Source organism: Serratia sp. Nf2, from assembly GCF_003028435.1.
Classification (GTDB): domain Bacteria; phylum Pseudomonadota; class Gammaproteobacteria; order Enterobacterales; family Enterobacteriaceae; genus Serratia; species Serratia marcescens_L.
This window is the reverse complement of the sequence record NZ_PYTW01000009.1, coordinates 113789-229131: the sequence shown is the minus strand read 5'-3', so window position 1 is coordinate 229131 and position 115343 is coordinate 113789. Positions and strand designations below refer to the sequence as shown.

Here is a 115343-nt window from a genome sequence, read left to right as displayed (position 1 = left end):
CTGTGATTCAAAGGGCCGCGCATTCGCACGGCCCCATCTTGTTGCCGACCCGCCGCAAGGTTAGAATGCCCGTCCCCCGGCCATTCAGCGTCTGAAGGCCAGGCCCGAATTCGTTCTGCCCGTCGCTCATCCGCTTTCAGCCCGAGGACGGGCGTTCTGTTTTTTGCGCACAGCGAAGGGAATAAGTCAGTGTCTAAAGATTTTGATGAACTAATAAGAGACATGGATCTTATTATTGAAAATGTAGACAGCTTCAAGGCTCTGGCTCCGCGCGCGCCCGAGCCGGCTCCGGCCCCGCCGCCGCCGGTTCATCACTACGACTCGTTCTGCGAGAACATCGCGCTGAAAGTGGTCTTGAAGGTGCTGCTGTCTTCGGTGGACAAGATAGTCAAAGTGCAAATCGCCAACAAGGTCGAGCAAGAGATCGCCCAGATCGAACAGCAGGTGGTGCGCGCCGGCGGCGGCCCGGTGTCGCCGGACGATCTGGCGCAAATGACGCACTATGTGCGCCGCACGGTCAACGACCTGCTGGAATAACGCCTCCCCGGCAGGCTCACCGGCCATACTTATTCGGCGATATGAATTTTTACGCTATTTTTATATCGCCTGCTTTATGCTTGATACACTTCAATAAATTGACACATTGTCGGCAGGCATTCCGAGCAACAGCATGGTCAGAACCAAACAAATCCTGGTCGTCATTCATCTTTGCAGCTTTTTGGTCCTTCTTTACAGCCTTTCGATGATCCCGCCCCTGCTGATGGGTCTGCTGTATAAAGAAAAAAGCGCCTTCTCATTCTTCTATACCCTGGTGGCCGCCGCCACGCTCGGCGGATTGGGCTGGTTCAGCACCCGCCAGTCGAAAGTGCAGTTGCGTACTCAGGACGGCTTTCTGATCACCGTGATGTTTTGGCTGCTGTTTTCCGTGATCAGCGCCCTGCCGCTGTGGCTGGATGATACGCTGAACGTCCGGCTGGTTGACGCGATGTTTGAGGGGGTCTCCGGCATCACCACCACCGGCGCCTCGGTGCTGAATGACGTCTCGAACGTGCCCAAATCGTTCCTCTACTACCGTTCCCAGCTCAATTTTATCGGCGGCCTCGGGGTTATCGTGCTGGCGGTGGCCGTGCTGCCGCTGCTGGGCATCGGCGGTGCCAAACTTTACCAGTCGGAAATGCCCGGCCCGTTCAAGGAGGAACGCCTGACGCCACGCCTGGCCGATACCTCGAAAAACCTGTGGTTGATCTACCTTGGGCTGGGGTTAGCCTGCACCGTCGCCTTTCGTCTGGCGGGCATGCCATGGTTCGATGCGTTATGCCACGGCATTTCCACCGTTTCGCTCGGCGGATTTTCCACCCGCAACGAGAGCCTGGGGTTCTACGACAGTTCGGCGGTGGAAATGGTCGGCGGTATTTTCTCTATTCTGGCGGCGGTGAATTTCACGCTCTATTTCGTGGCTGTCGGCCGCCGCAGCCTGAAACCGCTGTACCGCAGCCCCGAGCTGCGCTTCTTCCTGTTGATTCTGACCATCGTCGTGGCGATCGTGTGTATCGAGCTGTACCGCTCGGGCATGTACGGCGTCAAAGACGCCTTCGTGCACGGCTTTTTCCTCACCAGTTCGATGATGACCGACAACGGCCTGGCGATTGCCGATTACACCCGGATCCCATCCCACACCATCATGCTGCTGCTGGCGGCGAGTTTCTTCGGCGGCTGCGTCGGCTCCACCTGCGGCGGCATTAAAGCGCTGCGTTTTCTGATCATGTACAAACAAAGCCGGCTCGAAATCAACCAACTGGTGCATCCCAACGCCATGTATACCATCAAGGTCGGCAATGCCCCGATCCAGGATCGAACGCTGCGCTCCGTCTGGAGTTTCTTCTTTCTCTACGTACTGTTCACCGGCTTGTTTATCTGGCTGCTGAATCTGATGGGCTATGATCTGGTCACCGCCTTCGCCACCGTCGCCGCCTGCATCAACAATATGGGGCTGGGGTACGGAGAAACCGCCGCCGGTTTCGGCACGCTGAACGACGCGGCGAAATGGCTGATGTGCGCCGCCATGCTGCTCGGCCGCCTCGAGATCTATCCGATGCTGATCCTTTGTTCACGCGCATTTTGGCGTTTTTGATCGGCCAAACGGCGTGTAGGGCGCCGTTCCGCTCTGCCAACGCTGACACATTCACAACATGAATATGTTTCATTGTTGTATTCGTTTCACTGCGATAAGTTTAATCCACTGTAGATATATACAGTGTTTTTTAACTTATTGAGGATATGAATATGCGCTTTAACAACAAGATGTTGGCCCTGGCCGCCCTGCTGTTCGCCGCACAGGCGTCGGCCGACACGCTCGAATCCATCGACAACTGCGCGGTCGGCTGCCCGACCGGCGGCAGCAGCAACGTGTCGATCGTGCGTCATGCTTATACGTTGAACAACAACAGCACCACCAAGTTCGCCAACTGGGTGGCCTATCACATCACCAAAGACACGCCGGCCAGCGGCAAGACGCGCAACTGGAAAACCGACCCGGCGCTCAATCCGGCCGACACCCTGGCGCCCGCCGATTACACCGGCGCCAACGCGGCGCTGAAGGTCGATCGCGGTCATCAGGCGCCGCTGGCCTCGCTGGCGGGCGTTTCCGACTGGGAATCGCTGAACTACCTGTCCAACATCACGCCGCAAAAGTCCGATCTTAACCAGGGCGCCTGGGCGCGGCTGGAAGATCAGGAACGCAAGCTGATCGATCGCGCCGACATCTCCTCGGTCTATACCGTGACCGGGCCGTTGTATGAGCGCGATATGGGCAAACTGCCGGGCACCCAGAAAGCGCACACCATCCCCAGCGCCTACTGGAAGGTGATTTTCATCAACAACAGCCCAGCGGTAAACCACTATGCCGCTTTCCTGTTCGATCAGAACACGCCGAAGGGCGCCGATTTCTGCCAATTCCGCGTGACGGTGGACGAGATCGAGAAACGTACCGGCCTGATCATCTGGGCCGGTCTGCCGGACGACGTACAGGCTTCGCTGAAGAGCAAGCCCGGCGTCCTGCCGGACCTGATGGGCTGCAAAAACTGACGAAAAAACCCGCCGAGGCGGGTTTATTTTTCATACGGACGCCGGCGGTTTATTCCGTCAGCGCCTTTTGCGCGGCGGCCAACTCACGCTGCCGGGGCGACGCCACCGCGTGATCGCGCGCCAACAGTGTGTACACCGTCGGCAGCACAAACAGGGTGAACAGCGTGCCCACCAGCATGCCGGACACGATCACCAGCCCCAGGCCGAAGCGGCTGGCAGCCCCGGCGCCGCTGGCGAACAGCAGCGGGATCAAGCCGAACACCATCGCCCCGGTGGTCATCAGCACCGGCCGCAGGCGAATTTGCGCCGCCTGCAAAATCGCGGCGCGCCGCGTCAGCCCCTGATGCATCTGCAGTTCGTTGGCGAACTCCACCATCAGAATACCGTGCTTGCTGATCAGCCCGATCAGGGTCACCAGCCCGACTTGGGTATAGATGTTCATCGTGGCGTAACCCAGCGCCAGCGGCAGCAAGGCGCCGCAGATCGACAGCGGCACGGTGATGAGGATGATCAGCGGATCCTTCAGGCTCTCATACTGCGCCGCCAGCACCAGGTAGATGATCACCAACGCCGCCAGGAACGCGAACGCCAGCGCGCTGCCTTCCTGGGTATATTGGCGCGAATCCCCCTGCCAGTCGTGGCTAAATTCGGCCGGCAGCGCATTGGCCTGCCGTTCGAGAAAGGCCACCGCTTCGCCCATCGAAACGCCGGGCGCGGGAATGGCCTGCAGGGTGGCGGCGTTCTGCTGGTTAAACTGGGTCAGCTTGTTCGGTTCGACCTTAACGGCCACCGACACCACGGTGGAGAGCGGCACCAGCGTATTGTCCTGCGTGCGGACGTACTGCCGCGCCAGCGCCTGCGGCGTCAGCCGCTGTTCGCGCAGGCTCTGCGGGATGACGTCATAGGCGCGCCCGTCCATACCGAAGCGGTTGAGGTAGTTCTCTCCCACCAGCACCGCCAGCGATTCGCCGATGTCACTCATGCGGATCCCCAGGCTGTTGGCCTTGGCGCGATCGATATGCACCTCCGCCAGCGGGTTGTTGTAGTCCAGATCGCTGTCCACCACCATAAACAGGCCGCTGTTTCTGGCGTTCTGCTTCACCTCTTCCAGGGTGCGGTACAGTTGCGGGTAGTCCTGCGGCGTACGCAGCACCATCTGCACCGGCAGTCCGCCGGTGGAGCCCGGCAACGCGGGCAGTTGGAAGGCGAAAATGCTGGTGCCTTCGACGTCGTTCACCGCCCGCTGCAGATCGGCCTGCACCGCCGACGCCGAGCGCTGGCGCGCCTGCCACAGCGTCAGGTTGATGCCGCCGATGCCGGACGCCGTGCCGTCGCTGCCGTTGATGATCCAGCGGCTTTCGGTTTCCGGCATGCGGTTGTAAACCTCGTCCAGCTTGTAGGCAAAGCGTTCGACATAGTTCAGGTTGGCATGCTGCGGCGCTTTGATGGCGGTCAGTACGATGGCCTGATCCTCCGTCGGCGCCAGCTCGCGCTGCGGCATCAGGTACAGCAGCGGCAGACTGATCATCACCAGCAGCGCCAGCGCGCCGGTCACCCAACGGTGGTGCAGCGAAAAATCCAGCGCGCGCGCATAGCGCCGCGTCAGGCCACCGAAGAACCACTCGGCGGCGCGCGCCACGCGCCCTTCGCTCTGTTTGGCCGGCAGCAGGAGCGAACTCATTACCGGCGACAACGTCAGCGCCACCACGCCGGACACCACCACCGCGCCGGCCAGCGTCAGCGCGAACTCGCGAAACAGCGCGCCGGTCAGACCGCCCATCAGGCCGATCGGCGCGTAGACCGCCGCCAGCGTCAGGGTCATGGCGATCACCGGCCCCGCCACTTCGCGCGCGCCGATCATCGCCGCCGCCAGCGGCGTTTTCCCTTCTTCGATATGACGATGCACGTTCTCCACCACCACGATGGCGTCGTCCACCACCAGGCCGATCGCCAAAACCATCGCCAGCAGCGTCAGCAAGTTGACGCTGAAGCCGAAGGCCAGCATCAGCCCGGCGGCACCAAGGATCGACAGCGGAATGGTCACCACCGGGATCAGCACGGTGCGCAGCGATCCCAGACACAGGTAGATCACCGCCACCACGATCGCCAGCGCTTCGATCAGGGTGTGCACCACTTCATCAATCGAGGCCTGGATAAAGCGTGCGGTTTCGAACGCCAGCGCCATTTTCACGCCCGGCGGCTGCATCTTGTCGATCGCCGGCATCAGGTGACGAATGCCGTCGACGATCACCAGCGGGTTGCCGGTCGGCGTGGGGAAGACGCCGAGGAACACCGCCGGTTCGCCATCCATCAGCGCGCTGGTTTCCGTGGCCGCCGCGCCCAGCTCGACGGTGCCGACGTCTTTCAGGCGCACCAGGCCGTTGCCGTCGTTGCGCACCACCAGATTGCGAAACTCCTCCACGCTGGTGAGATCGGTATTCACCCGCACGTTGGCAACCACATACTGCCCTTTCACCTTGCCCGGTGCCGCCTGGTAGTTGTTGCGCCGCACCGCGTCGGCCACGTCGGCGGCGGTTAGGCCGCGGCCGGCCAGCCGATCGCTGTCCAGCCACAGGCGCATCGCCATTTTTTGCCCGCCGAACACTTCCACCTTGGCGACGCCATCGATAGTGGTGAACATCGGCTCCACCACCCGCGTCAGGTATTCGCTCAGCGCCGGCGTGGACAGCGTTTTACTGGAAAAGCCGACATAGGCCACGGCGGTAGCTTCACCGGCGGAGCGCTCAATCACCGGATCGTAAGCCTGCTCCGGCAGCTTGTAGCGTACCTGGTTGACCTTGGCCATCACTTCGGTCAACGCCTGGGTCGAATCGCGGTTCAGCGCCATGCGCACCGTCACCACGCTACGCCCCTGTACCGAGGAGGAAGAAAGGTAGTCAACGCCCTCGACGGACGACACCGCCTGAGCGATCGGCTGCGTGACAAAGCCCTGCATTAGCTCGGACGACGCGCCGGGATAGTCGGTACTGATGGTGATGGTGGAGTTTTCCAACAGCGGGTATTGGCGGATCGGGAGTTGGCTGAGCGCCAGCGCGCCGAACAACAGGATCAGGGTGCTGACCACCAGCGCCAGCACCGGCCGGCGCACGAACAGATCGGTAAATGTCATCGGTCTCTCCTCAAGAACCGGCCTGGGCGGCGTTCAGCGTATCCTGCGCCACCGGTTCGGCCGCCATGCCGTCGCTCAGCTTGAGCTGACCCGAGGTCACCACCCGCTCGCCTTCCTGCAGGCCGCTGACGATCTCGACGCGCCCGTCGTTGCGCTCACCCACGGCGACCGAAACCCGTTTGACCGTCATGCCCTTTTCACCCTGCTGCGCCACGAACACGGTATCGCCGTAGGCCGTGTAGGTCAGCGCCGTTTCCGGCACCGTCAACACCGCCACGCGCTGCTGCTGCGTGACGCGAATGCCGGCGTACATGCCGGCCTTCAGCAACCCCTGGCGGTTGGTCAACGTCGCCTGCACCTGCACAGTGCGGGATTTGCCGATCATCGGGTCGATAGCGGTAATGGCGGCGGGGAAAGCGCGATCGGGATACGCCCCAACCTGCACCGACATCGCCTGCCCCAGCGCCAGCCCGGCGCTGCTTTGTTCGTCCAGCGAGAAGTTGACGCGCAGCGTATCGGCGTCCACCAGGTTCGCCACCGCGTCGGCGGCGTTGAGGTATTGCCCTTCATGCACGCGGCGAATGCCGATGGTGCCGGCGAACGGTGCGCGGATCGCCTTTTGCGCGATTTTGGCCCGCGTTTCCTGCACCGCACCGAGCGCCATATCCCGTTCGGCCAGCGCATCGTCCAACTGTTGCCGCGCCGTGGCGTTGAGGTTCATCAGCTTGCGCATACGCGCCAACAGCAGATCGGCATTGCGCAATTGCGCCTGCAGGCGCACCAGCTCAGCCTGCTCGACCGCATCGTTGAGCTGCACCAGCAGCTGTCCCTGCCGCACCGTTTGGCCGGATTCAAACAAAATGCGCGTGATGCGCCCGCTGGTCTCCGCTGCCACTGCCACCTGGCTGGCCGCCTCCAGCTCGCCCACGCCGGCATAGCTGCGCGCCGCCTGTTCACGCACGGCAGGCGCCAGCGCCACTTTCACCGGCGGATAGGCCGGCGCGCCTTCGTTTTGTCGCGCGGTGGAACGCATCGCCACGGCGGCGACGGCGAGCGTCGCCAGCAGCGCGGCAATAATGAGGTATCGTTTCATCATGTAACGGTTTCTTCCTGATTTTACAGCCAAAGTCATCCTTCCCCCGACGCAGCGCAGGCAGGTGACAAGAGATGCCGGTTGCCAAGCCCGGCTGGCTGCACTATAAAACCTCAGGTTAACTTGAGGTCAAGCTGAGGAACGTGGAATGGCAAGAAATGAACCGATTGACACCTATCGGCTATTGACCGTGGGGGAAGTGGCGAAGCGCAGCGGTGTGGCGGTATCCGCGCTGCACTTTTACGAGAGTAAGGGGCTGATTCAGGCAACGCGCAACGCCGGTAACCAGCGCCGCTACACGCCGGTGGTCTTGCGCTACATCGAGGTGATCAAAATCGCGCAAAGCGCGGGCATTCCGCTGGAGGAGATCCGCGCCACGCTGGGCCGCTTTCCCACCGGCAGCAAGCTGACCTCCGAACAATGGGGGATTTTGTCCTCCGCCTGGCGCAAAACGCTGGATGAGCGCATTCAGCGGCTGACGGTGCTGCGCGACCATCTCGACAGCTGCATCGGCTGCGGTTGCCTGTCGCTCACCGACTGCCCGCTGCGCAACCCAAACGATATTTTGGGCCAACAGGGCGCCGGCGCGCATATTTTCGAACGCCCGACGGAACACCGGTGAACGAAGCAGGTTGCGCACCGGTTCTCCCAGCCCCGAGCCTCTCAGGGATAGATGATATTCAACGTGGCCGAGGTGTTGATTTCCCCCTGCGTGACGCCATCGCGCTGATAAGGGTAATAATAAGCCCCCATGCCGATGATGAAGTGACTGTTCAGGCTGCCGCCGGCGGCGACGTGAAACAGTGAGATGGCGCGATCGGCAGAGCCTTCCTGCTGCATATTCTGGCAGCTGATATTCAGCGAGAACGGCGTGTAGCCGGGTTGGTTGTTACTCAGCACCTGCGCCATGCCCATTTTAGGCAATCTGGCCGTCAGGCTGACGTTGAGGGGGGAGTAGAGAGGCAGCGAAGAAACACAATGGGGCGCACTCGTGGCAAACGCGCCCCAGATACCGGTTGGGCAGGGGGAGCTATTTTACCGACATATCCGTACGGACGATGCCGTGATTTTTCATCACCTCTTCCATGGTGAGATTCTCGTCGTACGGCGTATCATCTACCACGACGTCTTGCGGGCGCACATAAGGTTTGGTCGCACGCTTGAACATCCACCACCACACAAACACCAGGAAAGCGCCAGACTTCAGAAAAATCATGGTCCATAAGGCGACTTGATACCAATTCATCTCTGTCTCCATAGAGCATTAAGCGGAATAGATAAGGCGGCGTTGATTATCGCACCGGTCACGCCTGACAACAGCAGGCATCCGAGCGGCCGACCTTGATGAAGGCATAATCTCACCGATACGAGGCCCTTATCAATAGCCGATCGCGTTTCCTGCAAAAGCGCCCCAGTTTCTGCGCACGCAAAAGCAAAAAACCCCGTGCTCAGAGAGCACGGGGTCAGAATGTATGGCGGAGGAGCAGAGATTCGAACTCTGGAACGGTTTCCCGTCGACGGTTTTCAAGACCGTTGCCTTCAGCCACTCGGCCACCCCTCCGCAACGACGCGCACTATAAACAGACCTCATTCGCTTGTAAAGCCCGGGCGCGTTCAACCGCGCGAAAAATCGGCGAAGGTGCAACAAACGGCGAACAAACGCACATCCGCAGCGCCTGCTGTTGCAACAATGATAACTAAGGGTAAAGATTGGTAAACAAACTTTAATCAAGCGCTTGCGCTGCCTATTATCGGGATTATTTTGTGATGGCTTGATAAGAGAGAGCATTATGGACCGCATTGTCGTCTCATCTTCTTCGCGCGACTCGCTGCTCAGCACGCATAAAGTCCTGCGCAACACCTATTTCCTGTTATCCCTGACGCTGGCCTTCTCAGCCCTGACCGCAACCGCCAGCACGATGCTGGGTCTACCGGCGCCGGGTTTGTTGCTGATGCTGGTCGGTTTCTATGGCCTGATGTTCCTGACCCATAAACTGGCCAACAGCCCGGCGGGCATTCTGGCGGCGTTCGCGCTGACCGGCTTCATGGGATACGCCCTCGGCCCAATTATCAGCTCGTTCCTGAACGCCGGCGCGGGCGACCTGATCATGCTGGCGCTGGGCGGCACCGCAGCGGTGTTCTTCTGCTGCTCGGCGTATGTGCTGACCACCCGTAAAGACATGTCGTTCCTGTCCGGCATGATGATGGCCGGTTTTGTGGTACTGCTGGTGGCGGTGATCGCCAACCTGTTCCTGCAGATCCCTGCCCTGCACCTGGCTATCAGCGCGCTGTTCATCCTGTTCTCCGCCGGCGCGATCCTGTGGGAAACCAGCAACATCATTCACGGCGGCGAGACCAACTACATTCGCGCCACCGTTAGCCTGTACGTGTCGCTCTACAACATGTTCATCAGCCTGTTGAGCATTCTGGGCTTCGCCCGCAGTAACTGATTGCACGTTACGCATGCCTTCCTGGCCCCGCTCCGGCGGGGCTTTGTTTTTTGCGGCCGAAAAAATTTGCTAAACTGGCGGCCGTTCCGAATTATCCGTTATCGAGGCAGTATGTTGGAGTTTGAAGGTCAGGTTATCGACACTGACGCGCAGGGCTATTTGAAAAACAGCGCCGACTGGCATGAAGGCCTGGCGCCGCTGCTGGCCGCTCAGGAAGAGATCGTGCTCACCGAAGCACACTGGGAAGTGGTACGCTTCGTGCGCGACTTCTATCAGGAATTTAATACCTCACCGGCTATTCGCATGCTGGTCAAAGCCATGGCGCAGAAATACGGCGAAGAAAAAGGCAACAGTCGCTATCTGTATCGCCTGTTCCCAAAGGGGCCGGCCAAACAAGCCACCAAGATCGCCGGATTGCCGAAACCGGTAAAATGCATCTGACCGCTCCGCCCGCAGCGCCGCGGCAGGCGGGCATTCAATAGCGAATGCCAAACCCGGCGTAATCGGCCACGCCCTGCGGCTCCAGCAGCACGCGTTCGACGCGCGCGCTGCGCGGGCCGCCCTGTTTCAGCCATTCGACCAGCTTGTCCACCTGCGCCTGTGCGCCGCAGGCCACCACCTCGACGCTGCCGTCATCAAGATTGCGCGCATAACCGGTCACCCCCAGCGCCTCAGCCTGCCGCTGGGTGGAATAGCGGAACCCGACCCCCTGCACCACGCCATACACATACGCAGCTATGCAAACTTGTGTCATAATCGCCCCCTTATTCAGTTTTCGTTATGGCATTGCGTGCCTTTGCACCGCCGTGTCACTCTTTCTATCCTAGCTGGCAGCATTATTAATTATGACCGTACGCCTGTTTCTCGCCAAAGGACGTGAAAAGTCCTTACTCCGTCGCCACCCTTGGGTGTTCTCCGGCGCCGTTCAACGTGTTGAGGGTAAAGCCCTCTCCGGTGAAACCATCGATATTCTCGACAGCCAGGGCAAGTGGCTGGCGCGCGGCGCCTATTCGCCAGAGTCGCAGATCCGCGCACGCGTCTGGACTTTCCAGCAGGATGAAGAGATTAACATCGATTTCTTCATTCGCCGCCTGCAGCAAGCACAAAGCTGGCGCGACTGGATCGCGCAGCGCGACGGTCTGGACGGATACCGTCTGATCGCCGGCGAGTCCGACGGCCTGCCGGGCATCACTATCGATCGCTTCCAGAATTTCCTGGTGCTGCAGTTGCTGTCCGCCGGTGCCGAATACCAGCGCCCGGCCCTGCTTTCCGCTCTGCAGCATTGCTACCCGGAATGTTCGATTTACGATCGCTCCGACGTTGCGGTGCGTAAAAAAGAAGGCTTGCCGCTGGCGCAGGGCCCGGTGCTGGGCGATCTGCCGCCGGAACTGCTGCCTATCACCGAGCACGGCATGAAGCTGCTGGTGGACATTCAGCAAGGGCACAAGACCGGCTTCTACCTCGACCAACGCGACAGTCGCCTGGCGGCGCGGAGCTACTCTGCCGGTCGCCGGGTGCTGAACTGCTTCTCCTACACCGGCGCCTTCGCCGTTTCCGCTCTGATGGGCGGCTGCGAGCAAGTGATCAGCGTGGATACCTCACAGGCGGCGCTGGATATCGCCAAACAGAACGTCGAGCTCAACAAGCTGGATCTGAACAAGGCGGAGTTCGTCCGCGATGACGTGTTCCAGTTACTGCGCAACTACCGGGCTCAAGGCGAAAAATTCGATCTGATCATCATGGATCCGCCTAAATTCGTCGAGAACAAGAATCAGCTGGCCAGCGCCTGCCGCGGCTACAAAGACATCAATATGCTGGCGCTGCAGCTGCTGAATCCGGGCGGCATTCTGCTCAGCTTCTCCTGCTCCGGCCTGATGCCGACCGACCTGTTCCAGAAAATTTTGGCCGACGCCGCTGTAGATGCAGGACGTGATGTACAATTTATAGAGCAGTTCCGACAGGCTGCCGATCACCCGGTGATCGCCACATACCCTGAAGGGCTGTATCTGAAAGGATTCGCTTGTCGGGTGATGTAACTTGAAATGCGCTGCCTTGCCCCCATATATGAGCAAGGCATTGTTTCTCAGGAGGTCATCATGATTGCCAGCAAATTCGGTATCGGACAACAGGTTAGGCATAAACTGCTGGGGTATTTAGGCGTCGTGATCGATATCGACCCAGAATACTCTTTAGAACAACCCAAAGCTGACGAGATAGCGGCGAACGATGAACTGCGTTCAGCCCCTTGGTACCACGTGGTGATGGAAGACGAGGAAGGCCAACCGGTACACACCTATCTGGCGGAAGCGCAGCTGGATAGCGAAGCCCAGGAGGCACATCCCGAGCAACCATCGCTGGACGAACTGGCGGAATCCATCCGTCACCAGCTACAGGCGCCACGCTTGCGCAATTGACCGCGCCAAGACCTGAGAAACCCGAGAGGGCCCGGCATCGCGCCTGGCCCTTTTTATTTAGCGCTCCAACCCTAAGCGCGGGATTTCTATTTTCGGGCAGCGATCCATCACTACACGCAACCCGGCCTGTTGCGCCAGCTCTGCCGCCTGATCGTTAATCACCCCTATCTGCAGCCAGAGCGCCTTGGCACCGATTGCTATCGCCTCTTGCGCCACGCCGTAAGCCGCCTCCGAATTGCGAAACACGTCAACCATATCTACCGGCTGTGGGATAGCGGCCAGCGTAGGGTAAACCTGTTGCCCCAGCAGCGTCTGCCCCGCCAGTTTTGGGCTAACCGGGATCACCTGATACCCTTGTGCCAACAGATACGCCATCACCCCATAGCTGGGCCGCGACGGGTTATCGCTGGCGCCCACCAGCGCGATAGTGTTCACCTGCTGCAATAGCTCGACAATCTCTTGATCTTGCATCTTCAACTCCCGTTTATCAGTGCGCCACTCTTCGCTTCGAGTGTAACCGATCGGCATTCACTCGGTTAAACGCAATGCGAGGGAAACTTCATCGCAATCTTATGGTCAGAGGCTGTCGCGGTTCAGCTGCGCATGGTCGTGTCTAATCGCGATAAAATATGTAAAAATGTAAACAAAATACCCGATTGAAAAATTTTGACACAACCTATGCCGTGTTCAACACTTAGAGCTACGTCACTTTATAAGGAGATAATGATGAAATTTGGTCTGGTGGTTGCGGCGTTGCTCAGCATCAGTATGCCTGCCGCGGCTACGACCCTGAAACTCTCCCCGGACATCGACCTGCTGGTGGTCGACGGCAAGAAAATGACAGGTTCGTTGTTAAAAGGTGCCGACAGCCTTGAACTGGATGGCGGGCAGCACCAGTTGCTGTTTAAAGTGACCAAAACCGTACGTGCCGGCCAGCATACACAGGCCTATACGTCCCTGCCGCTGGTTGCCACCTTCAATACGCAAAAGATCAGCCAAGTGGCGATCGAACTCCCACGCATCGAGAACGATCGTGATGCGCAACGCTTTGACAGAACGTTGAATTATCTGGTGGTCGATAAAGACGGCAACGCCCTGCCATTCCGGCATGATGTGCTGCATCCCGACAGCGTCACCTTCAATACCGATTTGGAAAAGGTGATGACCGATTACAACCGCCAGAACCGCCCAGCCTCCGTTCCGACCTTTGTTCAGGTGAACGCAGGCAATCCCTCAGCCCTCGCGTTGGCCGGCACGCCGATAAACGCCCCGACGGTGACGTTGAAAGGTGAAAACGTGTCGGAGCAAATGCTGCAATACTGGTTTCAACAAGCGGATAAGGAAACCCAAAAGCGCTTCCTGCGCTGGGCCAATAAACAGCCGGTTCGCTGATCCTTCCCGGCGTCTTTCCCCGCAAAGGCGCCTTTTCTTCGCATTTTCAGGCGCAAACGCTAGGCAGTGAAAAACAGTTTCAGTAATCTGTCGCACATCCCCGATTAGCGAAGGACACCGAGATGGAATTGACCACCCGCACTATCGCCGCACGCAAACACATTGCGCTGGTAGCGCACGATCACCGCAAACAGGCCCTGTTGGAGTGGGTAGAAAGCCACAAGACCATTCTTGCGCAGCACCAACTGTACGCCACCGGCACGACCGGCAACCTGATCCAGCGCGCCAGCGGCATTCCAGTCACCAGCATGCTGAGCGGCCCGATGGGGGGCGATCAGCAGGTTGGCGCACTGATTGCGGAAGGCAAGATAGACATGCTGATCTTCTTCTGGGATCCGCTGAACGCGGTGCCGCACGATCCGGACGTGAAAGCGCTGCTGCGGCTGGCGACCGTATGGAATATTCCGGTGGCCACCAACCGCTCGACTGCGGACTTTCTGATCGACTCTCCGCTGTTCAAAAGCGAGGTAGAGATCGCTATCCCCGACTATCAGCGCTACCTGCAAGACCGCCTGAAATAGTCCTCGCGGCCTGGCTGCGGCCAGGCCTGATGCCTACGGTTTTTTCTGCACCGGTACGCCAAGATCCTGCAGGTGGTCGACGAACACCGAAGGGCGTTCACGATCCTGCAACAGCCATACCTGATGTTTGGCGCGCGTCAACGCGACATACAATAGACGACGCTCTTCGGCATCCGGGAAATCCTCCGGCGGCGGCAGTAGCACCTCTTCCAACACCGACTCGCGCGCCACGGCGGGGAAACCATCACGCCCTTCATGCAAACCGGCGATGATGACGTATTCCGCCTGCTGCCCCTTGCTGGCGTGGATGGTCATAAACTCCAAATCCAGCTTGGGCCAGCGGGTGGCCGCCTTCGCCAGCGCTTCCGGTTTCAGATGATGGTAACGCGCCAACACCAGGATGCGCTCATCCGGCTTGGCATAGCCGCTCAGTTTATCCAGTAGGGGCTCCAGCTGCTCGTGCGGCAGGATCGCCACCGACTTTTTATTGCCCTTACTCAGGCTGTTGAGCGGTTTTTTCAGCTGGTGCGGGTTTTGCTGCACGAACCGGTTGGCCACCTCGCCGATACGTTCATTGAAGCGATAAGTGGTGTCCAACGCGCACTGGGCACCTTCGCCGAAGTGGGTGGCAAAAGCCGTGGTTAACGTCAACTCTGCGCCACTGAAGCGATAAATCGCCTGCCAATCATCCCCCACCGCAAACAGGCAGGTCTGCTTGTTTTGCCGACGCAGCGCCGCCAGCAACAGCGCACGCTGCGGCGAGATGTCCTGAAACTCATCGACCAGAATATGTTTCCACGGGCTGACGAAGCGCCCCTTGTCGAGAATGTTGACCGCCTGATGGATAAGGCCGGAGAAGTCCATCGCCCCTTCCTCTTTCAAGGCGCTTTTCCAGGCTTTCAGCAGCGGCGCCATCAGCCGGATGCGCTTCGAAAACAGATCGCGGATGTCTTCATCCGCCTGCTCAATCATTTCCGCCTGGCTGCCGCCATACATGCGCATCAGCCCCAGCCAGCGTTCCAAGCGGCCCGCCAGCCGATCCGCGAGGCGTTTATCCTGCCAGAAGTCGCCTTCTGGCACTTCCCATTCCAGCTCGTCGGTCAACCATTGACGCCATCCCTTGGCCTGGGCTTTCTTCTCAGCGCACTGTTGGCGCCAATGGGTAATCAGCAACGCTTTGCGCGCGTTGGCATCGGTTTCCAACCGGCTGATGGCCGGGGCTTTGCGGCTGCCCTGTTGAATGATCTGCAGCGCCAATGCATGGAATGTCTTGGCCTGAATACCGACATCGCCCAAACGCGCTTTGATGCGGTCATTCATCTCCCCCGCAGCTTGACGGCCGAACGCCAACAGCAAGATTTGGCCCGGCTCCGCCTCCTGACGGCGCAGCAGCCAACCGGCGCGCGCCACCAGCACCGACGTCTTGCCGCTGCCGGCCCCCGCCAATACCAGGACGGAATCTTCGCCGTTGACGACCGCACGGCTCTGGGAGTCATTGAGCGGTGAGCTCTCGACGGTCTGGAAGAAGTCGTGATGTTGCTCCAGCATGCGATCGGTCCACTGCCGGTTGCGTTGTTCAACGCTGCGATGCCCCTGCTGCAGCCATTGCAGACACAGATGGTAATCAGCCCGGCAGTTATCGAATTCCTCCAGGCGCGCCACCGGCATCGGCAGCACGGAGAAAGCCTCACGGATTTGCTGCTGCAGCTTGCCCAGCTCAGACTTTTTGAACCATTTATCTTGCTGCTCAATGCGCTGAATCTGTGCCACCTGCTGTTGCAAGACGCCGGCACTGACCTCACTCATTTCGGCGCTCCACTGCTGCCACGCCTGCTGCAGATAGTGATAAAAACGCTGCGTTTCCTGCCATTCGGTGCCGTGCAGTCGCACCACTTTCTCGTCCGGCAATTCAAATTCCAGCTCACCCCAGACGATGCCACGCTTGCACCTGACCTGAATCAGTTGATTGAAGGGGATCAGGTATTCATGTTTTTCCCCGCTCACCTCAACGCCGGCGTGCAGCAACCGCACGCGGTTATAAGGATGCTGAGCCAGGTGTTTCCCCAGCGATGTCGCTTTAAGTTCCATATCGTCGCGCCATGACTATGTTGAGAGTAAATAACGGATATCTGCCAGTTTACCTGCGATAAGCAGTGGCACTCTAGCGCTAAAAAAAGGGTAGAATAGATTTTGCGTTTTTATCGTGAATACGCCCGCATCGCGGTTTGACCATCATTAGAGCAGAATGACGTCTATGCGTACTGTACTGAATATTCTTAATTTTGTGTTGGGCGGTTTCTTCACCACGCTAGGTTGGCTCATTGCTACGGTGTTCAGCGTGCTGCTAGTCGTCACACTGCCGCTCACCCGCTCCTGCTGGGAAATCACCAAGCTGTCGCTGGTGCCGTTCGGCAACGAGGCGATACACGTCGATGAACTGCACCCGGAGAAAAGCAATGCGCTGCTCTCCGCCGGCGGCTCACTGCTCAACATTATCTGGCTGGTGCTGTTCGGCTGGTGGCTGTGCCTGTCACACATCGCCGCCGGTATCGTGCAATGCGTTTCAATCATCGGCATTCCGGTGGGCATCGCCAATTTCAAAATAGCCGCCATCGCGCTGTGGCCGGTGGGGCGCCGTGTCGTCTCGGTAGAAATGGCTCAGCAAGCGCGTATTGAGAATGCTCGCCGCCACTATCATCAGCGTTAATTTTTTCTCCGTTTGAGGAGTTTTTTGTGCGTTCTTTTGCACCCGCAGTACGTCGTTACACCTACAACAGCAATCTGCTGTATCACCTGCGCATCCTTATTGCGCTGATCGGCACCACCGCCGTTCCCTGGTGGCTGGGCATTCCCAAGCTGACCATCCCGCTAACGCTGGGCGTCGTGGCAGCGGCCCTGACCGATTTGGATGATCGCCTGGCCGGCAGGTTACGCAACCTGCTGATCACGTTGGTGTGCTTCTTTGTCGCCTCCGCTTCAATCGAGCTGCTGTTCCCCTACCCCTGGTTGTTCGCCCTTGGCTTAACCACGTCGACCTGCGGTTTTATCCTTCTGGGCGCCTTGGGGCAACGTTACGCCACCATCGCCTTCGGCGCGCTGCTGATCGCGGTTTACACCATGCTCGGCACTGCTATGTACGATGCCTGGTATCAGCAACCGCTGCTGCTGGTGATCGGTGCTCTGTGGTACAACCTGCTGACGCTGGCGGGCCACCTGCTGTTCCCTATCCGGCCACTGCAAGAGAACCTGGCGCGCTGCTACGATCAGTTGGCCAACTATCTGGATGCCAAAGCCAATCTGTTCGATCCCGACGCCGAACGCGACGCCGACCTGCCATGGATGGATGTCGCGATGGCCAACAGCGCGTTGGTCGCGTTGCTTAACCAGACCAAAGCCTCGCTGCTGACGCGCCTGAAAGGCGATCGCGGCCAGCGCGGCACCCGCCGCACCTTGCACTACTATTTTGTCGCGCAGGATATCCACGAACGCGCCAGCTCTTCCCACGTTCAGTATCACGCGCTCAGCCGACAATTCCGTCACAGCGATATTTTATTCCGCTTCCAGCGTTTGCTGAGCATGCAGGCGCGCGCCTGCCGCCAACTGGCACAATCGATCCTGCTGCGGCAAAAATACCAGCACAATCCGCGTTTTGAGCCGGCCTTCAGCCGCATTCAGGAAGCCTTGGCACGCATCGCCGAAACCCAGGGCAATTCAGAGCAAACCAAGGCGCTGGCGCACCTGCTGAAAAACCTGCATGCGATCGATGCACAGCTGGCCAATATCGAGTCAGAGCAGACGCTGGCCAGCGGGCAGGCAGAAGAGAACAGCCTGGCCGACGATCGCTTAACCGGCTGGAGCGATATCCGGCTGCGCATCAGCCGCCATTTGACGCCGCAGTCGGCCCTGTTCCGCCACGCGATCCGCATGTCGGCGGTGCTGTGCGTGGGTTACGCCTTCATCCAGTTCACCGGCATGCAGCACGGTTACTGGATCCTGTTGACCAGCCTGTTCGTCTGTCAACCGAACTACAACGCTACCCGTCGGCGCCTGGCGCTGCGCATCATTGGCACCCTGGCCGGTATCCTGATCGGCCTGCCAATCCTCTATTTCGTGCCTTCACTGGAAGGGCAACTGGTGTTGATCGTCATCACCGGTGTCCTGTTCTTCGCTTTTCGCACCGTACAGTATGCCCATGCAACGATGTTCATCACGCTGCTTGTGTTGCTGTGCTTTAACCTGTTGGGTGAGGGATTCGAAGTGGCTGCACCGCGCGTTTACGATACCTTGTTGGGTTGCGCCATCGCCTGGGCGGCGGTCAGCTTTATCTGGCCAGACTGGAAGTTCCGCCAACTGCCGGCGGTGGTGGATAAAACGCTGAATGCCAACTGCCGTTATCTGGACGCCATTCTGGTGCAATACCACCAGGGTAAGGATAACGGCCTCGCCTACCGCATTGCGCGGCGAGATGCCCACAACAGCGATGCCGAACTGGCTTCGGTCATCTCCAACATGTCCGCCGATCCCAAGGCCGACAAGGAATTGCAGGAAGCCGCCTTCCGCCTGCTCTGCCTAAACCACACTCTCCTGAGTTATATCTCGGCGTTAGGGGCACACCGCGAGCGGCTGAATACCCCTGCCACACTCGATCTGCTCAATGATGCCGTGTGTTACGTGGACGGCGCCTTGCATCAGGAAGAACGGAACAGCCAGCGCATTGCGAAAGCGCTGGAACAGCTGGCGGAGCGCATTCGCAGAGCCGTTCCGGAACCTGAAAGCAAAGAACAGTTGGTCTTGCAGCAGGTGGGATTAATGCTCGAACTGCTGCCGGAGCTCACCGAACTCCACACTCAAATCAATAAGGCAACCTAATTATTCAGGGCCCACTCAATGGGCCCTGAACCACTGGCTCATGCCCATGGCGGCGCATCGCCATCGTATGATCGAACCAGCGCACCAGTTCGTTGCGCAATTCGGTCGGCAATGCCGCCTGATGATAACCGGCTATCGCGCCGCCCAGTGACAGCAGCACGCGCAGACCCAGATTGGTCTGCTGTTGCAGCAGGCGGAGATAGCTGCGTTTAGCGCCATGCAGCCGCAGGTCATAGGCGTTGCGGATCCCCGCTCGCCACAGCAAGCGCTCCATGTTGACATCTATGTTCGGCAACGCCTTCAATCTGCCGTGATCGCCGGCCTTGACCTGCTGCTCTCGGCGCGCTTCCCTGATGGCCTGCCAGGCCAGTCCCACCAACTCGTTGCGTTCCCGCCACAGCGACTCGTCAACCCAGTAATAACGCAAGGTGATGGGCGCTCCGCGCTTGGAATAGACCATATTAACCATCCCTCTGGCGCGAAAGGCCGGTTCCATGCTCGCCGTAGCTCGCAAGTACAATTCACCTTCCGCTACCACTGCAAACATGACCCCCTCGGCCAGCAGCCCATAGCCGCCAAACTGTGACCGCGTGGTGATGGCGCCCAGCGCCGCGAAGCAATTTTTAGCCTGCGCGATCCTCCGCGTCGACATCCTTTTCATAGCATTTCTCCTTTTTAGGTTCCGGTCGTATTATTTCTCTTATCAATGAAAAGAGTAACGTGAACAACTAATTAGGAAAATACGCACTATCTGCCCACATGCCAATCACAAAAAACACCGGTACAAAAAATGATCGCAATTATGCGAGCCGCTACGAAAATTTGGGTTGATCTTATCCGAAATCAGGGATACTGTATAAACATACAGTAACACGACGGGCGGGAACTTTATGCGTACTCAATCACTCTACCAACCTCATTTTAGCCATGGCTCTTTTACCGCAAACAGCGTTGCGAAGAATACGAATGTCGGCAAAGAGAATGGCTTGATCAGTGAACTTGTTTACAACGAGCGCCAGCCCGCAGTGGCTCAACTGCTGTTGCCCCTGCTGCAGCAACTGGGCAAGCAGTCTCGCTGGCTGCTGTGGCTGACACCGCAGCAAAAGTTAAGCAAGCAATGGCTACAGCAGTCCGGCCTGCCGGTGGATAAAATGGTGCAGTTGAGCCAAATCAGCCCGGTGAATACGGTTGAGGCAATGGAAAAAGCGCTGCAAACGGGGAACTATAGCGTGGTTCTCGGCTGGTTACCCGAACTAACGGAGGAGGATCGTCTAAAATTAAGACGTGCGGCAGAATTGGGTAATGCCTACGGGTTTATCATGCGTCCTCAACGTGACATTGACCCGACTCACGGACAGTGTTCCACCCTAAAAATTCACTCTTCTTTGTATCATTAAGTAAATTTAGGATTTTTCCCATCATTTTCGCACTCGATAAGCGGAACCTTTGCGGGGGAAGGCAAAAAGCGAGTCCGGCTGCGGTTTGGCAAGCAAAAACGCCCAATGAACCGCCGATTTTTTAAGCTAAGAATGTTAGCAAATATGTACGATTCCGCGTTTTTTTTTAGAGCCTTATCACATCACACTTGTAACTTTCGCGCCACGTTGTAGACTTTACATCGCCAAGGTTGCTCTATAACGTCAGAAAAACTGGCGAGTAACAAACGAGGGCTTAAACCTTGGCGAAGGAATTTAACCAAGGGCTTAAACAGCTTTAAAGCTCATTGCCTATTTGGATGATAACGAGGCGCAAAATGAAAAAGACAGCTATCGCATTAGCAGTGGCACTGGCAGGTTTCGCTACCGTAGCGCAAGCCGCTCCAAAAGATAACACCTGGTACACCGGTGCTAAACTGGGCTGGTCCCAGTACCACGACACTGGTTTCTACGGTAACGGCTACCGCGTAGACAACGATGCACGTAAAGACCAACTCGGTGCTGGTGCATTCTTGGGCTATCAAGCTAACCAATACCTGGGCTTTGAAATGGGTTACGACTGGTTAGGTCGTATGAAATATACCGGCCGTAACACCGGTTCCTTCAAAGCACAAGGCGTTCAACTGGCCGCTAAACTGAGCTACCCAATCGTTGACGATCTGGACATCTACACCCGTCTGGGTGGTATGGTATGGCGTGCAGACAGTGACGGCGTAGGCTCTAATGGCGGCAACCACGACACCGGCGTTTCTCCGCTGGCTGCTGTTGGTGTTGAATACGCACTGACCAAAAACTGGGCTACCCGCCTGGATTACCAGTTCGTAAGCAACATCGGTGACGCAGGTACCGTTGGCGCACGTCCAGACAACACCATGCTGAGCCTGGGCGTTTCTTACCGCTTCGGTCAGGATGACGTAGTTGCACCAGCACCAGCTCCGGCTCCGGCTCCAGTTGTTGAAACCAAGCGTTTCACTCTGAAGTCTGACGTGCTGTTCAACTTCAACAAGTCTACTCTGAAAGCAGAAGGCCAGCAGGCTCTGGATCAGCTGTACACCCAGCTGAGCTCCATGGATCCTAAAGACGGTTCTGTAGTGGTTCTGGGTTACACCGACGCCGTTGGTTCTGACCAGTACAACCAGAAACTGTCCGAACAGCGTGCACAGAGCGTTGTTGACTACCTGGTCTCCAAAGGCATCCCGTCAGACAAAATCTCTGCACGTGGTATGGGTGAAGCAGATGCAGTTACTGGCAACACCTGTGGCTACAAATCTGGCCGCGCTACCAAAGCTCAGATCGCTTGCCTGGCACCAGATCGTCGCGTAGAGATCGAAGTTAAAGGTATCAAAGACGTTGTAACTCAGCCTCAGGGCTAAGTTTACTCGCCTAATAAAAAACCCCGCTATGCGGGGTTTTTTTTCGTCCTCTTGTTGCCATAACATTCAAAGCCAAGCACCACTAAGGCGTTCTCACGCACTTACTCGGGATCTTTGCCAAGAATCGCCTTCAAGTCTTCTTTCAACGATGACATCTGGTTCGCATACTTTTCTTTGCGTTCAGCGTCTTCAATAAGCTGCACGACGGTTTCCGACAGCGTGACGCCGCGGCGACGTGCCAGGGCAGCCAATCGTTGCCAAACCAAAAATTCCAGATCGATAGATTTTTTACGCGTATGCTGATGTTCTGCGTTAAAATGACGTTTACGGCGGGCGCGGATTGTTTGTTTCATCCGGTTATCCAGTTCCGGATTCATATGAGCGGCAATCCATGCAAGTACCTTTACCGGCTCATTTTCCAGCTTCAGCAGCTCGTTAACCGCCTCCTGAGCAGCGCTGTTTTCAATGTAGCGGGTAATGAGTTCCCCTTCCCGGTGCTTCTTCACCAGGTACTTCCATTTCCAACCGCTCTCCAGATTTTCCAGTTGCTGATATTTCATCTTGAGCTCTTCAGTGACCGCGTAACTTCAAATAAGCATAACAGCTTTACGCCGAATTTCCCCGGCAATTAAGCCGTCTTTTAGACTGTTTTTTGCACAGTCACCGCGCGATGTCAAACTCCCTGATGCCAACTGGCACTCCGCATGTATCAAGCAGCCGTTATTCTTGTATAATCGCCCTTTCCCTTTTTAACGATTGCATCTAACACTTTGACCAATAACCGACTTGAATGGCAATCTTTATTGCCGGACGTAACGCCTTATCAGGCGATATTTGATACCGCCGCTCAGTTGGCACCCGTGCCCTTTTCCGCCATTCAGCCTCGGCTGGAAAATGCCCTGACGCTATTTTGCCACCCTCAATCACCACCGCGTTTCATGCTGTTGAAAGCGCAAGAAACGCGAGAGTATCTGGAACTGATCGCTCACGCCGTCAAACCACTGCTGCCGAAAAATACGGCATACTGCGGCAGCCACTATGTCATTCAGGATGGCAAGGTCAGCGTAGAACCGGCCAGCCGTGGCGATGAACCTTTTGCCGCTGGCGGCGCTTGCCTATTCCAGGAGTGGATCGAACCGGAACAGCTGTTTGGCTGCGTACGGATCCACAATGGCGACATTACCCTGCAGCCGGGTCTGGTGCACCAGGCCAACGGCGGCATTCTGATTCTGTCGGCACGTGCGCTGCTGGCTCAGCCGCTACTGTGGCTGCGGCTGAAACAGATGATCGGCCAGCGTCAGTTCCATTGGGTTTCGCCAGACGAAACCCGCCCGCTGCCGGTAGCCATTCCACCGATGCCGCTGGACCTGCGGCTGATCGTGGTCGGCGACCGTCACGGCCTGGCTGATTTTCACGATATCGAGCCGGAACTGAGTGAACAAGCGATCTACGGTGAATTCGAAGACGACCTGCAGCTGACTGAAATTGATGATATGGCGCAGTGGTGTGGCTACGTCAACGGCGTGATTGCCGACCTGCAGTTGCCGATGCTGGCGACCGACGCCTGGCCGCCGCTGATCGTCCAGGCGGTACGTTACAGTGGCGACCAGGGCATCCTGCCACTCTCGCCGGTTTGGCTTGGCCAGCAGCTGTCCGAAGCCGCACTGTATGCCGAAGAGGATCGCATTACGGCCAAAGCGTTCGAAGCGGCGTTAAATGCCCGCGAATGGCGTGAAAGCTATCTGGCCGAGCGTATGCAGGATGAGATCGAGCTGGGTCAGATTCTGATTGAGACCGAGGGTGAAGTGATCGGACAGATCAACGGTCTGTCAGTCCTGGATTATCCCGGCCATCCACGCAGCTTTGGCGAACCGTCACGTATCAGTTGCGTTGTGCATCTCGGCGACGGCGAGTTCACCGACGTCGAGCGCAAAGCCGAACTGGGCGGCAACCTGCACGCTAAAGGCATGATGATCATGCAGGCGTTTCTGATCGCCGAACTGGACCTTGATCAACAACTGCCCTTCTCCGCTTCCATCGTCTTTGAGCAATCTTATGGTGAAGTGGACGGTGACAGCGCCTCGCTGGCTGAGCTGTGTGCATTGGTCAGCGCCCTGTCACTGCAACCGATCACCCAGCAGATCGCCGTCACCGGCTCCGTCGACCAATTCGGCAACGTACAGCCGATAGGTGGCGTTAACGAAAAAATCGAAGGGTTCTTCGAGGTTTGTGTACGCCGCGGCCTGACGGGTAAACAGGGCGTCGTACTGCCCATGACCAACGTGCGCCACCTGTGCCTGCGTCAGGATGTCGTTGACGCGGTACGCGAGGGGCAATTTCATCTGTGGGCGGTAGAGAGTGCGGCGGACGCCTTGCCTTTGCTCACAGGTTGCCTCTACTCTGACGAACAACAGCCGAATTTGCTGGCGGCCATACAGGAACGGATTGCGCAGGTGAGCCTGCAAGAACGCCGTCGTCCGTGGCCGCTGCGCTGGCTCAACTGGTTCAACCACGGCTGATCGGACTTGTTCAGCGTACACGTGTTAGCTAACCTGCGTCCTTCATTAAAATAAGGCTTACTGAGAACATGGTAGATAAACGCGATTCCTATACGAAAGAAGACCTCGAAGCATCCGGCCGTGGCGAGCTGTTCGGCGCCGGTGGCCCACCGTTGCCGGCAGGTAACATGTTGATGATGGACCGCGTGGTCAAGATGACTGAAGACGGCGGGACTCACAACAAAGGTTATGTGGAAGCGGAGCTGGATATTAATCCGGACCTATGGTTCTTCGGTTGCCACTTTATCGGCGATCCGGTCATGCCAGGCTGCCTGGGCCTGGATGCGATGTGGCAGTTGGTCGGTTTCTACCTCGGTTGGCTGGGTGGCGGAGGCAAAGGTCGCGCGCTGGGCGTCGGTGAAGTCAAGTTTACCGGCCAGGTGCTGCCAACCGCGAAGAAAGTGACCTACCGCATTAACTTCAAACGCGTCATCACCCGCAAGCTGATCATGGGCGTCGCCGATGGCGAAGTGCTGGTTGATGGTGAAGTGATCTATACTGCCACCGACCTGAAAGTGGGCTTGTTCAAGGATACTACAGCGTTCTAATCACGCTGACGAGAAGGCGGCCACCGTCTTCTTTTCCAACGTTCGGCGCATGCCGTCACGCTATCGTGGCGGCATTTCTTTCTCTTATCGTTTAAAGACCATTCATCACCTTTAATCGTCCGCTATCGCAACGCCTTTTCCCTCCTTTCTCTGCCCTATGCTTATCCGAAACGACCAAAGCTACAGGCTCGTTGAGCGAAGGCTCCTCCCTGCAGCCAACTATCGACGCGATAGCGGTTTTTTGCATCCGGTTATTTTCTTGCCCCTCAAAATCGCCTAGTATAGTCATGCATGTAACTACAATAAATGTATCTACAAAGAGGCGATATGCAAAAAACTCGCTTTAGCGATGCACCATGCCCCGTCGCGCGTTCATTAGATCGCGTCGGAGAATGGTGGAGCATCCTGATCCTGCGTGATGCCTTTCAGGGATTATCCAAATTCGACGAATTCCAACAAAGTCTGGGGATGTCGCCGACGCTCCTGGCCCGACGCCTGAAGGATTTAGTGGCCCACGGCATTCTGCATAAGCAACGTTATCAAACGCGGCCGGTCCGCTATCAGTATCTGCTCACCGAACGCGGCAACGATTTTCTCCCCGTGCTGGCCGCTCTCTCACAATGGGGCAATCGTCATTTGATCGACGGTGACATTAGCGCCTTGTTAGTCGACGGCCGCACCGATCGGCCGATCCAGGTCCAGTTGGTCAATGTCGATACCCAACAGCAGGTGCCGCCGCAGTTTGTCATATTGGCACCAGGGCCTGCGGCAAATGACGGCATACGTCAACGCGCCGAACTGATGCGTCAGCGGCGCCTCGCCGATTTATCCGAACTTACCAAGGAGCAGTCATGAGCAATCGCCGTATCGTTATTACCGGCATGGGCGCCGTTTCACCGTTAGGGTGCGGCGTGGAGAGTATCTGGCAACGTTTATTAACAGGAGAGTCCGGCATTCGGGCTTTACCTGACGAGATCGTTGCAGATTTGTCGGTCAAGGTCGGAGGCCAGGTCCCGGAGCTGGCGCAAGATGCTGAAGCGGGATTCAACCCCGATGCTTCAGTCGCCCCCAAGGATCAAAAGAAAATGGATCGCTTTATCCTGTTTGCCATGGCAGCGGCGGATGAAGCCGTTCGTCAGGCCGGCTGGATCGCCGATACGGAGGAAAAGCAAGAGCGCACCGCCACTGTCATCGCCTCGGGTATTGGCGGCTTTCCGGCGATTGCCCAGGCGGTACGCATTACCGACAGCCGCGGCGCCAAACGCCTGTCGCCATTCACCATCCCCTCTTTCCTAGTCAATCTGGCGGCCGGTCACGTTTCCATCAAACATCACTTCAAAGGCCCGATTGGCGCACCGGTCACCGCCTGTGCGGCCGGCGTGCAGGCTATCGGCGACGCAGTGCGACTGCTCCGCAATGATGAGGCCGATATCGCGCTATGCGGCGGTACCGAAGCCGCTATCGACACCGTAAGCCTGGGCGGATTCGCCGCCGCACGCGCCATGTCCACCGCACCGACCGAGTTGGCGCGACAGGCCTCTCGGCCTTTCGACAGCGCCCGGAGCGGATTTGTCATGGGGGAAGGCGCCGGCATGCTGGTGATTGAAACGCTGGAGCATGCGCAGGCGCGCGGCGCCACGCCGCTCGCGGAAATCGTCGGCTATGGCACCAGCGCCGACGCCTACCACATGACATCCGGTGCTGAAGACGGCAACGGCGCCTATCGGGCGATGAAAATTGCGTTGAAGCAGGCGAACGTCGCCCCCGAGGAAGTTCAGCATTTAAACGCGCACGCGACTTCGACACCCGTAGGCGATTTAGGCGAAATCAATGCCATCAAGCACCTGTTTGGCACCGCCGGGACTGTCGCCGTGACCTCGACGAAATCAGCGACCGGGCACCTGCTGGGCGCCGCCGGCGGGTTGGAAACCATCTTTACCGCTTTGGCTCTGCGCGATCAGATAGCCCCTGCAACGCTAAATCTGGATAACCCCGATCCGGCGGCGGCAGGCTTGCATCTGGTCGCGAAACAGGCGGAATCGATGAATATGACCTACGCCTTATCAAACGGCTTCGGCTTTGGCGGCGTGAATGCGAGTATTTTGTTGAAGCGCTGGCAGGATAAATAAACGCCTGAAACAAAAACCTCCGCCAAAGGGCGGAGGTTATTCCTTTTATTTGACAGGGAGCCGCTTAAGCGGTCACAGCCCTGTCTTCCATGGCTTCTCGCCAACCTCCCAGCCATTGAGACCGGGCGTCCACCGATGATTGGTAGGGACAATGTTCCCTGGAACGCCCTAAAATACCTGCCTGATACCCTCTCGAATGCGCCCTTTCCAGACGATCGCGTTTCTGTCTCTTCATGCCTCGTTTCCCTCATTTTGGTCTGGTGGAAAGAAAACAATGGCTGCTTTTTGCGCAGCCACGAGTAATCAATAGCGCTAAAAGAAGAGAAGATCAATGCGCAAAATTCACGCCAATGTCATATTTGTGAGCTACGCCCGAGGAAAGTGCTAAGTGGCTGATCTGCTGAGAAAGTGTTTAACTTTTTGAAATAAAAAAGAAATCCCTGCCAGTGAGAAAAAAAGACTTTCCACGCTGACAGGGATTAGACGATTTTAGACCAAATTATGACTAAATGCCGCCCATCTGTGCTGCGATAGCCTGAGCTTCCTGCTGCCAGCCCTGCGCCAGCGTGCGCACCAGGGCATCATAACCGTCCTCACCCTGTTTCAATTCCAGGTTGAAAGGCCGTTTGATCAAGCGTCCCTGGCGGTTCAGCACCCACTCGCCGCGAACGATCGCCTTGCCGTCAAAACGGCCGTGGAAGCCGCTGATGGTGACGTTCAGCACATCCTGATCGCTGCTCATCGGCTGCGAAGAGACCACCCAACCCGGCAGCGCGCTGCTCAGGTTGGTGACCAGCGTTTGCTGCAGCTGCTGGTCGAGCGGGCTGGCCCACAGGTTGTTCTGCGCTATCACATACTGCACGTCGTTGGTCTGATACACCACGCCGCTCTGCGCCAGATAATCCGCCACGCTCACGTGCTCCAGCCACAGCTGGCGCGTGGAGGCGCCGCTGCTGCTTACCGCGGCCGGCGCACCCAGCGCCGGCAACTGATAGTAGGTCTTCTGTGGCGAACTGCTGCAGGCGCTGAGCAACAGCGCCAGGGCTACCGGGATCCATTTCATCATTTCGTGGCCTTCTTCGGCTGAGGGTCAGTGCTGCCGGCGGCTTCAAACACCAGCGCGTTGCTCTTCTCATTCAGGGTGCGCAGCACCGGTTGCAGCTCACGCAACACCTGGTCGAGGCGCTGCATATCGCCCACCATCTTGTTGTAAGCCGGTGAACCAGGCTGGAACCCTTTCATGCTGCGGTTCAGCTCCAGCAGCGTTTTCTGCATGTCCTGCGGCAGCGCCTGCATCTCTTTGCTGGCGATGATGTCGTTCAACGACTTCATGGTCTGCTGCGTCGACTTCATGGTTTTCTGACTTTCCGCCAGCGTCTTGGTCGCCTCGTTGATCATCGGATTGATCGGCATCGCGTTGATCTTGTCCAGCGTCTGCATCAGTTTCTGCTGGATCTGTGCCAGACCGCCGCTGGTGGTCGGCATCAGCGGATAACCGAACAGCTCGCGCGGCCCTTTCCACGGTTTCTCCTGCGGATAGAAGTCGAGATCGATATACAGCGAACCGGTCAGCAGGTTGGCAGACTTCATCGAGGCGCGCATGCCGCGGGACTCGGCGTCTTTCAGGTGCCCTTCAATATCGAAGTTGCCGCCCAGCTGTTTCTGGAAGCGATCCGGCTCGATGCGGATCAGCACCGGAATGCGGTAGTCGTTATCCAGGCGCTGCGCCATGCCTTCTTTATAGAACGGCACCTGCGCCACCGTGCCCAGGCGGATGCCGCGGAATTCGACCGGCGCACCCGGCTGCAGGCCGCGTACCGAATCGGAGAAGAACAGCAGGTAGTCCTTATGCACGGTATACAGCGAATCCTGCGTGCTGCGCTGGTTGTCGAACAGCTGGTACTCCGCCTTCTCTTTCGCCAGTTCGCCGCGATCCCAGCCGTCCGGCACGTCGAAGCTGACGCCGCCGCTGAACAGGGTAGTCAGCGACCCCATCTCCACCCGCATGCCCTGTGCCGACATGTCAAACGCCACGCCGCTGTCTTTCCAGAAGCGCACGTTGGTGGTGACCAACTGATCGTAAGGCGCGGTAATGAACAGCTGATAGCGCATGGCGCGCGCTTTAGGATCGAAATAGCTGGTCTCTACCGACCCAACGCGATAACCGCGGAACAGCACCGGATCGCCGGCGTTGAGCTGGCCCGATTTCTCGCTGTCCAGTACGATACGCAGCCCTTTGGCGTCCGGAGAGGCCAGCGGCGGCGCGTCGAGCAGCTGATAGTTGTCTTTGCCGTCTTTGCCCTTGTTGCCCGGCTGCAGTTCGATATAGGCGCCGGAGAGCAGCGTCCCCAGCCCGGAGACGCCTTCACGGCCGATCTGCGGCTTCACTACCCAGAAGGCGGAATCCTGGCGCAGCAATTTTTCCATGCCGGAATTGAGGCGCGCCTGTACCATCACCTTGCTCAAATCATCGCTCAGCGTGACGGTTTCCACCACGCCGACGTCCACGCTGCGGCTTTTGATTTTGGTTTTACCCGCTTCCAGCCCTTCCGCCGTCGAGGTCACCAGCGTCACTACCGGCCCCTGATGGCTGAAGTGGTAAAATAGGATCCAGGCGCCGATCAGTGCGGTTACGATGGGAATGATCCACACCGGCGACCAGCGTTTGATCTTCTCGACGTCCGCGACGCTATGATTATTTTCCGTCACCTTGCGGCTCCTTGTTGATTGTTTCACTTGCGCGATCCCAGGTCAGCCGGGGATCAAATGTCATGGCGGCGAACATGGTGAGGATCACCACCAGCGCGAACAGCACGGCGCCCGTCGCGGGGTAAATGCTCATCAACTGCCCCATTCGCACCAGCGCCGACAATACGGCGATCACAAACACGTCGATCATTGACCATCGGCCAACGAATTCGACCACTTCATAAATCAGGTGCATGCGCTCGCTGTCGGCGCGCGGCTTCTTCCTGCCGTTGGCATCCCAGCACAGCCAGCCGATCGCCAGCATTTTCAGCGATGGCACCATGATACTGGCGATGAAAATCACCATCGCCACCGGATAAGAGCCGTCCCCCCACAGCAGGATCACCCCCGCCATGATGGTGGAGTTCATCTTGTTGCCCAACGCCTCGGTCACCATGATGGGCATCAGGTTGGCCGGAATATACAGCATGATGGAGGTCACCAGCAGCGCCAGCGTCCATTGCAGGCTGTGGCGACGACGCACGTAGCCGTTGGTGTGGCAGCGCGGACAGCGCACCTGATTGGCCGGCAGGATCGCCGTGCAGCAGGCGCAGGAGCGCACGCCCTGCCGCATGCCGGTGCGCCCCACCGTCAACGGGCGATCGAGACGCGGCGCCGGTTCGATGTCTTGCCACAGCCAGCGCCTATCCACGCACTGGAAAGCGCGCACCTGCAGCAGGCAGAACAGACAGTAAGGCACGAAGCTGCTGCCGATGCCGATATCGCCATAGGCCATCAGCTTAACGAAGCTGACCAACACCCCGGCGAGGAAAATCTCCACCATGCACCAGGTCTTGAACTGAAACAGCACCCGGGCCATCCACTCTTTCAGTCCCAGCGGCAAACGCACTTTGGCGCACAGCAGAATGATCGCCACCATGCAAAACGCCGGGATCAGCTGCACGAACACCATAAACAAGGTGGCCATGCTGGCGTAGTCTTCCGCCACCATGACTTCCGGGATTTGGATCAGCCTGATTTCGTTGCCGAGGCCGGCGACGCGCATGTTGATAAACGGGAAAATGTTGGCCAGCACCAGCATGAACAAGGCGCTGAGCGCGTAACCGATCGGCCGCTTACGCGGCTCGTCCCAGCGGGCGCTGAGCGTGGTTTTGCAGCGCGGGCATACCGCTTTGCTGCCATAGGCCAGCGGCGGCAGCGCCACCAGCATGTCGCACTGCGGGCACAGCATCAGGTTATCCTGGTGCTCCGCCGAAGGTGCGGAATGACTATGCTGCTGATGATTGTTGTGGGAACACACCATATTCCTCCTCAATAACGTTGCTCACCGGCACGTCGATACCGCCCGCAGCAGCGCGCGGGCGGTATCGCAACGGTCAGCCGTTTTTCATCGCTTCCAGCTCTTCCCAACGGGCGAAGGCCTGCTCGAGCGCCTGCTCAGCGTTAGCCAACGCCGTCAGCACGTCTTGCGTTTCGCTGTGCGGCCGCGTGAAGAAGTCGGCATCGCTCATCTGCGCCTGCAGCGCTTCGATTTCCGCCTCCAGCTGTTCGAGCCGCTGCGGCAACTGTTCCAGTTCGCGCAGCAGGTTGTAACTCAGCTTGGCCGCCGCTTTCTTCGGCTGTTCGGCCTTTTTCTCCGCCGCCGGTTTGCTCGCGCTCGGCGCCGCCTGACGAATCGGTTTCGCCGTGGCGCGCTGATGATGCGCATCGTAGTAACCGCCGACGAAGGCGTTGATCACGCCGTTGCCTTCAAAGATCCAGCACTCGGTCACCGAGTTGTCGACGAACTGACGATCGTGACTGACCAGCAGCACGGTGCCCTGATAGCCGTCGATCAGCTCTTCCAGCAGCTCCAGCGTTTCGACGTCGAGATCGTTGGTTGGTTCATCGAGGATCAGCAGATTGCTCGGTTTCAGAAACAGCTTAGCCAACAGCAGGCGGTTACGCTCACCGCCCGACAGCGCCTTCACCGGCGTCATGGCGCGTTTCGGGTGGAACAGGAAGTCCTGCAGGTAACCCAATACGTGGCGAGGGCGGCCGTTGACCATCACTTCCTGTTTGCCTTCCGCCAGGTTGTCCATCACCGTACGTTCCGGATCGAGATCCGCGCGGTGCTGGTCGAAATAGGCCACTTCCAGCTTGGTGCCGCAGTGCACGCGGCCGCTGTCGGCTTTCAGCTGACCGAGCATCAGTTTCAGCAGCGTGGTTTTGCCACAGCCGTTCGGCCCCACCAGCGCAATTTTGTCGCCGCGCTGCACCTGAGCGGAGAAACCGCGCACCAGCACTTTTTCGCCAACCTGATAATTGACGTCTTCCAGCTCGAATACGATTTTGCCGGAGCGGGTCGCCTCTTCCACCTGCATCTTGGCGGTGCCCATCACTTCACGGCGCTCTGAACGCTCGACGCGCAGCGCCTTCAGCGCACGCACGCGGCCCTCGTTACGGGTACGGCGCGCTTTGATGCCCTGACGGATCCAGACCTCTTCCTGCGCCAGCTTGCGATCGAATTCGGCGTTTTGCAGCTCTTCCACCCGCAGCGCTTCTTCTTTGCTCTGCAGATACAGATCGTAGTTGCCCGGCCAGGAAACCAGCTTGCCGCGATCCAGATCGACGATGCGCGTCGCCATGTTGCGGATAAACGAACGGTCGTGCGAGATGAAGACGATGCTGCCGTCGAACTCTTTCAGGAAGCCTTCCAGCCAGTCGATGGTTTCGATATCGAGGTGGTTGGTCGGTTCGTCGAGCAGCAGCACGCGCGGCGAGCTCACCAGCGCACGGCCCAGCGCCGCTTTGCGCAGCCAGCCGCCGGACAACGAGGAAAGCTCGGCGTCGCCGTTCAGCCCCAGCTGCAGCAGCACCTCGCTGATGCGGCTGTCGAGCTGCCACAGCCCCTGATGGTCGAGGATCTCCATGATTTGCGCCATACGCGCCAGATTTTTCTCACTCGGATCGCTTTCCACCAGGTGGGAGATCGCGTGATACGCCTTCAGGTGTTCTGCCTGCTCCGCAACGCCTTCGGCCACGAAGTCGAACACGCTGCCGCCGATATTGCGCGGCGGATCCTGTTGCAGGCGCGCCACGATCAGATCCTGTTCGTAGATTACCCGGCCGTCGTCCAGCGGGATCTCTTTGCCGAGGATCTTCAGCAGCGTGGACTTGCCGGCGCCGTTGCGCCCGACCAGACACACGCGCTCGTTGTCTTCGATATGAATTTCGGTGTTGTCTAACAGTGGCGCATCGCTGAAAGAGAGCCAGGCGCCGGACATGCTGATTAACGACATAGTAATTATTTTCCTTCGCCGGCGTGACTCACCAGCCAGCAGTTGTGGATTTGACGGTTACGGGCAAAGTCCTGCGACAGCGTCTTGGCGGTGATCTCTTTCGCCTCCAGGCCCAGCGCGCTCAGCCCTGCCATATCCATTTGGAAACCGCGCTTGTTGTTCGAGAACATGATGGTCCCGTTGCGGCGCAGCAACCGTTTCAAATCTTTCATCAGCGCCAGATGATCGCGCTGCACGTCAAAAGTGTTCTCCATCCGCTTGGAGTTGGAGAACGTCGGCGGATCGATGAAGATCACGTCGAACTGTTCGTTGGCGTTGCTCAGCCACGACAGGCAGTCGGCTTGGATCAGCCGATGCTGACGGCCGGTCAGGCCGTTGGCGCGCAGGTTCTTCTCCGCCCATTCCAGGTAGGTACGCGACATGTCCACCGTGGTGGTGCTGCGCGCGCCGCCCAGCCCGGCGTGCACGCTGGCGGTGCCGGTATAGGCGAACAGGTTCAGGAAGTCCTTGCCGTTGCTCATCTCGCCCAGCATGCGGCGCGCGATGCGGTGATCGAGGAACAGGCCGGTATCGAGATAGTCGGTCAGGTTGACCCACAGCTTGGCGTTATACTCTTCCACCAGCAGGAACTCGCCCTTCTGCGCCAGTTTCTCGTACTGGTTCTTGCCCTTCTGCCGCTCGCGGGTTTTCAGGATCAGCTGATTCGACGGTAGCTCCAACACCGCCAGCGTCGCGTTGATCACATCGAACAGGCGCTGACGCGCTTTTTGCGCATCGACGGTTTTCGGCGGCGCATATTCCTGTACCACCACCTTGCTGCCGTAGCGGTCCACCGCGACGTTGTATTCTGGCAGATCGGCATCGTACAGGCGGTAGCATTCAATGCCCTGCTGTTTCGCCCACTTGTCGAGCTTCTTCAAGTTTTTGCGCAGGCGGTTGGCGAAATCTTCCGCCACCTGCACGCCGCCGGCAGTGGCGCCGGCCGGGTTCGCCGCCAGCTGATAGTTTTTCTGCACGCACTCCAGCGGGCCGTTCTTCGCCTTGAACTGGCGCTCGGCGCGCAGCTGCAGGCAGCTCAACAGCTCCGGCGAGGCGCTGAACAGCGACAGCTGCCAACCCCCGAAGGCGCTTTTCATCACGCGGCCCAGCATGTTGTGCAGCGCGATCAGCGCCGGTTCGCTTTCCAGACGCTCGCCGTACGGCGGGTTGCTGATCACGGTGCCGTGCGGGCCTTCAGGCAGCGGATTGGTCAGGCGCGCCACGTCGCCGACGTTAAAGGTGATCAGCTCGGCGACGCCGGCGCGGCGGCCGTTGCCGCGCGCCATTTCAATCACCCGACGATCGATATCGGAGCCGAAGAAGCGAGAGGCGGTTTCCTGCAGGCCGCGGCGTGCGCGCACCTGCGCTTCGGTGGTGACTTCACGCCACAGTTCGGCGTTGTGGCCGTTCCAGGCGCTGAAGCCCCAGTGTTGGCGGTGCAGACCCGGCGCACGATCGGCGGCGATCATCGCCGCTTCGATCAAGAGCGTGCCGGAGCCGCACATCGGATCGAGCATCGGCGTGCCCGGCTGCCAGCCGGAACGCAGCACGATGGCGGCCGCCAGGTTTTCCTTCAGCGGCGCCTGGCCGGTAAGATCGCGGTAGCCGCGCTGGTGCAGGCCTTCGCCGCTCAGATCGAGCGCCACGCTGGCCATATCGCGCTGCAGGAAGACGTTAACGCGAATATCCGGCTGCTGCTTGGCAACCGTTGGGCGTTGGTCAAGTTTACGGGTGAAGCTGTCGACGATGGCGTCTTTCACCTTCAGTGCGCCATATTGGCTGTTGCGGATCTCTTCGTTAACGCCGCTGAAATGCACGGCAAAGGTTTTATCCACGCCAAAAATACTCGGCCAGTCGATCGCCTGCACCCCAAGGTACAGATCCAGATCGCTGTGCACGCGGAATTCGTTCAGCGGCAACAGAATGCGCGAAGCCAGGCGGCTCCACAGCAGGCTTTGGTACAGAAGACGATCGTCACCCTGAAAATGTACCCCACCCTGCACCACTTTGCAGTCGTGAGCGCCAAGCGCTTCCAGCTCGCTTTTTAACAGTTCTTCCAATCCACGCGCCGTGCTGGCAAACAGAGAGTTCATATCGTACTTATCACCAAAAAGAAAATTGTTGCGCATTATAGCTAATCCGCACCGCTTGTCATAAAGTTGCTCCCTTCTATTTAATAATCGCACGGAGATAAGGGTGATCACGCTTTCCAGACTCTACGTCCATCCGGTTAAATCACTGCGCGGTCTGCAGCTTTCTTACGCCCAGGTCGGCAGCAGCGGTCTGGCCTTCGACCGCAACTTTATGATCACCGAGCCGGATGGCACCTTTATTACCGCGCGCCAATACCCGCAGATGGTGCTGTTCACGCCGGCGCTGCTGCCGGACGGGCTATTCCTGACAGCGCCGGACGGCGAAAGCGCCGCCATTCGCTTCAGCGACTTCGCCGTCGCGCCGCAGCCGACCGAGGTATGGGGCAACCACTTCACCGCGCTGATCGCGCCGGATGAGATCAACCGCTGGCTGAGCGGCTATTTCCAGCGCGACGTGCAGCTGCGCTGGCTGGGGCCGGAGTTGACCCGCCGGGTGAAGAAACACCCCGAAATCCCGCTGACGTTTGCCGATGGCTATCCTTATCTGCTGATTAACCAGGCTTCGTTCAACGATCTGCAGCAGCGTTGCCCCGGCAGCATCAAGCTGGAGCAGTTCCGCCCCAATCTGGTGGTGAGCGGCGCCACCGCCTGGGCCGAGGACGGCTGGCAGGTGATCCGCGTCGGCGACGTCATGTTCGATCTGGTGAAACCCTGCAGCCGCTGCGTGCTCACCACCGTCAGCACCGAGCGCGGCCGCAAGCATCCGAGCGGCGAACCGCTGAGCACGCTGCAAAAATTCCGCTCCGCCGACAACGGCGACATCGATTTCGGCCAGAACATGATCGCGCGCAACAGCGGCATCATTCGCGTGGGCGATACGGTGGAAGTGTTGTCGACCAAGCCGCCGCGCCCTTATGGCGCCGGCAAAGTGGTGGAGAGCGTGCAAGCGCCGCAAGACAGCGAGCACAGCGTCACTATTGAATACGAAGGAAAGGTGTTTACCGGCAACAACCAGCAGATCTTGCTCGAGCAGTTGGAACAGCAAGGCATCCGCGTACCTTACTCCTGCCGCGCCGGGATTTGCGGCAGTTGCCGCATTACGTTGCTGAGCGGTGAAGTCGCACCCCTGAAGAAAAGCGCGCTGGGCGACAACGGCACCATCCTGTGCTGCAGCTGCATCCCGAAAAGTGATTTGACCCTGGCGTAATTCGCCCTATACCGCCCTGTCGTAAGCCGGGGCGGTGCTTTCATCCTGCGCGCAGGGTTTCAGCCGATCGTGCATTACCTTGATGGCGTCGCCCAATACCATGGTGCGGCCGGCGACCGTCAGCTGATTTTGCGCCAGCAGGCACAGGCTGGCGTTATCCCCGGCCTCTACCACCAGCAAGCGCGCTTCCACGCCGCTTTCCATCACTTTAACCGCCGCCAGCTCGCCGTTTTTCGGCTGCAGCGGGTAATGCTGCTGCGAGAAATGCCAGCTCTTCGGCATCAGTGGTTTCAGGAAGCGGTAGGCGACCAGCGCATTCAACACCAGCTCGGCACGCTGTTCATGGCTAAGCTTGACCTGTTTGCACTGTTCTTCATAGGTGAAATAAAGGGCGGCGTCATCCACGCAAAAAGCGCATTCATCGAAGGCGTCCGGCGTTAACATTTTGGCCGGGAAACGTGAACGGAAGATCATACCATTAGCTAAATCCAGCATTAGCCGATCGTGTTCGGCATCAAAATACCAACGCCAATTATCGTCAGGTTTTATCTTCATTTCGTATCCTTCTCGCTGCCTATGCCAACGCCGCACTCACCCTAAAAGGCGATTTTATCACCGATAAAATAGCTTAAACATCGGATAATTCCGCGAACGATATTTATGCTAACGAACAAAATATAGACGAGCCGGGGGCAGAAATAAACCCCCGGAATAAAATGAGAGGAAAAATATTAGATATGGGTAACGATATCTTTAATCAAACGCGGGCCGTGATAGATAAATCCGGAATAAATTTGCAGCAGGCTCGCGCCGGCCTCCATTTTTTCACGCGCCGCCGTCAGCGAATCGATGCCGCCTACGCCGATAATCGGCAGGCGCCCTTGCAGTTCGGTAGAGAGACGGCGGATCACTTCCGTGCTGCGTGATTGCAACGGACGCCCACTTAACCCGCCCGCTTGTTCGCAGTAATTTAACCCTTGGATCAATTTTCGATCCAATGTGGTATTGGTGGCGATCACGCCATCGATATTATGCCGCACCAGGCTATCGGCAATTTGGATCAATTCTTCTTCTGAAAGATCCGGCGCGATCTTTACCGCTACCGGCACATATTTGTGATGGCGCGCATGTAATTCCTGCTGCTTATTTTTAATCGCAGCCAAAAGATCGTCCAGCGCTTCGCCATACTGTAAGGATCGTAACCCCGGCGTATTCGGTGAAGAGATGTTAATCGCGATATAACCGGCATACGGATAAACTTTATCCATGCAGATCAAATAATCGTCCTTACCCTGTTCGACCGGGGTGTCTTTATTCTTGCCGATATTGATCCCAAGAATGCCGCCGAAATGGGATTTCTTAACGTTTTCAACCAGATTGTCCACGCCATGGTTATTGAACCCCATGCGGTTGATCAGGCCTTCCGCCTCAACCACGCGGAACAAACGCGGCTTGTCGTTGCCCGGCTGCGGGCGCGGCGTCACGGTGCCGACTTCCACATGGCCAAAGCCCATCGCGCCGAACGCATCGATGCACTCGCCGTTTTTATCCAGACCGGCGGCCAATCCCAGCGGATTTTTAAACGACAGCCCCATGCAACTGACCGGTTTGGTCGGCACGGACTGGCGGACAAGAAACGCTAATGGGGTGCCGGCAATACGGCTGAGCTGACGAAAGGTCACTTCGTGCGCACGCTCCGGATCGAGCTGGAACAACGCTTTCCTGATGAGGGGGTAGTACATGGACTCTCCTGATTTCCCGGTTGCAAACCGGGGGCGTATTATCCGGTATCCCCCGCCTAATTGGAATTGATTAAAGGCAAAAAAAGCCGTTTTTACGCAACCGTTTTCCCTCTTCACCGCCAAATCGGCGCCAATCCGCTTTTGCGCATATCCAAATCAAAAAATGAGATTTAAAAAACGCGCCCGGTTGCTGGTAGTTTTAAAACACTTCTCATTGATTTTCTAATTAAACCTAACTTTTAGTTATAAGGAGTGGCAATGCGCGTTATATCACTGGCCGGCAGCCCACGCATCCCATCACGTTCCGCGGCGCTGCTCGCGCTGAGTCAGAACTGGCTGCGGCAGCAAGGGGTGGAAGTGACGGCTTATACCCTGCACGACTTCGACGCCGAAGATCTGCTGTACGCCAACTTCAACAGCCCGGCGATCAAGGCGTTTGCCGACCAGTTAGCGCAGGCCGACGGCCTGCTGATTTCCACGCCGGTTTATAAAGCGTCGTTCTCCGGCGCGCTGAAGACCTTACTGGATCTGCTGCCGGAACGCGCGCTGGATCATAAGGTGGTGCTGCCGCTGGCAACCGGCGGTTCTGTCGGTCACATGTTGGCGGTGGACTATGCGCTGAAACCGGTGCTGGCGGCGCTGAAAGCGCAGGAAGTGCTGCACGGCGTATTCGCCGACGACAGCCAGATCCAATTGACCGGCGAAGGCGCCACGCTCACCGACGCCGTCGCCGCCCGGTTGGAAGAAGCGCTCGCCAGTTTCTATCTGGCGCTGGGCCGCCGCAAACCGCCCGCGCTGCGCGTCGCCTCGCCGCTGGCGGCGCGTCAGACTGCCTGAAAAGCCTGGAAAAGGAGAGCCTGAATGAAAAAACGCATCGCTTTACGCCGCTGGCTGAGCGCCGCTACCCTCACCGGCTTGCTGTCGCTGGTCTGGGCCAATGCCGCCGCAGCGCAGGATCCGGCGCAGTTCCGCATCGGCTACCAAAAAGGATCAGTCAGCCTGGTGCTGGCGAAGAGCCACCGGCTGCTGGAAGAACGTTTCCCCGCCACCCGCATCAGCTGGATCGAGTTTCCCGCCGGCCCGCAGATGCTGGAGGCCTTGAACGTCGGCAGCATCGATCTGGGCAGCACCGGCGATATTCCGCCGATCTTCGCGCAGGCTGCCGGTGCGGACCTGCTGTATGTCGGCGTTGAGCCGCCCAAACCCAAGGCGGAAGTGATCCTGGTGCCGGAAAACAGCCCGATCAAAACCGTCGCCGATCTGAAAGGCCATAAGATCGCCTTCCAGAAAGGATCCAGCTCGCACAACCTGCTGTTGCGATCGCTGCAAAAGGCCGGACTGCAGTTCACCGATATCCAGCCCGCCTATCTGACGCCCGCCGATGCGCGTGCCGCCTTCCAACAGGGCAACGTCGACGCCTGGGCCATCTGGGATCCTTATTATTCCGCCGCGCTGCTGCAGGGCGGCGTACGGGTGCTCGGCGACGGCACCGATCTGAACCAGACCGGTTCCTTCTATCTGGCGGCGCGCCCCTATGTTGAAGCCAACGGCGCCTTTATCAGCCAGGTCTTGACGGTGCTGACCCAGGCCGATGCGCTCACCCGCAGCGACCGGGCGCAAAGCGTGGCCCTGTTGGCCAACGCCATGGGGCTGCCGGAGCCAGTGATCGCCAGCTATCTGGATCACCGCCCGCCGACCGCCATCACACCGCTCGATGCGCAGACGATCGCCGCGCAGCAGCAAACCGCCGACCTGTTTTACGCCAACCGGCTGGTGCCGGTGAAGGTCGACATCTCGCAACGCATCTGGCGCCCAAGCGCGCAATAAATCATGGGAGAGCATTGACGATGAGCCTGAACGTTTTCTGGTTTTTACCCACTCACGGCGACGGCCACTATCTTGGCAGCGCACAGGGGGCGCGCAGCGTCGATCACGGTTATTTGCAACAGATTGCCCAGGCGGCGGATCGGCTGGGATTCGGCGGGGTACTGATCCCCACCGGCCGCTCGTGCGAAGACTCTTGGCTGGTGGCCGCCTCGCTGATCCCGGTCACCCAGCGGCTGAAGTTTTTGGTCGCGCTGCGGCCGGGCATCATCTCTCCTACGCTGGCGGCGCGCCAGGCGGCGACGCTGGATCGCCTGTCCAACGGGCGCGCGCTGTTCAATCTGGTCACCGGCGGCGATCCGGAAGAGCTGGCGGCAGAGGGGCTGCACCTTAACCATGAAGAGCGCTACGAAGCCTCAACCGAGTTCACCCACATCTGGCGCCGGGTGCTCGAAGGCGAAACCGTCGATTTCGACGGCAAGCATATTCAGGTGAAAGGCGCCAAACTGCTGTTTCCGCCCGTGCAGCAGCCGCGCCCGCCGCTCTATTTCGGCGGATCCTCCGCCGCCGCGCAGGATCTGGCCGCCGAGCAGGTAGAAATGTATCTCACCTGGGGAGAGCCGCCGGCGCAGGTTAAAGAGAAAATCGAAGAGGTGCGCGCCAAAGCGGCGGCGAAAGGCCGCCAGGTACGCTTCGGTATCCGCCTGCATGTCATCGTGCGGGAAACCACCGAAGAGGCCTGGCGCGCCGCCGACCGGCTGATCGCGCACCTCGATGAGGAAACCATCGCCAACGCGCAGCAGGCCTTTGCGCGCTTCGACTCCGTCGGCCAACGGCGCATGGCGGCGCTGCACGGCGGCAAAAAGGATAACCTGGAGATCAGCCCGAACCTGTGGGCCGGCATTGGCCTGGTACGCGGCGGCGCCGGCACCGCGCTGGTGGGCGATGGTCCGACGGTCGCGGCGCGCATGCAGGAATATGCCGATCTGGGCATCGATACCTTTATTCTCTCCGGCTATCCGCATCTGGAAGAGGCCTACCGCGTCGGCGAACTGCTGTTCCCGCACCTCGATCTGGCGCAGGAGGAAGCGCCCGTGCGCCTTCAGCCGGTGCGCCCGCAGGGCGAAGTGGTGGCCAACATCTATGTTCCGCAAAAAGTGTCGCAGAGCTGAGGAGCGCCCCGATGGCAAAGAACGCGCAACGCATCCTGTACCGGCTGGCCCCCTGGGCGCTGCCGCTGGCGCTGGTGATCCTCTGGCAGATCGCCGTCGAAACCGGCTGGCTATCCAACCGCATTTTGCCAGCGCCGAGCGCGGTGCTGGCCGCCTTCTGGAGCCTGAGCCAAAGCGGCGAACTGTGGCAGCACCTGAGCATCAGCAGCCAGCGCGCGTTGATCGGCTTTGGCATCGGCGGCAGCATCGGACTGATCCTCGGCTTTATTACCGGGCTGTCGCGCTGGGGCGAACGCCTGCTGGACAGCTCGGTGCAAATGATCCGCAACGTGCCGCACCTGGCGCTGATCCCGTTGGTGATCCTGTGGTTCGGCATCGATGAATCCGCCAAGATCTTTCTGGTGGCGCTCGGTACCCTGTTCCCGATTTATCTCAATACCTATCACGGCATCAAGAACATCGATCGCGGCCTGTTGGAGATGGCCCGCAGCTACGGCCTGAGCGGTTTCCGCCTGTTTACACAGGTGGTGCTGCCGGGCGCGCTGCCGTCGATTATGGTCGGCGTGCGTTTCGCTCTCGGCTTCATGTGGCTGACGCTGATCGTCGCCGAAACCATCTCGGCCAATTCGGGCATCGGCTACCTGGCGATGAACGCACGTGAATTTCTGCAAACCGATGTGGTAGTGGTAGCAATCGTGCTGTACGCCCTGCTCGGCAAGCTGGCGGACGTGGGCGCGCAGCTGCTGGAGCGCGTCTGGTTGCGCTGGCATCCGGCCTATCAACTGAAACAGGGAGAAGCGCTATGACCCTTCCCGCTCGCCTTGCGCAAGGCACGCCGGTGACGCTGGAGTCCATCGGCAAAGGTTACGGCAACCGCACGGTACTGGACAATATTCAGCTGCACATCTCCGCCGGGCAGTTCGTGGCGGTGGTCGGCCGCAGCGGCTGCGGCAAAAGCACCCTGCTGCGCCTGTTGGCCGGCCTGGAACAGGCCAGCAGCGGCGCGCTGCTCAGCGGCAACGCGCCGCTTGCCGCCGCTAAAGAGGATACCCGGTTGATGTTTCAGGATGCACGCCTGCTGCCGTGGAAAACGGTGATCGACAACGTGGGCCTGGGGCTACGCGGCCAGTGGCGCGATGCGGCACTGCAGGCGCTGGACGCGGTCGGCTTGGCGGATCGCGCCCGCGACTGGCCGGCGGCACTGTCCGGCGGGCAAAAGCAACGGGTCGCCCTGGCGCGCGCGCTGATCCATCGCCCTCGCCTGCTGCTGCTGGACGAACCGCTCGGGGCGCTGGATGCCCTGACGCGCATTGAGATGCAGGGACTGATAGAAACGCTGTGGCAACAGCACGGTTTTACCGTACTGCTGGTCACGCACGACGTCAGCGAAGCCATCACGCTGGCGGATCGGGTGATCCTGATCGAAGAGGGGCGCATCGGGCTGGATCTCACCCTCGATCTGCCGCGGCCGCGCCGCAAGGGTTCAACCCGGCTGGCGGAACTGGAGGCCGAAGTGCTGGAACGGGTGTTATCGCCGCCGGTTACCGGGGCCAGCCCTCGCCAGGCGGCAAATTGAACGGATAAAAAAAGGGACGGCACAGGCCGTCCCTTATCTATATCAGCGCGAAAAGATCAGGCGTCGAGCGCCTTGCTGATCTTCTCGTACAGATCGCCGGACAGATTTTCCAACCCTTTCAGCTGTTCCAGCGCCTTACGCATCAGCGCCTGGCGGCCCGCGTCGTAACGCTTCAGGCGAATCAGCGGTTCAATCAGGCGCGCGGCGATCTGCGGGTTGCGCTGGTTGAGATCGCTGAGGATCTCCGCCAGGAACTGATAGCCGCTGCCGTCCGCCGCATGGAACGCCGCCGGGTTGCCGGAAGCGAAGCCGCCGATCAACGAACGGGTGCGGTTCGGGTTGCTCAGGCTGAACGAACGGTGTTGCAACAGCGCGCGTACCTTGCTCAGCACGTCTGCCGCCGGGCTGCTGCCCTGCAGCACGAACCATTTGTCCATCACCAGGCCATCCTGATGCCAGCGCTCGTCGAACGCCGCCAGCAGCGCATCGCGACACGGCAGCTGGGCCGCGACCGCGGCAGACATCGCCGCCAGCGAGTCGGTCATGTTGTCCGCCTGGCGATACTGTTCGCTCACCAGTTGGTCAGCCAGCGCCACATCTTCGCCGAACGCCAGATAGCCCAGGCACACATTGCGCAAGGCGCGCTTGGCGATCTCGGCGTGCTCTACGCGGTAGCCGTCGGTCTTGTTGGCGTGATACACCGCCAGCCACTCATCGGCCAACTCCCGCGCCAGGCAGCGTACGATCGCTTCGTGCACCGCAGCGATCGCTTCCGGATCGATGGTGGTGAACAGCTCGGCGATTTCGTTCTCCGACGGCAGCGTCAGGATCTGCGCCGCCAGCGCCGGATCCAGTTTTTCGTCCAGCAGCACCGCGCGGAACGCATCGGCCACGTGCAGCGGCAGCGACAGCGGCTGCCTCTGCTGGTGCCGCGCCACGTTCAGCTTGATATAGGTCGCCAGCAGGCTCTGCGCCGCATCCCAACGCGCAAATTCATTGCGCGCGTGCTGCATCAGGAAGGTCAGCTGCTGATCGCTGTACGGATAGTCCAGCTTCACCGGTGCGGAGAATTCACGCAGCAGTGACGGCACCGGCTTGTGCGCCACGCCGTCGAACACGAAGGTCTGCTCCGCTTCGGTGACGTTCAGCACGTTGTTGACCGGCAGGCCGCCCTTTTGCAATGGAATGACGTTGCCTTCACTGTCGTACAGTTCGATATCCAGCGGGATATGCAGCGGCAACTTCTCCGGCTGATCGGCGGTCGGCGCGGTTTTCTGGCTGACATGCAGGCGATACTGCTGAGTTTCCGCGTCGTATTCGTCGCGCACCGTCAACAGCGGCGTGCCGGACTGGCTATACCAACGGCGGAAGCGCGACAGATCGACATTGGACGCGTCCTCCATCGCCTGCACGAAATCGTCGCAGGTAGCGGCGCTGCCGTCGTGGCGCTCAAAATAGAGCTGCATCCCTTTCTGGAAGTTCGCTTCCCCCAGCAAGGTATGCATCATGCGGATCACTTCGGAACCCTTTTCATACACCGTCAGGGTGTAGAAGTTGTTCATCTCGATCACTTTGTCCGGACGGATGGCGTGCGCCATCGGGCTGGCGTCTTCGGCGAACTGCGCGCCGCGCATCACGCGCACGTTATCGATGCGGTTGACCGAACGCGATCCCAGATCGGAACTGAACTCCTGATCGCGGAACACCGTCAGCCCCTCTTTCAGGCTGAGCTGGAACCAGTCGCGGCAGGTCACGCGGTTACCGGTCCAGTTATGGAAATATTCGTGGCCGATCACCGCTTCGATGTTCAGGTAGTCCTTGTCGGTGGCGGTTTCCGCCTTCGCCAGCACATATTTGGAGTTAAAGATATTTAACCCTTTGTTCTCCATCGCACCCATATTGAAGAAATCGACCGCCACAATCATATAAATGTCGAGATCGTATTCCAGGCCGAAGCGGGTCTCATCCCACTTCATCGAGTTCTTCAGCGAAGTCATCGCCCAGTCGGCGCGATCCAGGTTGCCACGATCGACGAACAGCTCCAGCGCGACCTTACGGCCGGAACGGGTGGTGAAGCTGTCGCGCAGCACGTCGAAGTCCCCCGCCACCAGCGCAAACAGGTAGCAAGGTTTCGGGAACGGATCCTGCCATTGCACCCAGTGGCGGCCATCGGCCAATTCGCCCTGGCCGATGCGGTTACCGTTCGACAGCAGGAACGGATAGCGCGCCTTGTCGGCCACGATGCGGGTGGTAAAGCGCGCCAGCACGTCCGGACGATCCTGGTAATAGGTAATGTGGTGGAAGCCCTCGGCTTCGCATTGCGTGCACAGCGCATCGCCGGACAGGTACAGCCCTTCCAGCGCGGTGTTTTTCGCTGGGTGAATGTCGTTGACGATGGTAAGAGTGAATTGTGCCGGCAACTCTTCGATGATCAGCTGGTTATCCTGCTGACGGTAGGCGCTCCACGGTTGCCCGTCGACCTGAATGCTCACCAGCGTCAGATCTTCGCCATCCAGCACCAGCGGGGCGCCGGCCGCGCCCTGACGTTTGATTTTACTGACGGCAGTCACGCGCGTGGTTTCCGCGTCCAGACTGAAGTCCAAATCGATATCGGTCGTGATGTAATCGGGCGCGCGATAATCGTGGCGGTATTTTGCCTGTGGCTGTTGTGTCATAAAAACCCTTAAACGTCTCAGTGAGTTATAGGTGCCAGGCCGCTTTTCTCCTTCGTACCGCAGGTGTGTTCCCCCTGCGGCGCGCGGCGGGCCTGAATTGTGAATAAACTGTATCACAGCTGGCCGAAAAGCCCAGAGCCGCCGGGCGACCACGAGAGAGAAATCAGAGGCAAATCATAAATCGCCCGCCAGGCGATAGCGCGGGTGACCAATGGCTAAATAAAAATCAGCATTTAATGCTAAAAAACCGCCATCGCGGCGCGCCGGCATAGTTGAGGCGACACCGGTGGCATGGTGGTATAATTGCGACATCAGGCTCAGGGATGACTCGCACTATGAAAATTAAATACGCAATCTATTTTTTTACCCTGTGCCTGATGACTTCCTTCTCGCTGTTCATCGTCGATGAGCTGCTCGAAGCCCATACCGACTACCGCGACAACCAGCTCAACCTGTACAAAATTGATCGCGCCAAAGAAATCTCCGAAGCCTTTCAGGCTGCGTTGCTGGCTCACCGCCTCAAACGATTGAGCCTGATCGATCCGCAAATCACCCGCGCCCAATGTTTGGCCGCCGATCGGGTGGCGCGCGAGAAAATCACCCGGATCCGCGAACATCTGGACGATGAAGTCGCCAGACAGCTCGGGGTTCGGCAAAAAATCGCTGCGCTGTCGATGATCGCTTTGATGAAACAACTGCTGGATAATGACAACCTGCAGCTTTCGCAGGTCAATAACACCAACGCCAATCTGTTCAACATCAATAGCGCCTATTACATCTCGCAAACCAGCAAGAGTTATTACCGTTACACCTACGATACCCGGATGGTGGATACCGACTCCTTTATGTTTCTCGAGGCCATCCGCCTCAATAACCGGCTGAATATGTCATTGACCGAATTGAGCGATCAGATTATCGACGTCAACGTCAGCCCGCTCGTTCGCAAAGACGCCTATCTGAAGTCCATTCAGCTGACCGGCGTGCTGAACGCGCTGAGCACCCGATTGATCTTCATGAAGATCAACTACGACGATGTACAAATCAACAACATCGTCAATCCGTTGCTCGCCCAAGTGTCCGCTGAGCGCCTCCAGCAGATTACCGATGGGCTGTACACCGCTATCGATACCCATAAGCCCTACCCCACAGCGCTTATTTCGGGCTATGTCAACGATGTGAGCGGGCTTTCGCAGGCGCTGTATCAACGCAGCTTCGAATTGGAAACTCTCGCCTCGCGCCACAAGATTTACGACAGCCAGACGACCATTTACGGCATGATCGCACTCGCCGGCCTGGTCGTGTTGCTGTTCATTTTGCCGGCGCTGGTGTTCTGCACCAGCATCAACCGCTGGCTGACCAAGACCCACAATAATATCGTGCGGCTGTCGCGCGGTGAGATGAATATCGATCGAAACGACGCCTTCTACAGCCAGGAATTGATCGCCATCAGCGACGCCATTCAGCAGCTCAGGCAATACCAGTTGGACAAGGTCTCGCTGGAAAGTGAGAAGCAACTGCTGATTAAAGAGCTCGAGGCCTCTTCCTTCCTCGATCCGCTCACCAATATTTACAACCGCCGTAAATTCTTCCTTGAATGTCAGCTGCTGGGCGACGGCAGCTACCCGCAGGCCTTTTGCCTGATCGACATCGACAACTTCAAACAGCTCAACGACAGCTACGGCCACGACGTGGGCGACCGGGCGCTGGTGGCCTTTGGCCACCTGCTGCAACGCGCGTTCCGCGCCAGCGACATTTTCTGCCGCTATGGCGGCGAAGAATTCGCGGTGCTGCTGGGCAACTGTTCGTTGGACAACGCGCGGGACATCATGGAGCAATTGCGCGCCCGCACTCATCGCCTCACGCTACATCTGGCCGACGGACGACAAGTGCGTTTCACCACCAGTTGCGGCATCGCGCCGGTCAACGCGTTCACCGCGCTGCAGGCGGCAATCAAACAGGCGGACGAAGCGCTCTATTTTTGCAAAAAGAACGGCAAGGATCGGGTCAGCGTGCATACCCAGGCCGGCTTTATCTGATTCGCTGTTTAAAATAATTAACATTATAATTTTTATGACTAATTAGGCTAAGTCATTCACCTTACAGGCATATCTGGCTTTTTTTCTTCCCCGTCGCCATCAGGCCGCCATAAAGGCACGTTTAATCCTCGACCCGCTTTGGTGATTTATGGTGTGATGCAGCTTCAATAACAGGATAATCCGGGTATACTCCACCCCCACTTTTATGATTATCCGGATTTGGACACGCGCCTGACGAGGATGCTGTAACGCGCTATGACTCAATACGCTTCCCCGATTTTGACATCACTGCTTGATACCGATGCTTATAAGCTTCATATGCAGCAAGCAGTGTTCCATCGCTATCCCGCGATCAGCGTGGCGGCGGAATTCCGCTGCCGCGGCGACGAACTGCTGGGCGAATATGCCGACGAGATCCGCGCGCAGGTGGCGCTGATGAGCCGGCTGGCGCTGACCGATGCCGAATTCGCTTATCTTTCGGGCCTGCCCTTCTTCCGTCAAGATTACCTGAACTGGCTGCGAACGTTCCGCTACGATCCGCAGCAGGTCACTATCGACAATCGCGACGGCAAGCTGCAAATCCGCATCGCCGGCCCCTGGCGTGAAGTGATCATGTGGGAAGTGCCGTTGCTGGCAGTGATCAGCGAAGTGGTGCACCGTCGGCGCTCTCCGCTGGCGACGCCGGAACAGGCGGTGGCACACCTGCAAACCAAGCTGGCGCAGTTCAAGACGTTGGCGGGCGATCTGGATCTTTCGCGCTTCAAGCTGATGGACTTCGGCACCCGTCGCCGTTTCTCTCAAGGCGTGCAACAGGCCATTGTCAGCACCTTGCAGGCCGAATTCCCGTACCTGTCGGGCACCAGCAATTACGATCTGGCGCACCAACTGGGCCTGGCGCCGGTCGGCACTCAGGCGCATGAGTGGTTCCAGGCGCATCAGCAAATAAGCCCGGTGCTGGCCAACAGCCAGCGCGCCGCATTGCAAGCCTGGTTGGATGAATACCCGGACCAGCTTGGCATCGCGCTCACCGACTGCATCACCATGGATGCCTTCCTGCGCGACTTCGGCCCGCAGTTCGCCGAGCGTTATCAGGGGCTGCGCCATGATTCGGGCGATCCCGTCGAGTGGGGTGAAAAAGCCATTGCCCACTATCAGAAACTGGGCATAGACCCAATGAGCAAAACGCTGGTGTTCTCGGACAACCTGGATCTGGAAAAAGCGCTGGCGCTCTATCGCCATTTCTACCAGCGCATCAATCTCGGCTTCGGCATCGGCACGCGCCTGACCTGCGATATTCCCGGCGTCAAACCGCTGAATATCGTGATCAAGCTGGTCGAGTGCAAAGGCAAGCCGGTGGCCAAGCTCTCCGACAGCCCCGGCAAAACCATTTGTCAGGATCAGGCGTTCGTCAGAGCCCTGCGCAAGGCCTTCGATCTGCCGCTGGTGAAGAAAGCCAGCTGAGCCTTCTATATATAGAGAGAAAGCCGGCCCGGTCCACGCGTCGGCTTTTTTGTTTTTATCCCGACCGCCCTCTTTTCAGCCAGCCACGATAAATGTTGCGCCAATCCGATGATTTCTGCTTGTGCTCTGCACCGCGGCAAGTAACATAGCCATTACCCCCATATTCTTGGGTTGTAAGCTATTTCTAAACCAAATTATTAAAGAGAGAAATCTATGAGCGTAGTGCCTGTAGTCGACGTACTGCAAGGTCGTGCTGCGGTTGACAGTGAAGTCACCGTACGCGGCTGGGTACGTACCCGGAGAGATTCAAAAGCTGGTATCTCCTTCCTGGCCGTCTATGACGGTTCCTGCTTTGATCCGTTACAGGCCGTCGTTAATAATTCTCTGCCGAATTATCAGGATGAAGTGCTGCACCTGACCACCGGCTGTTCGATTGAAGTTACCGGCAAGGTCGTCGCCTCACCGGGAGAAGGCCAGAGCTTCGAACTGCAGGCCACCGCGATCAAAGTGGTCGGCTGGGTCGACGATCCGGACACCTATCCGATGGCGGCCAAACGTCACAGCATCGAATACCTGCGCGAAGTGGCCCACCTGCGCCCACGCACCAACCTGATCGGCGCCGTGGCGCGCGTGCGCCATACCCTGGCGCAGGCGATCCACCGCTTCTTCCATGAAAATGGCTATTTCTGGGTCTCTACCCCGCTGATCACCGCCTCCGACACTGAAGGCGCCGGCGAGATGTTCCGCGTGTCCACGCTGGATCTGGAAAACCTGCCGCGCACCGACAAGGGCGCCGTCGATTTCAGCCAGGACTTCTTCGGTAAGGAAGCCTTCCTCACCGTATCCGGCCAGCTGAACGGCGAAACCTACGCCTGTGCGCTGTCCAAGGTATACACCTTCGGCCCAACCTTCCGCGCTGAAAACTCCAACACCAGCCGCCATTTGGCGGAATTCTGGATGATCGAGCCGGAAGTGGCCTTCGCGACGCTGGACGATGTCGCCGGCCTGGCCGAAAGCATGCTGAAGTATGTGTTCCAGGCGGTGCTGGATGAACGAGCAGACGATCTGAAATTCTTCGCCGAGCGCGTGGATAAAGACGCAATCTCTCGTCTGGAGCGCTTCGTCTCTTCCGATTTCGCTCAGGTGGACTACACCGACGCCATTGAGATCCTGCTGGCCTCGGGCCAAACCTTCGAAAACCCGGTTTCCTGGGGCATCGATCTCTCTTCCGAACATGAGCGTTATCTGGCGGAGAAACACTTCCAGGCACCGGTGGTGGTGAAAAACTACCCGAAAGACATCAAAGCATTCTATATGCGTATGAACGAAGACGGCAAAACCGTTGCAGCCATGGACGTACTGGCGCCGGGCATCGGTGAAATCATCGGGGGTTCTCAGCGTGAAGAACGTCTCGACGTGCTCGATCAACGTCTGGAAGAGATGGGTCTGAATAAAGAAGACTACTGGTGGTATCGCGATCTGCGCCGTTACGGTACCGTGCCGCATTCCGGTTTCGGCCTGGGCTTTGAACGTTTAATCGCCTATGTCACCGGCGTGCAAAACGTGCGCGATGTAATCCCGTTCCCACGCACACCACGTAACGCAAGCTTCTAATTCATACGATCAAACGTTTTTTAAACGATTTCGTTACAAAACAAAGGCCAGCCTCGCTGGCCTTTCGCATTTTTTAATATTGACGCACGTCACAAAGTTCCCGAAAAATTACATTTGGTTACACATACTTTCCTTTTGCAACCTGATTGGGACATTGGTATCATTTTCGTCCTAGATTAACCCGCCTGTGAATGGAACACTGCGTTCAGACACAGGACGACACCAATCTATCAACAATAGTTCCCAAAGAATTATTGGCGGCAGTGGCAAAGGTGTCCGAATAACACCAATGAGGGTAATAATGATGAAGCGCAACATTCTTGCAGTGGTTATCCCGGCTCTGTTGGCTGCTGGTGCAGCAAACGCAGCTGAAATCTACAACAAAGACGGCAACAAGCTGGATCTGTACGGCAAAGTTGACGGTCTGCACTACTTCTCCGACGACAAAGGTAACGACGGCGATCAGACCTATGTTCGTTTCGGCTTCAAAGGTGAAACTCAGATTACTGACCAACTGACCGGTTACGGCCAGTGGGAATACAACGTCCAGGCTAACCACTCCGAGTCTCAGGGCACCGAAGGCACCAAAACCCGTCTGGGCTTCGCTGGTCTGAAATTCGCTGACTACGGCTCCTTCGACTACGGCCGTAACTACGGCGTACTGTACGACGTAGAAGGCTGGACCGATATGCTGCCAGAGTTCGGTGGCGATACTTACACCTACTCCGACAACTTCATGACCGGCCGTACCAACGGCGTTGCGACTTATCGTAACAACAACTTCTTCGGTCTGGTTGACGGTCTGAACTTCGCTCTGCAATACCAGGGCAAAAACCAGAACGACGGTCGTAACGTTAAGAAACAAAACGGCGACGGCTGGGGTATCTCCTCTACTTATGACATCGGCGAAGGCGTAAGCTTCGGCGCTGCATACGCTTCTTCCAACCGTACCGACGACCAGAAACTGCGTTCCAACGAGCGTGGCGACAAGGCTGACGCATGGACCGTGGGCGCGAAATACGACGCCAACAACGTTTACCTGGCGGCAATGTACGCAGAAACCCGTAACATGACTCCGTTCGGCGGCGGCAACTTCGGTGCTGGCTGTGCAGCTACCGATGACAAGTGCGGTGGCTTCGCGAGCAAAACTCAGAACTTCGAAGTGACTGCTCAGTACCAGTTCGACTTCGGTCTGCGTCCAGAAGTGTCTTACCTGCAGTCTAAAGGTAAAAACCTGAACGTCCCAGGCGTAAGTTCTGACCAAGATCTGGTTAAATATGTTTCTGTTGGTACCACTTACTACTTCAACAAAAACATGTCCACCTACGTTGATTACAAAATCAACCTGCTGGATGACAACGAGTTCACCAAAGCAACCGGCACCGCTACCGACGATATCGTCGCTGTTGGTCTGGTGTACCAGTTCTAAGTTGTCTCGCTTAACGGCGGTTTACCGTCGGCTAAGTTAAAAAACAGGGCTTCGGCCCTGTTTTTGTTTGTGTCAGCCGGTAACTTTTTATCCTGCCGATTTCTCCTTCCCCATCATTTTTTCTGCCTAATACTCCCCCTTCACAAGATCGCGGTGTTTTTGTCGCAAACGGTTGGCAAAGCCGATAACTGGCGTTACCCTGATGCTTCTGTCTGCTTAACTCCGAGATTTGGAAGCACCTGACATGTTTGAAAAAATCACCGCCGCACCCGCCGACCCGATCCTGGGCCTGACCGACATTTTCCGCGCCGACGCCCGCCCGAATAAAATCAATTTAGGGATTGGCGTTTATAAAGACGAAACCGGTAAAACCCCGGTGCTGACCAGCGTAAAAAAAGCTGAGCAGTATCTGCTGGAAAATGAGACCACCAAAAACTATCTCGGTATTGAAGGCATCCCGGCGTTCGCCAGTTGCACGCAAGCGCTGCTGTTCGGTAAAGAGAGCCCGATCGTCGCCGATCGTCGCGCGCGCACCGCACAGACGCCAGGCGGCACCGGCGGCCTGCGCGTGGCGGCAGACTTCATCGCTAACCAGACCAGCGCCAAACGCATCTGGATCAGCAACCCAAGTTGGCCGAACCACAAGAACGTCTTTAGCGCCGTGGGCCTGGAAGTGCTGGAATACGCCTACTACGACGCCACCAACCACGCGTTGGATTTCGACGGCCTGCTGAACAGCCTGAAACTGGCCCAGGCCGGTGATGTCGTGCTGTTCCACGGCTGCTGCCATAACCCGACCGGTATCGATCCAACGGCGGAGCAGTGGGCACAACTGGCTGAGCTTTCCGTGGCCAATGGCTGGCTGCCACTGTTCGACTTCGCCTACCAGGGCTTCGCCAACGGTCTGGAAGAGGATGCGCAGGGCCTGCGTATTTTCGCCGCCAAACATCAAGAGCTGATCGTCGCCAGCTCCTACTCGAAAAACTTCGGTCTGTACAATGAGCGCGTCGGCGCTTGCACCATTGTGGCTGCCGATGCCGAAACCGCCGATCGCGCCTTCAGCCAGGTGAAAGCGGCGATTCGCGCCAACTACTCCAACCCGCCGTCGCACGGCGCGGCCGTGGTCGCCACCATTCTGGGCAACGACGCTCTGCGCGCAATGTGGGAACAGGAGCTGACCGACATGCGCCAGCGTATTCACCGCATGCGTCAGCTGTTCGTGAACACCCTGCAGGAGAAAGGCGCGCAACAGGACTTCAGCTTCATTATCCAGCAGAACGGCATGTTCTCGTTCAGCGGCCTGACCAAAGAACAGGTGCTGCGTCTGCGCGAAGAGTTCGGCGTATACGCCGTGAACTCGGGCCGGGTGAACGTGGCCGGCATGACGCCGGACAACATGGCGCCGCTATGTGAAGCCATCGTCGCCGTGCTCTAAAAGCATCGACGCAGGCCATAAATCATAAAAAAAGGGCGCTCTATGCGCCCTTGATTATTTCTGCCGGGAAATAATCGCTACCACACCGCCGGCTCTTCGCGCAGGAACGGGTTGGTCTGGCGCTCGTGGCCAAAGGTCGACATCGGGCCGTGGCCAGGAATAAAGCGCATATCGTCGCCCAACGGCAGCAGCTTGGTGCGAATAGAGGTAATCAGTGCCTGATGGTCACCGCGCGGGAAGTCGCTGCGCCCCACGCCACCGTTAAACAGCACGTCGCCCACCAGCGCCAAACGCGCTTGCTCATTGATAAAGACGATGTGGCCCGGCGTATGCCCGGGGCAATGCAGCACCTTGAGCGTCATTTCGCCCACCTGCATCTCATCGCCTTCCGACAGCCAGCGAGTCGGCGTCAGCGGCGCGCACTCTTCCAGCCCGAACATCCGGCTCTGCGCCGGCAAACCATCCAGCCAAAACGCGTCTTCTTTATCCGGGCCGTAGATTGGCACCTGATAATGGTCCGCCAGCTCCGCCGCCGCACCGACGTGATCCAAATGGCCGTGCGTCAGCAAAATTTGGGTGATCGCCACCCCCTGCTGCGCGACTTCCGCTTTGATTTTTTCCGCTTCACCGCCGGGATCGACCAACGCCGCCTGCTGCGTGTTTTCGCACCAGATCAGGCTGCAATTCTGGCTAAAGGCGGTAACGGGAATAAGATGGTATTTCATAAGGCTCCAACGACAATAACGCCGCTTCCGCAAGGGGCGGCGTTATTCACTGACGGCACAGCGATTACCAAGTCCGAACCGGGCCGGTATCGATGTGTACGAAGTTGCTACGTGGGTAATATCCTACACCACCGGCGCGCATTTTTAACGCCGCTTTGCGGATATTACTCAATTGGATGCCTTCGATGTGGAAGTCCATCGCCTGGCCCTTGGTGTGGTAGCTGTGCTTGGCCACGCCGCGGCTGTGTGCGCGCAATTCGTTGTTGGTATCTACGGAGCGGTAACCGGAGATCAGCTGCACCGGCTTGCTGGTGCCCAGCAGCCCCTGCAGACGATAAAGGTGATCAAACAAGCGGGGATCGATCGATTTAACCTTGTTGGCGCGATAATCGCGGAACAGATGATTTAACCGCACCAACTCTTCTTTATTGTACCCTTTGCCGTCAAAGAACTCGGCTTTAATAGATTCACCGGTATTCAGGTTATTCAGCACTAAAATACGCGGTCGAGCGGTGGAAAGACTGGCAAACGCCTGCCCAGGGAGCAGCGCTATGCCCATAGCAGCGCCACCTAGCGCCAGCCATTTACGGCGGTGATGATCAATTTTGTCCATGACTCTGTTAAACCCGGCAAGAATGTCAAAATAAATGCACAAAGCAGCGCACTGTCCGAACCATAACCGCCTGCGTATGCTGAGTCAACCCGCGATACGCCTAGGTTTACAGGCCCCCGGCGACGGGAGCCTGCGGTATAGCCAAACATTCTGACCGTTATTTATTTATAATTACTGCATTTACTGCATTAATTTTTTGGCCTGAGCCAAAATTTGTGCGCCCGATCGCACCGTATTATCATAATTGTAAATATCTGTACGGAATTGCGGTTGGCCGTCATCCGAAACCCAGGCGGTCAGATAATACAGTTTTACGGGAATGCGCTGGCGAATATTCACATAAGTGGTATTCCCCTCTTTCAGCGTGGAAGACACGCGGCTGTTGTTCCAGCCGGCGTCCTGCAGCAGCATATTCGCCAAATCGGAAGCCTTATTCACCCGCACGCAGCCGGAGCTGAGCGCGCGGATGTCTTTCTGGAACAGGCTGTGGTTCGGGGTATCGTGCAGGTAGATGGCGTCCGAGCTCGGCATATTGAACTTGAAGCGCCCCAGCGAGTTGGTCGCTCCCGGCGCCTGACGGACGCGATACGGGAAGTTGCGCGCAGAAACCATGCTCCAGTCGATCATCGCCGGGTTGATCACTTCCGCATCGTTGCTCCAGCCCGACAGTACCGTATAGCCGTGTTTCTGGAAGTAGTTACCGTCACGCATCGCTTTCGGCACAATGTCCTCACGCACCAGGGTAGTCGGCACGTTCCACGGCGGGTTGACCACCACGTTGTTCAACGCGCTGCTCATCAGCGGCGTCTTACGACTCGGCCGCCCGACGATAACGCGGGAAGACAGCACCTCATTGCCGTTCTGGTAGTAGGTCAGCGAATAGTTGGGAATGTTCACCATAATGCCGGTGCCGACATGCCCCGGTAAAATTCGCAGGCGTTGGATATTCAACGCCAACAGCGCGGCGCGGGTTTTCGGTGACACGTTGAGCCACTCGCGGGTGCGCACGCCGATCACGCCGTCCGCCGTCAGCCCCTGCCATTTCTGGAAGCGCTTGACGCCTTCCACCAGCTCGTCGGTATAGAGGTTGTCGCTCACCACGCTGCCAATCTGCGGCGGCGTCTGTTCCGCGGTCAGCTCCGTCACCGGCGCCGCCGATGGGCTGACCGTCACGCGGCTTTTCTCTTCGTCTACCGTCAGCCCGCCGTCGTCGGGCTCATTGATCTTCGCCGAGACCACCGCCGGTTCCGCTTCCGCTTCCGGCGCCGAGGCGGCCAGCATACCGGTGCGCGTCAGGATCTCACGCAGCGCCGGGATATCATTGCTCATTTGGCCTGGACGCAGGCTCGGTCCGCTGCCCACCTGGGGCCAGGGACGATTGTCCGCCAGCATGTCGCGCAGTGCCTGATGCATCTTGGCATATTGCGGATGCTGCGGCGCGAGCGAATTCACGTAGCTCAGAGTACGCGCCTGACGCACCGCCAGCTGCCATTGGTTGATCACCGCGGTGGGCGGCAAGCCAAGCTTGTAGGGAATATTGCTGTACAGCCAGTTGTTGCCGTTGGCACCGATGGCGGAGACGAACTGCAAATAGCCCAGCATCGCATCGGACAGCACCGCATCGCGGCCCGCTTCACTGAGCGCCGGATCGGTCAACATCTTCACCCATTGGGTGAACTGCGGCTGCACGCCGGACATCGCCAGCTCGGCCAACTGCTGCTGAAACTGCTGAACGGCCTCGCGATCCTGCCACATCGGCTGCATGTGGTTCGCCGCATACAGCGGCGCCAGCGTGGACAGGTAGTGCAAATCCATGCCACGCGGCAACGCGGCCAGCAGTTCAGAACGGCTCTGCGCAACGGACATGCCTGCTGATGCCACCGGCAATGCCGTGACGGTGGCCGATGCGGAAAACGACGACACAAGACTACAGGCGATAGCGCCACTCAGCGCCAAACGTCGTAGAGAGTTTCCCTTTTTAAGCAACATCCCTTGCCCCCTGTATGCTCACAAAAAAAACGTCAAAAACTGCATATAGTTTCAGTATACAAACAGAAAGGCCGTTTCGCCCTGCGGGCGTCGAATAACTGTTTATGTGATTAAACTAACCGCTTTTCAACGGATAAAAAAGCAGGACTATCATCCACGCATACAAAAAAATAGCCACCCTGCGGCGGCTATTTTCGGATTTTTAGGGCGTTTTTCTGCCTTACGGCGTTTCAACCGGCGCAGTGCCCAGCGCCGGTGGCTCGCCGGCGAAACCGCGCAGCCCCACCACGTGCACATGCTCGTGGTTCTGGAACACCTTGCGCACCAGTTTATAGGTGGTGCCCTTCTCCGGACTGATGTTTTCCGGCGCCGCGATGATCAGCTGCATCTCCAGACGATCGCACAGTTCGAACAGCGTGGCGATCGACTTGGCATCCAAACGCGCCGCTTCATCGAGGAACAGCAGGCGGCACGGCGAGATGTCTTTACCGCGCAGGCGGCGGGATTCTTCTTCCCAGCTCTGCACCACCATCACCAGGATTGACATCCCGGTACCGATGGCTTCACCGGTAGACAACGCGCCGCTTTCCGCACGCAGCCAGCCATCGGAGCCACGGTACACTTCCACTTCCATCTCCAGGTAGTTGCGGTAATCCAGCAACTCCTCACCGATGGTCTGCGGCGTGCGCTGCCCCATGTCGATCTGCGGGTTCAGGCGCTGATACAGTTTGGCCAACGCTTCGGAGAAGGTCAGGCGGTTGCTGTTGAACAGATCCTGATGTTGCTCCTGCTGCTCGGAGAGCACGTCCAGCAGGGTGGCATGCGCTTCGCGCACATTGACGTTCAGCCGTACGCTCTTCACCTGGCCGAAGGAAACGGCCTGCAGCCCCTGATTCAACATGCGAATGCGGTTCTGCTCGCGCTGAATGGTTTTGCGAATGATGTTGGCCACGCTTTTCGAACTGATCGCCAGCTTCTGTTCACGCGCGGTCAGCTCTTCGGTCAGACGGCCCAGCTCAATTTCCATCTGCTCGATGGCCTCGACCGGATCGTCGGTACGGATGATGTCCTGACGGATACGTTCGCGCAGATGCTGGTAGACCGCGATATAGAACTGAATCTTACGCTCCGGCCGCTTCGGATCTTCCGACAGGCGCAGCACGTCGCGCAGGTGTTCGTTGTCCGCCACGGCCAGACGCAGCGCGCCGAGCGCCTTATCCGACATCGAACGCAGTTCGTCGCCATCCATATACGCCAGCTCGCGGCGATGCAGGCGGCGTTCCACGCCGTTGTCTTTCACCAGGCGCATTACCGCACACCAGCCCGCCTTGGCGGTCACCACCTGCTCGCGCAGCTGATGATAATCGCGTTCCAGCTTGCGCAGTTTCTTCTGCAGGCCGTCCATTTCGGCTTCGCAGAAGGTCAGCTGTTTCTCCAACTGATTGCGGCGAGCGCGGTTGTTGCTTAGCGCCGCATGCAGCTCGTCGCGACGCGCGCGGGCGCGCGCTTCGGCGTTGGCGTCGGCCTGCACGCCGATGTCCACCAGCTCCTGGCTCAGCTCTTTCAGCATGTCGCGCTTGGCGTCATACGAACTTTTCAGCGAGGCCAGCACCTGGCTGTACTGGGTGAACTGGGTTTGATACTGACGCAGCTGCTCGCGGGCGCGGGCGCGTTCGGCTTCCGCCTGCTCCAGGCGCTGGCGCAGCTTGTCGTTGAGATCGTTGTTGGCATTCTGCATGCCGGCAGAGTCGGTGTAGCTGAAGTGCGCGCGACGCTGCACCACTTCAGTCAGCGCGAACGCCTGCTGTTTAGCCTGACGCTGCACGCTTTGCGCCTGCGCGTAGTCCTGCTGCAACTGTTCATGCTGCTGCGGATCGCTCTGCAGCACCGACAGCAGCGGTTCCAGCTTGGTCAGCGACACACCGTGCTGCTGAATATGACGCGCGGCGTCCTGCGCTTCTTCCAACTCTTCGCGGATCTCGTCGACGCGGTCCTGCAACGTTTCATCGTTCAGCAACGACACCAGCGGCATCAGGCGGTTGAGCGCGGAAATGCCCTCTTTGGCCTGATCGTACTGCTGACGCTGCTGCTGGTTCTGCGCTTCATGATTGTTCAGCGCGCGTTCGATCTCGCCACGACGGGCGTTCAGGCCGCGGATCTCCGCTTCCGGGTCGGCGTCGAACGCCACCGCCAGATGGGTACCGATAAAGCGGCTGAAAGCCTGGTGAGAGCGTTGGGTTTTCTGCACGTCGAACGACAGCGTGGCATAGCGCTCCGCCAGCGTTTCACGCTCGGCATGCAGCACTTCCAAGCGGTTTTCGCGCGCCGCGCGGCCGAACAACGGCACTTCCGGGTAGCGGGAATAACGCCACTGGCGATCGGCGATCTTCACCACCACCGCTTTGTCCTGCTCTTCGACGGCGAACACGCTGTCATCGAACGACTGCGGATCCCCTTCGATCAGGTACAGATCTTCCGGGCAATCTTCCAGCCCTTCGAGCATCTCGCGCACCAGCGACAGATCCGGCACCACGATAGCGTGGCGCGAAGGGCCGTACAGCGCCGAGAAGTAAGGCGCGTCGTCGATGGTGACGTCATCGTAAATTTCCGACAGCAGCACGCCGCCGAAACGTTCGGCCAGCGTGACCAGGCGCTGATCTTCCGCGCCGCCCGGCTGGCTGAGACGTTCGATCTGCGCTTCCACTTCACGTTTGCGGGCCGCCACTTCGTCGCGCTCGACGGTGGTTTCACGCTCGCGCTCCAGCAGTTGCTGCATGTATTCGGTCACCTGCTGGCTGTTTTCCAGCGGCTCTCCGCTCTGATCGCTGAGCTGGCCCAGGGCGTCCTGCGCCGCCAGCCACACCGGCGCGCGCGCCGTCAGCTCACGGATGCGCTGCTGGATCTGCTCCAGCTCCTGGCGCATCTCCATGCGGCGTTCACCGGCTTCGCTGACGTTCTGCGACAGCGCTTCCAGGCGCTCTTCCAGCTCCTGCTGCAGCATATCGAGATCGTCAGGCTGGTACTCTTGGCCATGGCGTTTGCAAAACTCTTGCAGCAGGCGCTCGGCATCCTGCTGCGAACGCAGGCGCTGTTCCAGTTCGCTCAGGCGCAGTCGCAGGGGCTGAACGCGCTCGGCGAGGTGTTGCTGCGAAGGCCAGTCGCGCAGCAATTCGCGCGCGCACTGCCAGGCTTCGCTGCGGCTGACCTGGCCGGCGATTTTCCCCACCAGCTGATAGGCCTGTTCAAACTGGCCATGCGCGGCGTCGGCCACGCTCAGCTTCTGTTCCAGCATCAGCAACGCTTCGGTCGCTTCCTGTTCGCGGGCCTGGAAGGTGTCCAGCCACTGTTCGGCGTTATCGGCGGTCAGATCCGGCAGTTGGCACAGGGCGCGTGCGCGCTCCAACGCCTGCAGCGCCTGTTGGTACTGAATGGCGCGGGTCTGCTGCACGTCGAGCGCCTGCTGGTAGTCGGCCAGTTGGCTCTTCAGTTCGTCCACTTCCAGCTCGGCCGCTTCGGCGCGCGCTTCGTTTTCGGCCTGTTGCTCGCTCGCCTCGGCCACCACTTCGTTCTGCTCTTCCAGACGGTAGGTCAGCTCTTCCAGATCGGCTTCATAGCGTTCGATCTTCTCCTGCTGACGCATCGCCGTTTGCACCAGATTCAGGTGGTCGCTGGCGGCCTGGTAATCGGTTTCCAGATCGGATTCGGCACCGCTCTGTTCGCTCAGCTCACGCGCCATTTCCACGTGGCGATACTGTTCGGCGGCCAGCTGCTTGCGGCTGCCCAACAGATCGCTGCGCAGCGCCAGCGCGCCGTCCAGGTGGATGCGGCGTTCGTTGGCGTGGCGCATATAGTCCGCCGCCACATAGGAAGTGGCCTCGGAGATCAGATGCTTGAACAAGTCGCGGTCCGACTGGGTGACGCGGATCGCCTCCAGCGTCATGCGGTTTTCGCGCAGCGCCGCTTCCATGTCCTGGAACGCCTTGCGCACGCCGCTGTTTTCCGGCAGCAGATAGTCGCGCAGCGAGCGGGTGATGGCACTTGAGATACCGCCGTACAGCGACGCTTCAATCAGACGGTAGAACTTGCTGCGATCGGCAGACGAACGCAGGCGTTTCGGGATCACGCCCAGATCGAACATCAGCGAGTGGTAATCGGTGATGGAGTTGAACTGCTTGAACTGCACGCCCTCCATCTCTTCCACGCGATCCTTCAGCTCCTGTAGCGACAGCACGCGCGCCTGGCGCTCACCCACGGTCTGGGTCAGCAGCTCGGTCGGCTGCACCGCGGTCGGCAGGCCCTGGATGGTGAAGGGTTTGATGTCGACCTTGCGATCGCGCCCCGCCACCTGCTGCAGACGTACGCCCACCACCACGCGCTGGTGGCGCGAGTTGACGACGTCGAGGGTCGAATAACACACACCGGCGCGCAGCTTGCCGTGCAGGCCTTTATCGCGCGAGCCGCTGGTGGCGCCCGCCTCGGTGGTGTTACGGAAGTGCAGCAGCGTCAGATCGGGGATCAGTGCAGTGACGAAGGCCGCCATGGTGGTGGATTTCCCTGCCCCGTTACCGCCGGACAGCGTGGTCACCAGCTCATCCAGATCAAAGGTGCGGGCGAAGAAGCCGTTCCAGTTAACCAGCGTCAGCGAGCGAAATTTACCGCGTTCAATCATTCCTGTTCATCCTCTGCACCGTCAGGAGCGTTATCAACCTGCTGATCCTCAGCCTCATTCTCATCGTTCAGCGACAGGCTGGTTTCAACCGGCATCGCCTCGCCGTCGCGAATCATGCGCAGCTGCGCTTCACGCGGATCGTCGCCGCTGCGCACGTCGGCGCCGAAACGGAACACCGCCTCGGTAATGCGGAACTTGCTGCTGTCATTGCCCATGAAGTAGACCATGCCGAGGCGGCGCAGGCGGTTCAGCGAGGTGCGCACCTTTTCGTGCAGCTTCTGCCGATCGAGATCCGAGCCGGTGGAGCGCTGGTTGACGAACTTCAGCAGCTTGTTCTCATCGGCCAGGCTCAGCAGCTCGTCGTACAGCTCCTGATGGCTGAAAATGCCCTCATGCGCCAGGCGCTCGGGGCTGAGATACAGGTAGCACAAGATTTTACCGACCATCATATCCAGTTCGGACAGCACCGAGCGCGGGATCAGCGTGGTGGAGCGCGGGCGCAAATAGAAGAAACCTTCCGGCGCCCGAATCAGCTCGACGCTGTAACGGGTGTAAAATTCTTCCAGCTCATCCTGGAAATCCATTAAAAAGGCGTGGTTGTCCAGCTCATCGATACCGATGTGACGACCCGCGCGCAGTTGGCTATCCAGCGCCGGGAACAGCGAGTTGGACAGTGCCTTGGCCAGTTTGACTGGCATTACTTGTTCAATATTTGTCGATGACATGGGCCTGGACCTTGGCTCCGTAATCATTGATTGCCTGCCATTCCGCCGGCAACCCTGAGAAATCTGCTTCAGCCACACCGAGGCGCACTGCCTGGTCGACCACTAAACGTGCCACGTCGAAATGACGCGCACGCGGATATTGCGCCAGATAATCGCGCATCACCGCTGCAAGGTTGAGCGGCATCTGCTGTTCCTGATACACCTTCAGCGCCTCTTCGATCATTGCCGCCAGCTGTTCGCGAATTTCGCTGAACTCTTCGAACTCCAGATCCGGCGGCAGTTCCCCGGTCACTTCCTCGCTGCGCAGCGCCAGTTCTTCGTCGCGCATGTCCAGCAGACGATCGGCATTGGCATGGGTCAGCGCCCACGGGTGGTCGAAATAGGTTTGCACCGACTGGCGCAGGCGTTGGGCGAACACGCGGTTTTTATCCATATCGATAGCGGTACGGATAAATTTATGTACGTGACGATCGTAACCGATCCACAGGTCGATCGCCTGCTGGCCCCAGCTGATGATGCGATCCAGCTTGCTTTGCAGATCGAACACCAGTTTGTCGACGAAGCCCAGCTCCACGTTGCCGAGGGTCGCATCCTGGATGCGCAGCAGGTTGGCCTGCAGCTTATCGCCCGCCGCATCCAGCGTATCCTGCAGCTCGCGCAGGGTGCCCGAGGTTTCCGACAGCAGCATTTCACAGCTGGAGATCGCCGCCCGCCAGTCTTTGCTCAGTAGCGCCGCAATGTCGTTTTTCACGCTCTGCTGCTGCTCGTCCATCACGCGTTGGGTCATGTCGATGCTGTCGAAAATTTCCGCCACCGAATATTTCAACGGCGCGAACACGTTGCGGTGCCAATGGAAATCGTCGCCGCCCTCGTCGGCGGCGTCGGCGGCGCGCTTGAGCTCCTGCGCCACGATCGACAGCTGCATCGACAGGCGCAGCGTGGAGAATTCGCGTTGGCGAATATAGTAATCGGTAATGCCGATACCCAGCGGCGTGAGGCGGTAAATCGCGTTGCCGTCCGCCAGTTCGCTGGTAAAGCGGTTCAACAGGCGCTGGCGCACCATGTCGTTGATCGCATTGTTGGCGCGCATCGCCACCGTTTCATGCGTCTGTTCAAAACCCTTGCTGACATGGCGAAATGCATCAACCAGCTCACCTTCGCTCATCTCGCCGTCCAGCCGTTCGCCGTTCAGGGTGGCGATGGCGAGCAGAAATGCGAGACGCTCCGTAGGGAGCGAAATAGAGAAATCATTTTTCCGTGCCCAGGCGACCAGTTCGGGTACTGTCTGGGAAAATTCACTCATAGTTCGTCCTTCAGGTTTGGTTTATGCGCCATGACGTGAATGTAGCGCCCCAAACTCACGTACGGCTCCTGCCGGCAATAGTGCTGTTCAAGCGCCAGTAACTCTTCAAATTTTTGTGTTTGCAGCTGTCTGCTCTGCAGATAGTCGTGGAACACCCGCACGCCGGTTTTGCCGCTGATACGCATGCCCAGCTGTTCCAGCCAACCGTAGACCAATAGCGGATCGTGCGGGTATTGCGGCGACAGCGAACGCTTGCGGCGGCGTCTGACCTCGGGCTCCACCAGTTGGAAATTACCCAACACCACGTTGCGCATCAAGAGGCCATTGGCGTTGAAGAACATCAGCGACAGCGCGCCGCCCGGCGTCAGGCAGTTATACAACGCCTGCAGCGCCGCTTCGGGCTCGGCGATCCATTCAAGCACTGCATGAAACAATATCAGATCAACCGGCTGTTCCAAATGTTGAGCGATATCCTGCGCAGAACTTTGTACGAATTGCATGTTCTGGCTCACACCTTTCTGCTCCGCCAGCTGCGCGGCGCGCTGGATCATCTCACCAGAAAGATCGCACAACAACACCTGATGTCCTAATTCTGCCAGCTGGCAGGCCATATGGCCTTCACCGCCCCCGGCGTCGAGGATGCGCAGCGGCCGCTGCGGCAACTGCGCCAGCAGCCCGGTCAGATCCTGCCAAACCACCGCCTGGCGGATTTTTCCTTTCGTGGTGCCGTAAATATTACGCGCAAATTTTTCAGCAATATCGTCAAAATTGCGATCCTGCATGGACAACGGCTCCGCTGAACTCATTATTGTCGGCGGCAAAGCGCACGCCTATTCAAACCTGCTATTTTGGCACAGACTGGCTTAGAATGTATCTTCTTGCGGCCTGTTTATGCCTGGATGCCGCTTTTTCACCCAAAAGGATCTGATTTTCGATGCTGTTCAACCTGAAAAAGTTCTTTGGCGCCCTGCTGATGCCGCTGCCGTTGTTGATGCTGCTGATGGGGTTGGCGCTGCTGCTGCTGTGGTTCACCCGCTGGCAAAAAAGCGGTAAGACGATTTTCACGCTGAGCTGGCTGTTTTTATTGCTTTTCAGCCTGCAACCGGTGGCCGACCGACTGCTGCGGCCGATCGAAGCCCAATACCAGACTTATCGCGGCAGCGATCCGGTCAGCTACATCGTGGTATTGGGCGGGGGCTATACCTACAATCCCGATTGGGCACCCAGCTCGAATTTGCTCGGCAACAGCCTGCCGCGCGTGACGGAAGGCGTGCGGCTTTACCTTGCACATCCCGGCGCCAGGATGGTGTTTACCGGCGCGTCCGCCGGAAGCATGCAAAGCAACGCCGCCACGGCGGCGCTGGTGGCCGAAAGCCTGGGCGTGCCGCGCAGCGATATGGTGATCCTGGGGGAACCGCGCGATACCGAGGAAGAAGCCGCTCAGGTCGCCAAGCTGGTCGGCGAGCAACCGTTCATTCTGGTGACCTCCGCCAACCATTTGCCACGCGCCATGCGCTTCTTCGAGGCGAAAGGCCTGCACCCGATCCCGGCGCCGGCCAACCAGTTGGCGATCGACTCGCCGCTCAATATCTGGGACCGCGCCACACCGTCGTCGATGTTCCTCGGCCATACCGAACGTGCCTGGTATGAAACGCTGGGCAGCCTGTGGCAATGGCTGAAAGGCGCGGATCGCGCCGGCGCAGAGTAAGGCCCGTTCAACCGGCCAGCCAGGGCAGCAGCTGTTGCGACGCATAGTCGAACGGCCGCCGCTCCAGCTTGCCGGTATGAACCAAACGCCCTACCGCTTCCCACACCACATACAGCCAGCGCCGCGCCAGGAAAGCGTCAGCGACCGGCGCGCGCTGCAGATAGCGGAACAGGAGCTGGCTGGGCATACCCGCCTCGCACAGGCGGAAAAGATCGTATTCGCGCGGCGCCCACAGCACCACGCCGGGATTGAGCATCGCCAACAGCTGATCGCTTTTGGGATCCTTCAGCATGCTGCGCAGCGACAGATTACCGTGCACCAGAACACAGGGATCGTCGAAGCCGACGAAGAAATGGGTCAGCGCTTCGCGCGTGCGGTACAGCAAACGCCGATCCGCCATGGTCAGCTGCGGGGTAGTGAGATTGACTACCGTCGCCCACAGCACTTCGACCCGCTGTTGATACCAGCAAAACCAGTCGTTCTCCTGCGTGCTGTCAACGCTGCCGACGCTGCCGTGGCTGTCGATGCGGTGCCAGGCCAATACCCCGTCGACGATCTGCTCCATCAGCATGTTCCAGCGATCCGGCGAACGCGTTGGCGCTTCGGCCGACACGCCGCGCAGGCGCTCGATCAGCAGGATTTCCGTATACGGCGCCTGGTGGGTGCACACCACGCCGTACACCGTAGGCAGCCGAATATCCCCGTCGCGCGCCAGCATCGACAGCTTGTAAGCCTCCTGCTGGGCGATACCCTGACAGATAAAGCTTTTCGCCATCAGCGGGATCGCGTTGCCCTGCCGATCGTACAGCGAATACATATGCGCATAAGGCTGCTCGCTCACCCGCTCCAGCCGGCTGATGGACTCACCCAACACAATGCTCAGTTCAGCGCGTAACTGCTCCATAAGGCATTCACCTCAGGCTAATAAGGGGATACGTAACATCATCGAACGGTGAGCGGAAAAATTCTTCAACGCAGATCAACAAAACGGGGAACAATCATGGGGGGTGTTGCATCGTCGGCGCGTTGCGCGGCGCGCCGACGAACTCAGGCTCAGGGTTGGATGCTGTCGCGCACGCGCTGGAGATCTTCCGGCGTATCGACCCCCACGCTCGGGATCGCTTTCGCGACCGCCACGTGGATTTTTTCACCGTACCACAGCACGCGCAGCTGTTCCAACAGCTCGATCTGCTCCAGCTGGCTCGGCGCCCAGCTGACGTAGCGGCGCACAAAGCCGGCGCGGTACGCGTAGATGCCGATATGACGCAGCAGGCTGTCGCCGATGCTCTCTTTCGACGCGGCGAAACGCTCGCGATCCCACGGAATGGTGGCGCGTGAGAAATAGAGCGCGTAGCCCTGAGCGTCCATCACGACCTTCACCGCGTTGGGGTTGAAAGCCTCTTCGGCGCTCTCGATCGGCACCGCCAGCGTCGCCATACCGGCCTGGCTGCCCGCCAGGTTCTCCGCCACCTGACGCACGATCACCGGTGGGATCAGCGGTTCGTCGCCCTGCACGTTAACGATAATCTGATCGTCGGCAAAGCCGTAGTGCGCGATCACTTCCGCCAGACGTTCGGTGCCGGAATGGTGATCCGGGCTGGTCATGCACACTTCGCCGCCGGCGGCTTCCACCGCTTTGGCGACTTCAGGATGATCGGTCGCCACGATGACGCGGCTGGCGCCGGACTCGCGGGCGCGCTCCATCACGTGTACCACCATCGGCTTGCCGTGAATATCGGCCAGCGGTTTACCCGGCAAACGGGTCGAGGCGTAGCGGGCGGGAATTATAGCGATAAAACTCATGCGTGCTTCTCATCCAGCGACAGCGCGCGCGCTTCATTTTCCAACAGCACCGGAATGCCGTCGCGCAGCGGGTAAGCCAATCCGTCCGCTTTGCACACCAGTTCCTGGTTTTCTTTATTGAAATAGAGTTTGCCGTTGCATACCGGGCAGGCAACGATTTCGAGTAAACGGTGGTCCATGCATCCTCCGTAAGGGGATAGGTCATCTGGGAAAGGCTGTGAGGATAGCATAACGCCCGGCCTCAGGTTAATCACCGGTGGCACCAACCCACCGATATTTCCTCACCGCGCGGGGGCAACCGCTTGAACTGGGGCGCATCCCGGCGTAGAATTTTGTGATACAAATCACAAAAAGGCCGTAATACGTGATCAAACGTCTGCATAAAATCATCGCTCTGTTCGCTAACTTCAGCCACTGAGCCCCTTTGTAACGAGCGGCGCTGAACTTCGTTTTACCCCATCGACGGCGTCGCTCGTTATCCCACTTCCCAGCCGTCCCCCCATTCTGCGGCCAACGCCGCCGGAATGTCGCCCAGCGCAACGCGTTGCGCACCGTGCCATTTGGCCGTACGCGCGATGGCCAGCCGGATATCCTGGGACCGCTGTTGGCCGAAGCGCACCCGCGGCTCCGCATGGAAGCTGATGATCTCAAACACTCCCTGGCGGCGGTGCGCCTTGGCGTCAATACGCCCCACCAGCTCACCGCGATGCAGCACCGGCAAGGTGAAGTAGCCATAGCGACGTTTTTCTTTCGGCGTATAACATTCCAGCCGATAGTCAAAGTTGAACAGCTCGAGCGCCCGACGCCGATCCCAAACCACGGGATCAAAAGGCGACAGCAGGCTGGTGACCGTCGATTTCAGTTTGCCCTGCTCCGCCAACGGCAGCAGTTCCGCCAGTGATTCATGCACATAGAACGGCCCTTCCAGCCCCTCTACCTGCAGCGGCGTAATCTCCCCCTGCTCCTGCAGCTCTACCAGCAAGGCTTTTGGCGCCACGCGTTTCAGCCGATAGTAGTCCGCCAACCACTCGGCGCGAAAAATGCCCAGATAGCGGCAGGTGCGGCGCAGCATCTGCCTGCGCGCCTGCTCCACAGGCAGCGTATGGCGCGCATCGTCCCAGGCCGGCAACAGCCTTTCGGTCAGATCGTAAACCCGGTGGAAGTTGCGACGCTCGGCCACCATCAGCTTGCCGGCAGTAAACAGGATCTCCAGGTGTCGTTTCTCCGGTTTCCAGTCCCACCATCCGCTGTTGCCCTTTTTCTCGGCGCTGAAATCGGCGGAGCGCACCGGCCCCTGTTGTTCGATGTGCCGCAGCAGGCTGTCCATCGCCGCCTGGTGTTGCTGCACCCAGTCGGCGGAATATTTCCAGCCCATATCATGAGGCGCCAGCATGCGGTGCCGCAGCAGACCAAAATCCTCGATCGGCAGGAAACAGGCTTCGTGCGCCCAATACTCGAACAGCTTGCGGCCGGCGAGCGCCTGCTCCAGCCATTCCGGCTGATAGGCCCCCAAACGGCTGAACAACACCAGATACGGGCTGCGGGCGACGACGCTAATGGTATCGATTTGTAACAGCCCCATGCGCTGGATCGCGTTCACGACGTCATCGGGCCGAGCCTGGCGCTTAAGCGGAGAAAGCAGCCCCTGAGCGGCAAGGTGCAGCGCGCGAGCGGCGGTAAGGGAAATTATCGGGGTGGTCATCCTGATATCCGTGGCAAGTAGGCAATGGCCTGATAATAGTGGATATCGAGAGATTTATCTTCGCCAGTGCTTGCGGGTGGCGACACCGGCACTGGCGAGGAAGGAGGATGCGATCAGAACGCGATAACGTCTGCCGCGGACAGCCCATGTGAGCTGCGATAGATCGAGAACTCTACGTTCTGACCTTCGTTCAACGACTTATTTTTGGTGTTGGCGATAGCGTTGCGATTGACATAGATTTCGTCGCTGCCATCTACCGGTGAAATAAAACCATAGCCTTCGGCCTGATTAAACCATTTCACGCGGCCCATTTTTAACACAGTATTTTTAAACATAACTTATATCCTTTTACTTGAGCATCCTTGACAACGTCATTTTTTATATTGTCTGGACGCTACCAGCCCATCCTAAAGTTTTTCGTAACAAACCTCTCGTGAGCAAAAAATAAAAAAACCCGCACGAAGGCGGGCTTGTTGAACTTAATATCTTCCGCATGACTCAGCGCTGAGGCGTCACCATGGTTGTATTAAGATCTCTTATACGCGTTCCCTGTCTTCTTACAGAGCAACTACGTTGGCGGCAGCCGGCCCGCGCGGGCTGTCCTGGATGGTGTACTCGACACGCTGGCCTTCAGCCAGGGTCTTGAAACCGTCGGTCATGATAGCGGAGAAGTGTACGAATACATCTTTGCCACCGTCGTGCTGCTCAATGAAACCAAAACCTTTGCTTTCGTTGAACCACTTAACCTGACCCGTCTTCTTAGACATTACTTTTACCTTTAAATATATTTACAAAACCTGCCATAAGAGGCAATTGAGGCCATTTCAGAAACATTACTTATGGGAGGTACTTAGAAGGTTCGTCTTTGAAGCGGAATCGAATGATAACGTTTTTGGAGGAACTGCTTAACTCTAAACTCGAACATAAATAGGTCTGGATTACAGGCCGACTTGCATTTACTCATAAAACTGGCGAATGCACAAGAGGTTTATTGCATTAAATTCGCTATTACGCCCGATTTATTTTTATCCCCCTGAATACACATGACTTAATTTAACGGTCGCCGCGTCCGAACCACCGCGCCCCTCCGCTCACCAGGGCATCGTTTGCCCGCCTGTGCGCTGCAAATGAGAGCTAACGCATAAAACTCTAATATGCTTGCCGCGTCTATAACAAATCCCAAATCAGATGGCTAAACTTGAGGGGAAAACAAGGCAGACGGCTTTTTCGCCAGCACTTTTGCCGCTAAAAACACGATTTTTCAGATTATGCTGAATCAAGGAGCTATGCGCATGACCGCCCAGCAGTTCGTTTCACCTAATGAAATCCGCGCCAGATTCTCTCACGCGATGTCGGACATGTATCAAAAAGAGGTACCGCTGTACGGCGATCTGCTGGAGCTGGTGGCGGAAACCAACCGGCAGGTTCTGCGCGAAGACGCCGCACTGGCTCATCAACTGCAAATCACCGGCGAGATAGAACGCCTGGCCATGGAGCGCCACGGCGCAATCCGGGTCGGCACTGCAGGCGAGCTGACCACCCTGCGCCGCCTGTTTCGGGTGATGGGGATGGCGCCGGTCGGTTACTATGACCTGTCGGTAGCAGGCGTTCCGGTGCACTCCACCGCTTTTCGCGCCGTACACGAAGACGCTCTGCAGATCAGTCCTTTCCGCGTGTTCACCTCCCTGCTGCGCCTGGAACTGATAGAGGATCCCGCGCTGCGTGCGCTGGCCGAGCGCTTGCTGGCACGCCGCCGCATCTTTACCGATCGCGCGCTGGAGCTGATCGCGCTGCAGGAAGCGCAAGGCGGATTGAATGAAGTGCAGGCGCAGGAATTTGTCGAGCAAGCGCTGGAAACTTTCCGCTGGCACAACCAAGCGACGGTCAGCGCCGAAGAATACCGGCAACTGCACGATCAGCATCGCCTGATCGCTGACGTGGTAGCGTTTAAAGGGCCACATATCAACCACCTGACACCACGCACGCTGGATATCGATCGCGTTCAGCAGGCGATGCCCGGCCGCGGTATTACGCCCAAAGCAGTCATCGAGGGCCCACCGCGCCGCCGCCGCGCGATCCTGCTGCGCCAAACCAGCTTCAAAGCGCTGGAAGAAAGCGTCGATTTCGTTGAGCACGACGGCCACGCCATCGCCGGTCATCACACCGCACGCTTCGGCGAGATCGAACAACGCGGCGTGGCGCTGACGCCTAAAGGACGCGAACTTTACGACCGTTTGCTGCAGGCGACCAACGATGCGCTACAGGCGCCGCCGAGCGAGAAGAATGCCGAGCGCTACTATCAATTGCTGGAGGAAAACTTCCGGGCGTTTCCGGACGATTACGCTACGCTGCGTGAGCAACAGCTGGCCTGGTTCCGCTATTTCCCGACCGAATGCGGCCTGGCGGCCAAAGAGTCGCTGGATAAGCACAGCACCCTGGAACAACTGATCGAGAAAGAACACGTTCGCTTCCAGCCGCTGGTGTATGAAGATTTTCTGCCGGTCAGCGCGGCGGGGATTTTCCAGTCGAATCTGGGGGACAGCCGCCACGCGCAATACAACGCGACTTCCAGCCGCGCAGCGTTTGAACAAGCGTTGGGCAGTGAGGTGATCGATGAGCTGGCACTGTATCAGCAAACCCAGCAGCGTTCGCTGGAAGCCTGCGCGCAAGCCCTGGGGCTTATCACGCTGGCGTCCTGAGATTATTTAGTCAGTAGAGATTCGATATCCTGCAGCAGTTGCTCAGCCTGAGCGGACGGTAGCACCGCATCAACCGGCAAATACCACCAATTAGGCTGGGCAAAGGCGCGACACTTCACCGCGTCCTTCTCCGTCATCAGCAGCGTCTGATCGGCTGCAGCCAGCGCCGCCAGCTGCGGCTGCTGATATTCCTGATGATCGGCAAACGCCACTTCCTGCACCACCTCGACGTTCAGTTTTTCCAACGTCGCGAAGAAACGCGGCGGATGACCGATACCCGCCATAGCCACCACGCGCGGCAGCTCGGCCGCCGGGCGACGTTCACCGCTCAGCAGGTTCACCGCGTCACGCGCCTGCAGGCGCATGGCAATCTCTCCCGCCTGCGCCACGCCGCCATTGGCGACGCGCGCATCGACGCTGCCAAGCCGCGCGGCACGCTCGCGCATCGGCCCGGCCGGTAACCACCAGCCATTGCCGAAACGGCGCACGCCGTCGATGACCACCAGCTCGAAGTCACGCTGTAAGGCATAGTGCTGCAAGCCGTCGTCGGTGATGATCGCATCCAGCGGCTGGTGTTGCAGCAAGGCCTCCACCGCCTCGGCTCGCTTGGGCGCAATCGCCACGGGCGCGCCGGTGCGCTGATAAATCAGCACCGGCTCATCCCCCGCTTCGCGGGTTGAGGTATTCTGATTGAGCACCAGGGGATAGACCGCCGACTTGCCGCCGTAACCGCGCGAGACCACGCCAATGCGATAGCCCCGCTGCTGCAGGTGTTCCACCAGCCAGATCACCATCGGCGTTTTGCCGTTGCCGCCGGCAGTGAGGTTGCCCACCACCACCACCGGCACCGGTGCGCGCCAGCTTTTGCGCAGGCCGCAGCGATAGCTGAGGCGAATCAGCCAACTAAACAGGCCATACAGCCAAGAGAGCGGCAGCAGCGCCAGATAAAGCAGCGAACCGCCGGACCAGATGCGCTCAATCATTATTGACCAAACTGCATGCGGTGCAGCTGCGCATAGGCGCCCTGCCGTTCAAGCAATTCGGCGTGCTCGCCGCGTTCGACGATGCGGCCGTCCTCCACCACCAGGATCTCGTCCGCCTTCTCAATCGTCGACAGACGGTGCGCGATCACCAGCGAAGTACGGTCTTTCTGCAACTCGTCAAGCGCAGCTTGAATAGCACGTTCGGACTCGGTATCCAGCGCAGAAGTCGCCTCATCCAGGATCAGGATCGGACAGTCACGCAGTAACGCACGCGCGATGGCGATACGCTGACGTTGGCCGCCGGACAGCATTACGCCGTTCTCACCGATCACCGTATCCAAGCCGTTCTCCATCTTGTTGATGAAGTCCATCGCGTACGCCATTTCTGCCGCTTTCTCAATCTGCTCGCGGCTGTATTCGCTCTCGCGCGCATAGGCGATGTTATTGGCGATGGTGTCGTTGAACAGATGCACGTTTTGCGAGACCAGCGCCACCTGATTACGCAGTGAGGCCAGGGTATATTCGCGCAGATCGTGGCCATCCATCAGAATTTCGCCTTCCTGGATATCGTAGAAACGCGTCAACAGGTTGGCGATGGTGGATTTCCCCGAACCGGAACGGCCCACCAATGCAACGGTCTTGCCTTCAGCGATTTTCAGGTTGATATCACGCAGCGCCGGCGTTTCCTTGGATGGGTAGTAGAAGGTAACGTTACGGAATTCGATATCGCCTTTCGCACGCTTCACTTCGCGGGTACCGGTGTCTTTTTCCTGTTCCATATCCAAAATGGAGAACAGCGTCTGACAGGCCGCCATCCCGCGTTGGAACTGGGCATTGACATTGGTCAGCGACTTCAGCGGGCGCATCAGCGCGATCATCGACGAGAACACCACAGTAATAGTACCGGCGGTCAGGGTTGCCATCACGCTTGGGAAGCTGGCGGCAAACAGTACGAACGCCAGGGCCAGCGAAGCGATCAGCTGTATGATCGGATCGGAAATCGAAGACGCGGAGACCAGTTTCATGCCCTGTTGACGCATGCGGTTGCTGACCGAGTTAAAGCGCTCGGTTTCCACCTGCTGGCCACCGAAGATCAGCACTTCCTTATGGCCTTTCAGCATCTGCTCGGCGCTGGTGGTCACCTGCCCCATGGTGTTCTGCATGTTCTTGCTGATGTTACGGAAACGCTTGGACACCAGGCGAATGGCGATGGAAACGATCGGCGCCAGCACGATCAGGATCACCGACAGCTGCCAGCTGTAGTAGAACATCATGATGAACAGGCCAATGATCGAGGCCCCTTCACGCACCACGGTCACCAGCGCACTGGAAGAGGAGGAAGCCACCTGCTCGGAATCATAGGTAATGCGCGACAGCAAAGTCCCGGTAGACTGCTGATCGAAGAAGGCCACCGGCATTCTCATCATGTGGCCAAACAGGCGGCGGCGCATCTGCATCACCACCATGCCGGAAACCCAGGAAATGCAGTAGCTTGAAACAAAGCTGGTCACGCCGCGCATCAGCATCAGCGCAATCACCGCCAGCGGCATCCACACCAGCACGCTGCTGTCGGTTTTTCCAAACCCATCGTCCAATAGCGGTTTAAGCAGAGACAGCATCAGCGTGTCACCCGCTGCGTTCATAATCAACGCAATGGCGGCCACAATCAGCCCGGTCTTAAAAGGAGTGATCATCGGCCAGAGTCGACGGAAAGTCTGCCAGGTCGAGAGATCTTTATCATTCATCATGCAAATACCAGCATCGGAAGAAATAGCGGCCTATTTTACTCATTATCACCCTCTACGCCAAACCGCTGATGGTACCAACGGGGCATTAATTGTTCGCGAAAGCCTTTAATTTGCCAATCGTTGTCGAAAAAAAGTACCGATAACTGGCCAGAGCGCGTCGTATCACGCCATATAATGCCATTTGCCCGGTATCTGGCGACCACTTTACGCGCAGGCAAACGCCATTTGTTGTAACGAGATGCAGACGCCAGCGCCGCCTCAGGATTGACCGCGCGCAGAAACGGCGGTGTGGAAGAGGTTCTGCTGCCATGGTGCCCCACCTGCAATATCGTGGCCGCTAAACGGTCGCGCCGCAATCGAATCAGCTGTGCCTCCGCTTTCTTTTCCGCGTCGCCGGTAAGCAGCAGGCTGTATTGCCCGTCGTCGATACGAATCACGCAGGAGTCGTCATTGACCGGCCTTTTGAGCGTTCTCGGCGGCCACAGCACCTCGAATTGCAACGACTGCCAACGCCAACGCTCACCGGCGACGCAGGGCAAGTGCCCCACCCCGCGTATCGGGCTACGCACCTTCGCCTGTGGAAACGCACTCTGTACCGTCGGCAGCCCGCCGATATGATCGAGATGATCATGGCTGATAATGATCTGTTCCAATTCAATTCCTCGCCAGTTCAACATCGGCAAAATATGCCGTTCGGCGGCGCTGCCGCCCGGCCAACGATCGCCGGTATCGTACAGTATTCCCTTGCCGTTTTGCTCAATGACCACCGCCAAGCCGTGCCCGACATCGAGCATATCGACTCGCCAGCGGTATCCCGGCTCTTTTTCCCGCCACAGCACACAGCATATCGCTATCGTCGCCAGCCCCGGGGCATAACGCCGCCACCAATGAAAGCGCCAACAGATAACGATAAGCCATCCCGCTATGCTGGCCAGCAGCGAGGCAGCCCCCAAATCCACCCAACCGCGTTGCAGGTAATTCAGCGGCACAAACACCCAGCTCAACGTGAAATCGGCCAACCACCAAAGCCCGTAACTTAGCGAGGGGAAGACGCCGCCGATCACCGCCAGCAAAATCAACGGCACCGTCACCAATGAGACGATCGGCACCGCCCAAAGATTGGCCGGCAACGAGGTCAGCGTCAGGCCTAAAAACAGTGCGACCTGCATCGGCACCAGTAGCAGCGTCATGCCGAGCTGAATATGCAGCCAGCGTACCGGCGCCCAATACCACGCCGACCGGAATCGCTCACCGATCGGCGCCCATTCAAACCAAAAAATCAGGCAACCTACCGCCAGCACCGACAGCCAGAAACTGTCTGACAATATCGCCAGCGGATCGCACAGCAAAATCAGCCCGATACACCATAGCCACACCTGCCAGGAAGAACAATGAACGCCGCGCAAGCGCAGCAGCATCCACAGGGTCATCGCCAACGCGGTGCGTACCGCCGGCGGCTGGGCGCCCACCAACCAGACATAGATCAGCGTCGCCACCCAGCCTGCGACCAGCGGAAAGCGATAGCCAATCAGATGGGCGGGAAGAAAAAACTGCAGCGCACGCAGCACCGCCCAAAACAAAATGGCGACCATCGCCACATGAAGCCCTGAAATGGCCATTAAGTGCGCAATGCCGGTTTTCAGCATCAGCGTGCGCAAAGCCTGTTCAAGTGCGGTTCGTTCTCCAAAAGCTAGCGCCAGCAATACCGCCTTGTAACGCAATTCACCGATGTTGGTTTCCGCATGGCTGATTATGCGCTGGCGCAGGCCGCAATCGCCATCCAGCAAACGAGCCTGCCTGACCTGCGCGGTCAAGGGTTGGCGCTGCGCGATTGCCCAACGCTGGCTGTCAAAGCCGCCTTCATTGAGCTTACCGTGCACCGGCCGCAAACGCAGTTTCAACTGCCAACGCTGCCCGGCGCACAGCCGCTGCCGTTCTGGGGCCCACGTCGTGGTAAACGCCAGCGCAGGCACCAACCAATGGCCGTCGACTCGTTCGATGCGCATCAGCGTCTGCTTACTGGTGGCAGGCTCCAGTGCGACGCTGCTCACCTGTACCACCGCCGTTACATCCGGCATGCGGCTTAGGTGCTCCATTTGCCCAAGCAGGCTTCCGGCGTTGAAAACCGCCCATATGAATCCCAAACCCAGGCAGGCCAAATAGCGGCAGATCGGCCAACGGGTGCGCAGCAGTAAACAGGCGACAAACAGCATCGGCCACAGCAGCCATGGCTCTGGCAACCGCGGTAAAACCAGCAGCGGCAGGATGCCGCAGATGACGGCGAATATCGCCAGATCCAGCGAAATTTTGATCGCTCTTCTCCCTTCGGCTCCACCATGAGCAAAAACGCGTCACGGTAAGCAAGCAGGATCGTTGAGGCGATATGTCGCCGCCAGCGGGCTTTAACGAAGATGCGGTGAGCATGGCAGGATAAGAGAGGCCTATGCAGCAGCCACACCGCAAATGCGGCGCAGTACGCAATTCACGAGCGTATCGTGGAGAATCGCAGGCGAAAAAAAACGGCGCCTTAAAGGCACCGTTTTATATTCTTTACAAGCAACAACGCTATGAGCAGTCAGCGACTAGCCATAGATATTGGCGCGGTCACGCAACTCTTTGCCGGGTTTGAAGTGAGGAACGTACTTGCCGTCCAGCTCAACTTTGTCACCGGTTTTCGGGTTGCGGCCTACACGCGGGGCACGGTAGTGAAGAGAAAAACTGCCGAATCCGCGGATCTCAATGCGTTCGCCCTCGGCCAGCGTTGCGGCCATGTGCTCAAGCATCTCTTTCACTGCATCCTCAACGGCCTTCGCCGGAATATGAGATTGCTGGCCAGCAAGTCTTTCAATAAGTTCAGACTTGGTCATAGTACCTCCAAGCTTTGCAGCTAAACTACCGTATCGGGGCGGTCAAAAACCGCCCCCCGTCATTACTCGCCTTTAGCCGCTTTGAAAGCTTCAGCCATTGCGTTAGAGAAGTTGCCTTCTTCCTGTTTGTTGTTAACAGTAGCGATGGCGTCTTTCTCGTCAGCTTCGTCCTTAGCACGTACGGACAGGCTTACAACGCGGTTCTTACGGTCAACGCCGGTGAATTTGGCTTCAACTTCGTCACCTACGTTCAGAACCAGAGTTGCATCTTCAATGCGGTCGCGAGAGGCTTCAGATGCACGCAGGTAACCTTCTACGCCGCCTGCCAATTCAACTGTAGCACCTTTGGCGTCAACTGCAGTGACTTTACCAGTAACAATAGCACCTTTCTTGTTCATAGACAGGTAGTTATTGAACGGGTCTTCAGCCAGCTGCTTCACGCCCAGGGAGATACGCTCGCGCTCTGCGTCAACTTGCAGAACAACCGCTGCGATTTCGTCGCCTTTCTTGTATTCACGTACTGCTTCTTCGCCTGCAACGTTCCAGGAGATGTCAGACAGGTGAACCAGGCCGTCGATGCCGCCGTCCAGGCCGATGAAGATACCGAAGTCAGTGATAGACTTGATTTTACCTTCAACGCGGTCGCCCTTGTTGTGGGTTTCTGCGAACTGCTGCCATGGGTTGGATTTGCACTGCTTCAGGCCCAGGGAGATACGACGACGTTCTTCATCGATGTCCAGAACCATCACTTCCACTACGTCGCCCACGTTAACAACTTTGGACGGATGGATGTTTTTGTTGGTCCAATCCATTTCAGAAACGTGTACCAGACCTTCAACGCCTTCTTCGATTTCTACGAAGCAGCCGTAATCAGTCAGGTTGGTTACACGACCAGTCAGCTTGGTGCCTTCTGGGTAACGTTTCGCGATAGCAACCCATGGATCTTCGCCCAGCTGTTTCAGGCCCAGGGATACACGAGTACGCTCGCGGTCGAACTTCAGCACTTTAACAGTGATTTCATCGCCAACATTGACGATTTCGCTTGGGTGCTTAACGCGTTTCCAAGCCATGTCAGTGATGTGCAGCAGGCCGTCTACGCCGCCCAGATCAACGAATGCACCGTAGTCAGTGAGGTTCTTAACGATACCTTTAACTTCCATGCCTTCCTGCAGGTTTTCCAGCAGTTGATCGCGCTCAGCGCTGTTCTCGGATTCGATAACCGCACGGCGAGAAACGACAACGTTGTTGCGCTTCTGATCCAGCTTGATGACTTTGAACTCAAGCTCTTTGCCTTCCAGGTGCAGAGTGTCACGTACCGGACGCACGTCAACCAGGGAACCTGGCAGGAACGCGCGGATGCCGTTCAGCTCGACGGTGAAGCCACCCTTCACTTTGCCGTTGATAACACCGGTTACAGTCTCAGCTTCTTCGTAGGCTTTTTCCAGCGTGATCCAAGCTTCGTGACGCTTAGCTTTCTCACGGGACAGCAGGGTTTCACCGAAGCCGTCTTCAACAGCATCCAGAGCAACGTCAACTTCGTCACCAACCTGGATTTCCAGCTCGCCCTGGGCGTTTTTGAATTGCTCAGCCGGGATGGCAGACTCAGATTTCAGACCGGCGTCAACCAGTACGATATCTTTGTCGATAGCAACAACGACGCCACGAACGATGGAACCCGGGCGGGTTTCGATTTCTTTTAAGGATTCTTCAAAGAGTTGAGCGAAAGATTCAGTCATGTTGTTAATCTTCAGGGTTCTTTAGTTTAACGTCCATTTAGCGTCCCGCCGAATGGGGTTGTTTCACATACCCCGCCATTGGCTCCATGCCGACAGGGTTTAAGGTTACAGGGGTAAAATTTTACCCGATATATTGCGATACCGCTATGACAAATATGACAAAAAGCCAATAGCGCCGCCGCGCTTATTGCTGCGGCAACGCCAACACTTTCTGTGCATACGTCAACGCCTGCCGGATCACTTCTTCGATCGACATGCTGGTAGAATCCAGCACGAGGGCGTCAGAAGCGGGCACCAGAGGCGCGATAGGCCGATTACGGTCACGGTCGTCCCGTTCCTTTATCTCGGCTAAAAGACGTTCAAAGTTAACATTAAAGCCCTTCTCCTGCAACTGCAGCATGCGGCGGTGCGCGCGCTCCTCCGAGCTGGCGTCGAGGAAAATCTTGACCGGCGCGTCCGGGAACACCACCGTGCCCATATCGCGACCATCGGCAATCAGGCCGGGCGCCTCGCGGAATGCGCGCTGGCGACGCAGCAACGCCTCGCGCACGCGCGGAAACGCCGCCGCTTGCGACGCGGTGTTGCCGACGGTTTCGGTGCGGATCTCATTGCTGACGTCCTCACCTTCCAAAATCACCTGCAGCTTGCCGTCCTGGGCAACGAAGCGAACATCGAGATGTGCGGCCAGCGGAACCAGCGCTTCCTCAGAAGTGATATCCACCTGATGATGCAACGCCGCCAGCGCCAGCACGCGGTAGATCGCGCCGGAGTCCAGCAAACGCCAACCAAGGGACTCGGCCAACGCTTTACACAGCGTGCCTTTGCCTGCGCCACTTGGTCCATCAACGGTTATCACCGGGGCTGTAGCCGTCATTTCTCTCTCCTTCAGGTAGAAAACCTCACAGAGGCACGGTGAGCTTCGACGCGAAGCCCGTGCGCCCTGTCACCTGCCCAATCAGGGGCAAATACGGTGGCGTATTATACGCTGCCCTACGGCGATCTGTTACCCTGGAACTGTCCGGTTGTTGAAAATAAGCGCACAACCGCGAAAAAGTATAGAAGAAACGCCGGTCGCCAAAGGTTAAAAACGATAAAGGCCCACAAAGGGGCCTTAAAATAAACGATTTGACGGGTTACGCCGGCTGGCTGATGCGCGCCAGCTGTTCGAAATAGTCCGGGAAGGTTTTCGCGGTGCATTTCGGATCGAGAATGGTGACCGGAGTATCCGACAGCGCCACCAGCGAGAAACACATCGCCATGCGGTGATCGTTGTAGGTGCCGATCTCGGCAAACTGCAGTTTGGCCGGCGGCACAACGTGAATATAGTCTTCGCCTTCGTCCACTTCCGCCCCCACTTTACGCAGCTCGGTCGCCATCGCCGCCAGACGGTCGGTCTCCTTCACCCGCCAGTTGTAGATATTGCGAATGGTGGTCGGCCCCTCGGCGAACAGCGCCGCGGTGGCGATGGTCATCGCCGCGTCCGGAATGTGGTTCATGTCCATGTCGATGCCGCGCAGTTCACCGCGGCTGCACTCAATGAAATCGTCGCCCCAGGTAATGCGCGCGCCCATTTTCTCCAGCACGTCGGCAAACTTGGTGTCACCCTGCACGCTTTTGCGGCCGATGCCGGTCACGCGCACGGTGCCGCCCTTGATCGCCGCCGCTGCCAGGAAGTAGGAGGCGGAAGAGGCGTCACCCTCAACCAGGTAATCGCCCGGCGCGATATACGTCTGGCGCCCCTGGATATGGAACACCCGGTAGTTGTCGTGGCTCACCGATACGCCGAAGGTGCGCATCAGATGCAGCGTGATGTCGATGTACGGCTTGGAAACCAGCTCGCCCTTGATGTGGATCTGCGTATCCTGCGGCGCCAGCGGCGCGGTCATCAGCAACGCAGTCAGGAACTGGCTGGAGACGCTGCCGTCAACGGTGACGTCGCCGCCCTGGAAGCCGCCGCGCAGGCGAATCGGTGGGTAATCGGTCTGCTCGAGGTAATCAATCTGCGCCCCGCCCTGGCGCAACGCGTCCACCAGATGGCCGATCGGGCGCTCTTTCATGCGCGGTTCGCCGGTCAACACCACGTCGCCCTCGCCGAGGCACAGCGCCGCCGCCAATGGGCGCATCGCCGTCCCGGCGTTGCCGAGGAACAGTTCCAGCGGCCGATCGGCCACCAGCGGCCCGGCCACGCCGGTCACTTCGCACACGGTGCGATCGGCGGAAAGCTGATAGTTCACGCCCAACGCCTGCAGCGCGTTCAGCATATGACGCACGTCGTCGCTGTCCAGCAGGTTGGTCAGCCGGGTCGTGCCTTTCGCCAGCGCCGCCAGCAGCAGAGCGCGGTTAGAAACGCTCTTGGAGCCGGGTAAGTTGACGGTGCCATTGACCAGGGCGACCGGGTGTAACGTCAGGGAATCCACCATGTGAACAAAACTCTCCAATTCTGATAAACGAAACGGCTCCGGAATAATGCCGGAGCCGCTTTAATGCAAAAGGACAACAGCCTGAGCAGCCCGCGCCTGGCGGGCTGACGGAATCAACCGTGACGACGTTCGAAGTCGGTCATGAAGTCGGTCAGCGCCTGCACGCCGGCCAGCGGCATGGCATTGTAAATAGAAGCGCGCATGCCGCCAACTACCCGGTGGCCTTTCAGCGCCTGCAGGCCGATGGCCTCGGCTTCGCTGAGGAACACCTTGTCCAGCGCCGCATCGGCCAACTGGAACGGCACGTTCATCCAGGAACGGTTGGCGATCGCCACCTGGCTGCGGTAGAAGTCGGATTTATCGATGGTCGCGTACAGCAGTTCGGCCTTGGCCTGATTGCGTTTCTGCATCTCCACCAGGCCGCCCTGCTCTTTCAGCCATTTGAACACCAGCCCGGACAGATACCAAGCGAAGGTCGGTGGGGTGTTGAACATCGAGTCGTTCTCGGCCAGCACGGTGTAATCGAGGATCGACGGCACTTCTTTGCGCGCCTTGCCCAGCAGATCGTCGCGCACGATCACCAGCGTCAGGCCGGCCGGGCCGATATTTTTCTGCGCGCCGGCGTAAATCACGCCAAAACGGCTGACGTCGAGCGGGCGGGACAGAATGGTCGAGGAGTAATCGCCGATCACCACCTTGTCGCCGAAGTCCGGCGTTTCATCGATGGCCACGCCGTCGATGGTCTCATTCGGGCAATAGTGCACATAAGCCGCGTCGGCGTTGAGTTGCCACTCTTTCATCGGCTTGATGCCGCTCAGGCCGTCGATGCGGGTTTTCACGTCGATGACGTTCGGGGTGCAATACTTCTCCGCTTCCTTGATGGCGCTGTGCGCCCAATAACCGCCGTCGATATAGTCGGCGGTGGTCTTGTCGCCCAGCAGGTTCAGCGGCAGCGCGGCAAACTGCCCGCGGGCGCCGCCGTGGCAAAACAGCACTTTATAGTTGGAGGGGACTTTCAGCAGATCGCGCAGATCCTGTTCCGCCTGCTCAGCAACGGCGATGAACTCTTTGCTGCGGTGACTGATCTCCATCACTGACGTGCCCAGCCCGTGCCAGTTGCACAGTTCCTGTTCCGCACGACGCAACACTTCCACCGGCAGCATCGCCGGGCCAGAGCTAAAATTATAAACCTGAGTCATTTCCCCTCACCACATTCACTGTTCGCCGCAGAAAAGCGACCTGTCGAAAAGACGCCCGAAGTTAACGCTCGCGTTAACCAACCCATCGGTTTTATCACTCACGCCCCATGGCTGCAACGCTTATTCGCCCGTCGGCGGCAAACGGCCGCGCCGGGTGATGACAGGCTCTGCGGCCGTCGCGATTGTTTGGACGATAAAACCCTGCGACATGGGGAAATTCAGCGGGTTAACGCGGTGTTTTATGCTGTATTCAGCCAAGATGGCTACGGGAGCCCGGTCGGCCCCCGCAGGGAAGAAAACGATCAGTACTGATTGAACATCTGCTGGATCTGCTTCGCGTCTTTGGTTTGCGTCAGCGCCAGCTGCAGCAGTATGCGCGCTTTTTGCGGATTCAGCGTGCCGGCGGCCACAAAGCCGTACTTGGCATCGTCCACTTCCGCATCTTCGGTGGTGGCGCCGGTCGGCACGCGCGATGAACGCACCACCGCCACACCGTGCTGCGCCGCCGTCGCCAGGGTGTCGAACACCGTTTTATACAGATTGCCGTTGCCGACCCCGGCGCTGACGATGCCCTGGTAGCCTTCGGCGATCAGCGCCTTGGCCGGCGCATCGGAGGCGTTGGCATAGTTGTAGACGATGCCGACCTTCGGCAGTTCGCTCAACTTGCTGACGTCGAACGGCGTATCCCGGGTATGCTTACGCTGCGGCGAACGCTGGTAATCGACCTTGCCGTTGTGGATATACCCCAGCGGGCCGTAGTTCGGCGACTGGAAGGTCTGCACGGCGGTGGTGTTGGTCTTGGTGACGTCGCGCGCATCCAGCACCGTGTCATTCATCGCCACCAGCACCCCGCGGTTGGCCGATTGCGGATCCGCCGCCGTCACCACCGCATTATACAGGTTGAACGGGCCGTCGGCGCTCATCGCCGTCGCCGGCCGCATCGCCCCCACCAGCACCACCGGCTTGTCGCACTTCACCGTCAGATCGAGGAAATAGGCCGTCTCTTCCAGCGTATCGGTGCCGTGGGTGATGACGAAGCCGTCGGTTTTGCCGCAGTCGGCGTCAATTTTCTTCGCCAGCGTCAGCCAGACCTGATCGTTCATGTCCTGCGAGCCGATGTTCACCACCTGCTCTCCCTGCACGTTGGCGATATCTTTCAGCGCCGGCACCGCATCGACCAACGCCTCGACGCCCAGTTTGCCCGCCGTATAGTTGGATTTCGTCGCCGAATCGCCGCCGCCGGCGATGGTGCCGCCGGTCGCCAGCAGGGTGATGTTGGGCAGCGCCAGCGCCGAGGCGCTGGCACCGGTCAACAAGAGAGTTAACACGCTGAGTTTCACTGATTTCATTAGATTTCTCCGTGACAGATAACTCGCTGAATTATGGCCTTTATCCTTAAAAAAACTGTGACTTTGCCACCGCTTTAGGAATACGTGGAGCTCCAGCGCAAAACCCCGTATCATTGCGCGTTTTTAGTACGCGCAAAAAGTGAAGACAATGACGCAAACTTTTATCCCCGGTAAAGACGCCGCCCTGGAAGACTCCATCGCCCGTTTCCAGCAGAAATTGAGCGATCTCGGTTTCAACATCGAAGAAGCCTCCTGGCTGAACCCGGTGCCGCACGTGTGGTCGGTGCACATTCGCGATCGCGATTGCCCGCTGTGCTTCACCAACGGCAAAGGCGCCAGCAAAAAAGCCGCGCTGGCCTCCGCGCTGGGTGAATATTTCGAGCGCCTGTCCACCAACTACTTCTTCGCCGATTTCTATCTGGGCAAGCAGATCGCCGAAGGCGACTTCGTGCACTACCCGAATGAGAAATGGTTCCCGATCCCTGAAGACGACGCGCTGCCGGCCGGCATCCTCGACGAACGCCTGCACGCCTTCTACGATCCGCAGCAAGAGCTGAGCGCCAGCGATCTTGTCGATCTGCAATCCGGCAACGCCGATCGCGGCGTGTGTGCGCTGCCGTTTACCCGTCAGTCCGATCAGCAAACCGTGTACATCCCGATGAACATCATCGGCAACCTGTATGTTTCCAACGGCATGTCCGCCGGCAACACCGCCAACGAAGCGCGGGTGCAGGGCCTGTCGGAAGTGTTCGAGCGCTATGTGAAAAACCGCATCATCGCCGAATCCATCAGCCTGCCGGCGATCCCGGACGAAGTGCTGAACCGCTACCCGGGCGTGGTGGAATCCATCGCCAAGCTGGAAGAGGAAGGTTTCCCGATCCTCTCCTACGACGCCTCGCTGGGCGGCAACTATCCGGTCATCTGCGTGGTGCTGTTCAACCCGACCAACGGCACCTGCTTCGCCTCGTTCGGCGCGCACCCGGACTTCGGCGTGGCGCTGGAGCGCACGGTGACCGAACTGCTGCAGGGCCGCAGCCTGAAAGATCTCGACGTGTTCACCGCGCCGACCTTCGATGACGAAGAAGTGGCGGAACACACCAACCTGGAAACGCACTTCATCGACTCCAGCGGCCTGATCTCCTGGGATCTGTTCAAACAGGATGCGGACTATCCGTTCGTTGACTGGAGCTTCAGCGGCAGTACCCAGGAAGAGTTCGCCACCCTGATGAGCATCTTCGACAAAGAAGACGCGGAAGTGTACATCGCCGACTACGAGCACTTGGGCGTCTATGCTTGCCGCATCATCGTGCCGGGCATGTCCGATATCTACCCGGCAGAAGACCTGCTGCTGGCCAACAACAGCATGGGCGCGCACCTGCGCGATACGCTGCTGGCGCTGCCGGGCAGCGAGTGGGAACCGGAAGAATACCTGGCGCTGATCGAGCAGTTGGACGACGAAGGGCTGGACGACTTCACCCGCGTACGCGAACTGCTGGGCATTGCCAGCGGCAAAGACAACGCCTGGCATACCCTGCGCGTGGGCGAGTTGAAGTCGATGCTGGCGCTGGCGGGCGGCGATCTGGATCAGGCGCTGATCTGGACCGAATGGACGCAGGATTTCAACGCCTCGGTGCTGAACCCGGCGCGCAGCAACTACTACCGCTGCCTGCAAACGCTGCTGCTGCTGGCGCAGGAGCCTGAACGCGAAGCGGCGCAGTACTACACCGCGTTCGTGAAGATGTACGGCCAGGAAGCGGTCGACGCCGCCTCCGCCGCCATCAGCGGTGAAGAGCGCTTCAACGGGCTGTTCACCGTCGATGCCGATCTGGAGGCGCTGCCGGCCCATCAGGCGCTGCTGGCGGCCTACGAGAAGCTGCAGGCTGCCAAACGCCGCCACTGGGCCACGGCCTAAGCATCATCAGGGGATACTGCCACTTTGGGAGTACCCCTGCTGCCAAACGCCGCACTTCGTTGCGGCGTTTTCATTTTTGCGGTGTATTTCAACGCATTCGGTTTTATTTTCTCGCCGTAAAATTGGCGGTTAAACGACCATAAAAATAAATAAACCGTCAATTGTTGCCGGATGGTGAAATAATAATTAACCGATAATTAAACTTTCAGCGCTGCGCGGCGACAAAACGCCTAAAAATTTAACTTTACCCTACGCCGTCCACCCGGTGAATTCAAAAAATTTTGCAAACATTAAAAAAATGTTTTTACTTAAAAATCAATAAATTAATCATAAAAACCACACAAAAAACACGCCATTTTGCCGCTCTACTTCCCCGCCTTATGATCCAAATCAAATTTTCCCCTATACTGCTTTGCTAGTATCTCATTGCGTTGTTTTAACCCTTAAGAGCGAGAGTTAGTTTGAAAACTGACAGCCCCTTCGATCTGATTTTACCTGCGGCCACGGCGAAAATCGCTGAAGATGCCGGCGTGTATAAAGCCACCAAACATCCGCTGAAAACGTTTTATTTGGCGATCACCGCCGGTGTCTTCATTTCCATCGCCTTCGTCTTCTATATCACGGCGACCACCGGCACCGCCGGCGTGCCTTTCGGGCTGGCGAAACTGGTCGGCGGCATCTGCTTCTCTCTCGGGTTAATGCTGGTGGTGGTATCGGGCGCCGACCTGTTCACCTCTACCGTACTTATCGTCATCGCCAAGGCCAGCGGCCGCATCAGCTGGGGCCAGTTGGGTGCCAACTGGCTGAACGTTTATCTCGGCAACCTGGTCGGCGCGCTGTTCTTCGTGGCGCTGATCTGGTTCTCCGGTGAATATATGGTCGCCAACGGCCAGTGGGGCCTGAATGTCCTGCAAACCGCAGACCACAAGCTGCATCACACCTTTATCGAAGCCGTGTGCCTCGGCATTCTGGCTAACCTGATGGTCTGCCTGGCGGTCTGGATGAGCTACTCCGGCCGCACCCTGACCGACAAGATGTTCGCCATGGTGCTGCCGGTCGGGATGTTTGTCGCCAGCGGCTTCGAGCACAGCATCGCCAACATGTTTATGATCCCTATGGGCATCGTGGTCAAACACTTCGCCACGCCGGAGTTCTGGCAAGCCGTAGGGGCGGTACCTGAGCAATTCGCTCATCTGACAGTAAGCAACTTCATCATCGACAACCTGATTCCGGTCACCATCGGCAACATCATCGGCGGCGGCCTGCTGGTTGGGTTGACTTACTGGGTAATTTATCTGCGCGGGGGTCGCGAACAGCACTAAGCTGTGAGTTACCGCGCGCAGAGTTAGAAATCCACAATCAAAGGTAGGTGTACAATGACCGAACTTAACGAGAAATTAGCCAACGCTTGGGAAGGTTTCAGCAAGGGTGACTGGCAGAATGAAGTCAACGTTCGTGACTTCATCCAGAAAAACTACACGCCTTATGAAGGTGACGAATCCTTCCTGGCTGGCGCCACTCAGGCCACCACCACCTTGTGGGACAAGGTTATGGAAGGGATCAAACTGGAAAACCGCACTCACGCGCCGGTTGATTTCGACACCAACGTTGCTGCAACCATCATTTCTCACGACGCGGGTTACATCGCCAAAGAGCTGGAAACCATCGTAGGCCTGCAGACCGACGCGCCTCTGAAACGCGCGCTGATCCCGTTCGGCGGCATCAAAATGGTCGAAGGTTCGTGCAAAGTGTACGGCCGCGAGCTGGATCCACAGCTGAAAAAAGTGTTCACCGAATACCGTAAAACCCACAACCAGGGCGTATTCGACGTTTACACCAAAGACATCCTGAACTGCCGTAAGTCCGGCGTGCTGACCGGTCTGCCAGATGCCTACGGCCGCGGCCGCATCATCGGCGACTACCGCCGCGTGGCGCTGTACGGTATCGACTTCCTGATGGCCGACAAGCTGAACCAGTTCAAATCGCTGCAGGAAAAACTGGAAAACGGCGAAGACCTGGAAATGACCATCCAGCTGCGCGAAGAGATCGCTGAACAGCATCGCGCTCTGGCTCAGATCAAAGAGATGGCCGCCAAATACGGTTACGACATCTCCGGCCCGGCCACTAACGCGCAAGAAGCGGTGCAGTGGACCTACTTCGGCTACCTGGCCGCGGTGAAATCCCAGAACGGCGCCGCCATGTCCTTCGGCCGCGTGTCCACCTTCCTCGACGTGTTCATCGAGCGCGACATCAAGGCGGGCAAACTGACCGAAGAACAAGCGCAGGAACTGATCGACCACCTGGTGATGAAACTGCGTATGGTGCGCTTCCTGCGTACCCCTGAGTACGATGAGCTGTTCTCCGGCGACCCAATCTGGGCGACAGAATCCCTGGCCGGTATGGGCGTCGACGGCCGCACCCTGGTCACCAAAAACAGCTTCCGCTTCCTGAACACCCTGTACACCATGGGACCGTCTCCGGAGCCGAACATGACCATCCTGTGGTCTGAGAAGCTGCCGCTGAACTTCAAGAAATTCGCGGCGAAAGTGTCCATCGACACCTCTTCCGTTCAGTACGAAAACGACGACCTGATGCGCCCTGACTTCAACAACGATGACTACGCCATCGCTTGCTGCGTCAGCCCGATGATCGTCGGCAAACAAATGCAGTTCTTCGGCGCCCGCGCCAACCTGGCGAAAACCATGCTGTACGCCATCAACGGCGGCGTTGACGAAAAACTGAAAATGCAGGTCGGCCCGAAAGAAGCGCCGATGATGGACGAAGTGCTGGACTATGACAAAGTCATGGCCCGCATGGACCACTTTATGGATTGGCTGGCCAAGCAGTACGTGACCGCGCTGAACATCATTCACTACATGCACGACAAGTACAGCTACGAAGCTGCGCTGATGGCCCTGCATGACCGTGACGTTTATCGCACCATGGCTTGCGGCATCGCCGGCCTGTCCGTTGCAGCCGACTCCCTGTCCGCCATCAAGTATGCGAAAGTCACCACCATTCGCGACGAAGACGGCCTGGCTATCGACTTCAAAGTGGAAGGCGAGTATCCGCAGTTCGGTAACAACGACGCCCGCGTCGATGACATCGCCTGCGACCTGGTGGAACGTTTCATGAAGAAAATTCAGAAACTGCGCACCTACCGCAACGCGGTACCGACCCAGTCCGTACTGACCATCACCTCCAACGTGGTGTACGGTAAGAAAACCGGTAACACCCCGGATGGCCGCCGCGCAGGCGCACCGTTCGGCCCAGGCGCCAACCCGATGCACGGCCGCGACCAGAAAGGCGCAGTAGCCTCCCTGACCTCGGTAGCCAAACTGCCGTTTGCCTATGCGAAAGACGGGATCTCCTACACCTTCTCCATCGTGCCTAACGCGCTGGGTAAAGACGACGACGTGCGTAAAGCCAACCTGGCGGGCCTGATGGATGGTTACTTCCACCATGAAGCCTCCATCGAAGGCGGCCAGCACCTGAACGTCAACGTGATGAACCGCGAAATGCTGCTGGATGCGATGGAAAACCCTGAGAAATACCCTCAGCTGACCATCCGCGTTTCCGGTTACGCCGTGCGCTTCAACTCGCTGACCAAAGAGCAACAGCAGGACGTGATTACTCGTACCTTCACTCAAACGATGTAATACGCCAACCGGGCGGGAAACCGCCCGGTGCCAACGTCGGGGCCGGCTCTGCCGGCCCTTTTCTCCCACCGCTCTCCCCTGACTCTGTACGAGTCTGTTTTGCCGGACATCTATACTGAATGGATAGCCGGCAAAACAGTTATCCGGCAACTGACCGGCCGACAGGCATCATTACCCCCGGTGGCGGGCTCACCCCGCCACTGCATCGCAGATACCTGGCCGGCGGCCACGCGCCTATTTTTAGACTGCGTTTGACAGTCAATATTGGAGAAAACCCCGCAATGTCAGTAACTGGTCGCATCCACTCCTTCGAATCCTGCGGCACCGTCGACGGGCCAGGGATCCGCTTTATCGTCTTCTTCCAGGGCTGCCTGATGCGCTGCCTCTATTGCCATAACCGCGATACCTGGGATACCCACGGCGGCAAAGAAGTGACCGTCGAAGAGCTGATGAAAGACGCGGTGGCCTACCGCCACTTCATGAACGCCTCCGGCGGCGGCGTGACCGCGTCCGGCGGCGAGGCGATCCTGCAGGCTGAATTCGTGCGCGACTGGTTCCGCGCCTGCCACGCCGAAGGCATCAATACCTGCCTGGACACCAATGGCTTCGTGCGCCGCTACGATCCGGTGATTGACGAGCTGCTGGACACCACCGATCTGGTGATGCTGGACCTGAAACAGATGAACGACGAGATCCACCAGAACCTGGTCGGCGTCTCCAACCACCGCACGCTGGAATTCGCCCGCTATCTGGCGAAACGCAACCAGCGCACCTGGATCCGCTACGTGGTGGTGCCGGGTTGGTCAGACGACGATAAGTCGGCGCACCTGCTGGGCGAGTTCACCAAAGACATGAGCAACATCGAGAAAATCGAGCTGCTGCCCTACCACGAGCTGGGCAAGCACAAATGGATAGCGATGGGGGAAGAGTACAAGCTGGACGGCGTTCATCCGCCGAAGGCCGAGACCATGGATCGCGTCAAAGGTATCCTGGAAAGCTACGGCCACAAAGTCATTTACTGATTGGCGCGGCGCCAAAGAAAAACCGGCTCATGGCCGGTTTTTTTATGCTCAGGCGGCGGCGAACGGCGTGTGATGGTGATCCGGCTTCTGCTTTTTCAACAGCATCAGCAGGTAAACCAGCGCCACGGCGGCGATCATCACGAACAGCACGCGGTCGGAGTAGTTTTGCATCAGCAGCGCCGTCATCGACGGGCCCAGCAGGCTGCCGATGGTGTAGCTCATCAACAGCGCCTGGTTCATCGCCACCAACTCGTGCGGCAGCGCCTTCTCGCAGGCCCAGGACATCGCCACCGGGTACAGGGTAAAGCCGGCGCAGCCGAGGATGAACAGCGAAGGCGCCATGGCGTAGTTGCCGAGCATCGCCACGCTGGCCAGGATCACCACGAACACCTGAATGCGCAGCACCAGCAGGCGCCCGTATCGATCGGCCAGGCGACCGACCGGCCATTGGCCGACGATGCCGGAGCTGACCAGCAGCGCCATCCAGTAACCGACGTTGGCATCGCTCATGCCCTGATGGGAGAGGTACAGCGGCATCAGGCCGTACAGCGAACCGAGCACGATGCCGGAGATGATGCAGCCATTGATGCCGAGACGCGCGCTGCGGCGTCTCAGCATTGTCCACACCGCCGCCTGCTGCGGCTCGTCTTCATGGCGGTTGACCCGCGCAAACAGCATCGGCAGCATGGCGCTGATCACAATGGCGGTCACCCACGGCACCACGTGCAGCAATTCGGTCGAGGTCATGCTCAACAGCAATTGGCCGGTCACCGTACCGAGGTAATAAACGATCATATAGGCCGCCAGCAGCTGGCCGCGGTTGCTCAGATTGCCGCTGCGCAACAGCGCGCTCTCCACGATCACCCAGATCCAAGCGCAACCGACGCCGGCGAAGAAGCGCCAGCCCAGCCAGCTCCAAAAATCGATCGACAGCACCATGCCGGCGGTCGCGGCGGCGAACACCAGACAAGAAAGATGATAGCTGCGGGTAAAGCCGACGCGCTGGATCAGTTTGCCCGCCACCAGCGTGCCCAATAGGTTGCCGCTGAAATAAGAGGAGCTGACCATTCCCACCTGCCAGGTCGACAGCTGAGCATGGGTTAACCAAAGAGGCACTAACGTATTCAAAACGGCAATGGATACCGTGAGCAGCAAGAGGCCGCAGAGCAATAAGAGCACTGGGCGGGAGTATGCGGACATAGTGAAATTGTGACCGAACGCGCAATGAGAGTGCGCGCATCATGCCACTGGCGATAAAAAAGTCAATCGCCTCTTATCGTTCCACCGCACGATTTGTTTCCGGCTAACCGGCTGAAAAAGCGCTATGCTCAGCGCAGAGCGAATTTGACGACAGAGAGGCAAGATGAGTCAGGCAAATGATGCGGCGGTAGAGGCCCTGCTGGCGGACATCGGCAGCACGCACGGTGAGCTGCTGGCCATCGTGCAGCAGGTGCGCAGGATCGCTGCGGCGAGCGGCAACGGCGTCACCGAATCGGTCAAATACGGCGGTATCATGTTCTCGCATGGCCAATTTTTCTGCGGCGTTTTCGCCTACCGCCACCACGCCACGGTGGAGTTCGGCCACGGCTACCGGCTGGCAGACAGTCATCACCAGCTCGAAGGCAGCGGCCAATATCGGCGGCACATCAAGCTCCACTCGCCCGCCGAGGTGAAAAGCAAGCATCTGGCGGACTACATTCAACAGGCTTATGCGCTGACTACGGGCTGAATTCTCGACATAAAAAAAGCGCCCGTAGGCGCTTTTTTCGTGGTTTGCCGTTTAGCCGATATATTCCAGGCCGCCCATATAAGGACGCAGCACTTCAGGCACCTGAATGCGGCCGTCGGCCTGCTGGTAGTTTTCCAGCACCGCCACCAGCGTACGACCAACCGCTAGGCCGGAGCCGTTCAGGGTGTGAACCAGACGCGGTTTCTTGTCGGCTTTGCTGCGGCAGCGCGCCTGCATGCGACGCGCCTGGAAATCCCACATGTTGGAGCAGGACGAGATCTCGCGGTAGGTATCCTGCGCCGGCAGCCACACTTCCAGATCGTAAGTTTTGCACGCACCGAAGCCCATGTCGCCGGTGCACAGCAGCACCTTGCGGTAAGGCAGGTTCAGCAGCTGCAGCACTTTTTCCGCGTGGCCGGTCAGCTCTTCCAGGGCATCCATCGAATCTTCCGGACGAACGATCTGCACCATCTCGACCTTGTCGAACTGGTGCATGCGGATCAAACCACGGGTGTCGCGGCCGTAAGAACCGGCTTCCGCACGGAAGCATGGCGTGTGTGCGGTCATCTTCAGCGGCAGAGTTTCCTCTTCCACGATCTCGTCGCGCACCAGGTTGGTCAGCGGCACTTCCGCCGTTGGGATCAGCGCGTAGTTGCTGCTGTCGGCTTCTTCTTCCAGCGGACGGGTATGGAACAGGTCTTCGCCGAACTTCGGCAGCTGGCCGGTGCCATACAGCGTGGCGTGGTTGACCAGATAAGGCACGTAGGCCTCCAGGTAGCCGTGCTGCTCGGTGTGCAGATCCAGCATGAACTGAGACAGCGCGCGGTGCATGCGGGCGATTTGCCCTTTCATCACTACGAAGCGCGAACCGGTCAGCTTAACCGCGGCGGCAAAATCCAGCCCGCCGGCCATTTCGCCCAGGTCGACGTGATCGCGCACCGCGAAGTCGTACTGGCGCGGTTCGCCCCAGCGGGTCACTTCCAGGTTTTCACTGTCGTCTTTACCATCCGGCACGGCGTCGTCCGGCAGGTTAGGCAGCGTCAGGGCGTAATCGCGGATCTCGCTCTGCAGCGCATCCAACGCCGCCTTGGCGGCATCCAGCTTGTCACCCAGCTCGTTCACTTCGCGACGCAGCGGCTCGATATCTTCCCCACGCGCTTTGGCCGCGCCGATGGATTTCGATCGGGAGTTGCGTTCCGCTTGCAGCGTTTCAGTTTCTACCTGCAGAACTTTGCGACGTTCTTCCTGCGAACGCAGCAGATCCAGATCGAGTTTAAAGCCTCGGCGAGCCAGTTTGACGGCGACTGCGTCTAGCTCATTACGCAGCAGATTGGGATCGAGCATGCTAATCCTGTGCTTGTTGTTATTGAAAGAAGTGTTGTTGTTCTATGCGGCTGATTTATAGCCGCATAAAAGAAGAGTGATACCCGCTAACCTTACCGCAACGGCCTCGCTAGCGGTAGCGTTTTGTCGGGCTATTTTGATCCTGCTCAGCCAGCCATGCCAACTTTTCGCCGATTTTCCCTTCCAGCCCGCGCGAGGTGGGTTGATAGTAGCGCGTATGGGCCATTTCAGGCGGGAAATAGTTCTCGCCGGCGGCGTAGGCGTTGGGTTCGTCGTGGGCGTAACGGTACTCCGCTCCCAGCCCCATCTCCTTCATCAGCTTGGTCGGCGCGTTGCGCAGGTGCTCCGGTACGTCATAATCGGCCTGCTCTTTGGCGTCGCGCATGGCAGCCTTGAACGCGGTGTAAACCGCGTTGCTCTTCGGCGCGCAGGCCAGGTAGACGATCGCCTGCGCGATGGCGCGCTCGCCCTCCGCCGGCCCCACGCGAGTGAAGCAATCCCAGGCGGCGATCGCCACCTGCATGCCGCGCGGATCGGCGTTGCCCACGTCTTCAGAGGCAATCGCCAACAGACGGCGCGCCACGTAGAGCGGATCGCCGCCGGCGGTAATGATGCGCGCATACCAATACAGCGCCGCGTCCGGTGCCGAGCCGCGCACCGATTTATGCAGCGCGGAAATCAGGTCGTAATAACGGTCGCCCTTGTTGTCGAAGCGCGCGCTGCGTTCGCCCGACACCTCTTTCAGCAGCTCCGGTGTCAGCACCCGCACGCCTTTGGCGTCTAACTCCGCCATGTCCGCCATCATTTCCAGGCTGTTCAGCGCCCGGCGCGCGTCGCCGCCCACCAGCTCCGACAGCAGGCGGCGCGTTTCCGCCGGCAGCTCGACGTTCTGATTGCCAAAGCCGCGCGCCTTGTCGCCCATCGCCTGATCCAGCACCTGGCCGATATCCTCGGCGGTCAGCGCCTTCAGCAGGTAAACGCGGGCACGGGACAACAGCGCCGAGTTCAGCTCGAACGACGGGTTTTCGGTGGTGGCGCCGATAAAGGTGATGGTGCCGTCTTCAATGTGCGGCAGGAAAGCGTCCTGCTGACTTTTGTTGAAGCGGTGCACTTCGTCGACGAACAGAATAGTGCGGCGGCCGGCGTCGCGGTTTTGTCGCGCCCGCTCGATCGCCTCGCGGATCTCCTTGATACCGGAGGTCACGGCGGAGATCCGTTCGACATCCGCCTGACCGTAACGGCCGATCAGCTCTGCCAGCGTCGTCTTCCCGGTGCCCGGCGGCCCCCATAAAATCATCGAGTGCAGCTGCCCGGCCTCGATGGCTCGCGGCAGCGGCTTGCCGGCGGCCAGCAGGTGCTGCTGGCCGATATACTGCGCCAGCGTGGTTGGCCGCATACGCGCGGCCAATGGCTGGAACTCGTTCTGGGAAAAATCGAGCGACAGATTATTACTCACTTGCACCTCACTGGCGCTGGTCGTCCAGCGTCACCCCCTTCGGCGGGGTAAATTTGAATTTGGCCGGATCGGCGGCAACGTTCTGCTGGCTTTTCAGCGCGTAGGAACTACGCTGGCCATCCTGCTCCACCGCAGCGAAGCTGCGAATGGTACCGCTGTTGGTCACGCTGATGGCGAACTGCTTCAGGTTGCCGCTGGCGGACTTCGGCGTCAGCTCGAAATCATCGCCCTTTTGCTTCACGTTGTACTGTTTCCAGTCGCTGGCATTATTGCGGGTGATCAGCATAAACGGCGTATTGCCGGTGGCGTTCTTCAGCCAGGTCGCCGTCACCTGCTCGACGAACGGGTTATAGAACCACAGAGTCTGGCCATCGGAGACCAGCACGCTCTCATCGGGCGACGTCATGTGCCAGTTGAAGAGGTTTGGCCGCTTCACCCACAGCTCGCCTTCCCCCTGTTGCACCGCTGCACCGTCGGCGCTGGTCACGGTTTGCGAGAAGCTGGCGTGGAAACTGTTCACCTTCGCCAGGCGACTTTGCAGATCCTGTGCGGCATCGGCCAGCACGGAGGTAGACGCGAATCCCGAAAGCAGACAGCAGGCAACTAACAGTTTTTTCATTATTCCAGATACCTTATGAAATGCGTTAACCGCAGGGCGACGCCGTGCGGGTCAAATCAACCCTCTACCCGGTTACTTTACCCGAAGCCGGCGATCGGCCGGTAGGCCAATGTTCCGAGAAGAAACGGGTTTACGCTTCTTTGCACAAGGGCCGCTTAAGCGGCCCTTTCTTATTGAATTGCAATGGCTAAACGACCATCAATCGTGCCGTGGCGGCGCCAGCACCTCACGGTTGCCGTTGTGCCCCTGCTCGCTGACGATGCCTTGCGCTTCCATCTGTTCGATGATGCGCGCCGCGCGGTTATAGCCGATACGGAACTGGCGCTGCACGCCGGAGATGGAGGCACGGCGTTTATCCACCACGAAATCCACCGCCTGATCAAACAGCGGATCCAGCTCTTCGTCGCCATCCATACCGCCGCCAGCACCGCCCTCGCCGTCTTCACCGCCGCTGAGAATACCCTCTTTATATTGGGGCCGCTCGCGCGCTTTCCAATCCTTGACCACCGCATGCACTTCCTGATCGCGCACGAATGCGCCATGTACACGCACCGGAATGGAAGAGTTCGGCGCCAGATAGAGCATGTCGCCCATACCCAGCAAGGACTCGGCGCCCCCCTGATCGAGGATGGTGCGGGAGTCGATCTTGCTCGACACGGTAAAGGCGATACGCGTCGGGATGTTGGCCTTGATAAGACCCGTGATCACATCCACCGACGGACGCTGGGTCGCCAGCACCAGGTGGATACCCGCCGCACGCGCTTTCTGCGCCAGGCGGGCGATCAACTCTTCGACCTTCTTGCCGACCGTCATGATCAGATCGGCGAACTCGTCGACCATCACCACGATGTACGGCTCTTTCTCCAGCACCGGCGGCGTGATATCCATGCTGTCGGTCGGCTTCCAGAACGGATCCGGGATCGGCCGCCCCATCGCTTCGGCCTGATCGACGCGTTCGTTGTAGCCGGCCAGGTTACGCACGCCCAGGGCAGACATCAGCTTGTAGCGGCGTTCCATTTCACCCACGCACCAACGCAGCGCATTGGCGGCGTCTTTCATGTCGGTCACCACATCGGTCAACAGGTGCGGAATGCCTTCATAGACCGACAGCTCCAGCATTTTCGGGTCGATCATGATAAAGCGCACTTCTTTCGGCGTGGCTTTATACAGGATGCTCAGGATCATGGCGTTGACCCCGACCGACTTACCGGAACCGGTGGTACCGGCGACCAGCAAGTGCGGCATTTTGCCCAGATCGGCCACCACCGGTTCACCGGAGATGTCTTTACCCAATACGATGGACAACGGCGACGGGTTGTCACGGAAGGCCGGGCAATCCAGCACTTCGCGCAGATACACCGTTTGCCGCTTGGCGTTCGGCAGCTCCAGACCGACATAAGGCTTACCGGGGATCACTTCCACCACGCGCACCGCCGAAGTCGACAGCGACCGCGCCAGATCGCGCGACAGGTTGGAAATGCGCGCCGCTTTAACGCCCGGCGCCAGATCCAGCTCGAAGCGGGTGATGACCGGCCCCGGCAGGATATCCACCACGTCGGCTTTTACGCGGTAATCGGCCAAACTGGCCTCCACCAGGCGCGCCTTCTGTTCCAGCGCGAAGGAATCGACCGGCTCCACCTCTTTCGGCGCTTCGGTCAGCAGATCCAGCGTCGGCAGCGGCGTGGTCGGCTTCTGCAGCGGCTGATCGTTGCGCATCAGGAACGGGTGAATCAAGCTGTCCATCGCCGGATGTTGCTCGGCCGGTGCTTGCTGAGACTGCGGCTGCACCGGTTGCTGTGGCTGCTGATATTGCTGCGGCGACAGCTGTTGATACTGCTGTTGCGGCTGCTGGTATTGTTGAGGCTGTGAGTGCGATTGCTGAGGTTGAACAGCCGGTGCCACAGGCTCAAACTGGCCGAATGGCACGTCATCCTCTTGCTCGCTTTGCTGTTCAATGCGCTCTTCAAGCTGCGGGGACAGCGTGAACATCGGTTCGCTCGGGCCATCGTCCACCAGATCCGCCATCGGCGAGAAGCTGAAAGCATTGCGGGTATCGACCGGGCTGGCGGCAGGCACCTGCGGGGCAGTCTCTTGCTGACCATAACGCGCCTGCTGCTGCTCGGCGAACGCCTGGCGCAGCGCAGCCTCTTGCCGCGCCTCTTCATCGTCTTGTTGGATTTCACCGTAACGTTGGTTCTGTTGTTCGGCGAACGCCTTGCTCAGCTCGGCTTCCTGCTGAGCATTTTCATCATCCTGCTCCGGCTCGTAGCTTTCGCCATAGCGCTGGCTTTGCTGCGTGGCGAACGCCTGGCGCAGCGCGGCTTCTTGCTGCGCCTCTTCTTCCTGCGGATTCACCGCCGTCGGCTGTTGAGGCTCCGCCTGGCGCTGTTCCTGCTCGGCCGCACGCTGCGAAGGCAGCTTGATGCCGTATGAGGCCAGCTCACGACGGGTCGGAATACGTACCGGATTCGGCCGCGGCAGCTCAGGGCCGATGCCCTGTTTAACCTGCGAATTGCTGTCGCTGGTCGCCGTGAAGGCCGGCATAAAGGTCGCCGCCGCGGTACCTGCAGCAGCAGCGGCTGCCGTATCCAGCTGTGGCTTGGCACCGGTAGCGCTGAAACCGTCCGAACCACCGATGTCGACGCTATCGCGCTGCGCGGCGGTAAAATCAAAGGGAGAACGCGCCGGCGGCTGCGGTGCAGCCGGCTCTTGCCAATTGCCCAAGCGCGGCTCATCGTCATCCTGATAAGGATCGACAGGGCGCGTCGCCTTAGGTACAGGCGTTTCTTCCGGGATCTCGAAGGAATACAGCGGCGGCGTGGCGTCTTGCGCCGGGGCGCTCACCGGGTGCTGATTGACCGAGGCCGGCGCGGCCGGCGCCACCGTTACCGACGGCGCCTGTGTGGCGATCGGTGCGGCAACGGGCTCGTGGATCTCTGCCTTTACCGCTGGTGCAGGCGAAGCCGCCGGCGTGATTGGCGCGGCGTCGGTTTCAACCTCACCATCGTCGGCACGCAGGCCGCTGAGCAACGGATCGGCGGCGTCTTCCGCCGCCTCTTTGGCGCTTTCGGTGACCGAAGGCGCGGAGAACAGCACGTCGTCATCGGCAACCGCGGCGCCGGCGGCGGTCGTGGCAACCGCGGCTGCGGCGCCCTTCCCTGCCTGCTCAGGCTCGTCGTCAACGTAACGCTCGTCATCCTCGAAATAGCGCTCTTCGCGGCGTGAGCGGTTGGTCATCACTGTCGCGACGCCCAGCACCGCCCCGCCTATCTTCTCGGCGATGACCAGCCAGGACCAGCCGGTAAACAGCGTCAACCCCGCCGCCCACACGCACAGCAGCGCCAGCGTGGCGCCGATGCCGTTGAACCACGGCAACATGGCGTTGCTCAGCAGGCTGCCGATCACGCCGCCGGAAGCGAAGTAATAGAGATCGTCAACGTTCAGCGCCGCCAGCCCGCAGGAGGTGAGCACTAACGCCAGGGTGCCGATCAGGCGCAGGGAGAGCGCGAAATAGTCGATGTAGTCTCTGTTGCCGCGCTGGCGATAGGCCGCCCAGCACAGGATCAGCATGATCGGTGGTATCGCGTAAGCGAGCACCCCGAAGGTGAAGAACAGCGTGTCGGCCAACCAGGCCCCGACACCGCCGCCCAAATTGTGAATCGGCTCATGCCACGCGGTCTGCGACCAGCTTGGGTCAGACGGGTTGAAACTGACCAGCGCAGCCATGAGGTAAACGGCAAAAATCGCTACCACGATAAGCACAGCCTCCAGCAAACGCCGGCCACTGCTGAGTCTTTTCAGGGTAACTTCTTTATCTTCTGTATATTCCTGGCTCAAGAAAGGCTCTCCAGGTTCCTGTTAGCTGACATAGCAACAGCGCCGAGAAGCTTCCCCGGCGCCGAAACTGTATGAATAAACAGGAGTGTAACCAATTTAATCAGGTTTTGCACCTGCACCTTACCGTGTTTTGATAACCAGACGGTTACTCTGTTTCACTTCTTCCATCACTACATAGGTACGGGTGTCGTTGACCCCCGGCAAACGCAGCAAGGTTTCGCCCAGCAATTTGCGGTAAGCCGACATGTCCGGTACGCGGGTTTTCAACAGGTAGTCGAAATCACCGGAAACCAGATGACACTCCTGAATCTCTTCAAGCTTCTGCACTGCCGAGTTGAATTGCTCAAACACATCCGGCGCGCCGCGGTTCAGCGTGATTTCCACGAAAACCAACAGGGACGCATCCAGATAATGCGGGTTAAGCAATGCGGTATAGCCATGAATGAAACCCTGGCGCTCGAGACGGCGCACGCGTTCTAAACATGGTGTCGGGGATAACCCCACGCGCTTCGAAAGCTCGACGTTCGAAATACGCCCATCCTTCTGCAGCTCATTCAGGATGTTGCGGTCGATACGGTCAAGATCTTTACCCGGGCGTTTCTTGTTGTCTGCCATTATTATTGTCTCTCTTATTTTCTTCCGTGCACTTGCCACACCCTAGCCAACGTCAATGTGTAAGGGTTCGTTCCAAGCGAAGACCCGATGCCTGTCATATGCTTCTTCACTACCATCATTCCACGCCGCACAGCCTGTCTGTCCAACCCCGCGCGACGCCGGTAACGACGTTTAGGTCGAGAAAAAATCAGCAAACGCTTGCGCGCCCTGCTCCGCAAACCCACCGCGCATTGCCGCCTCGCGGCGCAAATACGTACGATTTGCTGGTGTTACGGGGATAATTTCTTCTTCCTATGATGTTTTCGCAAATGCGCAGCGGATTGTCAAAGTAAAAGAAGCAAAATCAGAACAACGTACCGTCACGAAAAGTCTGCATCCCATTTTTGGTTATGAATCGCTGGTTGGTAAACCCCAGCCAGGAGCGGCTCAAGTCGCAGAATGCGCCGTTTTTGCGCGGTTGGTGATTCAGTGGCCGAATGCGGCTTTGATAAGGTAAATTTCTGCGTTTGGCGTGCGATTTGCCAACAGCGGGTGCATTAATAGGCGACAACTATCATACAAATCGTTAACAACGTCGCCCGGCGCTTTTTTTACTGCGCCATTTTCCCTACAATCGGTTCCATTGTCCGCCATTGTGGAATAAAGAGGTTATTCATGGGCACGGCTAAACATAGCAAATTACTGATTCTGGGCTCCGGCCCGGCCGGTTACACCGCCGCCGTTTACGCGGCGCGCGCCAACCTGAGCCCGGTGCTGATCACCGGTATGGAACAAGGCGGCCAGCTGACCACCACCACCGAAGTGGAAAACTGGCCGGGCGACGCCGAAGGCCTGACCGGCCCGGCGCTGATGGAGCGCATGCGCGAGCATGCGGAGAAGTTCCAGACTGAAATCGTCTTCGATCACATCAACAGCGTCGATCTGCAGCAGCGTCCGTTCCGCCTGTTCGGCGACAGCGGTGAATACAGCTGCGACGCGCTGATCATCGCGACCGGCGCCTCCGCCCGCTACCTTGGCCTACCTTCCGAAGACGCGTTCAAGGGCAAAGGCGTTTCCGCCTGTGCGACCTGCGACGGTTTCTTCTACCGCAACCAGAAAGTCGCAGTGGTCGGCGGCGGCAACACCGCCGTTGAAGAAGCGCTGTACCTGTCCAACATCGCCGCCGAAGTTCACCTGATCCACCGCCGCGACAGCTTCCGCTCGGAGAAGATCCTGATCGACCGGCTGATGGAAAAAGTGAAAAGCGGCAACATCGTGCTGCACACCGACCATACGCTGGACGAAGTGCTGGGCGATGAAATGGGCGTGACCGGCGTGCGTATCCGCAGCACCAAAGCGGAAAACGAAACCCGTGAACTGGAGCTGGCCGGCGTGTTCATCGCTATCGGCCACAGCCCGAACACCGGCATCTTCGGCGGCCAGCTGGAGCTGGAAAACGGCTACATCAAGGTGCAGTCCGGCATTCACGGCAATGCGACCCAAACCACTATCCCCGGCGTCTTCGCCGCAGGCGACGTGATGGATCACATTTACCGCCAGGCAATCACCTCCGCCGGCACCGGCTGTATGGCGGCGCTGGACGCAGAGCGTTACCTGGACGGCATCGCCGGCGCAGAAGTCTGCTAAGGCTTTCTCACCACCAGCAAAAAGCGGCTCTCGGGCCGCTTTTTTTGTCTTCGCTCCTCAAGAGGATGCACGCCGATGCATAATCTTCTTCACTGGCGCCTGCTGGTTGCCGTCGCCGACAGCGGCACCATCACTCAGGCTGCGGCGCTCTGCGGTATGACGCAGTCTGCCGCCAGCCAGGCCATCGCTCAACTGGAGACAATGCTGAGCACCCGGCTTTTGGTTCGCCAACCGCACAATGTCGTCCTGACCCAAAGCGGCCTGCAGATCGTCGCCCATGCCCGCACGATGTTGGAAGCACTGCGGGCCATTCAGCAATGTGCGCAACAAGCCGGCAACGCGCACGCGGGCAAAATACGCCTGGCCAGTTTCCCGTCGGCATTCAGCAAACTGTTGCCGCCGCTGCTGCGCAAATTTCGCCGTCTGTACCCCGACATTGAGCTGATTACGCTCGAGGGCACCGACCACGAAGTGGAGAGCTGGTTAGCATCGGCGACGGCTGACATCGGCGTGGTGCTCAATCCGGCGCCGGAGCGGCTGTGCTTCCCTTTGGGGGAGGATGCCTGGCTGGCGGTCGTGCCCAGCGCGCACCCGCTGGCGCGAGCGCGGCGGCCGGTGGCGCTGGATGCCCTGTTCCGGCTGCCTTTTATCCTGGCGACCGGCGGCTGTGATGTGAATGCGCTACGCTTGGCGCAGCAGTCAGGTTTGGCGCTGGCCGATATCCGCGCCACCGTCAGCGATTGGCAAACGGCATTGACGCTGGTCAGGGAAGGCACGGGCGTCACGCTGATGCCCGCGTCCGTGATCCCGCCCGACGCGCTTGGGGTTTGCACTCTGCCGCTCGTTGCGCCGATTTATCGCCGTTTCGGCCTCGCGTACTCATCCGAGGCGGCGGCCCTGCCCCCCGTCCAAACCCTGCTGAGTTACCTGCGAGAACAGGAGCAAACTCTGGCCAGTCGCTGAGCTAATAGCGGCTTTCTGAAATTTCCATTTTCCCGCCGGCATCGGTGTCGGCATGCTGTGGCGAGCGTTCTCATTAACCCACAAGGAAATAGCATGAAGCTGTATTTTGCTCCCGATGCGTGCTCGCTTGCCCCACATATCGTCCTGCGCGAATTAGCGCTCCCCTTCACCCTGGTCAGGGTGAACAATCGCAGCAAGCGCTGCGCCGACGGTGAGGACTTCTATCGCATCAACCCCAAAGGTTACGTCGCCGCCCTGCAACTGGATGATGGTAACGTGATCACCGAAGGCCCCGCTATCGTTCAATACCTCGCCGACCTGCGCCCAGAGCGCCGGCTTGCGCCGCCACCGACGGCCTTTGAGCGGGTACGGCTGCAGGAATGGCTTAATTTCATCACCAGCGAGATCCATGCCGGTGCCGCCCCTTTATTCAATGACGCTCTGCCCGACGTCGCCAAGGCATTGCTGCGCGATAAGTTGAGGCGGCGATTGAGTTACCTCGCGCAAGCTTTGGCACCACAAACCTATCTGCTGGAAGCGCATTTCAGCGTCGCTGACGCTTATCTGTTTACCGTGTTGCGCTGGATGGCGCGCTTCGAGATTTCGCTGAGCGAGTGGCCGCCGCTCCAGCATTATATGGCGCGGATCGCAGAGCGAGCGTCGGTGCGCGCCGCTCTGGAAGCCGAGGCCGTGAGTGAGGAAGTCAAATAGTCGGTAACGCGTCTGTTATAGCCACATTTGGCCGCTTTATTATTTTCAGTCTGCCGGGTGACGAGGTAACATGGGACCTCGCTTGTTTGTCGCCGATTGCGCCAAACACTATTATTTAACAGTACGTTAACCCAGCCCGTAACAAACGGGCGCCGGCGACGCAGACGCATATCTGATGAAAAAAACCAGACAGCAACAGTTAACCCGTTGGCTTAAAACCCAGAGTTCGTTAGCGCAGCGTTGGCTGCGCCTTTCCATGCTGTTGGGGCTGTTCAGCGGCCTGCTGATCGTGGCGCAGGCCTGGCTGCTGGCCAGCCTGCTGCACGCCCTGATCATCGAGCATACCCCGCGCGAACAGCTGATCCCTTCGTTCATCTGGCTGGCCGCCGCGTTCGCGTTGCGGGCACTGTTGAGCTGGCTGCGGGAACGGATCGGCTTCCTGTGTGGCCAGGTGATCCGCCAGCGCATGCGCCAACAGGTACTGGATAAGCTGCAGCAGCTCGGCCCGGCCTGGATCCAAGGCAAACCGGCGGGCAGCTGGGCCAGCATCATCGTCGAGCAGATCGAGGATATGCAGGATTATTACTCGCGCTATCTGCCGCAGATGTATCTGGCGGTCTTCATCCCGCTGCTGATCCTGATCGCCGTCTTCCCGATCAATTGGGCCGCAGGCATCATTCTGCTGGCGACCGCGCCGCTGATCCCGCTGTTTATGGCGCTGGTCGGCATGGGAGCCGCCGATGCCAACCGCCGCAACTTCGTGGCGCTGGCGCGATTGAGCGGCAATTTCCTCGACCGCCTGCGCGGCCTGGATACCCTGCGACTGTTCGACCGCGCGCAGGCCGAAACCGCGCAGATCGCCAAATCCTCCGAAGACTTCCGCAGCCGCACCATGGAAGTGCTGCGCCTGGCCTTCCTCTCTTCCGGCGTGCTGGAGTTCTTCGCCTCGATCTCCATCGCCGTGGTGGCGGTGTACTTCGGCTTTTCCTACCTCGGCGAACTCAACTTCGGCAGCTACGGCCTCGGCGTGACGCTGTTTTCCGGTTTTCTGGTGTTGATTCTGGCGCCGGAGTTTTTCCAACCGCTGCGCGATCTCGGCACCTTCTACCATGCCAAAGCGCAGGCAATCGGCGCGGCGGAAGCGCTGGAAACCTTCCTCAGCGCCGAAGGCGAGCAGATGGGCAACGGCACGCGGCAACTGCCCGCCGATCAACCGCTGACGCTGCAGGCGAACGCGTTGGAAATCCTGTCGCCGAACGGCGTGCTGCTGGCCGGGCCGCTGAGCTTCACCCTACAACCGCAGCAGCGCGTGGCGCTGGTCGGGCTAAGCGGCGCCGGCAAAAGCTCGCTGCTGAATCTGCTGCTCGGCTTCCTGCCCTATCGCGGGTCATTGAGCGTCAACGGCATTGAGCTGCGTGAACTGTCCGCCGAAACCTGGCGCCAGCAGCTGAGCTGGGTCGGCCAGAACCCGCACCTGCCGGCGCAAACCCTGCGCGCCAATATCCTACTGGGCTGCCCGCAGGCCGACGAAGTGCAGCTGCAGCAGGCGGTGGAACACGCCTACGTCAGCGAACTGCTCCCTTATCTGCCGCAGGGGCTCGACACCGAAGTGGGCGACAACGCCGCCCGCCTGTCGGTCGGTCAGGCGCAGCGCGTGGCGGTCGCCCGGGCGCTGATCGGCCCGCGCCGCCTGCTGCTGCTGGATGAACCGGCCGCCAGCCTCGATGCCCACAGTGAACAGCGGGTGATGCAGGCGTTGAACGCCGCTTCGCATCAGCAAACCACCCTGCTGGTAACGCACCAGCTGGAAGACACCGAAGACTACGATCAGATTTGGGTGATGGATAACGGGCGCATCGTGCAACAGGGCGATTACGCCACCCTCAGCGCCCAGCCGGGCCTGTTTGCCACTCTGATCGCCCATCGCCGCGGGGAGCTTTAATCATGCGCGTTTTGCTGCCGTTTTTGGCGTTGTATCGCCGCCATAGCCTGCTGATTAGCCTGGGCATCCTTTTGGCGATCGTCACTCTGCTGGCCAGCATCGGCCTGCTGGCACTCTCCGGCTGGTTCCTGGCCGCCTCGTCGCTGGCCGGATTGGCTGGCCTGTTGACCTTCAACTACATGCTGCCGGCCGCCGGCGTGCGCGGCGCGGCAATCTTCCGCACTGCCGGGCGCTATGCCGAGCGAGTCGTCAGCCACGACGCCACCTTCCGCGTGCTGTCGCATCTGCGGGTGTTCACCTTCAGCAAGATCCTGCCGCTGACGCCGGGGGGTATCGCCCGCTTCCGCCAGGCCGAGTTGCTCAACCGCCTGGTGGCGGACGTGGACACGCTGGATCATCTTTATCTGCGGGTGATCTCGCCGTTGATCAGCGCGGCGGTGGTGATCCTGGTAGTCACCTACGGCCTGAGCTGGCTCGATCCTGCGCTCGCCCTGACGCTGGGCGGCATTCTGTTGCTGCTGTTGCTGCTGGTGCCGCCGGTGTTCTATCGCGCCGGTAAACCGATCGGCGGCCAACTCACCGCGCTGCGCGGCCAATACCGTACCGATCTGACCGCCTGGCTGCAGGGGCAGGCGGAGCTGGTGGTGTTCGGCGCCGTCAACGATTTCCGCCAGACGCTGAACGCCACCGAACAGCGGTGGCAACGCCGCCAGTGGCAGCAGGCCTCGCTGAGCGGCAAGGCGCAGGCGCTGATGATCCTCGCCAGCGGGCTGACGGTGACGCTGCTGCTGTGGCTGACCGCCGCCGGCATCGGCGGCGAAACCCAGCCCGGCGCGCTGATCGCGCTGTTCGTCTTCGCCGCGCTGGCGTCGTTCGAAGCGCTGATGCCGGTCGCCGGCGCCTTCCAGCACCTCGGCCAGGTCATTGCCTCCGCCACACGGGTCAAACAGATCATCGATCGTCAGCCGGAGGTCACCTTCCCGGCCGCTGGCCCGGCCGCCGCCGATCGGGCACAGCTTAGCCTGCAGCAGCTGAGCTTCACCTACCCCGATCAGCCGCAGCCGGTATTGCGCGACGTCACGCTCGAGATCGCGGCCGGCGAACACATCGCCTTGCTCGGCCGTACCGGCTGCGGCAAGTCCACCCTGCTGCAGCTGCTGACCCGCGCCTGGCGCCCCGACGGCGGCAACATTCTGCTCAACGGCGAACCGCTGGAGGATTATGATGAAACCACGCTGCGTCGGATGACCACGGTCGTCAGCCAGCGGGTGCATATCTTCAGCGACACCCTGCGGGAAAACCTGCGGTTGGCCGCGCCGGATGCCGACGACGCTCGCCTGAGCGACGTACTGCAGCAGGTGGGGCTGGGCAAATTGCTGGACAGTGACGGCGGGCTGAACGCCTGGCTGGGCGAAGGCGGCCGGCAGCTGTCCGGCGGCGAACAGCGCCGTCTGGGCATTGCCCGCGCGCTGCTGCACCCTGCCCCGCTGCTGCTGCTCGACGAACCGACCGAAGGGCTGGACGCCGAAACCGAGCAGCAGATCCTGGCGCTGCTGCGCCGGCATTGTCAGGGTAAGACGCTGATCCTGGTGACGCACCGTCTGTACGGCCTGGAGCATCTCGACCGCATTTGCGTGATGGACGATGGCCGGATTGTCGAACAGGGCGATCACGCCACCCTGATGCGCAGGCAGGGCCGCTATGCCCGCTTTCGCAACCGTATCAGCAACCTGGCGCCGTAATCGGCCCGTAGAGGACGCAGAGAGCCTGTATGCGCATCGTTAAGCTTTCCCCCCAATCGCTGGCGTTTCCCTCGCCTGAGGGCGCCCTGCGCGATCCCAACGGCCTGCTGGCGATCGGCGGCGACCTGACGGCGCCGCGGCTGCTGGCGGCCTACGAGCGCGGCATTTTCCCGTGGTATTCGCCGGGTGAAGCGATTCTGTGGTGGTCACCCGATCCGCGTGCGGTGCTGTTCCCGGCCGAGTTTCATCTCAACCGCAGTCTGAAGCGCTTTTTACGCCACGATCCGTTTCGCATCACGCTCAATCACGATTTCGCCGCGGTGATCGCCGCCTGCGCCCATCGGCCGGATGAAGGCACCTGGATCGGCCCGGAGGTGCAGCGCGCCTATCAGCATCTGCACCGTCTCGGCTACGCGCACTCGGTGGAGGTATGGCAGGATGATCAACTGGTCGGCGGCATGTACGGCGTGGCGCAGGGCGCGTTGTTCTGCGGCGAATCGATGTTCAGCCGCGTCACCAACGCCTCAAAATGCGCATTGATGGCCTTTTGCCGCCATTTTGCCGCTTATGGCGGGGAATTGATTGACTGCCAGGTGCTGAACGCTCACACTGCCCGCCTTGGCGCGCGTGAAATTCCGCGCCGTCAATTTTTGCAGCAGCTCAGCACCCTTCAACGGCGGCCTTTGGCGCCGGCGTGCTGGGAGCAGCAAGTCATATCCCCACAGCCGGTTGAACCGCCCTCTCCAGTAAACTAATTGATGGAAACGGTGCAATGTTCACCGACACATCTTTACATAATGGGGGTTTTTCGGCATTATCTTGCCGGTTAAAAACTAAGGTAGTTAGACCTAGAGGATTCGATGGCCAAAGAAGACAATATTGAAATGCAGGGCACCGTTCTTGATACGCTGCCGAACACCATGTTCCGCGTTGAATTGGAAAACGGGCACGTGGTAACCGCACACATCTCCGGTAAAATGCGTAAAAACTATATCCGCATCCTGACGGGCGACAAAGTCACTGTAGAGCTGACCCCGTACGACCTGAGCAAAGGCCGCATTGTCTTCCGTAGCCGTTAATCGGCTCACCGCGCGCCACATGCTGGCGGCATCGAGGATGTAATCCCTCGGGAGCCCTTTCCGTTTACCCCCGCAGCGACGTTATACAACGGGTTGCAGGTGCGCAGGTAAACTGAGAGGGCTCACTCGTTTCTGTTGTACGGTGAATCTCACCCATAAAAAAAGCGATGCCAAAGCATCGCTTTTTCTTTGCCTGAAGCCGGCCTTCTTAGTGCACCGCGCCCTCGTCCGCCTTGCGCTTGGCGGCGCTGAGGAAGTGGTAGGTCAGCTGTTTCTTGTCCTTGTCCAGCTCGACCTTCACGGAACCGCCGTCCACCAGCGAGCCGAACAGCAGTTCGTTGGCCAACGGTTTCTTCAGGTTCTCCTGCATGACGCGCGCCATCGGGCGAGCACCCATCGCACGGTCGTAGCCCTTCACCGACAGCCAGTCGCGCGCTTCGTCGCTCACTTCCAGCGAGACGCCCTTCGCATCCAGCTGCGCCTGCAGTTCGACGATAAACTTGTCGACCACCTGCTGGATCACCTCGGTAGACAGATGGTTGAACCAGATGATGTTGTCCAGACGGTTGCGGAATTCCGGCGTAAACACCTTCTTGATCTCTTCCATCGCGTCGGTGCTGTTGTCCTGCTGCACCAGGCCGATCGATTTGCGTTCGGTTTCCCGCACCCCGGCGTTGGTGGTCATCACCAGGATCACATTGCGGAAGTCCGCCTTGCGGCCGTTGTTGTCGGTCAGCGTGCCGTTGTCCATCACCTGCAGCAGCAGGTTGAACACGTCCGGGTGCGCCTTCTCGATCTCATCGAGCAGCACCACCGCATGCGGATGCTTGATCACCGCATCGGTCAGCAGCCCGCCCTGATCGTAACCGACATAGCCCGGAGGCGCGCCGATCAGACGGCTGACGGTATGCCGCTCCATATACTCGGACATGTCGAAACGCAGCAGCTCGATATCCATCGCCTTGGCCAACTGTACGGTGACCTCGGTTTTCCCGACCCCGGTCGGCCCGGCGAACAGGAAAGAACCGACCGGCTTGCGCTCGTGGCCCAGACCGGCGCGGCTCATCTTGATCGCTTCGGTCAACGCTTCGATCGCCTGATCCTGGCCGAACACCAGCATCTTCAAACGATCGCCCAGGTTTCTCAGCACGTCGCGATCGCTGGCCGACACGGTTTTCTCCGGGATGCGCGCGATGCGCGCCACCACGGATTCGATATCAGCCACGTTGACGGTTTTCTTACGCTTGCTGGCCGGCATCAGCCGGCTGCGGGCACCCGCCTCGTCGATCACGTCGATCGCCTTGTCCGGCAGATGACGATCGTTGATGTATTTCACCGACAGCTCCACCGCGGCGCGGATCGCCTTGGCGGTATAACGCACATCGTGGTGCGCTTCATACTTGGCCTTCAGGCCGTTGATGATCTGAACGGTTTCTTCCGCCGTCGGTTCAGTGATGTCGATCTTCTGGAAACGGCGCGCCAGGGCGCGATCCTTTTCGAAGATGTTGCTGAACTCCTGGTAGGTGGTCGAGCCGATCACCCGGATTTTGCCGCTCGACAGCAGCGGTTTGATCAGGTTGGCGGCATCCACCTGCCCACCCGAAGCCGCACCGGCGCCGATGATGGTGTGAATTTCATCGATGAACAGGATGCTGTTCTGATCCTGCTCCAGCTGCTTGAGCAGCGCCTTGAAGCGCTTCTCGAAGTCGCCGCGGTATTTGGTGCCGGCCAGCAGTGAACCAATATCCAGCGAATACAGCGTGCAGTCCGCCATCACTTCCGGCACGTCGCCCTGCACGATACGCCAGGCCAGGCCTTCGGCGATGGCGGTCTTGCCGACGCCGGATTCGCCGACCAGCAGCGGGTTGTTTTTACGACGACGGCACAGCACCTGAATCGCGCGCTCCAGCTCACGATCGCGGCCGATCAACGGATCGATGCCGCCCACACGGGCCAACTGATTGAGGTTGGTGGTGAAGTTTTCCATACGGTCTTCCCCTCCGGACTGCTCTTCGTTCACCGGGTTTTCCGCATTCGGCGCTTGGCCCGGCTCGTCTTTACGCGTGCCATGTGAAATGAAGTTCACCACGTCGAGACGGCTGACGTCGTGTTTGCGCAGCAGATAGGCCGCCTGCGACTCCTGCTCGCTGAAGATGGCCACCAACACGTTGGCGCCGGACACTTCGCTGCGGCCGGAAGATTGCACATGGAAGACCGCACGCTGCAGCACGCGCTGGAAACTGAGCGTCGGCTGAGTGTCGCGCTCTTCTTCGCCGGCGGGCAGCGTCGGTGTGGTTTGTTCGATGAAGGCTTCCAGCTCCTGGCGCAACGCGGCCAGATCCACCGTACATGCCTCAAGCGCTTCTCGCGCGGCAGGGTTGCTCAGCAACGCCAGCAACAGGTGCTCCACGGTCATAAACTCGTGTCTGTGCTCACGCGCCCTGGCGAAAGCCATGTTGAGACTGAGTTCCAGTTCTTGATTGAGCATAAGCACCTCCCCAATAGATTGCCTTATTCAGGCTTTTTCCAGCGTACAAAGCAACGGATGCTCGTTCTCCCTTGCGTACCGGTTCACATGGACGACTTTGGTTTCCGCCACCTCGGCGGTAAAAACACCACAGATCGCCTTGCCTTGATAGTGGACCGTGAGCATCAGTTGCGTTGCGCGTTCAATATCATAAGAAAAGAACTTTTGCAGAACGTCAATCACAAATTCCATCGGTGTGTAATCGTCGTTGTTAAGTATAACTTTATACATAGACGGCGGTTTTACCGCATCGATTTGTTTTTCTTCGGCCAAGTGTTCAAAGTTTAGCCAGTCGTTGTTATTGCCCATCGCTGCTCATCTTCTCTGCTCTGCCCTCTGATATGGGGGCAGGTTTCGGTTATTCAAAGTGGGGATAGTTACTATTTTATCATCTTCGGCCTCGTCCCGCCGCACTGTAACGTGCGCAAAAAAACGGGCCAATTGTGACTGAATCGTGGCAATAGCGTTACCTGCTTCAAACTTTGGTGAACTGCTCCCCGCCGACAAAAGCCGATCCCTTGACGCCCCGATCATTTGCTCTAGAGTGTAAATTCGTGGCTGGTGGTCTTTTAACCACCCCTTGTCCACCCTGCTACCCGCCCACGGCGGGTGCGAATTCAGTTATTCATCTCACTTAAAATAGCGTTGCGAGGGATGTAAAAGCATGGAGACGGGTACTGTTAAATGGTTTAACAACGCCAAAGGCTTTGGCTTCATCTGCCCAGCCGGCGGTGGCGAAGATATTTTCGCGCATTATTCCACCATCAAGATGGATGGTTACAGAACGTTGAAGGCGGGCCAGCAGGTCAGCTTCGACGTGCATCAAGGGCCAAAAGGGAACCATGCCAGCCTTATTGTGCCGGTGGAAAGCGAGGCGCTGTCCTAAACGCTTCCGGCAGCGTCGCGCTGCATTGACCGTGACTGCGATAAAAATGCCAGCCGCCGTGTGACTGGCATTTTTTATGCCTTTTACTTACTCGCGCGCCAGCGCATCGATCGGATTCAGCCGCGCGGCATTTCGCGCCGGCAGGTAGCCGAACACCACGCCGATGCCGGTGGAACAGAGGAACGCGCTCAGCAACGCCGCCGGCGGGAAGCTGATCTGCCAGCCCGGCAATACCAGCTGCACCGCCAGGCCGATGGCGAACGACAGCGTAATCCCCAGCGCGCCCCCCACCAGGCAGACCAATACCGCCTCGATCAGAAACTGCTGCAACACGTCGCCGGAACGGGCGCCCACCGCCATGCGGATGCCGATCTCGCGCGTGCGTTCGGTCACCGACACCAGCATGATGTTCATCACGCCGATACCGCCGACCACCAGCGAAATCACCGCCACCAGCGTCAGGAACAGCTGCAGCGTGCGGGTGGTTTTCTCAGCGGTTTGCACCAGGCTGTCCATGTTATAGGTGAAGAAGTCCTTCTTGCCGTGACGCAGCGTCAACAGGCGCGACAGCTGCTGTTCCGCTTCCTTGCTGTCGTAGCCGTCGCGGATGCGCACGGTGATCGAGTCAAAATAATTATTGCCCATCAGCCGGTTGGCCATGGTGCTGTAAGGTACCCACACGTTCAGCGTCTTGCTGCTGCCGAACATCGACTGCTTCTCCTTGGCCACGCCGACCACCGTCGCCGGCATGTTGCCTACCAGGATCACCTCGCCCACCACGTTCTTCTGGTGCGGGAACAGCCGCCGCTGGGTATTGGCGTCGATCACCACCGTCTGCGCCTGCGACTGCACCTGCAGCGGATCGATGCCGACGCCCTGGGTAAAGCTCATGCCGTACACGCGGAAGAACTGCTCGCTGACGCCGTTGACGTTGGCCGCCGCGTCGACGTTGCCCAAGCGCAGCCGCATGCTGCTGCTGATGCTCGGCGACAGCGCGCTGATGTAAGGCTGTTCGCGCAGCGCATCGAGATCGCCGTATTTCAACGATTGTCGGTAGGTCGGATCGTCATCGCCGAAGTCCTTGCCGGGATAGATATCGACGGTGTTGGTGCCGATGGATTTAATGTCCGCCAGCACCATCTGCTTGGCGGCGTCGCCGATCACCAGGATCGACACCACCGAGGCGATGCCGATAATGATGCCGAGCATGGTCAGCGCGGTGCGCATCTTGTTGGCCGCCATCGCACGCCAGGCCATCACCAGCGCCTCGCGGAAACGGCCGCCCACCTGCCGCCAGGAAGGTGCCGCAGTGGCCAGCGCCAGCGGCTTGGCCTGCGCGTTCTCCTGCGGTGCCGGGCGCGAATCGGCGATGATCTCGCCGTCGCGGATCTCGATGATCCGCTCCGCCTGGCGCGCTACCGCCGGATCGTGGGTCACCAGGATCACCGTGTGGCCCTGGGCGCACAGCTGCTTGAGGATCGCCATCACCTCTTCGCCGGAGTGGCTGTCGAGCGCACCGGTCGGTTCATCCGCCAGGATCACCTGCCCGCCGTTCATCAGCGCGCGGGCGATGCTGACGCGCTGCTGCTGGCCGCCGGAAAGCTGGCTTGGCCGGTAATTGACGCGCTCCCCCAGCCCCAGACGCCGCAACAGCGCCACCGCCCGTTCGCGCCGCGCCGCTTTGCCCAGCCCCGCGTACACCGCCGGCACTTCGACGTTGTGCGCCGCACTCAGGTGCGGCAGCAGATGATAGCGCTGAAAGATAAAGCCGAAATGCTCGCGCCGCAGCTGCGCCAGCGCATCGTCGCTCAGCGTCGCCACATCCTGCCCGGCCACCCGGTACACGCCGGCGCTCGGCTTGTCCAGACAGCCGAGAATGTTCATCAGCGTCGATTTTCCGGAGCCGGAGGCCCCCATGATCGCCACCATTTCACCGGCGTCGATGCTCAGGCTGATCCCCTTCAGCACCTCCACCGTCTGCTCGCCGGAACGGTAGCTGCGGCGAATGCCGCTCAGCTGCAACAGCGCCGCCATCAGCCGGCCTCCACGCCGCCGCGGCTGACGATCACCTCATCGCCCGCCTCGAGGCCGCTGAGGATCTGTACGTCGATATTGTTACGCAGGCCGATAGCCACCTCGCGCTTCTCTTCCTTGCCCTGCTTCAGCACCGAGACGTGGTAGCGATTGTCGGCGATCTGATCGCCCAGCGCCGCCAGCGGGATCACCAGCGCCTGCTCGACGCCGGCCAGCTGGATATGCACCTGCGCCGTCATTTGCAAGCGCAACAACCTTTCCGGGTTGGGCACTTCGAAACGCGCATAATAGAAGATGGCGTTGTTGACCTTTTCCGGCGTCGGCTGAATGTCTTTCAGCACGCCGTCGAAGCGCCGGGTCGGATCGCCCAGCACCGTGAACCAGGCCTTCTGACCCGGCTTGAGGTTAATGACGTCGGCCTCCGACACCTGCGCCTTCACCAGCATGGTGCCGAGATCCGCCAGCGTCAGAATGTTCGGCGCCTGTTGCGCCGCGATCACCGTCTGGCCCTGCAGCGTGGTGATCTGCACCACGTCGCCATCCATCGGCGCCTCGATGCGGGTATAGGCCAGGTTGATCTTGGCGGTATCCAGGCTGGCCTGGTTCCGCGCGATCTGCGCATTGATGGTGCCCACCTGCGCTTTCTTCACCGCCAGCTGCGTCACCGCCTGATCCAGATCCTGGCGCGACACCGCCTGCAGTTTGGCCAGCGCCTGGTTGCGCTGCAGCGTGACCGCCGCCAGCTGCTGCTCGGCCTGCGCCTGCAGCAGCTGTGCATGCAGTTCACGCAGCGTCGCCTCGCCTTCGCGGATGCTGTTCTGCGCCTGTTGCGGATCGATAACCCCCAGCAACTGGCCTTTCTTCACCTTGTCGCCGATCTCGACATACAGCTTTTCCAGCTGCCCGCTGACCTGCGCGCCGACGTCAACCTTGCGCACCGCGTCCAGCTGGCCGGTCGCCAACACGTTCTGCTGCAGATCGCGCTGGGTGACCTTTACCGTTTTGAAATCGGTTGGCGCCGGATGGCGAAAGTGCCAAACGGCCGCCGCGGCAATCGCCGCAATGACCGCCAGAACGAGTATCCAGCGGCGTTTATGTCCTTTAAACCCTGTCAAAATTGACCTGCCTGTGCTTGTGAATATCAACCGCCCATTGCGGCGGCGGAGCTAAATTAGCACGCACCGTAGGGAATAACTAAACCTTAGCTCAACACAATGTGGAGACACGCCTGGTTACAGTTCAGCATTGAACTCCCGTTTAGTGAAGCCTTGATGAAATAGCGCCATTCAATACAGCCAAGGATTTCATCATGTCACAGCTCAGCTACCCACTCGCCTCCGCCCGGCCGCTTAACGGCTGGCAACTGATGACGGCGCTGATCAATGGCGAAAAGGCGCCAAGCAACGCCTGGAAAAAAACCTCGTTTCGCCTGAAGTTTCTCGGCCGTTCGCTGCTCAACTGGCGCACCACCAGCGGCCTGCTCAGCACCCTGGCCAGCAACCCGCTGCTGGAGGAGATTCTGAGCGCGCAGCCGAACCTGCCGTGCAAACTGCATCGCCCCTACCTGGCAGCCAACATGAACAAGATCGAATGCCTGTTCGCCCTGCGCGATCATTACGATCTCATCGTGCAGCGCATGCCGCTGAAGATGCGCCTCGGCCACCTCGGCCCGCAGCCTTTCCTGCTAGCCAGCGCGATGGGCAAAAACGAAGCGCCGATCGCGCTGGAACTGGCGGCGATCGACAAACTGAATAAGGAAGGGGAAGCCACGCTGCTGCTGCGCAACGCCAACGGCGTGATGCTGGCGGAGATCACCTTTGCGCTGATGCATTATCAGCAGCAGCCGACGCTGTTTATCGGCGGCCTGCAGGGCGCAAACCATGAGGTGCCGCACGCCGAGATCCAGCACACCACCAAAGAGTGTCACGGCCTGTTCCCCAAACGGCTGGTGCTGGAAGGCATCTGCACGCTGGCGCGGCACCTCGGCATCCGCCAGATCGTAGCGGTCGGCAACGCCACCCATATCTATCAAAACTGGCGTTACCAGAGTAA

At 59.0% G+C, this 115343-nt stretch carries 96 protein-coding genes and 1 tRNA gene (1 of these 97 cut by a window edge); 45 read left to right on the top strand and 52 right to left on the bottom strand.

The genetic code is table 11. From position 1 onward, the window contains the following. Positions 1 to 222 precede the first annotated feature (222 nt). The 3 genes from C9411_RS19765 to C9411_RS19755 all read left to right on the top strand — a co-directional run bounded on the left by C9411_RS19765 (position 223) and on the right by C9411_RS19755 (position 3084). Positions 223 to 537: a hypothetical protein gene (locus C9411_RS19765; RefSeq protein WP_016928271.1), complete on the top strand. Its 315-nt coding sequence runs from the start codon at positions 223 to 225 to the stop codon at positions 535 to 537. 133 nt (positions 538 to 670) lie between these two features. After that, positions 671 to 2131 carry a TrkH family potassium uptake protein gene (locus tag C9411_RS19760; RefSeq protein WP_107227742.1) on the top strand — a complete coding sequence of 487 codons (1461 nt, stop codon included), beginning with the start codon at positions 671 to 673 and terminating at the stop codon, positions 2129 to 2131. A 152-nt stretch (positions 2132 to 2283) separates the two neighbouring features. Further along, complete coding sequence (locus tag C9411_RS19755; RefSeq protein WP_107227741.1) at positions 2284 to 3084, top strand: DNA/RNA non-specific endonuclease; 801 nt, start codon at positions 2284 to 2286, stop codon at positions 3082 to 3084. A 49-nt stretch (positions 3085 to 3133) separates the two neighbouring features. Here C9411_RS19755 and C9411_RS19750 read toward each other — a convergent pair whose 3' ends face one another. Both C9411_RS19750 and C9411_RS19745 read right to left on the bottom strand, forming a co-directional pair. Then, a complete protein-coding gene (locus C9411_RS19750) occupies positions 3134 to 6214 on the bottom strand; it encodes a MexW/MexI family multidrug efflux RND transporter permease subunit (protein ID WP_107227740.1) in 3081 nt (1026 codons plus the stop codon). A 10-nt stretch (positions 6215 to 6224) separates the two neighbouring features. Continuing rightward, entirely contained in the window at positions 6225 to 7310 is a 1086-nt protein-coding gene (locus tag C9411_RS19745; protein ID WP_107227739.1) for an efflux RND transporter periplasmic adaptor subunit, read from the bottom strand. 145 nt (positions 7311 to 7455) lie between these two features. Between C9411_RS19745 and soxR the strand changes: the two genes are divergently transcribed. Next, positions 7456 to 7929, top strand: a complete 474-nt coding sequence (gene soxR / locus C9411_RS19740; protein WP_107227738.1) for a redox-sensitive transcriptional activator SoxR — start codon at positions 7456 to 7458, stop codon at positions 7927 to 7929. Between the two features lie 41 nt (positions 7930 to 7970). Here soxR and C9411_RS19735 read toward each other — a convergent pair whose 3' ends face one another. The 3 genes from C9411_RS19735 to C9411_RS19725 form a co-directional block, all read right to left on the bottom strand. After that, complete coding sequence (locus tag C9411_RS19735; protein ID WP_233221930.1) at positions 7971 to 8222, bottom strand: hypothetical protein; 252 nt, start codon at positions 8220 to 8222, stop codon at positions 7971 to 7973. A 115-nt stretch (positions 8223 to 8337) separates the two neighbouring features. Then, entirely contained in the window at positions 8338 to 8553 is a 216-nt protein-coding gene (locus C9411_RS19730; RefSeq protein ID WP_016928277.1) for a hypothetical protein, read from the bottom strand. 227 nt (positions 8554 to 8780) lie between these two features. Beyond that, a tRNA-Ser gene (locus C9411_RS19725) sits at positions 8781 to 8868 on the bottom strand. A 229-nt stretch (positions 8869 to 9097) separates the two neighbouring features. On the opposite strand from C9411_RS19725, the gene yccA reads away from it, so the two are divergent. Together yccA and tusE are read left to right on the top strand one after the other, a co-directional pair. Next, on the top strand, positions 9098 to 9757 hold the full coding sequence (yccA, locus tag C9411_RS19720; protein ID WP_107227737.1) for an FtsH protease modulator YccA: 660 nt from the start codon (positions 9098 to 9100) through the stop codon (positions 9755 to 9757). A gap of 111 nt (positions 9758 to 9868) precedes the next feature. After that, on the top strand, positions 9869 to 10198 hold the full coding sequence (tusE, locus tag C9411_RS19715; RefSeq protein ID WP_004928095.1) for a sulfurtransferase TusE: 330 nt from the start codon (positions 9869 to 9871) through the stop codon (positions 10196 to 10198). A gap of 34 nt (positions 10199 to 10232) precedes the next feature. Here tusE and yccX read toward each other — a convergent pair whose 3' ends face one another. Next, a complete protein-coding gene (gene yccX / locus C9411_RS19710; RefSeq protein ID WP_063989463.1) occupies positions 10233 to 10511 on the bottom strand; it encodes an acylphosphatase in 279 nt (92 codons plus the stop codon). A 91-nt stretch (positions 10512 to 10602) separates the two neighbouring features. Between yccX and rlmI the strand changes: the two genes are divergently transcribed. Continuing rightward, positions 10603 to 11793, top strand: coding sequence for a 23S rRNA (cytosine(1962)-C(5))-methyltransferase RlmI (rlmI, locus tag C9411_RS19705; protein WP_107227736.1), 1191 nt, complete (start codon positions 10603 to 10605; stop codon positions 11791 to 11793). Between the two features lie 60 nt (positions 11794 to 11853). Further along, a complete protein-coding gene (gene hspQ, locus C9411_RS19700; protein ID WP_033637900.1) occupies positions 11854 to 12171 on the top strand; it encodes a heat shock protein HspQ in 318 nt (105 codons plus the stop codon). A gap of 57 nt (positions 12172 to 12228) precedes the next feature. On the opposite strand, the gene C9411_RS19695 is transcribed toward hspQ, so the two are convergent. Continuing rightward, positions 12229 to 12642 (bottom strand): CoA-binding protein, encoded by a 414-nt coding sequence (locus tag C9411_RS19695; protein ID WP_063989461.1) that lies wholly within the window; start codon positions 12640 to 12642, stop codon positions 12229 to 12231. Positions 12643 to 12897: 255 nt separating this feature from the next. On the opposite strand from C9411_RS19695, the gene C9411_RS19690 reads away from it, so the two are divergent. Further along, the gene (locus C9411_RS19690; RefSeq protein WP_063989460.1) at positions 12898 to 13563 is read left to right on the top strand and encodes a DUF2057 family protein; all 666 of its coding nucleotides are present in this window, start codon (positions 12898 to 12900) and stop codon (positions 13561 to 13563) included. A 122-nt stretch (positions 13564 to 13685) separates the two neighbouring features. Next, the gene (locus C9411_RS19685) at positions 13686 to 14144 is read left to right on the top strand and encodes a methylglyoxal synthase (RefSeq protein WP_015377363.1); all 459 of its coding nucleotides are present in this window, start codon (positions 13686 to 13688) and stop codon (positions 14142 to 14144) included. Positions 14145 to 14177: 33 nt separating this feature from the next. Here the strand turns inward: C9411_RS19685 and helD are convergent, their stop codons facing one another. Beyond that, the gene (gene helD / locus C9411_RS19680) at positions 14178 to 16232 is read right to left on the bottom strand and encodes a DNA helicase IV (RefSeq protein WP_107227735.1); all 2055 of its coding nucleotides are present in this window, start codon (positions 16230 to 16232) and stop codon (positions 14178 to 14180) included. 166 nt (positions 16233 to 16398) lie between these two features. Between helD and C9411_RS19675 the strand changes: the two genes are divergently transcribed. Beyond that, positions 16399 to 16851, top strand: coding sequence for a YccF domain-containing protein (locus C9411_RS19675; protein WP_107227734.1), 453 nt, complete (start codon positions 16399 to 16401; stop codon positions 16849 to 16851). Positions 16852 to 16877: 26 nt separating this feature from the next. Beyond that, a complete protein-coding gene (gene yccS, locus C9411_RS19670) occupies positions 16878 to 19013 on the top strand; it encodes a YccS family putative transporter (RefSeq protein ID WP_107227733.1) in 2136 nt (711 codons plus the stop codon). A 4-nt stretch (positions 19014 to 19017) separates the two neighbouring features. On the opposite strand, the gene C9411_RS19665 is transcribed toward yccS, so the two are convergent. Continuing rightward, a complete protein-coding gene (locus C9411_RS19665) occupies positions 19018 to 19674 on the bottom strand; it encodes a TfoX/Sxy family DNA transformation protein (RefSeq protein ID WP_063989456.1) in 657 nt (218 codons plus the stop codon). A gap of 229 nt (positions 19675 to 19903) precedes the next feature. Here C9411_RS19665 and sulA point away from each other — a divergent pair, with 229 nt between their 5' ends. Next, the gene (gene sulA / locus C9411_RS19660; protein WP_063989455.1) at positions 19904 to 20410 is read left to right on the top strand and encodes an SOS-induced cell division inhibitor SulA; all 507 of its coding nucleotides are present in this window, start codon (positions 19904 to 19906) and stop codon (positions 20408 to 20410) included. 356 nt (positions 20411 to 20766) lie between these two features. Continuing rightward, on the top strand, positions 20767 to 21822 hold the full coding sequence (gene ompA / locus C9411_RS19655) for a porin OmpA (protein WP_107227786.1): 1056 nt from the start codon (positions 20767 to 20769) through the stop codon (positions 21820 to 21822). 101 nt (positions 21823 to 21923) lie between these two features. Here ompA and matP read toward each other — a convergent pair whose 3' ends face one another. Further along, complete coding sequence (matP, locus tag C9411_RS19650) at positions 21924 to 22382, bottom strand: macrodomain Ter protein MatP (RefSeq protein ID WP_107227732.1); 459 nt, start codon at positions 22380 to 22382, stop codon at positions 21924 to 21926. A 210-nt stretch (positions 22383 to 22592) separates the two neighbouring features. Here matP and C9411_RS19645 point away from each other — a divergent pair, with 210 nt between their 5' ends. The 4 genes from C9411_RS19645 to fabF all read left to right on the top strand — a co-directional run bounded on the left by C9411_RS19645 (position 22593) and on the right by fabF (position 27057). Next, positions 22593 to 24341, top strand: coding sequence for a Lon protease family protein (locus C9411_RS19645; RefSeq protein ID WP_074181189.1), 1749 nt, complete (start codon positions 22593 to 22595; stop codon positions 24339 to 24341). A gap of 68 nt (positions 24342 to 24409) precedes the next feature. Then, positions 24410 to 24928: a bifunctional 3-hydroxydecanoyl-ACP dehydratase/trans-2-decenoyl-ACP isomerase gene (gene fabA / locus C9411_RS19640; protein ID WP_107227731.1), complete on the top strand. Its 519-nt coding sequence runs from the start codon at positions 24410 to 24412 to the stop codon at positions 24926 to 24928. Positions 24929 to 25255: 327 nt separating this feature from the next. Continuing rightward, a complete protein-coding gene (locus C9411_RS19635) occupies positions 25256 to 25783 on the top strand; it encodes a helix-turn-helix domain-containing protein (protein ID WP_063989453.1) in 528 nt (175 codons plus the stop codon). Continuing rightward, the gene (gene fabF, locus C9411_RS19630) at positions 25780 to 27057 is read left to right on the top strand and encodes a beta-ketoacyl-ACP synthase II (RefSeq protein WP_107227730.1); all 1278 of its coding nucleotides are present in this window, start codon (positions 25780 to 25782) and stop codon (positions 27055 to 27057) included. Before C9411_RS19635 ends, fabF begins: the two co-directional genes overlap by 4 nt. A 64-nt stretch (positions 27058 to 27121) precedes the next feature. On the opposite strand, the gene rmf is transcribed toward fabF, so the two are convergent. The 6 genes from rmf to rlmKL all read right to left on the bottom strand — a co-directional run bounded on the left by rmf (position 27122) and on the right by rlmKL (position 35179). Next, positions 27122 to 27292, bottom strand: a complete 171-nt coding sequence (gene rmf, locus C9411_RS19625; RefSeq protein ID WP_004928150.1) for a ribosome modulation factor — start codon at positions 27290 to 27292, stop codon at positions 27122 to 27124. A gap of 270 nt (positions 27293 to 27562) precedes the next feature. After that, entirely contained in the window at positions 27563 to 28123 is a 561-nt protein-coding gene (gene pqiC, locus C9411_RS19620; protein ID WP_107227729.1) for a membrane integrity-associated transporter subunit PqiC, read from the bottom strand. Then, positions 28120 to 29766, bottom strand: coding sequence for an intermembrane transport protein PqiB (gene pqiB / locus C9411_RS19615; RefSeq protein ID WP_063989450.1), 1647 nt, complete (start codon positions 29764 to 29766; stop codon positions 28120 to 28122). Before pqiB ends, pqiC begins: the two co-directional genes overlap by 4 nt. Further along, positions 29753 to 31069: a membrane integrity-associated transporter subunit PqiA gene (pqiA, locus tag C9411_RS19610; protein ID WP_074181188.1), complete on the bottom strand. Its 1317-nt coding sequence runs from the start codon at positions 31067 to 31069 to the stop codon at positions 29753 to 29755. Before pqiA ends, pqiB begins: the two co-directional genes overlap by 14 nt. Positions 31070 to 31142: 73 nt before the next feature. Continuing rightward, positions 31143 to 33047: an ABC transporter ATP-binding protein gene (locus tag C9411_RS19605; RefSeq protein WP_107227728.1), complete on the bottom strand. Its 1905-nt coding sequence runs from the start codon at positions 33045 to 33047 to the stop codon at positions 31143 to 31145. A gap of 5 nt (positions 33048 to 33052) precedes the next feature. Beyond that, positions 33053 to 35179, bottom strand: coding sequence for a bifunctional 23S rRNA (guanine(2069)-N(7))-methyltransferase RlmK/23S rRNA (guanine(2445)-N(2))-methyltransferase RlmL (gene rlmKL / locus C9411_RS19600; RefSeq protein ID WP_107227785.1), 2127 nt, complete (start codon positions 35177 to 35179; stop codon positions 33053 to 33055). 103 nt (positions 35180 to 35282) lie between these two features. Between rlmKL and C9411_RS19595 the strand changes: the two genes are divergently transcribed. Further along, positions 35283 to 36386 carry a YcbX family protein gene (locus C9411_RS19595; protein ID WP_063989447.1) on the top strand — a complete coding sequence of 368 codons (1104 nt, stop codon included), beginning with the start codon at positions 35283 to 35285 and terminating at the stop codon, positions 36384 to 36386. A 6-nt stretch (positions 36387 to 36392) separates the two neighbouring features. Here C9411_RS19595 and C9411_RS19590 read toward each other — a convergent pair whose 3' ends face one another. Together C9411_RS19590 and pyrD are read right to left on the bottom strand one after the other, a co-directional pair. Next, positions 36393 to 36941 carry a cell division protein ZapC gene (locus tag C9411_RS19590; RefSeq protein WP_107227727.1) on the bottom strand — a complete coding sequence of 183 codons (549 nt, stop codon included), beginning with the start codon at positions 36939 to 36941 and terminating at the stop codon, positions 36393 to 36395. Positions 36942 to 37117: 176 nt separating this feature from the next. Further along, positions 37118 to 38128 carry a quinone-dependent dihydroorotate dehydrogenase gene (gene pyrD / locus C9411_RS19585; RefSeq protein ID WP_047568298.1) on the bottom strand — a complete coding sequence of 337 codons (1011 nt, stop codon included), beginning with the start codon at positions 38126 to 38128 and terminating at the stop codon, positions 37118 to 37120. Between the two features lie 258 nt (positions 38129 to 38386). Here pyrD and ssuE point away from each other — a divergent pair, with 258 nt between their 5' ends. From ssuE to ssuB, 5 genes are read left to right on the top strand one after another with little or no spacing between them, the layout of a single operon-like run. Beyond that, the gene (gene ssuE / locus C9411_RS19580; protein ID WP_033646581.1) at positions 38387 to 38965 is read left to right on the top strand and encodes an NADPH-dependent FMN reductase; all 579 of its coding nucleotides are present in this window, start codon (positions 38387 to 38389) and stop codon (positions 38963 to 38965) included. Between the two features lie 24 nt (positions 38966 to 38989). Continuing rightward, positions 38990 to 39955, top strand: coding sequence for a sulfonate ABC transporter substrate-binding protein (locus tag C9411_RS19575; RefSeq protein WP_063989444.1), 966 nt, complete (start codon positions 38990 to 38992; stop codon positions 39953 to 39955). Between the two features lie 20 nt (positions 39956 to 39975). Next, the gene (ssuD, locus tag C9411_RS19570; RefSeq protein ID WP_107227726.1) at positions 39976 to 41124 is read left to right on the top strand and encodes an FMNH2-dependent alkanesulfonate monooxygenase; all 1149 of its coding nucleotides are present in this window, start codon (positions 39976 to 39978) and stop codon (positions 41122 to 41124) included. Positions 41125 to 41135: 11 nt separating this feature from the next. Continuing rightward, complete coding sequence (gene ssuC, locus C9411_RS19565; RefSeq protein ID WP_063989442.1) at positions 41136 to 41930, top strand: aliphatic sulfonate ABC transporter permease SsuC; 795 nt, start codon at positions 41136 to 41138, stop codon at positions 41928 to 41930. Beyond that, entirely contained in the window at positions 41927 to 42700 is a 774-nt protein-coding gene (gene ssuB, locus C9411_RS19560) for an aliphatic sulfonates ABC transporter ATP-binding protein (RefSeq protein ID WP_063989441.1), read from the top strand. The genes ssuC and ssuB overlap by 4 nt, the downstream gene beginning before the upstream one ends. A gap of 56 nt (positions 42701 to 42756) precedes the next feature. On the opposite strand, the gene pepN is transcribed toward ssuB, so the two are convergent. Continuing rightward, positions 42757 to 45375 carry an aminopeptidase N gene (gene pepN / locus C9411_RS19555; RefSeq protein ID WP_107227725.1) on the bottom strand — a complete coding sequence of 873 codons (2619 nt, stop codon included), beginning with the start codon at positions 45373 to 45375 and terminating at the stop codon, positions 42757 to 42759. Between the two features lie 174 nt (positions 45376 to 45549). Next, complete coding sequence (locus C9411_RS25750) at positions 45550 to 45687, bottom strand: hypothetical protein (RefSeq protein WP_154805958.1); 138 nt, start codon at positions 45685 to 45687, stop codon at positions 45550 to 45552. A 23-nt stretch (positions 45688 to 45710) separates the two neighbouring features. Between C9411_RS25750 and C9411_RS19550 the strand changes: the two genes are divergently transcribed. The 5 genes from C9411_RS19550 (at position 45711) to C9411_RS19530 (ending at position 53350) form a co-directional block, all read left to right on the top strand. Further along, the gene (locus C9411_RS19550) at positions 45711 to 47411 is read left to right on the top strand and encodes a GGDEF domain-containing protein (RefSeq protein ID WP_107227724.1); all 1701 of its coding nucleotides are present in this window, start codon (positions 45711 to 45713) and stop codon (positions 47409 to 47411) included. A 255-nt stretch (positions 47412 to 47666) separates the two neighbouring features. After that, a complete protein-coding gene (gene pncB, locus C9411_RS19545; protein ID WP_049213672.1) occupies positions 47667 to 48872 on the top strand; it encodes a nicotinate phosphoribosyltransferase in 1206 nt (401 codons plus the stop codon). Between the two features lie 213 nt (positions 48873 to 49085). After that, positions 49086 to 50486 carry an asparagine--tRNA ligase gene (gene asnS / locus C9411_RS19540; protein WP_063989437.1) on the top strand — a complete coding sequence of 467 codons (1401 nt, stop codon included), beginning with the start codon at positions 49086 to 49088 and terminating at the stop codon, positions 50484 to 50486. A gap of 301 nt (positions 50487 to 50787) precedes the next feature. Further along, on the top strand, positions 50788 to 51915 hold the full coding sequence (gene ompC, locus C9411_RS19535; protein WP_063989436.1) for a porin OmpC: 1128 nt from the start codon (positions 50788 to 50790) through the stop codon (positions 51913 to 51915). Between the two features lie 244 nt (positions 51916 to 52159). Then, on the top strand, positions 52160 to 53350 hold the full coding sequence (locus C9411_RS19530) for an amino acid aminotransferase (RefSeq protein ID WP_063989435.1): 1191 nt from the start codon (positions 52160 to 52162) through the stop codon (positions 53348 to 53350). A 77-nt stretch (positions 53351 to 53427) separates the two neighbouring features. Here the strand turns inward: C9411_RS19530 and C9411_RS19525 are convergent, their stop codons facing one another. From C9411_RS19525 to cmoM, 7 genes are all read right to left on the bottom strand, one after another. Continuing rightward, entirely contained in the window at positions 53428 to 54075 is a 648-nt protein-coding gene (locus C9411_RS19525) for an MBL fold metallo-hydrolase (protein WP_063989434.1), read from the bottom strand. Positions 54076 to 54139: 64 nt separating this feature from the next. Then, positions 54140 to 54688, bottom strand: coding sequence for a YcbK family protein (locus tag C9411_RS19520; RefSeq protein WP_025302289.1), 549 nt, complete (start codon positions 54686 to 54688; stop codon positions 54140 to 54142). 180 nt (positions 54689 to 54868) lie between these two features. Then, positions 54869 to 56677 (bottom strand): L,D-transpeptidase, encoded by a 1809-nt coding sequence (gene ldtD / locus C9411_RS19515; RefSeq protein WP_074181186.1) that lies wholly within the window; start codon positions 56675 to 56677, stop codon positions 54869 to 54871. 220 nt (positions 56678 to 56897) lie between these two features. Next, the gene (gene mukB, locus C9411_RS19510; RefSeq protein ID WP_107227723.1) at positions 56898 to 61346 is read right to left on the bottom strand and encodes a chromosome partition protein MukB; all 4449 of its coding nucleotides are present in this window, start codon (positions 61344 to 61346) and stop codon (positions 56898 to 56900) included. After that, a complete protein-coding gene (gene mukE, locus C9411_RS19505) occupies positions 61343 to 62071 on the bottom strand; it encodes a chromosome partition protein MukE (RefSeq protein WP_033637863.1) in 729 nt (242 codons plus the stop codon). The genes mukB and mukE overlap by 4 nt, the downstream gene beginning before the upstream one ends. Beyond that, on the bottom strand, positions 62052 to 63374 hold the full coding sequence (gene mukF, locus C9411_RS19500) for a chromosome partition protein MukF (RefSeq protein ID WP_004928228.1): 1323 nt from the start codon (positions 63372 to 63374) through the stop codon (positions 62052 to 62054). The genes mukE and mukF overlap by 20 nt, the downstream gene beginning before the upstream one ends. Further along, positions 63371 to 64156, bottom strand: coding sequence for a tRNA uridine 5-oxyacetic acid(34) methyltransferase CmoM (cmoM, locus tag C9411_RS19495; protein WP_063989431.1), 786 nt, complete (start codon positions 64154 to 64156; stop codon positions 63371 to 63373). The genes mukF and cmoM overlap by 4 nt, the downstream gene beginning before the upstream one ends. Before the next feature lie 152 nt (positions 64157 to 64308). Here cmoM and elyC point away from each other — a divergent pair, with 152 nt between their 5' ends. Further along, the gene (gene elyC, locus C9411_RS19490; RefSeq protein ID WP_107227722.1) at positions 64309 to 65082 is read left to right on the top strand and encodes an envelope biogenesis factor ElyC; all 774 of its coding nucleotides are present in this window, start codon (positions 64309 to 64311) and stop codon (positions 65080 to 65082) included. Between the two features lie 7 nt (positions 65083 to 65089). On the opposite strand, the gene C9411_RS19485 is transcribed toward elyC, so the two are convergent. The 6 genes from C9411_RS19485 to C9411_RS19460 form a co-directional block, all read right to left on the bottom strand. Next, on the bottom strand, positions 65090 to 65986 hold the full coding sequence (locus tag C9411_RS19485) for a YcbJ family phosphotransferase (protein WP_063989429.1): 897 nt from the start codon (positions 65984 to 65986) through the stop codon (positions 65090 to 65092). Positions 65987 to 66135: 149 nt separating this feature from the next. Then, a complete protein-coding gene (gene kdsB, locus C9411_RS19480) occupies positions 66136 to 66885 on the bottom strand; it encodes a 3-deoxy-manno-octulosonate cytidylyltransferase (RefSeq protein ID WP_004928235.1) in 750 nt (249 codons plus the stop codon). Then, positions 66882 to 67064 carry a Trm112 family protein gene (locus tag C9411_RS19475; protein ID WP_004928237.1) on the bottom strand — a complete coding sequence of 61 codons (183 nt, stop codon included), beginning with the start codon at positions 67062 to 67064 and terminating at the stop codon, positions 66882 to 66884. The genes kdsB and C9411_RS19475 overlap by 4 nt, the downstream gene beginning before the upstream one ends. 296 nt (positions 67065 to 67360) lie before the next feature. Continuing rightward, on the bottom strand, positions 67361 to 68587 hold the full coding sequence (locus tag C9411_RS19470) for a winged helix-turn-helix domain-containing protein (protein WP_107227721.1): 1227 nt from the start codon (positions 68585 to 68587) through the stop codon (positions 67361 to 67363). Between the two features lie 113 nt (positions 68588 to 68700). Beyond that, positions 68701 to 68922 (bottom strand): cold-shock protein, encoded by a 222-nt coding sequence (locus C9411_RS19465; RefSeq protein WP_004928241.1) that lies wholly within the window; start codon positions 68920 to 68922, stop codon positions 68701 to 68703. A 222-nt stretch (positions 68923 to 69144) separates the two neighbouring features. After that, on the bottom strand, positions 69145 to 69354 hold the full coding sequence (locus C9411_RS19460) for a cold shock domain-containing protein (protein ID WP_004928244.1): 210 nt from the start codon (positions 69352 to 69354) through the stop codon (positions 69145 to 69147). Positions 69355 to 69879: 525 nt separating this feature from the next. Here C9411_RS19460 and C9411_RS19455 point away from each other — a divergent pair. After that, complete coding sequence (locus C9411_RS19455; RefSeq protein ID WP_063989427.1) at positions 69880 to 71286, top strand: VOC family protein; 1407 nt, start codon at positions 69880 to 69882, stop codon at positions 71284 to 71286. A 2-nt stretch (positions 71287 to 71288) separates the two neighbouring features. Here C9411_RS19455 and lpxK read toward each other — a convergent pair whose 3' ends face one another. The 9 genes from lpxK to ansB form a co-directional block, all read right to left on the bottom strand. Then, positions 71289 to 72269 (bottom strand): tetraacyldisaccharide 4'-kinase, encoded by a 981-nt coding sequence (lpxK, locus tag C9411_RS19450; RefSeq protein ID WP_063989426.1) that lies wholly within the window; start codon positions 72267 to 72269, stop codon positions 71289 to 71291. Beyond that, a complete protein-coding gene (gene msbA, locus C9411_RS19445; RefSeq protein WP_063989425.1) occupies positions 72269 to 74017 on the bottom strand; it encodes a lipid A ABC transporter ATP-binding protein/permease MsbA in 1749 nt (582 codons plus the stop codon). Before msbA ends, lpxK begins: the two co-directional genes overlap by 1 nt. A 35-nt stretch (positions 74018 to 74052) precedes the next feature. Continuing rightward, positions 74053 to 76323: a ComEC family protein gene (locus C9411_RS19440; RefSeq protein ID WP_107227720.1), complete on the bottom strand. Its 2271-nt coding sequence runs from the start codon at positions 76321 to 76323 to the stop codon at positions 74053 to 74055. A 276-nt stretch (positions 76324 to 76599) separates the two neighbouring features. Beyond that, positions 76600 to 76884, bottom strand: coding sequence for an integration host factor subunit beta (gene ihfB / locus C9411_RS19435; protein ID WP_004928264.1), 285 nt, complete (start codon positions 76882 to 76884; stop codon positions 76600 to 76602). 62 nt (positions 76885 to 76946) lie between these two features. Further along, complete coding sequence (rpsA, locus tag C9411_RS19430) at positions 76947 to 78620, bottom strand: 30S ribosomal protein S1 (protein WP_004928267.1); 1674 nt, start codon at positions 78618 to 78620, stop codon at positions 76947 to 76949. Positions 78621 to 78804: 184 nt separating this feature from the next. Continuing rightward, the gene (cmk, locus tag C9411_RS19425; protein ID WP_004928270.1) at positions 78805 to 79494 is read right to left on the bottom strand and encodes a (d)CMP kinase; all 690 of its coding nucleotides are present in this window, start codon (positions 79492 to 79494) and stop codon (positions 78805 to 78807) included. 259 nt (positions 79495 to 79753) lie between these two features. Next, a complete protein-coding gene (gene aroA, locus C9411_RS19420) occupies positions 79754 to 81040 on the bottom strand; it encodes a 3-phosphoshikimate 1-carboxyvinyltransferase (RefSeq protein ID WP_063989423.1) in 1287 nt (428 codons plus the stop codon). Positions 81041 to 81153: 113 nt separating this feature from the next. Beyond that, a complete protein-coding gene (gene serC / locus C9411_RS19415; protein WP_107227719.1) occupies positions 81154 to 82239 on the bottom strand; it encodes a 3-phosphoserine/phosphohydroxythreonine transaminase in 1086 nt (361 codons plus the stop codon). 302 nt (positions 82240 to 82541) lie between these two features. Next, positions 82542 to 83588 (bottom strand): L-asparaginase 2, encoded by a 1047-nt coding sequence (ansB, locus tag C9411_RS19410; protein WP_107227718.1) that lies wholly within the window; start codon positions 83586 to 83588, stop codon positions 82542 to 82544. A 148-nt stretch (positions 83589 to 83736) separates the two neighbouring features. On the opposite strand from ansB, the gene ycaO reads away from it, so the two are divergent. The 4 genes from ycaO to pflA all read left to right on the top strand — a co-directional run bounded on the left by ycaO (position 83737) and on the right by pflA (position 90181). Continuing rightward, positions 83737 to 85500, top strand: a complete 1764-nt coding sequence (gene ycaO / locus C9411_RS19405; protein ID WP_107227717.1) for a 30S ribosomal protein S12 methylthiotransferase accessory factor YcaO — start codon at positions 83737 to 83739, stop codon at positions 85498 to 85500. Between the two features lie 461 nt (positions 85501 to 85961). Then, the gene (gene focA, locus C9411_RS19400) at positions 85962 to 86822 is read left to right on the top strand and encodes a formate transporter FocA (protein WP_107227716.1); all 861 of its coding nucleotides are present in this window, start codon (positions 85962 to 85964) and stop codon (positions 86820 to 86822) included. Positions 86823 to 86876: 54 nt separating this feature from the next. Then, positions 86877 to 89159: a formate C-acetyltransferase gene (pflB, locus tag C9411_RS19395; RefSeq protein WP_107227715.1), complete on the top strand. Its 2283-nt coding sequence runs from the start codon at positions 86877 to 86879 to the stop codon at positions 89157 to 89159. 281 nt (positions 89160 to 89440) lie between these two features. Further along, the gene (gene pflA, locus C9411_RS19390; protein WP_063989417.1) at positions 89441 to 90181 is read left to right on the top strand and encodes a pyruvate formate lyase 1-activating protein; all 741 of its coding nucleotides are present in this window, start codon (positions 89441 to 89443) and stop codon (positions 90179 to 90181) included. A gap of 48 nt (positions 90182 to 90229) precedes the next feature. On the opposite strand, the gene C9411_RS19385 is transcribed toward pflA, so the two are convergent. Then, positions 90230 to 91381, bottom strand: a complete 1152-nt coding sequence (locus C9411_RS19385) for an MFS transporter (RefSeq protein ID WP_033637849.1) — start codon at positions 91379 to 91381, stop codon at positions 90230 to 90232. A gap of 163 nt (positions 91382 to 91544) precedes the next feature. On the opposite strand from C9411_RS19385, the gene C9411_RS19380 reads away from it, so the two are divergent. Further along, positions 91545 to 91910, top strand: a complete 366-nt coding sequence (locus C9411_RS19380; RefSeq protein WP_107227714.1) for a DUF1801 domain-containing protein — start codon at positions 91545 to 91547, stop codon at positions 91908 to 91910. A 51-nt stretch (positions 91911 to 91961) separates the two neighbouring features. Here C9411_RS19380 and serS read toward each other — a convergent pair whose 3' ends face one another. The 5 genes from serS to lrp all read right to left on the bottom strand — a co-directional run bounded on the left by serS (position 91962) and on the right by lrp (position 99781). After that, positions 91962 to 93254: a serine--tRNA ligase gene (serS, locus tag C9411_RS19375; protein WP_015377321.1), complete on the bottom strand. Its 1293-nt coding sequence runs from the start codon at positions 93252 to 93254 to the stop codon at positions 91962 to 91964. 109 nt (positions 93255 to 93363) lie between these two features. Next, positions 93364 to 94650: a replication-associated recombination protein A gene (locus C9411_RS19370; protein WP_060421860.1), complete on the bottom strand. Its 1287-nt coding sequence runs from the start codon at positions 94648 to 94650 to the stop codon at positions 93364 to 93366. A 67-nt stretch (positions 94651 to 94717) separates the two neighbouring features. After that, positions 94718 to 95329, bottom strand: coding sequence for an outer membrane lipoprotein chaperone LolA (gene lolA, locus C9411_RS19365; RefSeq protein ID WP_063989414.1), 612 nt, complete (start codon positions 95327 to 95329; stop codon positions 94718 to 94720). A 198-nt stretch (positions 95330 to 95527) separates the two neighbouring features. Further along, on the bottom strand, positions 95528 to 99166 hold the full coding sequence (locus C9411_RS19360; RefSeq protein ID WP_107227713.1) for a DNA translocase FtsK 4TM domain-containing protein: 3639 nt from the start codon (positions 99164 to 99166) through the stop codon (positions 95528 to 95530). Between the two features lie 120 nt (positions 99167 to 99286). Continuing rightward, positions 99287 to 99781 carry a leucine-responsive transcriptional regulator Lrp gene (lrp, locus tag C9411_RS19355; RefSeq protein WP_004928318.1) on the bottom strand — a complete coding sequence of 165 codons (495 nt, stop codon included), beginning with the start codon at positions 99779 to 99781 and terminating at the stop codon, positions 99287 to 99289. Positions 99782 to 100435: 654 nt separating this feature from the next. Here lrp and trxB point away from each other — a divergent pair. The 7 genes from trxB (at position 100436) to infA (ending at position 107844) form a co-directional block, all read left to right on the top strand. Next, positions 100436 to 101407, top strand: a complete 972-nt coding sequence (trxB, locus tag C9411_RS19350; protein WP_047727946.1) for a thioredoxin-disulfide reductase — start codon at positions 100436 to 100438, stop codon at positions 101405 to 101407. Positions 101408 to 101482: 75 nt separating this feature from the next. After that, a complete protein-coding gene (locus C9411_RS19345; RefSeq protein ID WP_063989412.1) occupies positions 101483 to 102370 on the top strand; it encodes a LysR family transcriptional regulator in 888 nt (295 codons plus the stop codon). Between the two features lie 93 nt (positions 102371 to 102463). Beyond that, positions 102464 to 103081: a glutathione transferase GstA gene (gene gstA, locus C9411_RS19340; RefSeq protein ID WP_063989411.1), complete on the top strand. Its 618-nt coding sequence runs from the start codon at positions 102464 to 102466 to the stop codon at positions 103079 to 103081. 175 nt (positions 103082 to 103256) lie between these two features. Further along, complete coding sequence (gene cydD / locus C9411_RS19335; RefSeq protein WP_107227712.1) at positions 103257 to 105023, top strand: cysteine/glutathione ABC transporter permease/ATP-binding protein CydD; 1767 nt, start codon at positions 103257 to 103259, stop codon at positions 105021 to 105023. 2 nt (positions 105024 to 105025) lie between these two features. Further along, positions 105026 to 106765, top strand: a complete 1740-nt coding sequence (gene cydC, locus C9411_RS19330) for a cysteine/glutathione ABC transporter ATP-binding protein/permease CydC (RefSeq protein ID WP_107227711.1) — start codon at positions 105026 to 105028, stop codon at positions 106763 to 106765. 29 nt (positions 106766 to 106794) lie between these two features. Next, complete coding sequence (gene aat, locus C9411_RS19325) at positions 106795 to 107520, top strand: leucyl/phenylalanyl-tRNA--protein transferase (RefSeq protein WP_063989408.1); 726 nt, start codon at positions 106795 to 106797, stop codon at positions 107518 to 107520. Between the two features lie 105 nt (positions 107521 to 107625). Next, complete coding sequence (infA, locus tag C9411_RS19320) at positions 107626 to 107844, top strand: translation initiation factor IF-1 (RefSeq protein ID WP_002211347.1); 219 nt, start codon at positions 107626 to 107628, stop codon at positions 107842 to 107844. 208 nt (positions 107845 to 108052) lie between these two features. Here infA and clpA read toward each other — a convergent pair whose 3' ends face one another. Together clpA and clpS are read right to left on the bottom strand one after the other, a co-directional pair. Further along, positions 108053 to 110332, bottom strand: a complete 2280-nt coding sequence (clpA, locus tag C9411_RS19315) for an ATP-dependent Clp protease ATP-binding subunit ClpA (protein ID WP_004928343.1) — start codon at positions 110330 to 110332, stop codon at positions 108053 to 108055. A 27-nt stretch (positions 110333 to 110359) separates the two neighbouring features. Continuing rightward, the gene (clpS, locus tag C9411_RS19310; protein ID WP_004928347.1) at positions 110360 to 110680 is read right to left on the bottom strand and encodes an ATP-dependent Clp protease adapter ClpS; all 321 of its coding nucleotides are present in this window, start codon (positions 110678 to 110680) and stop codon (positions 110360 to 110362) included. 355 nt (positions 110681 to 111035) lie between these two features. Between clpS and cspD the strand changes: the two genes are divergently transcribed. Then, entirely contained in the window at positions 111036 to 111257 is a 222-nt protein-coding gene (gene cspD, locus C9411_RS19305) for a cold shock-like protein CspD (RefSeq protein WP_004928349.1), read from the top strand. Positions 111258 to 111344: 87 nt separating this feature from the next. Here the strand turns inward: cspD and macB are convergent, their stop codons facing one another. Together macB and macA are read right to left on the bottom strand one after the other, a co-directional pair. Further along, entirely contained in the window at positions 111345 to 113291 is a 1947-nt protein-coding gene (gene macB / locus C9411_RS19300) for a macrolide ABC transporter ATP-binding protein/permease MacB (RefSeq protein ID WP_107227710.1), read from the bottom strand. After that, entirely contained in the window at positions 113291 to 114406 is a 1116-nt protein-coding gene (gene macA, locus C9411_RS19295) for a macrolide transporter subunit MacA (RefSeq protein ID WP_107227709.1), read from the bottom strand. The genes macB and macA overlap by 1 nt, the downstream gene beginning before the upstream one ends. A 194-nt stretch (positions 114407 to 114600) precedes the next feature. Here macA and C9411_RS19290 point away from each other — a divergent pair, with 194 nt between their 5' ends. Beyond that, a protein-coding gene (locus C9411_RS19290) for a VirK/YbjX family protein (protein WP_063989405.1) crosses the window boundary here: on the top strand, positions 114601 to 115343 show its 5' portion. It continues 211 nt past the right edge of the window; 743 of the gene's 954 nt are visible here — the first part of the coding sequence; it begins with the start codon at positions 114601 to 114603; its stop codon lies beyond the right edge, outside the window.

Excerpts from the sequence above, each read along its gene's own strand:
- C9411_RS19765 (WP_016928271.1), top strand. The coding sequence starts at position 223 with ATGGATCTTATTATTGAAAATGTAGACAGCTTCAAGGCTCTGGCTCCG.
- C9411_RS19760 (WP_107227742.1), top strand. The coding sequence starts at position 671 with ATGGTCAGAACCAAACAAATCCTGGTCGTCATTCATCTTTGCAGCTTT.
- C9411_RS19755 (WP_107227741.1), top strand. The coding sequence starts at position 2,284 with ATGCGCTTTAACAACAAGATGTTGGCCCTGGCCGCCCTGCTGTTCGCC.
- C9411_RS19750 (WP_107227740.1), bottom strand. The coding sequence starts at position 6,214 with ATGACATTTACCGATCTGTTCGTGCGCCGGCCGGTGCTGGCGCTGGTG.
- C9411_RS19745 (WP_107227739.1), bottom strand. The coding sequence starts at position 7,310 with ATGATGAAACGATACCTCATTATTGCCGCGCTGCTGGCGACGCTCGCC.
- soxR (WP_107227738.1), top strand. The coding sequence starts at position 7,456 with ATGGCAAGAAATGAACCGATTGACACCTATCGGCTATTGACCGTGGGG.
- C9411_RS19735 (WP_233221930.1), bottom strand. The coding sequence starts at position 8,222 with ATGGGCATGGCGCAGGTGCTGAGTAACAACCAACCCGGCTACACGCCG.
- C9411_RS19730 (WP_016928277.1), bottom strand. The coding sequence starts at position 8,553 with ATGAATTGGTATCAAGTCGCCTTATGGACCATGATTTTTCTGAAGTCT.
- yccA (WP_107227737.1), top strand. The coding sequence starts at position 9,098 with ATGGACCGCATTGTCGTCTCATCTTCTTCGCGCGACTCGCTGCTCAGC.
- tusE (WP_004928095.1), top strand. The coding sequence starts at position 9,869 with ATGTTGGAGTTTGAAGGTCAGGTTATCGACACTGACGCGCAGGGCTAT.
- yccX (WP_063989463.1), bottom strand. The coding sequence starts at position 10,511 with ATGACACAAGTTTGCATAGCTGCGTATGTGTATGGCGTGGTGCAGGGG.
- rlmI (WP_107227736.1), top strand. The coding sequence starts at position 10,603 with ATGACCGTACGCCTGTTTCTCGCCAAAGGACGTGAAAAGTCCTTACTC.
- hspQ (WP_033637900.1), top strand. The coding sequence starts at position 11,854 with ATGATTGCCAGCAAATTCGGTATCGGACAACAGGTTAGGCATAAACTG.
- C9411_RS19695 (WP_063989461.1), bottom strand. The coding sequence starts at position 12,642 with ATGCAAGATCAAGAGATTGTCGAGCTATTGCAGCAGGTGAACACTATC.
- C9411_RS19690 (WP_063989460.1), top strand. The coding sequence starts at position 12,898 with ATGAAATTTGGTCTGGTGGTTGCGGCGTTGCTCAGCATCAGTATGCCT.
- C9411_RS19685 (WP_015377363.1), top strand. The coding sequence starts at position 13,686 with ATGGAATTGACCACCCGCACTATCGCCGCACGCAAACACATTGCGCTG.
- helD (WP_107227735.1), bottom strand. The coding sequence starts at position 16,232 with ATGGAACTTAAAGCGACATCGCTGGGGAAACACCTGGCTCAGCATCCT.
- C9411_RS19675 (WP_107227734.1), top strand. The coding sequence starts at position 16,399 with ATGCGTACTGTACTGAATATTCTTAATTTTGTGTTGGGCGGTTTCTTC.
- C9411_RS19665 (WP_063989456.1), bottom strand. The coding sequence starts at position 19,674 with ATGAAAAGGATGTCGACGCGGAGGATCGCGCAGGCTAAAAATTGCTTC.
- sulA (WP_063989455.1), top strand. The coding sequence starts at position 19,904 with ATGCGTACTCAATCACTCTACCAACCTCATTTTAGCCATGGCTCTTTT.
- ompA (WP_107227786.1), top strand. The coding sequence starts at position 20,767 with ATGAAAAAGACAGCTATCGCATTAGCAGTGGCACTGGCAGGTTTCGCT.
- matP (WP_107227732.1), bottom strand. The coding sequence starts at position 22,382 with ATGAAATATCAGCAACTGGAAAATCTGGAGAGCGGTTGGAAATGGAAG.
- fabA (WP_107227731.1), top strand. The coding sequence starts at position 24,410 with ATGGTAGATAAACGCGATTCCTATACGAAAGAAGACCTCGAAGCATCC.
- C9411_RS19635 (WP_063989453.1), top strand. The coding sequence starts at position 25,256 with ATGCAAAAAACTCGCTTTAGCGATGCACCATGCCCCGTCGCGCGTTCA.
- fabF (WP_107227730.1), top strand. The coding sequence starts at position 25,780 with ATGAGCAATCGCCGTATCGTTATTACCGGCATGGGCGCCGTTTCACCG.
- rmf (WP_004928150.1), bottom strand. The coding sequence starts at position 27,292 with ATGAAGAGACAGAAACGCGATCGTCTGGAAAGGGCGCATTCGAGAGGG.
- pqiC (WP_107227729.1), bottom strand. The coding sequence starts at position 28,123 with ATGATGAAATGGATCCCGGTAGCCCTGGCGCTGTTGCTCAGCGCCTGC.
- pqiA (WP_074181188.1), bottom strand. The coding sequence starts at position 31,069 with ATGGTGTGTTCCCACAACAATCATCAGCAGCATAGTCATTCCGCACCT.
- C9411_RS19605 (WP_107227728.1), bottom strand. The coding sequence starts at position 33,047 with ATGTCGTTAATCAGCATGTCCGGCGCCTGGCTCTCTTTCAGCGATGCG.
- rlmKL (WP_107227785.1), bottom strand. The coding sequence starts at position 35,179 with ATGAACTCTCTGTTTGCCAGCACGGCGCGTGGATTGGAAGAACTGTTA.
- C9411_RS19590 (WP_107227727.1), bottom strand. The coding sequence starts at position 36,941 with ATGAAGATAAAACCTGACGATAATTGGCGTTGGTATTTTGATGCCGAA.
- pyrD (WP_047568298.1), bottom strand. The coding sequence starts at position 38,128 with ATGTACTACCCCCTCATCAGGAAAGCGTTGTTCCAGCTCGATCCGGAG.
- ssuE (WP_033646581.1), top strand. The coding sequence starts at position 38,387 with ATGCGCGTTATATCACTGGCCGGCAGCCCACGCATCCCATCACGTTCC.
- C9411_RS19575 (WP_063989444.1), top strand. The coding sequence starts at position 38,990 with ATGAAAAAACGCATCGCTTTACGCCGCTGGCTGAGCGCCGCTACCCTC.
- ssuD (WP_107227726.1), top strand. The coding sequence starts at position 39,976 with ATGAGCCTGAACGTTTTCTGGTTTTTACCCACTCACGGCGACGGCCAC.
- ssuC (WP_063989442.1), top strand. The coding sequence starts at position 41,136 with ATGGCAAAGAACGCGCAACGCATCCTGTACCGGCTGGCCCCCTGGGCG.
- ssuB (WP_063989441.1), top strand. The coding sequence starts at position 41,927 with ATGACCCTTCCCGCTCGCCTTGCGCAAGGCACGCCGGTGACGCTGGAG.
- pepN (WP_107227725.1), bottom strand. The coding sequence starts at position 45,375 with ATGACACAACAGCCACAGGCAAAATACCGCCACGATTATCGCGCGCCC.
- C9411_RS25750 (WP_154805958.1), bottom strand. The coding sequence starts at position 45,687 with ATGTCGCAATTATACCACCATGCCACCGGTGTCGCCTCAACTATGCCG.
- C9411_RS19550 (WP_107227724.1), top strand. The coding sequence starts at position 45,711 with ATGAAAATTAAATACGCAATCTATTTTTTTACCCTGTGCCTGATGACT.
- pncB (WP_049213672.1), top strand. The coding sequence starts at position 47,667 with ATGACTCAATACGCTTCCCCGATTTTGACATCACTGCTTGATACCGAT.
- asnS (WP_063989437.1), top strand. The coding sequence starts at position 49,086 with ATGAGCGTAGTGCCTGTAGTCGACGTACTGCAAGGTCGTGCTGCGGTT.
- ompC (WP_063989436.1), top strand. The coding sequence starts at position 50,788 with ATGATGAAGCGCAACATTCTTGCAGTGGTTATCCCGGCTCTGTTGGCT.
- C9411_RS19530 (WP_063989435.1), top strand. The coding sequence starts at position 52,160 with ATGTTTGAAAAAATCACCGCCGCACCCGCCGACCCGATCCTGGGCCTG.
- C9411_RS19525 (WP_063989434.1), bottom strand. The coding sequence starts at position 54,075 with ATGAAATACCATCTTATTCCCGTTACCGCCTTTAGCCAGAATTGCAGC.
- C9411_RS19520 (WP_025302289.1), bottom strand. The coding sequence starts at position 54,688 with ATGGACAAAATTGATCATCACCGCCGTAAATGGCTGGCGCTAGGTGGC.
- ldtD (WP_074181186.1), bottom strand. The coding sequence starts at position 56,677 with ATGTTGCTTAAAAAGGGAAACTCTCTACGACGTTTGGCGCTGAGTGGC.
- mukB (WP_107227723.1), bottom strand. The coding sequence starts at position 61,346 with ATGATTGAACGCGGTAAATTTCGCTCGCTGACGCTGGTTAACTGGAAC.
- mukE (WP_033637863.1), bottom strand. The coding sequence starts at position 62,071 with ATGTCATCGACAAATATTGAACAAGTAATGCCAGTCAAACTGGCCAAG.
- mukF (WP_004928228.1), bottom strand. The coding sequence starts at position 63,374 with ATGAGTGAATTTTCCCAGACAGTACCCGAACTGGTCGCCTGGGCACGG.
- cmoM (WP_063989431.1), bottom strand. The coding sequence starts at position 64,156 with ATGCAGGATCGCAATTTTGACGATATTGCTGAAAAATTTGCGCGTAAT.
- elyC (WP_107227722.1), top strand. The coding sequence starts at position 64,309 with ATGCTGTTCAACCTGAAAAAGTTCTTTGGCGCCCTGCTGATGCCGCTG.
- C9411_RS19485 (WP_063989429.1), bottom strand. The coding sequence starts at position 65,986 with ATGGAGCAGTTACGCGCTGAACTGAGCATTGTGTTGGGTGAGTCCATC.
- kdsB (WP_004928235.1), bottom strand. The coding sequence starts at position 66,885 with ATGAGTTTTATCGCTATAATTCCCGCCCGCTACGCCTCGACCCGTTTG.
- C9411_RS19475 (WP_004928237.1), bottom strand. The coding sequence starts at position 67,064 with ATGGACCACCGTTTACTCGAAATCGTTGCCTGCCCGGTATGCAACGGC.
- C9411_RS19470 (WP_107227721.1), bottom strand. The coding sequence starts at position 68,587 with ATGACCACCCCGATAATTTCCCTTACCGCCGCTCGCGCGCTGCACCTT.
- C9411_RS19465 (WP_004928241.1), bottom strand. The coding sequence starts at position 68,922 with ATGTTTAAAAATACTGTGTTAAAAATGGGCCGCGTGAAATGGTTTAAT.
- C9411_RS19460 (WP_004928244.1), bottom strand. The coding sequence starts at position 69,354 with ATGTCTAAGAAGACGGGTCAGGTTAAGTGGTTCAACGAAAGCAAAGGT.
- C9411_RS19455 (WP_063989427.1), top strand. The coding sequence starts at position 69,880 with ATGACCGCCCAGCAGTTCGTTTCACCTAATGAAATCCGCGCCAGATTC.
- lpxK (WP_063989426.1), bottom strand. The coding sequence starts at position 72,269 with ATGATTGAGCGCATCTGGTCCGGCGGTTCGCTGCTTTATCTGGCGCTG.
- msbA (WP_063989425.1), bottom strand. The coding sequence starts at position 74,017 with ATGATGAATGATAAAGATCTCTCGACCTGGCAGACTTTCCGTCGACTC.
- ihfB (WP_004928264.1), bottom strand. The coding sequence starts at position 76,884 with ATGACCAAGTCTGAACTTATTGAAAGACTTGCTGGCCAGCAATCTCAT.
- rpsA (WP_004928267.1), bottom strand. The coding sequence starts at position 78,620 with ATGACTGAATCTTTCGCTCAACTCTTTGAAGAATCCTTAAAAGAAATC.
- cmk (WP_004928270.1), bottom strand. The coding sequence starts at position 79,494 with ATGACGGCTACAGCCCCGGTGATAACCGTTGATGGACCAAGTGGCGCA.
- aroA (WP_063989423.1), bottom strand. The coding sequence starts at position 81,040 with ATGGTGGATTCCCTGACGTTACACCCGGTCGCCCTGGTCAATGGCACC.
- serC (WP_107227719.1), bottom strand. The coding sequence starts at position 82,239 with ATGACTCAGGTTTATAATTTTAGCTCTGGCCCGGCGATGCTGCCGGTG.
- ansB (WP_107227718.1), bottom strand. The coding sequence starts at position 83,588 with ATGAAATCAGTGAAACTCAGCGTGTTAACTCTCTTGTTGACCGGTGCC.
- ycaO (WP_107227717.1), top strand. The coding sequence starts at position 83,737 with ATGACGCAAACTTTTATCCCCGGTAAAGACGCCGCCCTGGAAGACTCC.
- pflB (WP_107227715.1), top strand. The coding sequence starts at position 86,877 with ATGACCGAACTTAACGAGAAATTAGCCAACGCTTGGGAAGGTTTCAGC.
- pflA (WP_063989417.1), top strand. The coding sequence starts at position 89,441 with ATGTCAGTAACTGGTCGCATCCACTCCTTCGAATCCTGCGGCACCGTC.
- C9411_RS19385 (WP_033637849.1), bottom strand. The coding sequence starts at position 91,381 with ATGTCCGCATACTCCCGCCCAGTGCTCTTATTGCTCTGCGGCCTCTTG.
- C9411_RS19380 (WP_107227714.1), top strand. The coding sequence starts at position 91,545 with ATGAGTCAGGCAAATGATGCGGCGGTAGAGGCCCTGCTGGCGGACATC.
- serS (WP_015377321.1), bottom strand. The coding sequence starts at position 93,254 with ATGCTCGATCCCAATCTGCTGCGTAATGAGCTAGACGCAGTCGCCGTC.
- C9411_RS19370 (WP_060421860.1), bottom strand. The coding sequence starts at position 94,650 with ATGCGGCCAACCACGCTGGCGCAGTATATCGGCCAGCAGCACCTGCTG.
- lolA (WP_063989414.1), bottom strand. The coding sequence starts at position 95,329 with ATGAAAAAACTGTTAGTTGCCTGCTGTCTGCTTTCGGGATTCGCGTCT.
- lrp (WP_004928318.1), bottom strand. The coding sequence starts at position 99,781 with ATGGCAGACAACAAGAAACGCCCGGGTAAAGATCTTGACCGTATCGAC.
- trxB (WP_047727946.1), top strand. The coding sequence starts at position 100,436 with ATGGGCACGGCTAAACATAGCAAATTACTGATTCTGGGCTCCGGCCCG.
- C9411_RS19345 (WP_063989412.1), top strand. The coding sequence starts at position 101,483 with ATGCATAATCTTCTTCACTGGCGCCTGCTGGTTGCCGTCGCCGACAGC.
- gstA (WP_063989411.1), top strand. The coding sequence starts at position 102,464 with ATGAAGCTGTATTTTGCTCCCGATGCGTGCTCGCTTGCCCCACATATC.
- cydD (WP_107227712.1), top strand. The coding sequence starts at position 103,257 with ATGAAAAAAACCAGACAGCAACAGTTAACCCGTTGGCTTAAAACCCAG.
- cydC (WP_107227711.1), top strand. The coding sequence starts at position 105,026 with ATGCGCGTTTTGCTGCCGTTTTTGGCGTTGTATCGCCGCCATAGCCTG.
- aat (WP_063989408.1), top strand. The coding sequence starts at position 106,795 with ATGCGCATCGTTAAGCTTTCCCCCCAATCGCTGGCGTTTCCCTCGCCT.
- infA (WP_002211347.1), top strand. The coding sequence starts at position 107,626 with ATGGCCAAAGAAGACAATATTGAAATGCAGGGCACCGTTCTTGATACG.
- clpA (WP_004928343.1), bottom strand. The coding sequence starts at position 110,332 with ATGCTCAATCAAGAACTGGAACTCAGTCTCAACATGGCTTTCGCCAGG.
- clpS (WP_004928347.1), bottom strand. The coding sequence starts at position 110,680 with ATGGGCAATAACAACGACTGGCTAAACTTTGAACACTTGGCCGAAGAA.
- cspD (WP_004928349.1), top strand. The coding sequence starts at position 111,036 with ATGGAGACGGGTACTGTTAAATGGTTTAACAACGCCAAAGGCTTTGGC.
- macB (WP_107227710.1), bottom strand. The coding sequence starts at position 113,291 with ATGGCGGCGCTGTTGCAGCTGAGCGGCATTCGCCGCAGCTACCGTTCC.